The 115,343-nt window shown below is 51.1% G+C and carries 103 protein-coding genes, 1 tRNA gene and 1 pseudogene (1 of these 105 running past the window's edge); 20 read left to right on the top strand and 85 right to left on the bottom strand.

The window, feature by feature from the left end:
• Positions 1-379: 379 nt before the first annotated feature.
• From hemG to hemE, 3 genes are read right to left on the bottom strand one after another with little or no spacing between them, the layout of a single operon-like run.
• Positions 380-1,870 carry a protoporphyrinogen oxidase gene (hemG, locus tag BLQ82_RS01330; protein ID WP_062526657.1) on the bottom strand — a complete coding sequence of 497 codons (1,491 nt, stop codon included), beginning with the start codon at positions 1,868-1,870 and terminating at the stop codon, positions 380-382.
• Positions 1,867-2,823: a ferrochelatase gene (gene hemH, locus BLQ82_RS01325; protein WP_074647798.1), complete on the bottom strand. Its 957-nt coding sequence runs from the start codon at positions 2,821-2,823 to the stop codon at positions 1,867-1,869. The genes hemG and hemH overlap by 4 nt, the downstream gene beginning before the upstream one ends.
• A 42-nt stretch (positions 2,824-2,865) precedes the next feature.
• Entirely contained in the window at positions 2,866-3,933 is a 1,068-nt protein-coding gene (gene hemE, locus BLQ82_RS01320) for a uroporphyrinogen decarboxylase (protein ID WP_062526652.1), read from the bottom strand.
• Positions 3,934-4,159: 226 nt separating this feature from the next.
• On the opposite strand from hemE, the gene BLQ82_RS01315 reads away from it, so the two are divergent.
• Positions 4,160-5,377 (top strand): MFS transporter, encoded by a 1,218-nt coding sequence (locus tag BLQ82_RS01315; RefSeq protein WP_062526650.1) that lies wholly within the window; start codon positions 4,160-4,162, stop codon positions 5,375-5,377.
• 20 nt (positions 5,378-5,397) lie between these two features.
• Here the strand turns inward: BLQ82_RS01315 and BLQ82_RS01310 are convergent, their stop codons facing one another.
• On the bottom strand, positions 5,398-6,027 hold the full coding sequence (locus tag BLQ82_RS01310) for an O-methyltransferase (protein WP_062526648.1): 630 nt from the start codon (positions 6,025-6,027) through the stop codon (positions 5,398-5,400).
• 193 nt (positions 6,028-6,220) lie between these two features.
• Between BLQ82_RS01310 and BLQ82_RS01305 the strand changes: the two genes are divergently transcribed.
• The gene (locus tag BLQ82_RS01305; protein ID WP_062526646.1) at positions 6,221-7,360 is read left to right on the top strand and encodes a THUMP domain-containing class I SAM-dependent RNA methyltransferase; all 1,140 of its coding nucleotides are present in this window, start codon (positions 6,221-6,223) and stop codon (positions 7,358-7,360) included.
• Between the two features lie 131 nt (positions 7,361-7,491).
• On the opposite strand, the gene BLQ82_RS01300 is transcribed toward BLQ82_RS01305, so the two are convergent.
• From BLQ82_RS01300 to BLQ82_RS01290, 3 genes are read right to left on the bottom strand one after another with little or no spacing between them, the layout of a single operon-like run.
• On the bottom strand, positions 7,492-8,106 hold the full coding sequence (locus BLQ82_RS01300; protein WP_062526643.1) for a DUF4097 family beta strand repeat-containing protein: 615 nt from the start codon (positions 8,104-8,106) through the stop codon (positions 7,492-7,494).
• The gene (locus tag BLQ82_RS01295) at positions 8,103-9,698 is read right to left on the bottom strand and encodes a hypothetical protein (protein WP_062526641.1); all 1,596 of its coding nucleotides are present in this window, start codon (positions 9,696-9,698) and stop codon (positions 8,103-8,105) included. Before BLQ82_RS01295 ends, BLQ82_RS01300 begins: the two co-directional genes overlap by 4 nt.
• Positions 9,695-10,570 carry an ABC transporter ATP-binding protein gene (locus BLQ82_RS01290; RefSeq protein ID WP_062526639.1) on the bottom strand — a complete coding sequence of 292 codons (876 nt, stop codon included), beginning with the start codon at positions 10,568-10,570 and terminating at the stop codon, positions 9,695-9,697. The genes BLQ82_RS01295 and BLQ82_RS01290 overlap by 4 nt, the downstream gene beginning before the upstream one ends.
• A gap of 176 nt (positions 10,571-10,746) precedes the next feature.
• Here BLQ82_RS01290 and BLQ82_RS01285 point away from each other — a divergent pair, with 176 nt between their 5' ends.
• Complete coding sequence (locus BLQ82_RS01285; RefSeq protein ID WP_244280666.1) at positions 10,747-11,490, top strand: response regulator transcription factor; 744 nt, start codon at positions 10,747-10,749, stop codon at positions 11,488-11,490.
• 1 nt (position 11,491) lies between these two features.
• On the top strand, positions 11,492-12,607 hold the full coding sequence (locus tag BLQ82_RS01280) for a sensor histidine kinase (RefSeq protein ID WP_062526637.1): 1,116 nt from the start codon (positions 11,492-11,494) through the stop codon (positions 12,605-12,607).
• 41 nt (positions 12,608-12,648) lie between these two features.
• Here BLQ82_RS01280 and BLQ82_RS01275 read toward each other — a convergent pair whose 3' ends face one another.
• The 10 genes from BLQ82_RS01275 to BLQ82_RS01230 all read right to left on the bottom strand — a co-directional run bounded on the left by BLQ82_RS01275 (position 12,649) and on the right by BLQ82_RS01230 (position 19,592).
• Positions 12,649-13,473 (bottom strand): aldo/keto reductase, encoded by an 825-nt coding sequence (locus BLQ82_RS01275; protein WP_062526635.1) that lies wholly within the window; start codon positions 13,471-13,473, stop codon positions 12,649-12,651.
• 238 nt (positions 13,474-13,711) lie between these two features.
• The gene (locus BLQ82_RS01270; RefSeq protein ID WP_020426769.1) at positions 13,712-13,951 is read right to left on the bottom strand and encodes a YuzB family protein; all 240 of its coding nucleotides are present in this window, start codon (positions 13,949-13,951) and stop codon (positions 13,712-13,714) included.
• Between the two features lie 41 nt (positions 13,952-13,992).
• Positions 13,993-14,295, bottom strand: coding sequence for a HesB/IscA family protein (locus tag BLQ82_RS01265; RefSeq protein WP_025707581.1), 303 nt, complete (start codon positions 14,293-14,295; stop codon positions 13,993-13,995).
• 126 nt (positions 14,296-14,421) lie between these two features.
• Positions 14,422-14,673: a hypothetical protein gene (locus tag BLQ82_RS01260; protein WP_062526633.1), complete on the bottom strand. Its 252-nt coding sequence runs from the start codon at positions 14,671-14,673 to the stop codon at positions 14,422-14,424.
• Between the two features lie 128 nt (positions 14,674-14,801).
• Positions 14,802-16,010 (bottom strand): M14 family metallopeptidase, encoded by a 1,209-nt coding sequence (locus BLQ82_RS01255; protein ID WP_062526631.1) that lies wholly within the window; start codon positions 16,008-16,010, stop codon positions 14,802-14,804.
• 263 nt (positions 16,011-16,273) lie between these two features.
• Positions 16,274-17,080 carry a glutamate racemase gene (racE, locus tag BLQ82_RS01250; RefSeq protein WP_062526629.1) on the bottom strand — a complete coding sequence of 269 codons (807 nt, stop codon included), beginning with the start codon at positions 17,078-17,080 and terminating at the stop codon, positions 16,274-16,276.
• A 238-nt stretch (positions 17,081-17,318) separates the two neighbouring features.
• A complete protein-coding gene (locus BLQ82_RS01245) occupies positions 17,319-17,786 on the bottom strand; it encodes a YtxH domain-containing protein (protein WP_062526627.1) in 468 nt (155 codons plus the stop codon).
• A gap of 102 nt (positions 17,787-17,888) precedes the next feature.
• Complete coding sequence (locus BLQ82_RS01240) at positions 17,889-18,554, bottom strand: helix-turn-helix transcriptional regulator (protein WP_062526625.1); 666 nt, start codon at positions 18,552-18,554, stop codon at positions 17,889-17,891.
• Positions 18,555-18,641: 87 nt separating this feature from the next.
• Positions 18,642-19,082, bottom strand: a complete 441-nt coding sequence (locus BLQ82_RS01235; protein WP_062526623.1) for a DUF86 domain-containing protein — start codon at positions 19,080-19,082, stop codon at positions 18,642-18,644.
• Between the two features lie 222 nt (positions 19,083-19,304).
• On the bottom strand, positions 19,305-19,592 hold the full coding sequence (locus BLQ82_RS01230; protein ID WP_062526621.1) for a Dabb family protein: 288 nt from the start codon (positions 19,590-19,592) through the stop codon (positions 19,305-19,307).
• 197 nt (positions 19,593-19,789) lie between these two features.
• On the opposite strand from BLQ82_RS01230, the gene BLQ82_RS01225 reads away from it, so the two are divergent.
• Both BLQ82_RS01225 and BLQ82_RS01220 read left to right on the top strand, forming a co-directional pair.
• The gene (locus tag BLQ82_RS01225; protein WP_062526619.1) at positions 19,790-20,380 is read left to right on the top strand and encodes a helix-turn-helix domain-containing protein; all 591 of its coding nucleotides are present in this window, start codon (positions 19,790-19,792) and stop codon (positions 20,378-20,380) included.
• Positions 20,381-20,593: 213 nt separating this feature from the next.
• Positions 20,594-21,400: an MBL fold metallo-hydrolase gene (locus BLQ82_RS01220; RefSeq protein WP_062526617.1), complete on the top strand. Its 807-nt coding sequence runs from the start codon at positions 20,594-20,596 to the stop codon at positions 21,398-21,400.
• A gap of 251 nt (positions 21,401-21,651) precedes the next feature.
• Here the strand turns inward: BLQ82_RS01220 and BLQ82_RS01215 are convergent, their stop codons facing one another.
• The 10 genes from BLQ82_RS01215 to rpmG form a co-directional block, all read right to left on the bottom strand.
• The gene (locus BLQ82_RS01215; protein ID WP_062526615.1) at positions 21,652-22,299 is read right to left on the bottom strand and encodes a class I SAM-dependent methyltransferase; all 648 of its coding nucleotides are present in this window, start codon (positions 22,297-22,299) and stop codon (positions 21,652-21,654) included.
• Positions 22,300-22,334: 35 nt separating this feature from the next.
• Entirely contained in the window at positions 22,335-22,751 is a 417-nt protein-coding gene (locus BLQ82_RS01210; protein ID WP_062526614.1) for a DUF6157 family protein, read from the bottom strand.
• Between the two features lie 191 nt (positions 22,752-22,942).
• Positions 22,943-23,212 carry a 30S ribosomal protein S14 gene (gene rpsN / locus BLQ82_RS01205; protein WP_062526885.1) on the bottom strand — a complete coding sequence of 90 codons (270 nt, stop codon included), beginning with the start codon at positions 23,210-23,212 and terminating at the stop codon, positions 22,943-22,945.
• A 42-nt stretch (positions 23,213-23,254) separates the two neighbouring features.
• Entirely contained in the window at positions 23,255-24,427 is a 1,173-nt protein-coding gene (locus BLQ82_RS01200) for a metal ABC transporter substrate-binding protein (RefSeq protein WP_062526611.1), read from the bottom strand.
• Positions 24,428-24,435: 8 nt separating this feature from the next.
• Positions 24,436-25,284, bottom strand: coding sequence for a metal ABC transporter permease (locus BLQ82_RS01195; RefSeq protein ID WP_062526609.1), 849 nt, complete (start codon positions 25,282-25,284; stop codon positions 24,436-24,438).
• The gene (locus BLQ82_RS01190; protein ID WP_062526607.1) at positions 25,230-25,937 is read right to left on the bottom strand and encodes a metal ABC transporter ATP-binding protein; all 708 of its coding nucleotides are present in this window, start codon (positions 25,935-25,937) and stop codon (positions 25,230-25,232) included. Before BLQ82_RS01190 ends, BLQ82_RS01195 begins: the two co-directional genes overlap by 55 nt.
• Positions 25,938-25,953: 16 nt before the next feature.
• Positions 25,954-26,187, bottom strand: coding sequence for a hypothetical protein (locus BLQ82_RS31720; RefSeq protein WP_062526605.1), 234 nt, complete (start codon positions 26,185-26,187; stop codon positions 25,954-25,956).
• Between the two features lie 451 nt (positions 26,188-26,638).
• A complete protein-coding gene (locus BLQ82_RS01180) occupies positions 26,639-26,953 on the bottom strand; it encodes a hypothetical protein (protein WP_074647585.1) in 315 nt (104 codons plus the stop codon).
• Positions 26,954-27,200: 247 nt separating this feature from the next.
• Positions 27,201-28,409 carry a GTP-binding protein gene (locus BLQ82_RS01175; protein WP_062526601.1) on the bottom strand — a complete coding sequence of 403 codons (1,209 nt, stop codon included), beginning with the start codon at positions 28,407-28,409 and terminating at the stop codon, positions 27,201-27,203.
• A 52-nt stretch (positions 28,410-28,461) separates the two neighbouring features.
• Positions 28,462-28,611 (bottom strand): 50S ribosomal protein L33, encoded by a 150-nt coding sequence (rpmG, locus tag BLQ82_RS01170; protein WP_025705318.1) that lies wholly within the window; start codon positions 28,609-28,611, stop codon positions 28,462-28,464.
• 199 nt (positions 28,612-28,810) lie between these two features.
• On the opposite strand from rpmG, the gene BLQ82_RS01165 reads away from it, so the two are divergent.
• The 3 genes from BLQ82_RS01165 to BLQ82_RS01155 are packed head-to-tail and all read left to right on the top strand — an operon-like array spanning position 28,811 to position 31,744.
• Entirely contained in the window at positions 28,811-29,851 is a 1,041-nt protein-coding gene (locus BLQ82_RS01165) for a CobW family GTP-binding protein (protein WP_062526599.1), read from the top strand.
• Positions 29,848-30,837, top strand: a complete 990-nt coding sequence (locus BLQ82_RS01160) for a permease (protein ID WP_062526597.1) — start codon at positions 29,848-29,850, stop codon at positions 30,835-30,837. Before BLQ82_RS01165 ends, BLQ82_RS01160 begins: the two co-directional genes overlap by 4 nt.
• Before the next feature lie 31 nt (positions 30,838-30,868).
• Positions 30,869-31,744: a TIGR03943 family putative permease subunit gene (locus tag BLQ82_RS01155; RefSeq protein ID WP_062526595.1), complete on the top strand. Its 876-nt coding sequence runs from the start codon at positions 30,869-30,871 to the stop codon at positions 31,742-31,744.
• On the opposite strand, the gene BLQ82_RS01150 is transcribed toward BLQ82_RS01155, so the two are convergent.
• The gene (locus BLQ82_RS01150; protein WP_062526593.1) at positions 31,731-32,132 is read right to left on the bottom strand and encodes a NusG domain II-containing protein; all 402 of its coding nucleotides are present in this window, start codon (positions 32,130-32,132) and stop codon (positions 31,731-31,733) included. The two genes, BLQ82_RS01155 and BLQ82_RS01150, sit on opposite strands and share 14 nt — an antisense overlap.
• A gap of 88 nt (positions 32,133-32,220) precedes the next feature.
• Positions 32,221-32,409 carry a DUF6954 family protein gene (locus BLQ82_RS01145; RefSeq protein ID WP_062526591.1) on the bottom strand — a complete coding sequence of 63 codons (189 nt, stop codon included), beginning with the start codon at positions 32,407-32,409 and terminating at the stop codon, positions 32,221-32,223.
• 199 nt (positions 32,410-32,608) lie between these two features.
• Here BLQ82_RS01145 and BLQ82_RS01140 point away from each other — a divergent pair.
• A pseudogene (locus BLQ82_RS01140) lies at positions 32,609-33,009 on the top strand (hypothetical protein).
• 170 nt (positions 33,010-33,179) lie between these two features.
• On the opposite strand, the gene BLQ82_RS01135 reads toward BLQ82_RS01140, so the two are convergent.
• The 3 genes from BLQ82_RS01135 to BLQ82_RS01120 all read right to left on the bottom strand — a co-directional run bounded on the left by BLQ82_RS01135 (position 33,180) and on the right by BLQ82_RS01120 (position 38,909).
• On the bottom strand, positions 33,180-36,653 hold the full coding sequence (locus BLQ82_RS01135; protein ID WP_244280665.1) for a PAS domain S-box protein: 3,474 nt from the start codon (positions 36,651-36,653) through the stop codon (positions 33,180-33,182).
• A gap of 457 nt (positions 36,654-37,110) precedes the next feature.
• The gene (locus tag BLQ82_RS01125; RefSeq protein ID WP_082722799.1) at positions 37,111-38,109 is read right to left on the bottom strand and encodes a HAMP domain-containing sensor histidine kinase; all 999 of its coding nucleotides are present in this window, start codon (positions 38,107-38,109) and stop codon (positions 37,111-37,113) included.
• Positions 38,110-38,192: 83 nt separating this feature from the next.
• Positions 38,193-38,909, bottom strand: coding sequence for a response regulator transcription factor (locus BLQ82_RS01120; RefSeq protein WP_062526583.1), 717 nt, complete (start codon positions 38,907-38,909; stop codon positions 38,193-38,195).
• 167 nt (positions 38,910-39,076) lie between these two features.
• Here BLQ82_RS01120 and BLQ82_RS01115 point away from each other — a divergent pair, with 167 nt between their 5' ends.
• Entirely contained in the window at positions 39,077-40,981 is a 1,905-nt protein-coding gene (locus tag BLQ82_RS01115) for a serine hydrolase domain-containing protein (protein ID WP_082722793.1), read from the top strand.
• A gap of 367 nt (positions 40,982-41,348) precedes the next feature.
• Here the strand turns inward: BLQ82_RS01115 and BLQ82_RS01110 are convergent.
• Positions 41,349-41,432: transfer RNA gene (locus BLQ82_RS01110), tRNA-Leu, on the bottom strand.
• A gap of 222 nt (positions 41,433-41,654) precedes the next feature.
• Here BLQ82_RS01110 and BLQ82_RS01105 point away from each other — a divergent pair.
• The 4 genes from BLQ82_RS01105 (at position 41,655) to BLQ82_RS01090 (ending at position 44,818) form a co-directional block, all read left to right on the top strand.
• Complete coding sequence (locus tag BLQ82_RS01105) at positions 41,655-42,122, top strand: Lrp/AsnC family transcriptional regulator (RefSeq protein WP_074647582.1); 468 nt, start codon at positions 41,655-41,657, stop codon at positions 42,120-42,122.
• On the top strand, positions 42,119-42,742 hold the full coding sequence (locus BLQ82_RS01100) for a LysE family translocator (protein WP_062526579.1): 624 nt from the start codon (positions 42,119-42,121) through the stop codon (positions 42,740-42,742). Before BLQ82_RS01105 ends, BLQ82_RS01100 begins: the two co-directional genes overlap by 4 nt.
• A complete protein-coding gene (locus tag BLQ82_RS01095; protein ID WP_062526576.1) occupies positions 42,739-43,953 on the top strand; it encodes an MFS transporter in 1,215 nt (404 codons plus the stop codon). Before BLQ82_RS01100 ends, BLQ82_RS01095 begins: the two co-directional genes overlap by 4 nt.
• Positions 43,954-44,056: 103 nt before the next feature.
• Entirely contained in the window at positions 44,057-44,818 is a 762-nt protein-coding gene (locus tag BLQ82_RS01090) for a class I SAM-dependent methyltransferase (protein ID WP_074647580.1), read from the top strand.
• Between the two features lie 34 nt (positions 44,819-44,852).
• Here BLQ82_RS01090 and BLQ82_RS01085 read toward each other — a convergent pair whose 3' ends face one another.
• Positions 44,853-46,082, bottom strand: a complete 1,230-nt coding sequence (locus BLQ82_RS01085) for a CynX/NimT family MFS transporter (RefSeq protein WP_062526573.1) — start codon at positions 46,080-46,082, stop codon at positions 44,853-44,855.
• Between the two features lie 206 nt (positions 46,083-46,288).
• Positions 46,289-46,390: a sporulation protein YjcZ gene (locus BLQ82_RS32305; protein WP_202676401.1), complete on the bottom strand. Its 102-nt coding sequence runs from the start codon at positions 46,388-46,390 to the stop codon at positions 46,289-46,291.
• A gap of 214 nt (positions 46,391-46,604) precedes the next feature.
• Here BLQ82_RS32305 and BLQ82_RS01080 point away from each other — a divergent pair, with 214 nt between their 5' ends.
• Positions 46,605-48,320 carry an ABC transporter ATP-binding protein gene (locus BLQ82_RS01080; protein ID WP_062526571.1) on the top strand — a complete coding sequence of 572 codons (1,716 nt, stop codon included), beginning with the start codon at positions 46,605-46,607 and terminating at the stop codon, positions 48,318-48,320.
• A gap of 175 nt (positions 48,321-48,495) precedes the next feature.
• Here BLQ82_RS01080 and BLQ82_RS01075 read toward each other — a convergent pair whose 3' ends face one another.
• The 3 genes from BLQ82_RS01075 to BLQ82_RS01065 all read right to left on the bottom strand — a co-directional run bounded on the left by BLQ82_RS01075 (position 48,496) and on the right by BLQ82_RS01065 (position 50,683).
• Positions 48,496-49,443 carry a permease prefix domain 1-containing protein gene (locus tag BLQ82_RS01075; RefSeq protein WP_062526569.1) on the bottom strand — a complete coding sequence of 316 codons (948 nt, stop codon included), beginning with the start codon at positions 49,441-49,443 and terminating at the stop codon, positions 48,496-48,498.
• Positions 49,444-49,446: 3 nt separating this feature from the next.
• Positions 49,447-49,785 (bottom strand): PadR family transcriptional regulator, encoded by a 339-nt coding sequence (locus BLQ82_RS01070; protein WP_062526566.1) that lies wholly within the window; start codon positions 49,783-49,785, stop codon positions 49,447-49,449.
• A 130-nt stretch (positions 49,786-49,915) separates the two neighbouring features.
• Positions 49,916-50,683, bottom strand: coding sequence for a helix-turn-helix domain-containing protein (locus BLQ82_RS01065; RefSeq protein ID WP_062526564.1), 768 nt, complete (start codon positions 50,681-50,683; stop codon positions 49,916-49,918).
• Positions 50,684-50,828: 145 nt separating this feature from the next.
• Between BLQ82_RS01065 and BLQ82_RS01060 the strand changes: the two genes are divergently transcribed.
• Positions 50,829-53,090: an FAD-dependent oxidoreductase gene (locus BLQ82_RS01060; protein WP_074647577.1), complete on the top strand. Its 2,262-nt coding sequence runs from the start codon at positions 50,829-50,831 to the stop codon at positions 53,088-53,090.
• A gap of 848 nt (positions 53,091-53,938) precedes the next feature.
• On the opposite strand, the gene BLQ82_RS01055 is transcribed toward BLQ82_RS01060, so the two are convergent.
• Together BLQ82_RS01055 and BLQ82_RS01050 are read right to left on the bottom strand one after the other, a co-directional pair.
• The gene (locus tag BLQ82_RS01055) at positions 53,939-55,378 is read right to left on the bottom strand and encodes a DEAD/DEAH box helicase (RefSeq protein WP_062526560.1); all 1,440 of its coding nucleotides are present in this window, start codon (positions 55,376-55,378) and stop codon (positions 53,939-53,941) included.
• Positions 55,379-55,459: 81 nt separating this feature from the next.
• Complete coding sequence (locus tag BLQ82_RS01050) at positions 55,460-56,122, bottom strand: HD domain-containing protein (protein ID WP_062526558.1); 663 nt, start codon at positions 56,120-56,122, stop codon at positions 55,460-55,462.
• Positions 56,123-56,425: 303 nt separating this feature from the next.
• On the opposite strand from BLQ82_RS01050, the gene BLQ82_RS01045 reads away from it, so the two are divergent.
• Entirely contained in the window at positions 56,426-57,700 is a 1,275-nt protein-coding gene (locus tag BLQ82_RS01045) for a histidine--tRNA ligase (RefSeq protein ID WP_062526881.1), read from the top strand.
• Positions 57,701-57,809: 109 nt separating this feature from the next.
• On the opposite strand, the gene BLQ82_RS01040 is transcribed toward BLQ82_RS01045, so the two are convergent.
• The 12 genes from BLQ82_RS01040 to BLQ82_RS00980 all read right to left on the bottom strand — a co-directional run bounded on the left by BLQ82_RS01040 (position 57,810) and on the right by BLQ82_RS00980 (position 72,186).
• On the bottom strand, positions 57,810-58,262 hold the full coding sequence (locus BLQ82_RS01040) for a GNAT family N-acetyltransferase (RefSeq protein ID WP_062526556.1): 453 nt from the start codon (positions 58,260-58,262) through the stop codon (positions 57,810-57,812).
• 167 nt (positions 58,263-58,429) lie between these two features.
• A complete protein-coding gene (locus tag BLQ82_RS01035) occupies positions 58,430-60,586 on the bottom strand; it encodes a serine hydrolase domain-containing protein (protein WP_425281135.1) in 2,157 nt (718 codons plus the stop codon).
• Positions 60,587-60,635: 49 nt separating this feature from the next.
• Complete coding sequence (locus BLQ82_RS01030) at positions 60,636-61,733, bottom strand: DUF5808 domain-containing protein (protein WP_074647575.1); 1,098 nt, start codon at positions 61,731-61,733, stop codon at positions 60,636-60,638.
• Complete coding sequence (locus tag BLQ82_RS01025) at positions 61,730-62,131, bottom strand: GntR family transcriptional regulator (protein ID WP_062526552.1); 402 nt, start codon at positions 62,129-62,131, stop codon at positions 61,730-61,732. The genes BLQ82_RS01030 and BLQ82_RS01025 overlap by 4 nt, the downstream gene beginning before the upstream one ends.
• Before the next feature lie 396 nt (positions 62,132-62,527).
• Positions 62,528-62,794, bottom strand: a complete 267-nt coding sequence (locus BLQ82_RS01015) for a CD3324 family protein (RefSeq protein ID WP_062526548.1) — start codon at positions 62,792-62,794, stop codon at positions 62,528-62,530.
• Between the two features lie 270 nt (positions 62,795-63,064).
• A complete protein-coding gene (locus tag BLQ82_RS01010) occupies positions 63,065-64,390 on the bottom strand; it encodes a helix-turn-helix transcriptional regulator (RefSeq protein WP_062526546.1) in 1,326 nt (441 codons plus the stop codon).
• A gap of 198 nt (positions 64,391-64,588) precedes the next feature.
• Positions 64,589-66,622 (bottom strand): methyl-accepting chemotaxis protein, encoded by a 2,034-nt coding sequence (locus tag BLQ82_RS01005; protein ID WP_062526544.1) that lies wholly within the window; start codon positions 66,620-66,622, stop codon positions 64,589-64,591.
• Positions 66,623-66,992: 370 nt separating this feature from the next.
• Positions 66,993-67,946, bottom strand: a complete 954-nt coding sequence (locus BLQ82_RS01000) for a radical SAM protein (RefSeq protein ID WP_062526543.1) — start codon at positions 67,944-67,946, stop codon at positions 66,993-66,995.
• 206 nt (positions 67,947-68,152) lie between these two features.
• On the bottom strand, positions 68,153-69,397 hold the full coding sequence (locus BLQ82_RS00995) for a stalk domain-containing protein (RefSeq protein ID WP_062526541.1): 1,245 nt from the start codon (positions 69,395-69,397) through the stop codon (positions 68,153-68,155).
• Positions 69,398-69,626: 229 nt separating this feature from the next.
• A complete protein-coding gene (locus tag BLQ82_RS00990; protein ID WP_062526539.1) occupies positions 69,627-70,805 on the bottom strand; it encodes a MalY/PatB family protein in 1,179 nt (392 codons plus the stop codon).
• Between the two features lie 98 nt (positions 70,806-70,903).
• Positions 70,904-71,566: a deoxynucleoside kinase gene (locus BLQ82_RS00985; protein WP_062526534.1), complete on the bottom strand. Its 663-nt coding sequence runs from the start codon at positions 71,564-71,566 to the stop codon at positions 70,904-70,906.
• Entirely contained in the window at positions 71,563-72,186 is a 624-nt protein-coding gene (locus tag BLQ82_RS00980; RefSeq protein WP_062526533.1) for a deoxynucleoside kinase, read from the bottom strand. Before BLQ82_RS00980 ends, BLQ82_RS00985 begins: the two co-directional genes overlap by 4 nt.
• Before the next feature lie 212 nt (positions 72,187-72,398).
• On the opposite strand from BLQ82_RS00980, the gene BLQ82_RS00975 reads away from it, so the two are divergent.
• Positions 72,399-73,898, top strand: coding sequence for a stalk domain-containing protein (locus BLQ82_RS00975; protein ID WP_062526531.1), 1,500 nt, complete (start codon positions 72,399-72,401; stop codon positions 73,896-73,898).
• A gap of 91 nt (positions 73,899-73,989) precedes the next feature.
• Here the strand turns inward: BLQ82_RS00975 and BLQ82_RS00970 are convergent, their stop codons facing one another.
• The 30 genes from BLQ82_RS00970 to clpP all read right to left on the bottom strand — a co-directional run bounded on the left by BLQ82_RS00970 (position 73,990) and on the right by clpP (position 111,069).
• Complete coding sequence (locus BLQ82_RS00970) at positions 73,990-75,561, bottom strand: hypothetical protein (RefSeq protein WP_062526528.1); 1,572 nt, start codon at positions 75,559-75,561, stop codon at positions 73,990-73,992.
• A gap of 13 nt (positions 75,562-75,574) precedes the next feature.
• Positions 75,575-77,701, bottom strand: coding sequence for a phenylalanine--tRNA ligase subunit beta (gene pheT, locus BLQ82_RS00965; RefSeq protein WP_062526526.1), 2,127 nt, complete (start codon positions 77,699-77,701; stop codon positions 75,575-75,577).
• 47 nt (positions 77,702-77,748) lie between these two features.
• Positions 77,749-78,780: a phenylalanine--tRNA ligase subunit alpha gene (gene pheS / locus BLQ82_RS00960; protein ID WP_062526524.1), complete on the bottom strand. Its 1,032-nt coding sequence runs from the start codon at positions 78,778-78,780 to the stop codon at positions 77,749-77,751.
• A 41-nt stretch (positions 78,781-78,821) separates the two neighbouring features.
• Positions 78,822-80,564: an ABC transporter ATP-binding protein gene (locus BLQ82_RS00955; protein ID WP_062526522.1), complete on the bottom strand. Its 1,743-nt coding sequence runs from the start codon at positions 80,562-80,564 to the stop codon at positions 78,822-78,824.
• On the bottom strand, positions 80,561-82,333 hold the full coding sequence (locus tag BLQ82_RS00950) for an ABC transporter ATP-binding protein (RefSeq protein WP_062526520.1): 1,773 nt from the start codon (positions 82,331-82,333) through the stop codon (positions 80,561-80,563). Before BLQ82_RS00950 ends, BLQ82_RS00955 begins: the two co-directional genes overlap by 4 nt.
• The gene (locus BLQ82_RS00945) at positions 82,311-84,017 is read right to left on the bottom strand and encodes a B12-binding domain-containing radical SAM protein (protein ID WP_062526517.1); all 1,707 of its coding nucleotides are present in this window, start codon (positions 84,015-84,017) and stop codon (positions 82,311-82,313) included. Before BLQ82_RS00945 ends, BLQ82_RS00950 begins: the two co-directional genes overlap by 23 nt.
• Positions 84,014-85,723, bottom strand: a complete 1,710-nt coding sequence (locus BLQ82_RS00940) for a B12-binding domain-containing radical SAM protein (protein ID WP_062526515.1) — start codon at positions 85,721-85,723, stop codon at positions 84,014-84,016. The genes BLQ82_RS00945 and BLQ82_RS00940 overlap by 4 nt, the downstream gene beginning before the upstream one ends.
• A gap of 54 nt (positions 85,724-85,777) precedes the next feature.
• Positions 85,778-86,662 (bottom strand): SAM-dependent methyltransferase, encoded by an 885-nt coding sequence (locus tag BLQ82_RS00935; RefSeq protein ID WP_062526514.1) that lies wholly within the window; start codon positions 86,660-86,662, stop codon positions 85,778-85,780.
• 23 nt (positions 86,663-86,685) lie between these two features.
• Positions 86,686-87,687, bottom strand: coding sequence for a zinc-dependent alcohol dehydrogenase (locus tag BLQ82_RS00930; protein ID WP_060860042.1), 1,002 nt, complete (start codon positions 87,685-87,687; stop codon positions 86,686-86,688).
• Between the two features lie 20 nt (positions 87,688-87,707).
• Positions 87,708-87,917, bottom strand: coding sequence for an acyl carrier protein (locus BLQ82_RS00925; RefSeq protein ID WP_025705610.1), 210 nt, complete (start codon positions 87,915-87,917; stop codon positions 87,708-87,710).
• 7 nt (positions 87,918-87,924) lie between these two features.
• Positions 87,925-89,469 (bottom strand): class I adenylate-forming enzyme family protein, encoded by a 1,545-nt coding sequence (locus BLQ82_RS00920; protein ID WP_062526512.1) that lies wholly within the window; start codon positions 89,467-89,469, stop codon positions 87,925-87,927.
• Positions 89,470-89,484: 15 nt separating this feature from the next.
• Positions 89,485-90,720, bottom strand: a complete 1,236-nt coding sequence (locus BLQ82_RS00915) for a phenylacetate--CoA ligase family protein (protein WP_062526510.1) — start codon at positions 90,718-90,720, stop codon at positions 89,485-89,487.
• Positions 90,695-91,759, bottom strand: coding sequence for a hypothetical protein (locus tag BLQ82_RS00910; RefSeq protein ID WP_143013319.1), 1,065 nt, complete (start codon positions 91,757-91,759; stop codon positions 90,695-90,697). Before BLQ82_RS00910 ends, BLQ82_RS00915 begins: the two co-directional genes overlap by 26 nt.
• A 13-nt stretch (positions 91,760-91,772) precedes the next feature.
• Complete coding sequence (locus BLQ82_RS00905; RefSeq protein WP_062526507.1) at positions 91,773-93,041, bottom strand: pyridoxal phosphate-dependent aminotransferase; 1,269 nt, start codon at positions 93,039-93,041, stop codon at positions 91,773-91,775.
• Between the two features lie 21 nt (positions 93,042-93,062).
• Positions 93,063-93,845 carry a glycosyltransferase family 2 protein gene (locus BLQ82_RS00900; protein WP_062526505.1) on the bottom strand — a complete coding sequence of 261 codons (783 nt, stop codon included), beginning with the start codon at positions 93,843-93,845 and terminating at the stop codon, positions 93,063-93,065.
• Complete coding sequence (locus BLQ82_RS00895) at positions 93,835-95,421, bottom strand: pyridoxal phosphate-dependent decarboxylase family protein (protein ID WP_062526503.1); 1,587 nt, start codon at positions 95,419-95,421, stop codon at positions 93,835-93,837. Before BLQ82_RS00895 ends, BLQ82_RS00900 begins: the two co-directional genes overlap by 11 nt.
• 1 nt (position 95,422) lies before the next feature.
• The gene (locus BLQ82_RS00890) at positions 95,423-95,992 is read right to left on the bottom strand and encodes a flavin reductase family protein (RefSeq protein WP_062526500.1); all 570 of its coding nucleotides are present in this window, start codon (positions 95,990-95,992) and stop codon (positions 95,423-95,425) included.
• Between the two features lie 47 nt (positions 95,993-96,039).
• Positions 96,040-97,740 (bottom strand): carbamoyltransferase family protein, encoded by a 1,701-nt coding sequence (locus BLQ82_RS00885; RefSeq protein ID WP_062526497.1) that lies wholly within the window; start codon positions 97,738-97,740, stop codon positions 96,040-96,042.
• 398 nt (positions 97,741-98,138) lie between these two features.
• Positions 98,139-99,275 (bottom strand): carboxynorspermidine decarboxylase, encoded by a 1,137-nt coding sequence (gene nspC / locus BLQ82_RS00880; protein ID WP_425281134.1) that lies wholly within the window; start codon positions 99,273-99,275, stop codon positions 98,139-98,141.
• Positions 99,276-99,294: 19 nt separating this feature from the next.
• Entirely contained in the window at positions 99,295-100,494 is a 1,200-nt protein-coding gene (locus BLQ82_RS00875; protein WP_062526495.1) for a saccharopine dehydrogenase family protein, read from the bottom strand.
• Positions 100,495-101,294: 800 nt separating this feature from the next.
• Positions 101,295-102,041 (bottom strand): type I methionyl aminopeptidase, encoded by a 747-nt coding sequence (gene map / locus BLQ82_RS00870; protein WP_062526493.1) that lies wholly within the window; start codon positions 102,039-102,041, stop codon positions 101,295-101,297.
• 27 nt (positions 102,042-102,068) lie between these two features.
• The gene (locus BLQ82_RS00865; RefSeq protein WP_074647571.1) at positions 102,069-102,815 is read right to left on the bottom strand and encodes a TetR/AcrR family transcriptional regulator; all 747 of its coding nucleotides are present in this window, start codon (positions 102,813-102,815) and stop codon (positions 102,069-102,071) included.
• Between the two features lie 704 nt (positions 102,816-103,519).
• Positions 103,520-104,287 carry an alpha/beta hydrolase gene (locus BLQ82_RS00860; RefSeq protein ID WP_062526489.1) on the bottom strand — a complete coding sequence of 256 codons (768 nt, stop codon included), beginning with the start codon at positions 104,285-104,287 and terminating at the stop codon, positions 103,520-103,522.
• 57 nt (positions 104,288-104,344) lie between these two features.
• The gene (locus tag BLQ82_RS00855) at positions 104,345-105,340 is read right to left on the bottom strand and encodes a FecCD family ABC transporter permease (RefSeq protein ID WP_062526486.1); all 996 of its coding nucleotides are present in this window, start codon (positions 105,338-105,340) and stop codon (positions 104,345-104,347) included.
• A 40-nt stretch (positions 105,341-105,380) separates the two neighbouring features.
• Positions 105,381-106,391, bottom strand: a complete 1,011-nt coding sequence (locus BLQ82_RS00850) for a FecCD family ABC transporter permease (RefSeq protein WP_062526481.1) — start codon at positions 106,389-106,391, stop codon at positions 105,381-105,383.
• Positions 106,392-106,420: 29 nt separating this feature from the next.
• Positions 106,421-107,455 (bottom strand): ABC transporter substrate-binding protein, encoded by a 1,035-nt coding sequence (locus BLQ82_RS00845; protein WP_062526479.1) that lies wholly within the window; start codon positions 107,453-107,455, stop codon positions 106,421-106,423.
• Positions 107,456-107,555: 100 nt separating this feature from the next.
• Entirely contained in the window at positions 107,556-109,199 is a 1,644-nt protein-coding gene (locus BLQ82_RS00840) for a helix-turn-helix domain-containing protein (protein WP_062526478.1), read from the bottom strand.
• Positions 109,200-109,736: 537 nt separating this feature from the next.
• Positions 109,737-110,141 carry a hypothetical protein gene (locus BLQ82_RS00835; protein ID WP_062526477.1) on the bottom strand — a complete coding sequence of 135 codons (405 nt, stop codon included), beginning with the start codon at positions 110,139-110,141 and terminating at the stop codon, positions 109,737-109,739.
• A 124-nt stretch (positions 110,142-110,265) separates the two neighbouring features.
• Positions 110,266-110,472, bottom strand: a complete 207-nt coding sequence (locus tag BLQ82_RS00830) for a hypothetical protein (RefSeq protein ID WP_062526476.1) — start codon at positions 110,470-110,472, stop codon at positions 110,266-110,268.
• A gap of 15 nt (positions 110,473-110,487) precedes the next feature.
• Complete coding sequence (clpP, locus tag BLQ82_RS00825; RefSeq protein WP_020433613.1) at positions 110,488-111,069, bottom strand: ATP-dependent Clp endopeptidase proteolytic subunit ClpP; 582 nt, start codon at positions 111,067-111,069, stop codon at positions 110,488-110,490.
• Between the two features lie 180 nt (positions 111,070-111,249).
• Between clpP and BLQ82_RS00820 the strand changes: the two genes are divergently transcribed.
• Positions 111,250-112,017 carry an RNA polymerase sigma factor gene (locus BLQ82_RS00820; RefSeq protein WP_062526475.1) on the top strand — a complete coding sequence of 256 codons (768 nt, stop codon included), beginning with the start codon at positions 111,250-111,252 and terminating at the stop codon, positions 112,015-112,017.
• Between the two features lie 198 nt (positions 112,018-112,215).
• Here BLQ82_RS00820 and BLQ82_RS00815 read toward each other — a convergent pair whose 3' ends face one another.
• From BLQ82_RS00815 to BLQ82_RS00805, 3 genes are all read right to left on the bottom strand, one after another.
• Entirely contained in the window at positions 112,216-114,030 is a 1,815-nt protein-coding gene (locus BLQ82_RS00815; RefSeq protein ID WP_163704380.1) for a methyl-accepting chemotaxis protein, read from the bottom strand.
• A gap of 155 nt (positions 114,031-114,185) precedes the next feature.
• Entirely contained in the window at positions 114,186-114,917 is a 732-nt protein-coding gene (locus BLQ82_RS00810) for a helix-turn-helix transcriptional regulator (RefSeq protein ID WP_062526875.1), read from the bottom strand.
• Positions 114,918-115,085: 168 nt separating this feature from the next.
• Positions 115,086-115,343, bottom strand: partial view of an aminotransferase-like domain-containing protein gene (locus BLQ82_RS00805; RefSeq protein WP_062526472.1) — the end only. The gene runs 915 nt beyond the window's last position; 258 of the gene's 1,173 nt are visible here — the last part of the coding sequence; the start codon falls outside the window, past its right edge; its stop codon occupies positions 115,086-115,088.

Here is a 115,343-nt window from a genome sequence, read left to right as displayed (position 1 = left end):
CATGGTTAGAACATCCATTGTTGACGTTATTGGGGGAGGATTCGTCCATTCTGCTATTCCACAGGACAAACGGATCGAGTTTCCGACAAAATATCCCAAAATAAACACATTTTTTGTCATTGCGTAATTTCCCAAGCGAGAACATACTGGCTCTTGGCTCTTCAACAACGGCGTTTCTGCCGTTGTTTCCGGGCAACCGGCCCTCAGTTCTTCAACAACGGCAATTCTGCCGTTGTTTCTGTTCCACACCCATTCTTTAGAGGAATCAAGCAAAAAGACCCTTAACCCCTTCACACCTTATCCACAGCAGAAAAAACTCATAATTTCCTAAACTATAAAAAAACGGTGAAGCGGCTCCTTCCGCGCTTCACCGTTCCGGTTATTTCAACACCGCCGCCGGTTCGGGCTGCTGAACGAGCCTCCCTGCGGCGCTCTCAGCCGTCTGCTTGGCCTGCTTGATGCAGTCCGGCATGCCAATCCCGTCATAGCCGGCGCCAAAGGCGTACACTCCGGGCAGCTTCTGGGCAAGCTCGCTGCGCAGCGCAGCTATCCTGGCCGGATGCCCCACCGGATATTGCGGCATGGAGTGCTTCAGCCGGGTAATTTCCGTGAACATCGGCGTGGCCGTGATCCCCATGATCTCCTTAATATCCTTAAGCACCAAATCTGTCAGTGCTGCGTCCGGCAGCTCTACGTTCTGTTCGTCGCCCGAACGGCCGACATAGCAGCGCAGCAGCACGCGGTCGTCGGGGCTGGTATGCAGCCATTTCGTTGAGGTCCAGGTGCAGGCGGTAATATTGCGCCCTTCCTTGCGCGGGACCAGGAAGCCGGACCCGTCATACTCGGTGTGAATGTCCTTCTTCGCAAATGCCATGACTACATTCGCCACCGATACATAGTTGACGCTGTCCAGTGCCGACACATCCACATGGGGCCGGAGCAGGTCTGCCGCGGCAAAGTTCTGCACCGTGACATATACATCATCCGCCGGCACAAATTCTCCATTATCCAGCTCGACTTCATAACGCGGTGCAGGTCCCGTTCCCGAAACCTGCGGAGACGAGCCGGCAGCAGCCTCCCCACCGCTTACATGAATGGCAGCCACTCCCGTTCCCGTCCGCTGCTCGACATCATGCAATTCATGAATTAAGGCATGAACCAGACTCTGCAGGCCTTTGCGGAACGTCAGAAAGGCGCTTTTTTTGGTGCCGGTATGCGTTTCAGCCGGCTTTCTTCCCAGCATCATTCCGCGAATGAGGCTTCCATGCTGCCTTTCTACATCTCCGAACTGCGGAAAGGTCGCCTGAAGGCTGATCTTGCGCATGTCCCCGGCATAAATCCCGGCTAAAAGCGGCTCTGTCATATTTTCCAGCACCTCTGTCCCCAGGCGGCGTTCGATCAGCGCACCCAGCGATTCATCCTCTGTACTGCGCCGGGGCGGAAGGATGAAATCCATCATCGCCCGCATTTTCCCGCCAAAAGTAATAAGGCCGCTCTTCAGAAACGGCTTCAGCTCCGTGGGAATGCCCAGCACAAGACCTGCCGGCATGGGATGCAGCTTGCCGCGCTGCAGTATGTACGTTTTTTTGGCATTCGGATTGGTGGTTACCAGCTCATGATCGATTTCCAGCTCCTTCGCCAGCTCGCTCATCACGGTCTTGCGGGCCAGAAAGGAGTCCGGTCCCTTCTCAATGACAAAACCCTCGCGATGCAGCGTTTCTATCTTGCCGCCAAGGCTCTTGTCCTTCTCCACGAGAATGATATCCGGCTGAATTCCGGCTTCCCGGTAATATTTGCGGACATAAAAAGCGGCGCTGAGGCCGCTAAGGCCTCCGCCGATAATGACTACTTTTCGTGCTGTGCCGGTCATGACTGGCTCACCTTAAACTGCCCAGCCGCCGTTCGCACCACATCGCTGAGCACAGACATATAAGCCGGATCACTGTTGAGCGAATCAATCCGCATCAGCCGCATATCCAATTCAGAGGCCAGCGCCTGTGCTTCAATATCCAGATCATACAGCACCTCCAGATGGTCGGATACGAAGCCGACCGGTGCTGCCAGCACATATTTCACCTGAGCTTCGCTAAGCTCGTGCATCGTCTCCAGAATATCCGGTCCCAGCCATGGCTCGGATGTGCGGCCCGCGCTCTGCCAGGTGAACTGCCAGTTGCTGACTCCCGCCTGCTTGGCGACAGCTTCAGAGGTGGCCAGCAGCTGATCACGGTACGGGTCACCCATGGACAATATACGTTCAGGCAGACTGTGCGCGCTGAATAATACCCGGACCTCTTCACGTGCCGCACCAGTCTCCTCAAACAGATCCAGCTTGGCCGATACTCTGCGGCTCAACACATCAATCAGCTCCGGATGGAGGTGATAGCTCTCCACGAAGGCCATTTCGATTCCGCTGGCTTCCGCCTTTTCCCTGGCGCGTTTGATATAAGTGCCGACACTCATTACGGAATAATGCGGGGCAAGCACAATGCCCACACCATGGGTAATGCCGTCCTTCACCATCGCTTCCACACCATCTTCGATAAAAGGACGGGCGTGCTTAAGCCCCTGATAGCAGACAAATTCCACTTCTTCTCCGGCGTGACCGTTGTTCAGCGCGGCCTGCAGCGCTTCAACCTGACGGTTTGTATTCTCGCGCAGCGGAAAGACTCCGCCAACAATGGCTTCATAACGGTCCTTTAATTCCTTCAACTGCTCTGGGGAAGGCGCATGGCCCCGGCGGATATGCGTGTAATAAGCCTCCACCCCTTCCAGACTTTCAGGCGTGCCGTACGACATAACGAGTACACCAATTTTAGTGGTCACGGATTCCATCCCTTTCTGCGGATAATGAACTAACAGAGCTGTTTATAATGAAAGACGCGGTTTCGCGGTTAGCTTCAGAGCCTCGCGGGAATAGTCATGGACATATTCCGTCAGCTCCTTTAGCGTGTCCAGAGAAGCCTCGGGAAATAATCCGTGCCCCAAATTAAAAATGTAGCCCGGTTCGCGGATGCCTTCATCGACCAGAGCTTTGGCCCGTTCCTTGAGCAGATCCAGCGGAGCCGTCAGCAGATAAGGGTCCAGATTGCCCTGGACCGCAAAACGGCCGCCGATGCGGCGTCTGCCTTCAGTGATGCTCACGCGCCAGTCCAGACCGATCACATCCGCCTGGAGGTTCGTCAGGCTCGGCAGCAGCTCTCCTGAGCTGACGCCCGGAAAATAGATCTTCGGCACATTAAGATCGGCAAGTCCGGCAAAAATACGGGAGATGGTCGGCAGCACATACAGCTCGAAATCATGTGGAGCGAGTGCACCAACCCAGCTGTCGAACAGCTGGAACGCTTTGCCTCCGCTGGCGACATGGGCACGCAAATAGGCGATGACCATATCGCCAAGCTTATCCATTAGCATAAACCACACCTGCGGCTGGCTGTACATCATTTCCTTGGTACGGTGGTAGCTCTTGGAGGGTCTGCCTTCGATTAGATAGCTGGCAATGGTAAAAGGCGCACCAGCAAAGGTAATCAGGGGCACATCAAGCTCTTTGTCCAGAATGGCTATAGTCTTCAGGATATGGCTGAGATCGCCTTCCACATCGATTGGCTTCAGCCTCTCCACATCCGCAGCACTGCGGATCGGGTTCTCGATAACGGGACCGATGTTCTTCACAATGTCGAATTTCACTCCGAGGGAAGCAACCGGATTCATGATATCGGAATACAGAATGGCCGCATCCACACCCAGCTTGCGGACGGGCATCATTGTGACCTCTGCCGCAAGCTCCGGCTGTTCACAGATCTCCAGGAGCGAGTAGTTTTCCTTGATTTTACGGTATTCGGGATCATACCGGCCGGCCTGCCGCATGTACCATACGGGAATGTGGTCCGTGTCTTGCTTCCTGCAGGCGCGGATAAAAGTGTCATTGTAGGTCATGATAAGATCTCCATTAGTATTGATAGAATGTGTGTATACGCTTATCCTTTATTATGCTCTTTTTAAAAGTTCGGAACAACCGCCGAACCCGTGAGGGAATGACAATCCCATGACATTACTATGACAAGTGTTGCATCAGACCTCTCGAAATCTATGATATACTGATAGAATGTCTTTTTTCGTGAACTCTTGCCCTTTGAATCCCTTGAAAGGAAGTGAAAGCACTTTGAAGAATTGGGAGACATGGAAAGTCAACCTCATCGTGCTGTGGTTCGGCCAATTTCTGGTTAACGCCGGAATGACCATGATCACCCCATTCCTGACCTTGTATCTGGCCAAAGACCTTGGGGTACAAGGTGATGCGCTCGGGTTATGGGCCGGACTTATTTTTGCCGCGAACTTTATGACTTCATTCCTGTTCCAGCCGTTGTGGGGCAAGCTTGCTGACAAATATGGACGCAAAATCATGCTGCTGCGCTCCAGCTTCGGCATGGCACTGGTCATTGTGCTGATGGGTTTCGCACAGACGCCCTTGCAGCTGCTGCTGCTCCGCCTGCTCAACGGGACCATTTCCGGTTTCAATCCGGCGTCTATCGCACTGGTCTCGGGCAATACACCGAAAGCCCGCATGGGCTTTGCCATGGGGCTAATGCAGTCCGGCTCGGTCGCCGGGACCATTCTCGGCCCGCTGATCGGCGGGGCTATGGCGGACTGGATCGGGTACCGCCCGATCTTTTATATCGTGGGCGCCCTATTGTTCGCCGCCTCACTGCTCGCCTTATTTTTCGTTAAAGAGAAGTTCGACCGGGAAGAAGCTGCACATGTGCCGCAGATTTCCGTGCTTGAGGGATTCAAGGAGCTGGCCAAGGTGCCGCAGCTGCCCGCGCTGTTCGGTGTAACCTTCCTCCTGCAGTTTGCCATGATCGCCCCGATGACACTGCTTCCGCTCTATGTAGAGAAGCTGCATGGCACTGCCGTGGACATTGCCTTTTGGGCAGGGGTCGTCAGCGCCGTAACCGGCGTGTCCAACATGCTGGCTTCGCCTGTGCTCGGCAAGCTGAGCGACAAGGTTGGCGCCCACCGGATTCTCACCTACGCCTTGATCGGAGCGGCGCTGTTCATCATTCCGCAAGCCTTTGTGACCACTGTCTGGCAGCTGATCATTGTCCGCTTTCTGATGGGGGTCTTTATGGGCGGCCTACTGCCTAGCGTCAACGCCCTCATCCGTTCATATACACCTGACGGCAAGGAGAGCCGGGCGTTCGGCTTCAACAGCAGCATGCTGGCACTCGGGAACATGCTGGGGGCAGTTATCGGGGGCTTTTTATCCGGCTTTATCGGCATTGAAGGCCTGTTCCTTATCTCCGGCGGTTTCCTGCTGGTCAATACGGTGTGGGTACGGCTCAAGCTGTACAAAGGGGCCGCCCCACGATTATTCAGATAACGGAATCAGCGGCGCGCTGCTTACTTTACAATCGCCAGCGCCAGTCCGTCGTAGGCGGGGAGCATCGTGCTGGTCAGCCGTTCATCACTGGCAATCATCTCATTGAAGCGGCGCATCGCCTGTACGGCCGGTCCGTTCTTCTCTGCATTCAAGGTGCGTCCGCGCAGAAAAATATTATCTCCGGCGATCACTGCACCCGGCACCGCAAGCTTAATGGCATACTCCAGATAGTTCGGATAGTTTTCCTTATCGGCATCAATAAAGAAGAAATCGAAGGTCCGGCCCTCCGCTTCCAGCAGCTTCAGGCTGTCCAGCGCGGGGCCGAGCTTGTATTCCACGGCTTCACCGAATCCCGCTTCTTCCAGGTGCCGCCCGGCAAGCTCCGCGTATTCGGCCTTCAGTTCGAGCGAAGTCAGCCGGCCCCCCTGCCGGAGCCCGCGGCAGAGGCAGATGCCGCTGTAGCCGCCAAGTGCGCCAATCTCCAAAATCCGCGTGGAACGGGACGCCGCCACCAGCATTGTCAGCAGCCGCCCATATCCGGGCGCAATGGACACCTCGGGCATGCCGCTATCTTTAATGGCCTGCTTCACCTTGAGCAGCAGCGCGTCCTCTGTATATAATTGTTCACTGTATTCTTCCTGATTGGGCATATGTATTCTCCTTTGTGGTTAGTACTGATGGTAGAAGATCTATCGCGCTGAATACGGCGGGACGGGCATTGTGCTGCGCCCCTCATTCCCCTATACTTGATAGGCAAGCCGTATGAGGACTTCCGGAAGCACCGCTTCACCTATTGTAAAGGTTATGTGTATTCATCTACAAGTTAAACGGAGTTGAGCGAATTTGGGCAAATTACAATTGATCGCCACCGCCCCCATGGGGCTGGAGGCCGTCGTAGCACGTGAATTGAACGAACTGGGTTATGAGACTACGGTCGAGAACGGCCGTGTATTGTTCAGTGGAGATTACATCGATATCTGCCGCTGTAATTTATGGCTGCGTACCTCGGACCGGGTGTTGGTCAAAATGGGCCAGTTCCCGGCCCGGACCTTCGATGAGCTGTTCGAAGGCGTCAAAGCCATCGAGTGGCAGGACTGGATTCCCGAAAACGGAGAATTCCCCGTAGAAGGAAGATCGCATAAATCCCAGCTTACCAGCGTACCTGCCTGCCAGGGCATTGTCAAGAAAGCCATTGTCGAAAAGCTGAAGCTTTCATACCGTACCGAATGGTTCCCGGAGAACGGCCCGCGGTATGTGGTGGAAGTGATTCTTCTGAATGATACCGCTTTGATTACGCTGGATACTACCGGTCCCGCGCTGCACAAACGCGGCTACCGCCGCCAGGCGACGGAAGCGCCGCTGAAGGAAACGATGGCGGCCGCGCTGATCCAGCTCAGCCGCTGGAACGGCCACCGTCCGCTGTACGATCCGTGCTGCGGCTCAGGCACGCTGCTGATCGAGGCGGCGATGATCGCCTGGAACATTGCGCCGGGCCTGCGGCGCTCGTTCCCGTCCGAGCATTGGCCGGAAATCCCGCAGCGCCTCTGGGAAGAAGCCCGCGAGGAAGCCTTCGACGCTGTGCGCGACGACTATCCGCTGCAGCTCACCGGCACCGATATTGATCCCGCCGCGATTGAAATTGCCGAAGCCAACGCCAAAAGCGCCGGGCTGGCCGGTGAGATCACCTTTCAGGCCATCGCTGCCGCCAAGGCGAGACCTCAAGGTGAATACGGCTGCATCATCACCAATCCCCCTTATGGGGAACGGATCAGCAATGACAAGGAAGTGGAGAAGCTCACGCGCCAATTCGGCGAAATGATGCTGTATCTGCCGACCTGGTCCTTTTTCGCCATCAGCCCGTATAAGGAATTCGAGCAGTACTACGGACGCAAGGCGGACAAGCGGCGCAAGCTCTACAATGGACGGATCGAGTGCCAGTATTATCAATACCTCGGTCCCCTGCCGCCGCGTAATCCGCAATAAACCGGTATGAGGCAGGATAAGTTGCTCTGCACAAAGAAACGGACAGTTCCCGAATGGGAGCATGTCCGTTTTTTCATAATATGAATTTCATGCAACCAACCTTTTGCTCCAAAAGTTCAAGTGCAGACTGGCTAATCCTCCAAAGTGATATTACCTGAAGCTGAATGCACACTCAGTGTGGAAGTCTCCGCACTCTCTGCACCTACCTTCCCCTTCAGTATCTGGCCGCCACCTTCCGTCTGAATCTCTGCCGACGCCTGGACCTCCGAGTGAATGGTGCCCGATTGTGTGGCTGCATCGATCTCCCCCGCGAAGCCGGTGACGGTGATATTGCCTGAGTCGGCGTCTAGCACAATCTGCTCCGCCTGGCCGTCCTCAAAGGTAATATTGCCGGAAGATGTGGCCAGACGGATGGACTCGTAGTTTTGTTCCGGCAGCTCCAGATATATGGTCTCATTCTTTAAATGGATGAAGCCGGACTTCGGTTCGGCGTTGACAGCAAGCACACCCTCCTCCAGCACCGCCGGCAGCTCACCATCCGTCTTCATACGGAGCTTCACTTCCGAAGCTTTGGAACGGCTCACCTGAATGGATTGTCCGTCAGTGTTCACCTCAATCTGCTGCACCTTTGATCCCTCGAAAGAAGCTGTTTTCTCCACGGCTTTGTCCCCGCAGCCCGCAAGTAGGAACATAACGAACGCTGCCGGGATGAGGACAAGCCATTTACCGCCTGTATATTTTGTCATATGGATCTCCTTCTTATGGATAAATTACCGGTCTGCCAGAGCCGGACGGTTATGACTGCTGCGAATAAGAAAACAGTGAGCGTGAGATAAAGCGCAGGTTTCCTATCGGACACCCCTAAAAAGTCAAGTGAGGGAACATGATTGAGCGGTCCCATATACCACCAGAGCATATAAATGACTTCGAACAGTTTTTTTGACCCGCCCAGTGTGCCGAGTGCAAGTGCCAAAGTCGGAATGAACAGGATTCCTGTTCCCCATGCCAACAGGGCCGGCATCTCCCCATCCGCGACGAAGCGGATGATTGCACCCGCAGAAAACAGCAAGGTGATAAATACGCCGGAGAGCCATTCCGTCCACCACTTCGCCAGCGGTGAGCTGCTGGACAGGATCAGTCCGGTGGTAAAATAATGCTGATCCCGTGTGCCCATCTGCGACCATATGGCGAGAGGCCATATCATGATAAAGGGCAGCAGGCTGTCCACGGAATTTGCCGTAACCAGCAGAGGCGCAGCAATGAGCACTATGGCGGGCAGTGTCCACCAGAGGGACATGCCTTTCAGCATAAGCTTCAGCTCGGCTTTAACCTGCCCGGGGAACCTTGCCCCCTTCACCTTCACTGCCGGAGACAGCTTCAGTGAGCCGCTGTGCTCCACGGCTGCAAGCGGTAGAGCAGATGTTTTTTCCCTGCCCGAAGCAAGCGGATGAACCTTGGAGGAGGCTTCCGGGTGTTCAAAACGGCGGAACAGCAGAGCCGACAAAACGATGAATCCTATCCCCGCAGCTATCCAGACGAGCCGGATCAGAATAAGCGAATGATCCCATGCTGCACCCTGCCACTCAAATGTGGAGATCTGTCCCTCTGTCGGATAATATCCAAAGCTTCCGCTTGCCTCAAGGCTGGAGAGGGCAGGATAATGCTCCGCTGCACTGCGGGCCATTGCGTTCAGGATACTGCTCACGCCGAACAGATCCCACCAATCGCTTGGCGCGGCTATGGACACCACACCGACAGCAATCCACAGGCAGAAAAACAGCACATTCCCCAAAACCCCCTTCAAACCGGGAAATACATCAAACAGGACGGTTAAGGAAGCGAGCAAAAACAGGGACGGAAAAGTTACATAGAAAAAGGGAGCCATGTAATCCATTAGCCGGAGCTGGGCAGCTTCTCCCCGCAGCAGCTGCATGGCCATAAAGGCCACCAGCAAGACAGCTCCAATCACCAGCAGCACCACAAAATTTGCCGCCGCCTTACCGGCGATATACCTGATTTTCCGGACAGGGGCAGAGGCGATTAACGGCCCAAGCTTCAGGCGCGCATCTCCGGATATTTGGCTTCGGAGCATGAAAAAACCGAACAGCCAGAGCAGCATCGTGGTCAGCATCGCCGCAAGTCCGCCCAGCCACGCCGAGTTATAGATGCCTCTGACCCCGCCGATAGAAAAGATTTCATATCCGGCAGCGGCATCCGGCACGCAGGCATAACCGGCAAATACGCTGATCCCTATAACGAGCAGGAAGGAATAGCTGCGCATCTGACTGACCAAATTGCTTTTGATTAAATAAAAGCAGGCAGAGAGGGTACGGATCATGGCTGGACTCCTAACGAGGACACTGTATACAGGTACGCATCCTCCAGTGAAGCGGGCAGCAGGGTGGCGTTTGCGCTGGGGCGCAGATCGGAAACGATCCGGGTGTGGATGCCGTCGCTGCGCTGAATGGCGCTGCTGATCGTGTATTTAGCCTGCATTTCCGGCAGGGAGGCGGCAGGCAGGATACAGTTCCAGACCTTCTGCTCCACACTCTGGATCAAGTTTTCCGGTGCCGCATACTTGACCAGCCGGCCCTTCGCCATCAGAGCGATGGAGGGGGCGATGGATTCAATGTCGGTCACGATGTGTGTTGATAAAATAATGATTCTGTCCCCTGATAAGCTGGACAATAAATTGCGGAAACCGATTCTTTCTCCGGGGTCCAGCCCGACCGTAGGTTCGTCGACAATAAGCAGCGACGGATCATTAAGCAGGGATTGGGCAATGCCCACCCGCTGTCTCATGCCGCCCGAGAATCCTCCGAGCAGCCGCTTCCGGTCATTCGAGAGATTTAAAATTTCCAACAGCTCGTTGATTCGGGTTCGCGCCGACCGGGCGGACAGTCCTTTCATCGCCGCTATGTACTCCAGAAATTCAAGCGGAGTCAGATTCGGATACACACCGAAATCCTGCGGCAAATAGCCCAGCTCCTTCCGCAAAACCTGTGGTTGCCCGGCAATATCCACCCCATTCCATGTAATCCTCCCTTGTGTCGGCTTCTCTATAGTCGCGAGCATCCGCATCAACGTGGATTTCCCGGCACCATTTGGGCCAAGCAGACCGGTCACCCCCGGTTTGAGCTTCAAGGTGATACTGCTGAGGGCATGCTTTGCACCATAGCTTTTCGATACCTGTTCAATTTGCAATTCCATGTCTATTCCTCCGTCACAACCATTTGCCGAACCATTCTTTGGTGGCGCAACGTTAGAATAGCCTGCGAAAGTAAAATCAAAGCAAAATCACGGTTAAAAGGAAACAGGAGGCAAGAAAAATTCCAAAATGAATGCTACACTTAGAGGAAACTTATGCACTTGGGGAGGAAACACCGTTGCTGAATGTCAATACGAACGCCGAGAAAATTTTGCTGGTTGACGATGAGCGGGGAATTTTGACTTTGCTGGAGATTACGTTGAAGAAAGAGCGTTACCACAACATTTCCAGCTGTACAACTGGGGAACAAGCGTTATTTTTCGTAAAAAATCATACCTATGACCTGATCCTGCTGGATGTGATGCTGGGGGACGCCAACGGCTTTGAGCTGTGCCGTGAGATCCGCAAGCATACGGATGCGCCCATTTTTTTCCTTACGTCGTGCGCAAGCGATTTCGATAAATTGACGGGGCTCGGGATTGGCGGGGACGATTATATCACGAAACCTTTTAATCCGCTCGAGGTCATTGCCCGGATGAAAGCTTTATTCAGGAGGCAGAGCCTCACCCAAGCCTCGTCATACGGAATTTCGGAAGGTGCAGGAAACAAAGAATACAATTATGGGCGTTTTATTCTAAGGCCTGCGGACGCCGCATTGATCGTGAATGGTGAGAATGTGGAATGTACGGCCAAGGAATTGGAGCTGCTGAGCTTCTTTTGCCGGAATCCGAACCGGATCTATACAACATCGCAAATCTATGAACTGGTATGGGGCAGCCCGGGGTATGGCGATGAGAAAACGGTCACCATCCATATTTCGAAAATCAGAAAAAAGCTGGACGACAATCCGAAAGCCCCTGAGCTGATCATTAACCTGAGAGGGATCGGTTATAAATTTGTGCCGCCGGTCAAAGAAGCCTGAGATGAAGACGGGACTAAGGTTCAGTATCCATTTTGTCATCGGATTAATCGCCTGGATGCTTGGACTCGGCATCACCATGATGATTAGCGTAGAGGTGCTGTTTCCGCTGCTGGGACTTCTGGAAGGACAGGAGCATTATGATCTGTACATTCTGGCGGTATTCGGGCTTAACATTACGGCATGCAGCGTGCTGTTCGGCTGGTACTTCGGGAGTCCGTTAAGATTCATGATGTCGTGGATTGCTTCCTTGTCGGGCAGGAATTTCGAACCTCCGCCTGGGCTTCAGGGCATCTTCAAGCGGAACAGGAAGCTCAAATTCAGATACCGGCTGTACGGCGAATTGATTGTGAACATCGAGTCCCTGTCCGCTGGCCTGAAGCAGGCCGAACTGGAACGCCGCAAGCTGGAAGAGAACAAAAAGGATTGGGTGGCTGGCATCTCGCATGATCTCAAAACGCCTTTAACGTATGTCACGGGATATTCAGCTCTGCTGCTGAACGAGGAGTACAGCTGGAACCTGGATGAACAGCGGACGTTCCTCCAAGAAATTCATTCCAAAGGGCAGCATATTGAGGAATTGATCAGCGACATCAACCTCTCTTTTCAGATGAATGAGGATCATGCTTCCCTGCCGATGAGGCTTGTCACTCTGGAGCTGATCGGCTTCCTGCAGCGGCTGACTGCCGATGTCGGCAACGATCCGCGAGCAGTGTCCCACCTGTTGAGCCTGGAAGCGGAAACCGAGACGCTGGAGCTTATAGCCGACGAGAAGCTGCTCTACCGGGCGCTGCAAAATGTGCTGATGAATGCGGTGCTTCACAATCCGGCAGGAACCGCCATTCATGTGACTGTGCGGCAGGAGGGTGATGAAAGTGTGCATATCACGATTTCCGACGATGGCACTGGAATGGACGAAGATACGCTAAACAATCTGTTCCAGAAATATTACCGTGGTGCAAAGGACGGCTCTCCGAAACTGGGAACAGGACTCGGCATGGCTATTGTAAAAAGTCTGATCCTCGCGCACGGCGGGTTCCTGACCGTAGACAGCGAAGTATCCAAAGGAACCGCATTTCATATCTGTTTGCCTGTCCGGCAGCATGAAAAGTCTCCCTGAGCGTGCATTCAGGGAGACTTTTTGATTACAATAGTATTGGGCTAGAACAATAACTTGTCCGGATCAGAGCCAATCCGCTCTCCGGCATCCAGCCCGCTGATCGCAGCCAGTTCTTCCGCCGACAGCTCGAAATCGAAGATTTCGCTGTTTTCCTTGATTCTCGATGCGGTTACCGATTTCGGGATAATCACAATCCCGTTCTGCAGCCCCCAACGCAAAATCACCTGGGATACCGTCTTGCCATGCTTGCCAGCAATCCCCTGCAGCAATTCATTATCCTGCAGTCTGCCCTTCATCAGCGGTGCCCAGGCTTCAATCTGAATCTGGCGGCTTGCGCAGTAATCATGCAGCTCTTTCTGGATAAAGCGCGGATGCAGCTCCACCTGATTCACCGCAGGCACCGTTTCGCTGTCCTTCCGTAATTCCTCCAAATGGTGAATCTGAAAATTGCTGACGCCAATGGCCCGTACGCGTCCTTCGGCATACAGCCGCTCCAGTGCGCACCAGGTAGCCTTATATTTATCTGTGCCCGGCCAGTGGATTAGATACAGATCAATGACGTCCAGGCCAAGCTTCTTACTGCTGGTTTCAAAGGCTCTTAGTGTCTCATCATAGCCCTGATCCGAGTTCCATACCTTCGTCGTGACGAACAGGTCGTCCCTCTTGATGCCGCTGGCGGCAATCGAGCGTCCCACCTCTTCCTCGTTGCCATATACCGCAGCGGTATCAATACTCCGGTAACCCAGCTCCAGCGCAGTTGCTACAGCTCTGGCCACCTCTTCGCCTTCAGCCTTGTAGGTGCCCAGTCCAAACCGGGGCATGGCAATCCCGTTATTCAGAATCGTTACATCAGCAATATGCTTCATTTCGCTCCATTACCTCCTATGTATCTTTCTGATGTTGAGAACATTTCTATTATAACATGGGCCTCCGCGCATACCCAACTTCGAGGCACACCCGGATACACAAGCGGAAACGGCTTTGCCGTCCTTTACAGGACGGTACCGTTTCAGCGGGAAATATATTGAGTGAAGCATATAAATTCCTATAGTTGCCAAAAACCCCCGCTACACTCAGCGGGGGTCATGCCAAACACCACTATGCCTATTCCTTAGCAACCGGCCGTTTGACAAAAGCTTCGGCCTTAGCCAGCACCTCGTCTTCCGTCGGGCCGCTGACATACCGGCCATTGATATAGACAAACGGCCGTTTGCCGCAAGGTCCGCAATAGGAGATGCACCCGGTCTTGATCTCGGCGTCAGGCGCCATCTTGCGCAGCTTGGGGAGGATACTTTTCATCTTGATATGATTGCATTCGTCGCAAATGCGTATATCGTTAGCCATGGAGCAACCCTTCTTTATGTCCGTAAAATACGGGCGAACACTTAGTGATCGCCGTGATTTCCTTTAGACGGATTAGTAATCACAAAACCTTCTTCAGGGAAGTACAGATAGTCGATCTTTACACCATCCAGCAAGGGCTGATTCGGATCAAGAATGACATCAATCTCTTTGTCAGTGGAGACAACAACGTCACTTTCTTTGGGCGTGTCCAGATCAAGGCCGTAGTGGGCATGATCGCCGTGGGCGTGTGTAATGGCTACGCGCAGCTTCAGCTCGCTGTTGCCTTCAAGTTCCATCGTTTTCTTTATCACTTTAGCCGCATTGCGGGTAATTTTGACGTTCATGCTCATCCATCTCCCAGGCATCTATAGTTTAAATACTCAATAATTTATTTTAAGGAAATCAGCCTGTAAAAGCAACTGTATTGGCGAAATAGATCAGCACAAAGCATGAAAAGATTCGCTAATCCTTCATCTTCCGGCTCTTAGGGCCGGGTATTTGCGCTCCATCCGCGAGACGAACCAGCCCGTCAGCAGCATCGTCACCCCAATATCGTCAATCGGCAGAAACGGCATAAAATCGGGAAGCACCCAGTATAAAATCACCGGAATGGTGAACAGGAGCTTGTCTGCCACGGCGACTTGCGGCGAGATGATAAACTGCCAGGAATTGCGGAAAATATGGGACCATTGCTTAAGCGACAGCAGTTTTCTCAGTTTCATCACGGTCCTCCTAAAAGTTTTGTGAGTTTTTCACAAAAAAAGGATCCAGCCGCGAAGCGCATCTAGGAATGACTGCGGCCGTACCCTTTGCTGTTATATTACGCAAATTTGCAGAAATTGTTTCATTTTTATTTGAAATTTGAAAGGATCGAGGCCAAAATAAGACCGGTCTCCAGCGCCATATCCTCAAAATCAGCCAGCGGCAGCGGATTTTTGCCAACTCCCAGCTCCACAGTGAAGCCGGGCTTGCGGAAGCGCTGGATGAACCAGTCCTTGTATCCCGCATCGCTGCCGGTCAGCTCAACCGCCCGGTAGCCGCTCGCCGCCGCCAGCTGTGCCGCAAGTGCACGGCTCTCCGGCGGCTCATACCCCCGGTAGTTCCAGTAAATCTCTCCTCCCTGGCTGTGCAGCGATACCGCGGCATCGCCGGGGACCCTCTCTGCCAGCTGCGCCAGGGCAGCGGCTTCCGGCTCGCTTAGCGCAGCCGTTCCGCTGTAATCACGCGGCGCGGGTCCAGGCACTCCCCGCCGGGCCTGCTCCTCTTCCCAATGTGCGGGGAACTGGTCGCCCAGATCCACCCCGCGGATGTTGGCCTTCCAGTGCCGGAAGCTGCGCCGTCCACCGTTCCATGCCATCAGCTCTTCATAATACGGGTGGCCGGGCAGTACCCCTTCCTGCACAAGCTCCACCCCATCGGGATTGGCCATGGGCACAGCCCATACCGTCCAGTTGCTGTGCCAGGAGCCGGGGTTATGGCCGTTCCAGTCCTTTCCTTGAGCATATGCCGCCGCATACTGCTCCACAAAAGACAGGAGGCAGGGCGAGGTCAGCCATTCATTCGCATGCAGTGCAGCATTGACATGAAGCTGGCGCGGTCCGCTGCCGATCCGCAGCAGATGCAGCGGCTTGCCAAGCACGCTTGAACCAATAGTTTCATGCTGAAGGAAAGGATACTGGTCCAGCAGTCTGACAATATCCGCCGCCACCTCGGCAGGACCATATTCTCCGCGCAAATGCACCACTTTGTGCGGTGCCGCCGGAGGAATGACCAGCACCTTGCCGGGGGTACACCCGTATGCCGAGCCTACGCCCGGATTCAGCTTTTCAAGCTCATTCACATCCACTCCGAACCAGGCAGCAATGCTCCAGGCATCATCACCTGGCTGTACAGCATAACGTTTGCGCGGAGCGGAAGGCAGAAACAGAATCTGCCCCGGAACTAAATACGGCTGCCTCCCTGCCCACGGGTTCCCCTGTATTACATGCTCCGGTGTGAGTCCATGCCTCGCGGCAATCCGGCTAACCGTATCTCCCCTGCGGGCAATATATTGCTGCATATGCCTCATCCTCTCAGCCCTCTAGTTGGCGTCATCCAATGCCGTCAGCCGGAGAGTTCACGGGAGACATTCGGACACAGCCTTCTTTTCCATTGTATGCACACCGTGCTGTCCACCATGAAAGAATTGATGCGGACAGGAGACCCCTTCATTCCCCCAATTAACAGCAAAGACCGGAACATCGCTGTCCCGGCCTCAAGTTTTGGTTCTAAAACTGCCCCTGGATCAGGGGTTTGTCCCTATTCAACTCACCGCTCCGGTGCTTACAGCGAAGAGACCTGCCACACAACTGGCGTACGCTTAATCTGCTCCCCTAGCCAGTCACGGGCGATCCGCTGGAACATCTCGGCCTCTCCGCTGCAGAAAAACTGGTGGATTGGACTTTCGTCTCCGCTGGCCAGTTGGCCTTTGTCATAGAGGATCGTACTGATTTCTCTGGCTGTCTCATCCGCAGAGCTGATGAGCTTCACCCCTGGCCCCATGACCTTGCCGATGGGCTCCACCAGGAACGGATAATGGGTACAGCCCAGGATCAGGGTATCGATTGGCTCATACTTGATGCCATTCAGCGATTCCGCCACTGCGATATGGCTCTCCTCCGAGCGGAACATCCCTTGTTCCACAAAAGGAACAAGCGCCGGGCAGGCCTGGCTGACGACCTGGACGAATGGGGACAGCTGCTTCAGCGCAGCGGTGTAGGCACCGCTCTTGACCGTGCCGATGGTGCCGATGACGCCGACCTGGCCGGTTTTGGTCGCACTTATGGCTGCACGCGCGCCCGGATGAATGACGCCGATGACGGGAATCGATACTTTGGCTGAGATATAGTCAAGTGCGGCCGCAGTTGCAGTATTGCAGGCGATAACAATCATTTTGGGATTAAATTGAATTAAATAGTCCACAATCTGTTCGGTGAACATTTTCACTTCTTCTGTCGAACGGGGTCCGTACGGGGCTCTTGCGGTATCACCGAAATAAATGATCTTCTCCCGTGGGAGCTGTCTCATCACTTCCTTGACAACCGTGAGTCCCCCCACACCTGAATCTAGTATTGCGATAGCTTGCTGCACGAACACACCGCTTCCTTTTACTTGTTTTGTGTAGCTTATGTAAGGCTAAAACAAAATGTACCTGGGCTCCAGCCCCAATTGCAGATGATACTCCAAAACCCTGAACAGTTCAAGAGCCGCCTTCCGCCAGAATGCGAAAAGCGGCTCTAGGCCGGAAAACATTCACCTTACCTCTCCGCCAAGGAGATACGGCTTCATCGTGCTCTGCAAAAGGCGGATTCACTTTATTACCGCCAGCTTAAGCGATTCCACTGCCGTCTTTGCCGCCAGCTGTGCCATCTTTTACCACAGTGTCAGCAGCTGTATCGGCATCAATCCGGGCTTCCGCTTCATCCGGCGCTGCTTCCGCAGCTTCCTCAAAGGCAATTCCAGCGGTTTCAGTGGCTTCAGCGGTATCGTCTTCTGCAGCAATTCCACTCACCACAACCGCCTTTTCTTCATCAGTCCCGGTATATTGTCTGCTCCATTCCTTGACCTCAATGACCACAGACTCTACCGCGTCTTTGGCTTTGCTGTACAGCTCCGTGCTTTTGTCGCTAGCCGCTCCGGCAATCTCCTGCACTTTGTGGGCCGCTTCCGCAGTTCCTTCAGCAATGTCCTTGCGCAGCTCCTTACCGGCTTTAGGGGCGAACAGCAGAGCCGTTACCGAACCCACCACACTGCCGGCCAGAATCCCCCACAGCAAGCTTTTAGTGTCTTTTTTCATGTCTCATCTCTCCCTTGGATTCTATTTGAGCCTCTGCCCGGCCATCCGGGCGATCGCCTAGTTCTGCTATATCATAAGCAAAGAGAGTTTGTCTTGTGACTGCTATACGCTCATTTCCGGAGATTTGTCTTTCTTGCGGGGAACAATGGCGTACCGGCAGCTCTGTCCGCCTTCAGCCATACATTCCGTGCGTGTAACCTTCGCCCCAAGCAGCTCCTCGAACAGTGCTTGTTCACACTGGCAGGCCTTGCGGTATTGGGTCGCAACCTGGCGGATCGGACAGTTATACTCCTGCATTACATAAGATCCGTCCTCATCCTGATGCCACTCGGCCATATAGCCGCCCGCATTCTGGATGGAGGACAACTCGGCGACACGCTCTTCCAGATTCCGGTTCTCCATCATGGGTCCATACTGGGCCAGCATACGCTTCCTGCGGCCTTCAAACAGAACGTTGACTGCCTCCTGTCCGCTGCCGTGGTCCAGCTCGCGCAGCAGCTCCAGCGCCAGATTATGATAGCTTTTGGGAAAATGGTCTTCCGCCCGCTCTGTTAGTGAATACACATGAAGCGGACGGCCCATTGCCTGGCGGACGACTTTGGTTTTGGCCAGCGCTTCCTGTTCCAGCTGAAGCACGTGACGCCGGACACCCATTTCCGTAATCCCCAGCTCCTCAGCGAGCGCACCGATCGTCAGCGGCCCTTTCATCTTCAGGAGCGTCATAATCATCCGCCTTGTTGATCCGCTTTCCTGCCCCTTCTTCATCATTAAGGACCTCCTTCCTTTCACGGCTGACGCTTGTGTTCACTCCTACATTCCTTGTATATTCAGTAAATCCCGGCTGCTGCCGTAAAGTTACACTGGGGCTTCTGCGCCCAGTTCCTGATCCAGATAGCTCTGCACTGCAGCTGCGAATTGCTCCAGTGCTTCCGGAAGCTGCGCTGTAAGCGGGTGAAGTGATGTCCGGTCCCAGGCGTAGTAGTCCTGAACCAGAGGCTTGCGGAGTGCCACAAGCCGGATCAGCAAACCGTACAGGCTGCTCCCTTCAAAAACCTTTTCCTCATGGATGATAGAAATGATGTCCTCATAGCTTCCGGCATCACGCATAATGAATCCGTCAATCAAAGAGCTGCCTACATCGGTAACGACCTCAATCGCCAAGTGCAGGCATCTTTCCTGAACCAGTCCCGTCAATGTTCCGCCATCCCACGAAGCAGCTGCTGTTCGGAGCCCTTTATTAATATCTGGAATCTGTCCCAGTATAGTTTCGATCTGTTTCCGGTTGACATAGTACACAGTAGACCCTCCAAGTAAGGTAATATGGGGCAAGAGCAGTGATCGGAGTCCGGATTATTTTCCCCGTCTGCCGCGGCGTTTCAGCCAGAACAGCATGATGATGCACGCGGCCAGAAATACGACTAAATAGGTTAACGCTTCCATCGGGTACTCAAGCTCTCGCATAACGTCCCACCTTCCGGTTGTTGATGGCGGTTAGCCGCCGCACTCTCCCGTGTATCTCTAGATTTCGTAATCTACAGCAAATGAAACCTCTTTGACCTCATTGATGTGCGCGATAACCTTCTTATGCTCCGGGTGCACCTGATAGGCCTGTAAATCATCCAGCGAAGCGACCACCGTCACCAGCGCAATATCAAAAGAACGCTCCGAGCGAATGATATCGGCACCTGCCTCGATGGAGAGCAGCTGCGGAATTTTGCCTTCCATGTTCCGGAGCACCGCTACGGTTTCCTGTATTTTTTCCGGAGTCCGGTCCTTTAATTTGAAGAATACAATGTGTTTAATCATCTATATCGCTCCCCGCGTCCTGAATTATAAAATAGATTACTAAAAATATATCATACCAGCATCACTTCTGAAAGAAATTAAGCGCTGGCGGACCACCAAGCATTTCATCTGGACGAAAGCATAACCAAAATGTTAAAGTCATATCAAGCCAAACCAGAATATTTACTCAATTATCAAATCAGTATATCGGAGGAATTATGCCTAATAACCAGCAAGAAACACATAAAATTCAGGCCTGGTCTCTGATCAACCGCAAATATCTTGGACAAGGCGTTCGGGTCAAAAGATTCCGCCGGCCGAAGCGCAGCCAGATCCGTAACCGCGTGCTGCTAGCCGTCCTGATGGCCAAAGACATCAAGCTGTCACGGCTGGCCGAAGAACTCTCCGTCTCTTCGCGCAGCGTCAGCGCCTGGGTATATGAAGGCCGGATTCCTTCCAAAACCAATCTGGACAAGGTCTGCCGTATCCTGGGTTACCCGTCCCATATCTTGTTCAATGAGGCTCTCCTGCGGCAAAGTCCGATTGTGTGCCAGCCTACACCCTCAAGATTTATGAAAAGAGCAAATGCCCGCTCCCCGCACAGCAATGTGATCCTTACAGGACTGTGCATGGTCTATGATTTCTCTGTCACGGATGTCAGCATCTGGATCGGGGTCCATCCCGGAACCTTCCGCAAATGGCTGCATCAATGCCACCTCCCTACGCTGGCGCTGCAGGAAAAGGCCGAGAATTTCTTCCATATTCCGCGCCATATCCTATTCGCTGATTGTGAACTGCGCCAGCCCTGAAGCCGCAAGCTACATACAGCTACTTCCTTGAACTGCTTGTTATAACTACGCCGGCCCTTCTTCCTTTTGGAGAGGGTTTTTTGGCCGTTCAGCATCCTCCCGTTTGTTTTCTTCCTGCAATCCCATTTGTATTTTGTAAAAAAGGCCATACTACAGGATGGCATCACATCTTGGCATTACATTGAACTTAAAAACAATATAGGAGGTACGAGGGTGGAACTGAACGGGATATTAACTTCCGGCTTGACGGATACATGGGAGGCAGCAGAAGGTGTGGCCGGCCTTCGGACTTTGTTTGTCAACGTCGCCTTTGTAGGCCATTCTGTAACGGATTGGATTCTGGTCGACACAGGACTTGGCAATTTCGCAGGGAGTATTTTACGGACTAGCCAGGAATGGTTCGGCAAACCGCCGGCGGCTATTGTGCTGACTCACGGCCATTTTGATCATGTCGGCAACCTGAAGGAGCTTATGGAGGAATGGCCGGGAGTTCCGGTATATGCACACCCTTTGGAGCTGCCTTATCTCACAGGCTCGCAGGATTATCCTCCTGCTGACCCTGCGGTGGGCGGGGGTCTCATGGCAACCGTTTCACCTCTTTATCCGCACAGGGGCATTAATCTGGGGGGAGCTGTACATCCTCTTCCGGAGGATGGCAGTGTGCCCGGAGCGAAGGGCTGGACCTGGGTGCATACACCGGGGCACAGCCCGGGCCACATCTCTCTTTTCCGCCCTGCTGACAAGGTGCTCATCTCCGGGGATGCCGTGATTACTGTCAAGCAGGAGTCGGCTTTTGCAGTCATCGCACAGCATAAGGAACTGCATGGACCTCCGGCCTATTTCACAACAGACTGGGTGGAAGCAGAGAAGTCCGTACGCAAGCTTGCTCTTCTGGACCCCCAGATTGTGCTTCCCGGACACGGCCTGCCTATGGCCGCTCCAGAACTGTCGGCGCAATTTGCCCATTTATGCAAGACGTTTAAGGAGCTGTCTGTCCCTTCCCAGGGAAAGTTCGTATAAGTTTTACTCTATATAAACTGAACTTGTGATTTTTCTGTCTGGGATGGGTCGTGACTTCAGAGAATGTTTGGACTTCCGGCCGCTGCCCATCTGCAGATTTCTTGAATTTATACCGCTGTTCGCGGTGGAAATCCGCAGACTGATTATGCTGAAGATAGCGAGCTTTCCTACGGAAAGCTTTCAGGCGGACGCTACCGCTCCTACAGTTCCAAACTTCTCCTCCGTCACTTCTCCCTAAGTTGTAATAATTTTCAAGTTCTGTTTATATAGACCTCTTTTCTCTTACGGGCGAAGATTTCCCGGAGCAGATACTCATGTGTCCCGCCTCCGGGACTCTGCAATAATTCCTGAAACGTTCCAGTCTCCACTACCTCTGCAGCAGAAAAATGCTCCCGCAGGTCAGCATCGCTGAAAAAGTGGGCGTATTTTCCTTCTTTGTATTCATATGTACCCGGCTCCAGCATCCTCCCATGGCCGTTGTTGGAATCCTCATCGGAAAAGCTGGTAAAATACAGCAGGCCTCCGGGACGGAGCTGCGCAAGACTTGCGTCAATAAGCTGACGGCGTTCTCCGGCAAGAAATAAATGCAGCACATCATAGCAATAGACTGCATCTACCCGGATGTCCAATTGAGGCTCCAATGCCGATCCTTCAATGAACCGGGTTTGGCTGTCCCAATCGGCGGCAAGCTCCAGCGCAGCCCTGCTCAATTCGACGCCATAGGTGTCCAAGTCGGAGGAGAACACCTTGGTGTTCCGTCCGTAACCCGCACCGGGAACCAGGACAGATTGTACTCCCTGCTCAAGGAACCACGCTTTGGCCCGCAAGGCTGACGGACTGGGCTGATCTCCCCAGATCATGCCTTCGCGGGCAAATCTTGTACTCCAATACTGTGACATTTGGTTTGCTCCTTTCTACACCCGGCTTTTCCCTGTCATTTTCTATTGCGCATAGCATTCAGCAGCTTAACCCCGTCCGCGCTCCCGGATGTGTAATGGTCATACTCAGGGGACTCTTTGCCATAAATGGCGATTTTACCCTCAGCGTTATAGTGAATCCCCCAACCGTACTTTTTGGGCAGCATGGAGGCGCGCAGGCAGGGGTGGCTTTTGGAGAACAGTGTTGTCCAGATTTCCTTCCGGCGCTCCGCTCTTTCCTGTTCAGATATCTCCTTATGGCGCACATGCACCTCATACAGCAGCTCTTCATGGGTATAGGCATACGGCGCTCCTGACAGCAGCTCATACTGAATGACGTGGACCGGCGGATGCGGCCGGACGGACACAGGAACAACACCTGTCTCGGCCGGACAATCCACAGCGACGCGGATGAACGTATCGGTATAGCTCATGATCTGGCCTCCTTCATAGTTGGTTATGATTGGTTACACTTGTCTACTATCATAATTCACCCTGCTTTATCAGGCAAAGCCCAAAGCGCCCGGCATAATTGATATTTCTAAAATATACAGTAAAACGGCCGTCCCTCCGCTTAAGCAGAGAAACAGCCGTTTGATGTGAAGCCGGTATGCAGCCGGACCGATTACCAGCTTGATTTGGTGATGCCGGGAATCTGCCCTTTAAGCGCAAGCTCCCGGAACACGATCCGTGAGACATGAAACTTGCTTAAGTAGCCTCGTGGTCTTCCGGAAACGGCGCACCGGTTTTTTTGGCGGGTGGGCGATGAATCGCGCGGCAGCTTTTGGAGGGCCATATAGTCCCCCATTGCCTTCAGATCTCGGCGTTTGTCAGCGAATTTCGCCACCAGCTCCTGCCTCTTCAGTTCCTTGACTATCTTTGATTTTTTAGCCATGCTGCTGCTCCTTTCATACATTAGGTAGGTTCCTGTCGTTCGCTATTCATTCAAAGCGGCCTTCAGCGCTTCAAGATTCTGGCGCATTATGGCAAGGTAATCAAGATTGCTGCTGCGGTCCTCATCGGTTAAGCCTTCGATTGGGTTCAGCACCGCTGACTTGGCGCCGAGTTCCCCGGCAATCGTATCAGCAACACTCGACGATACCAGGGTTTCGAAAAAGATCGTCTTCACCTCATGCGCCTTCGCGAACTCCACAATTTGGGCCATTTGAGCGGCGGAAGGCTCCTGCTCCGGAGAAAGACCGGCAATCGGCACTTGAGTCAGGCCGTACTCTTTGGCCAAATAGCCGAATGCAGCATGCTGGGTAATGAAATCTTTACGCTTCGTATCTTTCAGACCAGCCTTGAAATCCTGGTCGAGCTGCTCCAGCTTGGCGATATAGGCATCGCTGTTCGTCTTGAAGGCAGCGGCATTCTCAGGAGAGGCAGCAGCCAAAGCGGCTTCGATCGTCCGGACCTCCTTGATGGCAAGGGAGGGGGCAAGCCAGACATGCGGATCAAGTCCGCCGTGATCATGGTCGTGGGCATGATCCTCTTTGGCCGGCTCCCCTGCCTCATGGTTATGCCCCGCTTCTTGGGCGTGCCCGCCTGCCTCATGATCATGATCCGCTTCATCAGCATGCCCGCCTGCCTCATGATCATGATCCGCTTCATCAGCATGCCCGCCTGCCTCATGATCATGATCCGCTTCACCGGCATGTTCTTCTTCCTCTTCCACGCCTTCCATAATATCCAGCCCTTTACTGGCCTCTACGGCAACCAGTTGGGTCCCCTTGGCACTATCGATCACCTGCTGTGCCCAGCCCTCCATGCCTGCACCATTATAGACAAGCACATCGGCGGCGGAAATCTCCGCCATATCCTGTGCCGTAGGCTCCCAGTCATGCGGCTCGATTCCGGCCGGAATCAGTGTTTCCACATCGGCCAAGTCGCCGACAATATTTTTGGTGAACTCATACATAGGGTAAAAGCTGACCTTGATATCCAGCTTGTCTGCCTTGACTGCAGCTCCAGCGGCGGCCGGCTCTGCGGCTGCGGATGAAGCAGGGGGAGTCTCTTTCGCATTGCTTGCGGTGTTGCTGCCGCAGCCGGAGACAATCAGCATGGCGGTCAGGGAAAGGACGGCAAGGTGACGGATTTTAACATTCAGCATAGTTCTGTTCAAGCTCCTTTTTCTAATATGGATTTACGGACGCTGCGGCGTTTCTGGAAAGCCAGCAGCTTTTGTACAGCAATTGCGCATAGCAGAAAACACAGTAAAATGAGGGCTATCGTGCCTCCGGGAGGTGTGTTGATATAATAGGAAGCGGTCAGGCCGCTGAAAACGCCCGCAAGGCCAACACCGATTGAAATCAGAATGGCTGCACTAAAGCCCGATGCAACCCTCAGGGCAATGGACGCCGGCAGGACAATCAGCGCTGACACCAGCAGAACACCGACAACAGGCATTGCAGCCGCAACCGTCATCCCCGTCAGCACCGCAAACGAAAAGGACAATAAGCCTGTATGGACACCGCCGATAGAGGCTGTCTCTTCGTCAAAGGTCAGACTGTACAGCGGGCGGCGGAGAATGATGAAATATAACAGTCCTGCGGCGGCCACTATGGCAATCAGCACCAGCTGAGTATCGCTGACAGCGACGATGGAGCCGAACAGATAGGAGCTGAAGCTGCGGCTCAGATTCTGCTTCAGGCTCATCAGCACCACGGCCAGCGCCAGGCCGGAGGTCATTATGATCGCCACCGGCAGCTCGCTGTATGTACGATAAGAACGGCGGAGCTGCTCTATGACCAGTCCGCCCGCTACGGCCACCGCAAATCCGCTAAGCGCCGGACTCAGCTGCAGCACCGAGCCGAGCGCCACTCCGGCCAACGACACATGGGACAGGGTATCGGCCATCAGCACCTGCCTGCGCAGCATCAGATACACGCCCAGCAGCGGACCGATGATGCCGATCAGGCCCCCGGCCCAAAATGCGCGCTGCATGAATTCGTAACCAAGCATTTCCAGCCCTCCTGCTCTTCTCGTTCCAGGCTGATCACCGTGTCCAGATAAGGACGGGTCTCTTCCAGACCGTGCGTGACCATGATGACGGTCCGCCCGTGATTGCTGACATAATGCCGCATCAGCTTGTAAAATCCGCCCCGGCTCCCGGTATCCATGCCCGTTGCCGGCTCATCCAGCACCAGCACCTGCGGCTGCTGCGCCATTGCACGGGCGATGCAGATCCGCTGCTTCTGCCCGCCGGACAGCTCGCCGATCCTGCGGTTGCGGTATTCCCACATGTCCACCTGCCGCAAGCTCCGCTCCACAAGCTCCTCCTGCTCTTTCGTGAAGCGGCCAAACCACCCCAGCCGCGGGTAGCAGCCGGACCGGACCAGCTCGATTACCTTGCTCGGAAATCCGGCATTAAAGGACGCCACCTGCTGCGGCACATAACCAATTACCAGCTTCCCTCCCTCCGCAATCTCCTTGTTTAGCGTGACGGTTCCGCTCCAAGGCCGGAGCAGACCCAGCAGAAGCTTGAGCAGTGTCGTTTTGGCTGCCCCGTTCGGGCCGGTGATGCCGATAAACTGCCCGGCTTCAATATCAAGTGAGAGGTTGTCAATGACCGGTTCACTTCCATAACCGAACACTACATCCTTCATGGATGATAAAATCATGGTGTATGCCCTCCTTTCATAATTTGGTCTCTGCTGGGACAAAGCTGCTGGCGTGGGAGCTGGCGCTTGGCGTTTCGCGTTTGGACATTAGCTTTAGCGTTTCGCATTTGGACGTTGGCGCTTGGCTCTTGGTTTTGGTTTTGGTTTTGGTTTTGGTTTTGGTTTTGGTTTTGGTTTTGGTTTTGGTTTTGGTTTTGGTTTTGGTTTTGGCTTTGGCGTTAAAACGGTAACTTTTTGTTCGACTTCCCAACACTCCTGCGACTTCTCGCTGCTTACCAGCGACTTGTCAACGCTAATGAGACTTTCTGATGCTCACCTGAGACTTTCACTACTCGCCTGGACCTCCCAACACTCCTGAGGCTTTATAAGGCTTGCTTGCGACTAATGCTCTTCACTAACATTTTTTCTTTCTTGTATCTGTCATTTATCTTCAGTATATTATTCGTAAACATTACGCATTAACTCCAATGATATTATCGTAATTATTACGATTTGTAAACACAAAACCAATAATTAATTGTAATCATTATTATTAAAGACAAAGATCCTCTTAAAACAACCCATGAACTGAACGAACCTGTGTGCCCGATAAAATTAGGATTGAATGAGAAACAGAATGTTGAATAACAAACTAGATGCCTCCCTTTCACAAATAAGGAGGGACCACCATTGTAACCTGCATACTTCTTCTACCCGGATTATTAACTCATTCCACCCTTTTCCCCATACGCAGCCAATTCAAAAGCACTTTTACCTCTCATTCCACCCTTTTCCCCATACGCAGCCAATTCAAAAGCACTTTTACTCTTCATTCCACCCTTTTCCCCATACGCAGCCAAATCAAAAGCACTTTTACCTCTCATTCCACCCTTTTCCCCACACGCAGCCAATTCAAAAGTACTTTTACCTCTCATTCCACCCTTTTGCCCGCATTCAGCAAAATCAAAAGCACTAATACCTTTCATTTCACCCTTTTGCCCATATGCAGCCAATTCAAAAGCACTTTTACCTCTCATTCCACTCTTTTCCCCACACGCAGCCAAATCTTCAACAGCACTTTATTGTCCGCCCCAGTGATCCCGCACACGGCGCATACGTATCATCAACTATCCGAGTGACCCGCATATTTTTTAATCAATAGCTGGCTGCGCACCACAAAAGCCGGGATCACGAGACTCCTGATCCCGGCCCAAACCGGTCCTGCCTTGCAATCAAGTCAAGCCCCAGATCCCGGTGTTGACTTTGCTCTTGTCTCAAGCTTGCTTACTCTGGAGAAGCCGTTAAAAACTCTTCCGCCGGCCAAGGAAGCGGGTTGTTCAAGCGGCTCCAATCCTGCTGCATCTCTTCTTCATTCAGCAGGCATCTGTCCAGCCGGGCTTCAATGTCGGCCCGGTTCATGCCGACGCCGATAAATACGACCTCATTCATACGGTCGCCCCAAGTCCCGTCCCATCTGGCCTTCATATCCGGCTCCGTGGCAAGCACCTCAAGCTGCTGTTCTTCAGGCAGCGTTGCCAGCCAGTAGCCGGCAGGACCGAACTGGATGGACGGCCCCGCCTGGCTGAGGCTGGCGGCAAGGTCACCCTTCGCTGCCAGCCAGACCAGCCCTTTGGCCCGCACTACCTCCTCCGGCCAATTGCTGAAAAAGAAGCTTAGCCGCTGCGGATGAAAGGGCACTCTCCGGCGGTAGACGAAGGAGCTGATGCCGTATTCTTCAGTCTCTGGTGTATGCTCCTCCTTGTTCAGCTCGGCGATCCAGCCGGAGGACATGCTTGTTCGTTCAAAATCGAACCGCCCTGTATTCAGGACCTCCCTGGGATCAACGATCCCCTTGACGGTCCGGATGATTTTGGCAGCGGGCTGCAGCTTGCGCAATATGGCCTCAAGCTTGTTCAGCTCCCCTTCTTCCACCAGGTCGCATTTATTCAACAGCAGCACATCACAGGTTTCAATCTGATCAATCAGCAGGTCAACGATATCGCGGGAATCTCCTTCTCCAGCGGTAGTGCCACGGTCAACCAGGCTGTCGCCGGAACCGAAATCATGCCAGAAACGGTTGGCATCGACCACTGTAACCATAGTGTCGAGCCGGGCCAACGCGGTAAGATCAATATCCAGCTCGGGATTGGCATAGGTAAACGTCTGGGCGACCGGCACCGGCTCGCTGATGCCGGAGGACTCGATCAGAATATAATCGAACCGCCCGTCTGCCGCCAGAGTATGGACCTCACGCAGCAGGTCATCACGCAGGGTGCAGCAAATGCAGCCATTCGACATTTCAACCAGCTTCTCCTCTGTCCGGGAAAGCGTGTTGCCGGATTTCACCAGGCCCGCATCCACATTCACCTCGCTCATGTCATTAACAATCACGGCCACCTTCAAGCCGTCGCGGTTGTGCAGAATGTGGTTGAGCAGTGTGGTTTTGCCTGAGCCCAGATAGCCGCTGAGCACAGTAACAGGAATTGGTTTCATAGGTTCTCCTTCATTTCAGATCTTATAGTTGCAGCTTGTAATTTCCGGCGGATCAACGGGTCTCACGGTGCAGCGTAACCCGTTTCAGGCGGGGACTGTATTTTTTCATCTCGAGGCGTCCCGGCTGGGTTTTCTTGTTTTTGGTGGTGGTGTAATTGCGGTCGCCGGTTTCTGTACAGGCAAGGGTCACGATAACTCTCAAAAAGATCAGCTCCTTTTCATCTAATCGTAATTATTACGATTTACACATTCTACATGTTTGATCCGCCAAGTGTCAACCATAGACGCGCAAAATTACAACTCTCTTTAATTTGTGGTCTTTCCGGGAGAGCAAGTACGTATAGATAGATTATGAAAATATGATTCTTGCAATTGCAGGAACAAAAGCGGGAGGGAGAACTATGAAGATACCGGTAATCATCCTTGGAGGTTTTCTGGGGAGCGGGAAAACAACACTGCTGCTGTCGCTGCTCAAGGAGAGCAAGGCCAGGGGGCTTACTCCCGGCATTGTGATGAATGAGCTCGGCAAAAAGGATGTGGATGGTTACATTCTGCAGGAACATGCCGGTGCAAATGTGGAAAAACTGCTGGACGGCTGCGTCTGCTGCAGCCGCAAGGATGAGCTGCCAAGGACTCTGGAGCTGCTGCTCGCCCGGCGGCCGGATGTGATCTATATCGAGCTTACCGGGGTGGCCAATCCCGAGGAAATTGCCAAATCCCTTCTGGAGCCTGCGCTGAGCGGGCGGCTCGTGCTGCACTATTCCATTACCGTGCTGGATGCAGAAAACGTGCTGGAATACGGCAGCCGCTTCTCCGCCGATAAGCAGCTCGTGCGGACGCTGCGCCGGCAGCTCTCCAGCGCCGGTCTGATCATCGTTAACAAAAGTGATCTGGTCGAACCGGAAACCTTATGGCGCATTGAAAAAATGGCCAGCCGCTATAATACGGACGCCGAGATTGTATTCACACATTACAGTAAAATCAACCTCTCTCCGCTGCTGGCAGGAATTGCACCCCAAGAGCAGCGCACTCCGGCTCTGCAGCGCGGAAGCCGGGAAATAAACGGTATGGCACTTAAGCGGATCAACAGTGCGGTCAGCGGTCACGGAGCAACCGCGGTGCAGGAGCCGGAATCCGCGCACGAGACCTCTTATTCGCAGGTGGCGGCTGTAACGCTGACCTTTCCGCCGGGAGCGGCAGACGGAGTCCGGCCGGAGCTGCTGGAGGGCTTTTTCCGGGAGTGGGGGGACAGCCTGGTAAGAGCCAAGGGGCATGTCCGGCTGGCGGGGCGGGACGGGGTCCAGCTAGTGCAATATGCCGGAAACCGCTGCAACTGGGAATTTTCACGGTATCCCGGGCAGCCGTATGTGGTGTTCATCGGACTCAATCTGGATGAGAAGCAGCTGACCGACCGCTGGTCCGCCTTGTTCTATCAGCCTTGACCCTCTTTTCGCCGCTCAAAGCACTGCCGCTGCTGATCCCTGCCGCTTTTCTGATTACCGCCTGCATTCTCTGGCTTCCCGGCCACCCGCAGGTACTGAACAACGCCTACACCGGGGCCTTTAAAACCGGCTTCATCGGCATTCTGCTGGAAGCTTTGCCGTTTGTGCTTCTAGGCGCATTGCTCTCTTCGCTGCTTCGCGTTTTCGTGCCGGATGAGATGATCTCCCGCTGGATTCCGCGGCGGCCGCTCCCGGCCATCCTGTTCGGCTGCTTGCTCGGCATCCTCTTCCCCGTATGTGAATGCGGGATGATTCCGCTGGTCCGCCGCCTGATGCACAAAGGCATGCCGCTGTATGTGGCTATCGTCTTCATACTCTCCGGTCCGATTCTGAATCCGGTCGTGTACGGGGCCACACTGACGGCCTTCCGCGCCCATCCGGAGCTGGCGTATGCCCGGATGGGTCTCGCTTTTATTGTAGCTGCTGTTATCGGGCTTGCAGTCTATGCCACCGTCCGCAAAACACCGCTTCGGCTCTCCATCGCCCGTGAAAGCGGGGAACCCCATGAGCGGAGCACACGCGGAGGCAAGCTGGTTGCCGTCTTCGTGCATACATCGGACGAGTTTTTTGAAATGGGCAAATACCTGATTATCGGCTGTCTGCTTACCTCCGGCATCCAGACCTTTATGGACCAAGGCAGTCTGGCCGCCATTGGCGGGAAGCCGCTCGGCTCCTACCTGTTCATGATGGGACTGGCTTATGTGCTCTCGCTGTGCTCCACCTCGGATGCTTTTGTGGCTTCCACCTTTCTGCATACTTTTCCAAGCGGCTCCCTGCTGGCCTTCATGGTGCTCGGACCGATGCTCGATTTCAAAAACTCGCTGATGCTGCTCTCGCTCTTTAAGACCAAATTTGCGCTTTACTTGTTTTTCATGATCGTCTCTACCGTGTTTATCGGTTCTGTTCTAGCCTCTCTGTGGCTATGACACGCACAAGAACGTTCAGGAGGTCCGCCGCATGAATGACTCCCGGAGCATCCGGATGCACTATGGATTCAGGGCGCTGCTGCTGCTGCTCTTCGCGCTCTATATCGGGCACCTGGTCCAGCAGGATGCGCTGCATTATTATGTCGCCCCCAAGCTGGCACGCTGGATTCGCCTCTGCCCGGTTCCGCTCTCGCTGATGGCGCTGAGTCTGGGAATCCAGGCTTTATTCGGCAAAAGCGCAAGGCTCTGTGACTGCGAGCACCGCCTGCCGCGTTCCGGGCTGAACAGCGTTATGCTGTACGGCCTGTTTCTTTTCCCGCTGCTGCTCGGCTTCCTGCTCCCTGACCGTTCGCTCGGCAGTGCGGCAGCCGCCAAAAAAGGCATGGCCCTATCCTACGTTGCCGATGAAGCCGCTGAACATGTAAAGTTCAACGCCGCCAGCCCCTACCTTGAGGAGTTCGCCGAGCTCGCCGGGAAGCTGTATGCCCAGCCGGTCATTCAGGTGTATCCGGAAATATTCTCCGAAACTTTGGGAGCCATCGACTTGTACAAACAGCAATTCGAGGGCAGATCCATTACGGTAACCGGCTTCCTGTATCAGGAGAACAAGGACGGAACCCCTAAATCGTATGCTGTAAGCCGCTTTCTGGTTCAGTGCTGCACAGCGGACGCAACTCCGTTGGGCATCCTCCTGGACCCCCGAACGCAAATAAGCCTGCCCGCCGACACCTGGATTGAGGTTCGGGGCAAGCTTCATATTTCGACCTATATGGGCAAGGAAGTTATCCAAATCACACCAGAGGCAATTATTCCCGTCCCCCAGCCTTCCACTCCATACGTCTATACCAATGCCGACTCGGCAGCTGCCTGGGCTGAAATCCAGCAATCCGGGCTCAAGGCTGAATAACCGCATCCAGCTCATTATCGTCATTGATAGACCGGTGCGGATTAATGACTTCCACCATCAGCCGCGCCGGAATACAGAGGATCTGCTGCTTAGGTCTGGAGATAAACCCCATGTCGAGGGCAATCGGGAGCGGGGCATCCGAGTAGGTCATACGAATTCCGTAGTCATATACTTTTAGGATGTTGTGGCCAAACTTTGTTTGGATATCGATCATTTGCTCTTCCTTGGTCAAGGATACCGTCCTGTACTCCATGCCGTCCACTGTAATTACTGCCTTCAATTCACCTTGTGCATAATGTTCGTTATGGTCCTTATAAGCCTTGATTCCGTATAGGGAACCGGCCACCAGCAGCACCACAAGAATAAGAATCATATCACCGCGTTTCATGTGTGGATATTCCGCTACCTTCCTACTGGCTGAATTATATTCGTAACTATTACGATTAATTCAAATATAGCCAGGCCGCGGCAGTTTGTCAACGCCTGCGCAACCATTTCAAGATGATCCGCAGCCCAACTGTGACCGCAGCGTAAATCAGGAGCACCACAATTAGTGTAAGCAGCCGCTCTCTCCCAGAGCCGTCGGCGAACAGCACCGGACCGAGACCAAAAAATGTTATCAAAATATACAGCACAGCAAACAGCGCATACAGCAGCCCTCTCATTCACTTGCCCCCCTTTCAATTTAGTTGAATGAAATGGTAATACCCGCTATAATAACCAAAAAGGCCGTGAAGCACACGCCGCTTAACTGCACATCCGTCCGGAAATGTCTGGAGGGATTGGAGTTAAGCGGCTTTTCTTTTGTCTTGCAAGTATAACTCAAGTAATCCGGATGTTATTTACAATCAGGAGGGATTTAGAATGACACGGTTTGAGCAGCAATATGCAGCGCGGATGCACTCAAATATAGAGGCGGAAAAGGGGCCGCGGAGGCTGGAGTTGTTAGAAAAAGGGCTGGGGCATGGTATGGTTGAATTTCTCCGCTGCGTCTGGTTTCCGGTTGCAGGCAACTTTAATGACTTATTCCCGGAGTGGGAGGTCCGCGATTTTGGCAACAGCTATCGTTATTGCCTACCCTTCGATCACCGGCGAACCCAAGCAATGTCAGCAGCTTGTGGCTACTAAGACCGCTGACACCGCTTGAACTGGCCCAGCATCTCGGAGAGAGTGACCGCCAAGCCAGGCGGCCCCTCCATGATCTAGTAGAACTGCAAATGCTGGATTCCGGAAGTCTTGTCAAATGCTCCAAAACCTGCAAATAACGGCTCTACAGTCCACAACAGTTGTAGTACTGATCTTCAGAGACTTCGGCCCTTCTCAGCAAACCACCAGTCTCCTCAGAGGCATTACGGCTTTTCTCAGCAACACGCCATTATATCAAAACAGCAAATAACACTATGACTGCAACTAATTATCATAACCCCTCTGTTTCTTATCTGAGGATATGGGCTGACCAATCCCTAAGCACCCGGTCCACCTCAGCCGGTGATATCGGCTTGGAGATGAAATCCTGCATGCCTGCTCTGAGACACAGCTCCTTGTCCTCTTTGCGCGCAAAAGCCGTTGCTGCAACAATAACGGGCGACAGCCCCATCTCGTGGCGTATTATACTTGTCGCCTCAATTCCGTCCATCTGCGGCATTTGGATATCCATGAACACCAGATCATATGAATGCGAGCGCACCATTTCTACGGCCATTTCCCCGTTTAAGGCCACATCAGCATAGTAGCCGCGCTTTTTGAGATAAGCCTGAAGCAATTGGAGATTCACCGGATGATCTTCGGCAACCAGAATGGACAGCGGGCCGTATTCGCCTTCGGAAGACGTTCTGTCCGGCGCCTCTTTTCCATTCCCGTTCTCCATGCCGGCCATAGGGATTTGCTGATAGGCAGGTTCGGACAAAGGCAGAAAAACATGGATGGTGAAGAAGAATTCCGCCCCTTCCCCTTCATTGCTTTCCACACCAATCATCCCGCCCAGCAGTTCAACCAGCTTTTTGCTGATTGCCAGCCCCAGGCCTGTGCCGCCGTACTTGCGGTTAATTGAAGGATGCAGCTGGGAAAAGGACTGAAACAGCAGTCCCTGGCTTTCCAGGGGAATGCCGATTCCGGTATCTTTTACCGTAAACTTAATAACCAGATCTCCGGTCTCGGCGATCGACTGCAGCTTCGCTGCAACGTGAATTTCACCTTCCTCGGTGAATTTTACCGCATTGCCAATGAGATTCACCAGAATCTGCCGCAAGCGGATCTCATCCGTCACCACAAGCAGCGGCAGATCAGGGTCCAGCTTACTGTCCAGAAGCAGACCTTTCTCCAGGGCTTTTGGATAAAACAGCTCCATGACATTCTTGATCACCTGGGCCAAGTCCACCGTCTGGAGGTCCAGCGTCATCATGCCGGCTTCAATCTTGCTGAAGTCCAGCACCTCGTTCAGAATATGCAGCAGGGACTCACTGCTTTTGTTGATGATTTCTGTATAGTATTGCTGTTCTTCATCAAGCTCTGTTCCCGCCAGAAGATCCGCCATGCCAATAATCCCGTTCATCGGCGTGCGCAGCTCATGGCTCATGATTGCCAGGAATTCAGACTTGGCGCGGTCTGCCTGCTCTGCAGACTCTTTAGCCCGCACTATAGCCTTCTCTTCGGTAATGTCCCGGAAGACGACAACCGCTCCCTTCCGTTCACCCTTATCAAATAATGGGGACATGCGGTATTTAACCAGAAAGCTGGAGCCGTCCTGTCTCCAGAATACTCCTTCCTTGTCCTCGTAAGAGACCTGGCCCGACAAGGAATCCGGCTGCGCCCACCGCCCGCTGGCATACGGCTCGGCGTCCAGCCATCTTTGTTCTACGGTATGCAGCTTAATGTTCCTTGCCAGTTCGCCGGGCTCATATCCCAGCATCGTCGATGCAGCCGGATTAATGAACATCGTTTCTCCCTGCAGATTCATGCCAAAGATACCTTCGGAGACTGAATTCAGAATAAGTGCATGCTCATAGCTGAGTTTCTCTATCTGCTGCAGATGACGTTTGTGTTCCGTAATGTTGCTGGTAATACTGAATACACCGACGGCTTGGCTGTTCACCATAATCGGTACATAGATCACGCTGACTTCAACGGAATAGCCTTCCCGGTGGATCAGCCTGCTTTCAAAGATCTGGGGGAGACCCTTCGCAGCCAGCTCAAAACGCTGCTCAGCCATTTCCAGTTCATCCGGATCAATAATCTCAGTGTGGCTGGCATGCAGCAGGCTATCATGCGGATACCCCGTTAATTGCTGCAGGCTGGCATTCAGCGATTGGATATGCCCGTTCAAATCCATGGCGCTAATCGCCGAAGGATTATATTCGAACAGGGATTTATAGAGATTCTCGCTCTCCAGCTGCTTCAACTCGTATTGCTTGCGCTCAGAGATATTGCGGGTGACGCAGACCATTTCCGCCGGGCCTCCCGGACCTGAACTGATATGGCGGAGCGTCGTTTCCGTCCAGAGGTAAGAGCCGTCCTTGCACAAAAACCGGAACATTATCGGCTCCAGCTTTTTGCCCTCCATGCTTTCCTGTAAGTACGCACGAACTTTGTCCAGATCCTCCGGATGAACATACCGCATGCCGCTTGAGCCTTCCATCTCCTCCGGTGTATAGCCGAGCATCTGCAGGCAGACCGGAGAAGCATACAAGTAAGTAGCTTCGTCGTCCGTCGCATTCCGGGAGATAAAATCCAGGGAATTCTCCGAGATCAGCCGGTAATTCCGCTCACTCTCACGCAGCTGCTCCTCCATCCGGTAACGTTCGGTGATATCCTGCACTATGCCGTTGATCTGCAGGGTTTTTCCGGCTGTATCCAGCACTACCTCCCAATGGGTATAGATGAACTTGCGCTCACCTTTGTCATTTTCAATCCTGAATACCGATTGGCCGTTAATCCCGGACTTCAAGGTCTTGCTCAGTTCGGCTCGAAGCAAGGCTATATCCTCGGGAACCACGCGGGCCAGCAGCTGCACATAATCGATATGGCTGTGTGTAGCCGCGCTGTTGTCCTGGCACAGATCAAAAATGGAGCGCAGCTGCTTCGAGACGGTCATCCGCCCATTCAGGGAGTCCCATTCCCATGAACCGATGTTTCCCAATTCCTGGGCAGTTGCAAGTAAATTCTCATATTTCTTGCGTTCCGTAATGTCGCGGGCAATAGTCAGAATCTTCTCCACGCCGCCCTGGCTGTCACGCATAACCTGAAACGAATTTTCGAGCCAGAGATAATGTCCGTCTCTATGCCGGGCCCGCTGGGTAAAGACATCACTGTCGGAATACATCTTCCCGTGCTGCTCCATTTCTATCGCATCTTCTTCATGGTAGAAATCAGGCCTTTTCCTGCCGATTACCTCGTCAATGGAGTATCCCAGCAGCTTCTCAACAGACGGCGACACATACTGCACCGTTCCGTCCGTGTCGGCAAAGGAGATTATGTCCGGCGTATTTTGCGTAATCAGATTATAGAGCAGACGGTCCTCTTCTATTTTTTTCTCGGCTAGCTTGCGGCTGGTAATTTCCGTCATCTCGGCAATCAGATGAAGAGGGGCGCCAGTAGCTTCATCGAATGTTAAAAAAATATGTAATGCAATCCAGATGATACTGCCGTCCTTGCGCACGAATCGTTTCTCTTTATCTACAGCCGCTCCGGGACTTTGCAGCAAATATTCCATAATAAGCTCATGATTGGCAGTAGGTTCATCCTCCGGCAATGCGGTATCCAGGTAACGGAGCTTCATCATTTCCTCTTCCGTGTAGCCGAACATGCTGCAAAGCGCAGGATTCGCCATCATCATGGTTCCGTCTTTCGTGGAGACTACTGCGAACCCTATAGAGGACTGCAAATACAGATGCTTAAAGAGTGTATCGGTCAAGTGATAGATCCTCCTCTGTGAAAGTGGGGACTGAAACTAATCATAGTATACCTTTTTTTCGGAAAAGTTGCTTCTGATGTGAAGGGGCGGGGGGGATTGTGAATGGAATTTCTGGGGAAATTGTAAAAAGGGAGCAGACTGACGCAGATAAGGGCCAGGACCAAGGATAGCCCGGCAAGCAGCCATTTGTCGTTATCCCACTCGTGCCCCAACAGGCCAAATTGATAGAAATGTCCGGTCATCTTGCCTTTAGTCATGAAGTCCAGCAGATACCAGGTGAAGCCAGCTATATACCCGGCCGATACGTTGCCAATCAGCAGTTCAGCGTTCACTAAAAAGACATATATAGTAGTCAGCAGCCACCAGAAAAGGAAAATCGGGGGATGACGTACCCGCTTGGCGTAGAGCGACTCGCCAATCCCCCCGTTCTCCAGCAGAGCAAGATGAGGGTAAACAATCAGGCTTCTTGTCCTGCTGCCGGTTCTCCGGTCCCGGATTTCTTGCAGACCACAAGCTCAAATACGGTTAGTCCGTTCCGGTTATCAAGTCTCAGTTCTCCTCTGTGCAGCTCCAGGATTTGCTTAGAGATCGCCAGCCCCAGCCCGGTGCCCCCATCTCCCGGCCGGGCCGCATCCCCGCGCACAAAGGGATCAAAAATCACATCCTTCAATTCATCGGATATTCCGCCCCCGTTATCCTGAACTCTAATCCTCACATCCTCAGCCAATTCCTCCAGAGCGATCAGTACCACCGTACCCCCGGTGTTATGCTGGACTGCGTTGGACAACAGGTTGGCTATGGCTCTGCGCATAAGGCCCGGGTCATAATCCGCCATAACCTCACCCGAAGGGATGTCCAGTTCCATGACCATTCCTTTTTCCTCCATGGAATCGTAATAATCAGCGGCAATTTCTCTCAGCAATTCAGCCAGGTCCCCCTGCTCAACCGATATAGGATAATCCGGACGCTCCAGCTTGGACAGTCTGAACAGATCATCAATCAGCGCAGTGACCACGGTTGCTTTGTTATAGATGAGCTGCAGGTACCGTTCCTTCTTCTCCTCACTATCCACCAAACCCACCTGCAGTGCCTTGGCATAGCCTTGAATCGTCGTAACCGGTGTTTTTAGATCATGGGACAGATCCGCCAGCATCCGCTGTTTGCTATCCTGCAGTCTGCGGTTCTCCCGCTCGGCCTGCTCCAGCGACTCTGCCATCTCATTAAAACGGTGCTGAATCACCGAGAACTCGTAATCCGCTGTAATAGAGAGACGCTCTTTATATTCTCCTTTGCCCATTCTCTCTATAGCCTCCGCAATATGCTCCAGCGGCCTGGTAATGCGTTTGACCATCAACTGGCTGAATATATAAATACTCATGCCAAACAGCCCCAGCATCAGCAGCAGTGTGGGCAGTGTAAATTCTATGGTTTGAGTATCGATATCTAGAGCGATCATCAGAAAAACTGCAGCAACCAGCCCCAACGTAAGGGCAAAGTAAACATAGGATCGGATCAACTTGGAGAAAAGCTTCGTTTTTTTCAGCGGAAATCATCCTTTTTGGCAAACTTATAACCCAGTCCCCGGATCGTCCGGATATACACAGGTTGCTTCGGGGTTTCCTCCACCTTGTCCCGCAATCTGGAGATATGCACCATAATGGTATTGGCATCCTCATAATAATGTTCCGACCAGACCTGCTCGAACAATTGTTTCTTGGTAAAAATGCGCCCAGGCGCATTCATCAGCGTGGCCAGCAGCTTATATTCGATTGCGGTTAATGAAATCTCCCGCCCGGCCTTATACAACACGCAGTCCGTGTGGTCAAGCATCAGCTCACCGATACTGGTAGGCTCCAGGGTATCCTGAACGGGTCCTGCCGGTTCATTGAAATCATAGGTACGCCTTAGCATGGCATGGATCCGGGCCACAACCTCCAGCGGATTAAACGGTTTGGAGATGAAGTCATCGGCGCCCAGACGCAGGCCCAGAATCTTGTCACTGTCCTGATTTTTGGCAGAGAGCAGAATAACCGGCAGCTTGTACTCCGCGCGGAGCAGCTGCAGCAATTGAACACCGTTAAGCTCAGGCATCATAATATCAAGCACGGCCAGATCAATGGATTCCTGCTGAATGCATGTCCATGCCTCAGCACCATTATAAGCCTCTAAGATTCGCAGTCCTTCCTTCTCCAGAAAAAGCTTCAAAAGCTCTATAATTTCCCGGTTGTCGTCGACGAGCAGTACCGTCCGCTGCACATCCAAGCCTCCTCATTCATTCCCGCTTTCATGTTCATTAGTCTATCATATTCCGTGCTTTTGTTAAGCGATTTAAGGTTATTGTAAGATTGGCGACATAGCTGTGAAAGAATTCTCCCTTATGCTAATCACAGAAGATTTACACAGCATTAGTTTTGGAGGTTCTGATGATGAAGTTGAAATCTGTTTTAATCGTTTCTGTTATTTTATGGATGGGCACTTTCGGGACTGTCTCTGCAGCTCAAGCAGCCGGCACGGATGACGCCCTTACGCAGGAACGGCTTGAGGAAACCCTGACCCCTCTCCTTAATAAAATCATGGAGGAAGATCACATTCCGGGCACGGCTGTTGTGGTAACAGAGGGGGAACGCATTGTATTCAGCAAGGGATACGGCTATGCCGATGTCGGGAAACAGCTTCCTGTCGATCCCGGACATACCGTAATGCGGGTCGGATCGCTCACCAAGTCCATGACTGCAGCAGCGGTCATGCAATTGAAGGAGCAAGGGAAGGTAGCGATGGACCAGGATATTAACACTTATTTGACAAACTTCAAGGTCCCCCTATACCACGGCCTTCCCATTACCCTGCATCACCTGCTGACGCATACGGCCGGGTTGGATGAAGGTGTCTACCACCTGGCGGCGCCATCTGCCGGCAAGGCTGTGCCTGCGGAGACATTCCTGCGGCAGTATCTGGACACGCAGCCCCCCGTTCGCGAGCCGGGGACAGAATATGCTTACAGCAATCCCGGAGCAGGCCTTGCCGGCTTCCTCGTTGAACAAGTAACGGGAAGTACGCTGGAGGCTTACATGCAGCACAATCTGTTCGGGCCCCTGCAAATGCCGAGTGCCAGCCTGGCTCATCAGGAAAGCGACCCGGACATGGCTAAATCCTATCAATATCAGGAGGGAAGCTTTCAGGAAATCCCCTATTCTTACCCGAATCTGCCGGGGGCAGGCGCCCTCAGTGTGATACCTGATGAATTGGCTCACTACATGATCGCTTTGTTGAATGAAGGCAGCTATCATGGACAGCATATCCTTAAACAAACTACCGTAGAAGAAATGCAGGCCCGGCAGTTTACAGAGCATCCGGGTGTGGAAGGCGTAGGTTATGGCTTGTTCCGGAATCGTACGGACAACGGGATTCTCACCCTGTCCCACACAGGAGACATCGACGGCTTCGCTGCCAAAATGCAGCTGATTCCTGAGCATAAACTTGGCATATTAGTTGTGAGCAATGCCCAATCACCCGGAAAGCCGCTGCGCGATCAAGTGACAGATGCTATTGTGCGCCTCCTGCCTGAACCACTGATTCAGGAGCCGGCAGTAGCTCCCCCTTCCTCTCCTGACTTAGAGCAATATGCGCGTACCTATACCATGGGTCTGGGGCCGCAGCATGGCTGGGGCAAATGGTTCAGATGGCTGGGCGGGAAAAACTTTGATGTGCAAAATGCAGGGGAAACGCTGCGGATTACAGGGGTCTTTCCGGAGGGAACGGGATCGGAGGAGTCTAAAACCTATATTCCTGTTCGGGAAGGATTGTTCCGGGACAAAGAGAGCGGGGAGTTCATCTCGTTCCACCAGCAAGAGGGCGTCTGGAAGCTAACCTTTATCCAGGGGGTAACTATAAAGGAGAAACCTGCGTTCTTACAGCAGCCTTCTACTCTTCTGGCCATTTATGCCGGTATTGGATTGGCGTGGCCCGTTATGGTTCTCATTGGGCTGATTCGAAGCATACTGCGGTTCATCCGGCGTATAAAGCCAAACAGACCGGGCCATGTGGCATTTATCGCGTCCGTTTTTACAGTTTTCCTGATCGGCCAGCTCCTGTACGGCAACTCGCAGGTTCTCTTCGGCTATCCGGCATGGTATGCCTGGGGATTCTCGTCTCTGCCTTTTCTTGCTGCCGCTGCGGCAATCCACCTGGGCATTAAGACTGTAAGGCAGCAGCAGAATACGGATGAAAAGCGGATGGTCCGATACGGACGTTACCTGCTGGTAGTCATGAGCTTGGGCTATACTTTCTTTTTGTACTATTGGAATATGCTCTCTGTTCATTTTTCTTAACCATTTGGAGGCCGAATGTAGCACCAATTCACCTTGGCAGGTGAATGAAAACGTGGAATTTACGCCCGGGCGATGTACAATATGCAGGATTATCGCCCATTGGGTGTGGTTAGGGTTCACATTGTTGTACATCGTGCAGTCTGAATCAGCCGGGAAAATCGTATTTTTCACCAATCAGCGTCTTCTCTGTCCGCTTCATCCAACAGATGGACCTGGGCGCTACCGCATCGCATGATTCTTCTGAAGCTTCCAAGTGCCACAACAATCCACATCCTTTTGCATTATATAGTTTGCTAAATATTAAAAAAACCGTTCCCTTGGTTAATGGATGGTACTCCATTTCACCAAAGGAACGGTTTTTGTGAGATGCGGTCAAGAGGACTCGAACCTCCACGATATTGCTACCACTGGCACCTGAAGCCAGCGCGTCTGCCAATTCCGCCATGACCGCATATTATACAGTTCAGCGTTTTAATCGCTGTAAGTAAGACTATACTCTTTTTTCGAATAAAATGCAAGAGATTTTAATTGCAGCTTAGACAGCCATAACGATCTTCTTTCAAGACCAAAGCAAACTGCGGATTACACCATTTATTATAAGATAAATATCTTGATTAAATTAATTATATAAGATAAATTGTGATATATACATAATAAAGAAAGGTTGAGTGCTGTGGATGCCATTGATTACAAAATCATCAGGGCTGTAATGGACAATGGAAGGATCACCTGGGCTGAGCTGGCCGGACTGCTTGGCCTCTCCTCACCGGCGGCAGCAGACAGAGTGCGGAAGCTGGAGGAACAAGGCCTGATTAAGGGATACACCGCGCTGATCGATGCTGAATCTGCCGGCTACGGGCTGGGAGCGCTGATTGCGGTCTCGCTGGAGCGTCCGGCGCACCGGCAGGCTTTTTTGGAACTGGTGCAGAAGCTGCCGGAGATTCAGGAATGCCATCATACGGCCGGGGATGACGATTATGTGCTGAAGGTGCGCTGCCGGGGGACCCGTGATCTCGACCGGATCATCAGCGAGGAGCTGAAAAGCCTGCCTGGCATTGTCCGCACCCGTACAACCATTATCTTGGGAACGGTCAAAGAAACCCCGAATGTCCCGCTGCCCCCTTCGGAACAAGCTCCATGATCTTCTGGGCTCCCCTTCTCAGCGGCATCGGCTTTGGCTTCGCCGTAGCCGCTCCTGTCGGCCCCATGTCTCTGCTCTGCATGAACCGGACCCTGCAGCAGGGCTTCTGGGCAGGCTTAGCCACCGGTTTCGGAATTGCTCTGGCCGATGCCGGATATGCCCTGGTTACCGTTTCCAGCTTTAATATTGTGAATGATTTCACTTCTGCCTATGCCGTGCCGCTCCGGTTGTCCGGCAGCCTGGTGCTTGGGCTTTTGGGTGCAAGAAGCCTGCAACCGGTTGAGTCCAGCTCCAAGCCGGAAACCAGCCGCAGCGGCATCCCCTATTGTCTGTTGTCATCTTTTGTGCTGACCTTGGCGAATCCGGCCACCATTCTGAGCTTTGCGGCGCTCTCGGCTTCGCTTGGAACTGCCGTCGGGAGCTCCTGGTTTCTGCCAGCGGGAATCGCAGCCGGCTCAGTCTGCTGGTGGCTGCTGTTCACCTCCATACTCAAATGGATCAGCGGTAAACTTCCGGCGTCCTTCACCCGCTGGCTGAACCTCTCTTCAGCAGTCACCTTGATGTTGTTCAGCTTGTACGGCATCCTCGCCGCGCTTAACGGGATGGGAGGTACGAAATGAACCCTAACACTGAACAGTTCCAGTCAGCTGTACCAACACAAAAAAAACGATCTCTGGGCTCATTTCTGGGCGGATATTTCATCTCCAGAATTGGAGACGCGCTTTATACCTTCTGTCTCCCCTTGCTTTCCTACAGACTGACGGGGTCTGTGCTTGTCATGAGCTCCCTGTTCGCGGTGAGTGTGCTGCCCGTGATCCTCTTTGCCCCGTTTGCAGGCGTCATTCTCGACCGTTTCAACCGCAGGCGGCTGATGCTGGCAACCGATTCGGCTAGAATGGTCCTTATAGCGCTAATTCCCATTCTGGAATATTATGGCCTGTTAGCCCTATGGTGCCTGTATGTGATCGCTTTGCTCTTATCCTTATTGTCCACAGCCTATGATATAGCAATATTTACCATTATTCCGTCTTTTTCAGGAAAAGAGCTGACCCGTGCCAATGCCGGAGTGCAGACTGCCGGTCAGCTCGCGGATATGCTCGGGCCGGCGATTGCCGGAGGCTTGGTTTCCGTACTGACCATTTCTTCTATCCTGTGGCTGGACGTGGCCTCTTTTGCTGCGATTCTGTATGTGCTGTACAAGCTGCCTTATGAGCCGTTAAAAGATATGGCGCCCAGCAGCGTTTTTGCAGACATTGCTCAGGGCTTCCGCTGGCTGATTCGCAGTCCGGTGCAGTTGTCTCTCTCTGTACAGGCGTCGATCGGCAATTTCGGTTATAGCGCGGCCTATGCCACACTTACCTACTATCTTATTACGACACTGCATCTGCCAACCGGCCAGATCGGCTTAACGTACACAATGCTCGCCGCCGGAGGTGTAGCCGGCAGTCTGGGGGTCATCGTGCTGGACCGGCATTTCCGGCGGGGCCGGCTGATTCCAATCCTGCTGCTAATTGGGACCTGCGGATTCATGCTGGTTGCCTGGGGACATACCTGGCTGGCTCCGGGGATTGGGTTCGCTCTGGTATCCGGCTGCAATACAGCCTGGTCCGTTTTGTCCGCTTCCATCCGTCAGGAAAAGGTTCCGCCCGCAATGCTGGGCAGAGTCTTAAGCTTCTCCAGAGTGCTGACCCGCACTGCCATTCCCGCCGGAGCCTTGCTTGGAGGCTGGATGAGCGGCGCACTTCCGGCGGCTTCTGTTTTCCTTTTGGCCGCTGGCGCAAAGCTAATAGAGGCAGGCATTGCTGTTGTCTCACCCATCCGCAGGTTGTGATAGGCTATACCAATTACTTTTATACGATTTATATATTTCACTTATAAGTGCACGCTATGATACAACAGTAGTAATTCCTGCTTCATCCGAAAGGAGCATTCTAATGAACCAGCAGTGGAATACCGGAACTTATGATAAGGATATGGCTTTTGTTTCCCGCTTTGGAGAGCCGCTGATTGAACTGCTGCAGCCCCAGCCCGGCGAGAGGATTATCGATTGGGGCTGCGGCACCGGAGATTTGGCTGCGGCCATTGCCGGGTATGGTGCCTTTGTCACCGGAATCGATGCATCGCCGGATATGATTGCCGCCGCACGCAGCAAACATCCGCAGCTGGAGTTCGTGCTCGCCGACGGCCAGGCCTACCGCTCGGAGCTTGCTGCGGACGCCATATTCAGCAATGCCGCACTCCATTGGCTGCGGGATGCAGAGGGGGCTGTGTCCAGCATGGCCGCCAGCCTGCGTCCCGGAGGCCGCCTCATCGCCGAATTCGGCGGGCAGGGCAACATCGCCTCTGTTACAGCCGGGCTGCCGCGCGCCTTCGAGGCTATCGGGTTCAGCGGCAAGCTGGAGCTGCCCTGGTATTTCCCCAGCATCGGAGAGTACGCTGCCTTGCTGGAGCAGAACGGCTTCACAGTCGGTCTGGCCCTTTGCTTCGACCGCCCTACTCCGCTTCAAGGCGGAGCGCAAGGGTTGGTGCGCTGGCTGAATACCTTCGCAGACGGAATTCTGAGCGTATTGCCCCCTGATCAGCGCACGGAAGTTCTCGCTTTTCTCGAACAGGAACTGAAGCCGCAGTTATTCCAGGGCGATCAATGGGTTATGGACTACAGGCGAATCCGTGTGGCCGCCAAGAAAAATTCCTGATTCACGCATCCAGGCGGAAGCGGCTCCATCTGCCTTAATTGCGGTCGCCTACGAACCGGCTGCTGCCCGCACCAAGCCCTGCCACGAACAGCAAGATACTCGCCACAACCAGTAACGCCAGCGGAACGTTCCAGCTATGGGTCACATCATGCAGCAGCCCGAATAGTGCGGGCCCCATTGCCGCCAGCAGATACCCGACAGATTGGGCCATGCCGGACAGCTCGCTGGCTTCCTGTGTGCTGCGGGTCCTCAGACTGAAAAACATCATTGCAAGACCGAAGGCAAACCCTCCGGCGATTCCGATACCAATCGCCCAAACAGCCATCCAGGCAGTGCTGCCCAGCCAGACACCGAGAATACCCATCATGAACAGAATGAATGTTATGATCACCAGGCTGCGCTGGTTTTTCATCCGGCCTGCCCAGAGCGGCACGAAAAAGGTAAACGGCAGCTGGGCCAGCTGCATAAGGGACAGAATCCAGCCTGCATGGCTGGAGGACATCCCCCGCTCACTCAAAATCACGGAAAACCAGGCGATCAGCACGTAATACAGCAGCGATTGCAGGCCCATGAACAGGGTAACCTGCCAAGCGAGCGGGGATCGCCAGATCCGGATGGAGGATTGTTTGTGATCTCCAGTACTTCCCTTAGTCATATTCCGCATCTGCGGAATCCAGAATATTGTTGCTAACGCGGCTACTGCAAACCACAGTGCCAATGTGCCCCGCCAGCCGATTCCGGCATGCTGCGCCAGCGGAACACTGATGCCTGAGGCGGCAGCGGCACAGATATTCATGGATACGGTATACACACCCGTCATAAGTCCAATCCGCTCTGGAAATTTCCCCTTGATGAGTCCCGGCAGCAGCACATTGCAGACAGCTATGGATAACCCGATCACCGCAGTGCCTGCGAACAGCATAAACGCGCCTGAGCCCGAACGGATCAGAATGCCTATGGACAAGGCCAGCAGGGCGAGCATAAGAACATTGGCGGTGCCAAACCGGCGGGCGAGCTGCGGCGCAAAAGGCGACAGCAGCGCAAATGCCAGCAGCGGCAAGGTCGTAATTGCTCCCGCCAGCGTGTTGGACAACCCCAAATCATCGCGGATCAAGCCCAGCAGGGGGCCAACGGATGTAAAGGGAGCACGGAGAGCGGCAGCCACAAAAATAATGCCCACCACCAGCAGACTGCGGGTTGCTCCGGTGTCCGGCCGTGCCTTGTCCAGTTCCAGTGTAGCAGCGGTTTGTTGTTTGGATTTCATAATTTCCTCCCGGTTGCAGCACATTCTCTGAACCAAACCACAGGCTTGTCCGGGGGAATGCGCTTTTCTATGTAATAATCATATTGTTTCATTATATTCTTTTGCCGCTATTCCTGCACAGGTTCTAGAGACGCCGGCCGCTGCATGCAGCAAAAAAAAGCCAGTCCTTGGAGACTGGCTTGTTGAACATATAAGAGGAATTGCAATTATACCCAGAGAGATTTAGTAATGATTACGAGCAGGATGAACAGAACCAGAATGGCACCAGTAGACGTAAAAGCGCCGTACCCTCCAACATTTTCGCCCATGATTACTCCTCCTTCTTACTGGAATACATTTAAATTATGTAGCAAGGGTGAATTGGGATTGGGTGTTTCGGCAAAAAACGCTGGCGCTGTTCATTATAATTATCTTTTCCGTTGACAAATCCCTCCACCCTCTTTAGTATCCTTAACATGAGGTTCTTATTGAGAATGACTCTCAACAGGGTAACACAACCATACAGAAATGAGTGAACAAGAGATGCTGCGTCGCTTTTTTTCCTATTACCGTCCTTATAAAAAATTGTTTATTCTCGACTTCACCTGTGCAGTGGGAGCCGGGCTGCTGGAGCTGGCCTTTCCGGTGGCGGTCAATAAATTCATTGACGATCTGCTGCCGGGTCAGAACTGGCCGCTGATTCTGATCGCCTGTATCGCGCTGATGGCCATTTACGCCTTGAATACAGTGATGCAATATATCGTCACCTACTGGGGCCATATGCTGGGGATCAATATCGAAACGGATATGCGCAAAAAGATGTTCGATCACATCCAGAAATTATCCTTCCGTTTTTTTGACAATAACAAAACCGGGCATCTGATCGGCCGGATCACAAATGACCTGAACGATATCGGCGAGGTGGCGCATCATGGGCCGGAGGATGTGTTCATCGCCGTTATGACGCTTGTAGGCGCATTTGTCCTGATGGCCGATATTAATCTCAAGCTGGCGGTTATCACCTTCATTGTGGTTCCGCTCATGGCTTGGATTATCATCCACTTCGGCCGCAACATGACCAACACCTATCATCAGCTCTTCGGCAACGTGGGCAGCTTCAATGCCCGGATCGAGGATAATGTCGGAGGCATCCGTGTGGTTCAATCTTTTGCCAATGAGGAACATGAGAAGCAGCTTTTTGCCGTCGACAACCAGATGTTCCGCTCAACCAAGCTGATGGCGTACAAGCTGATGGCCAAAAGCTCATCGGTCAGCTATATGATGACCCGTCTGATTACGATCGTTGTGATGATCTGCGGCGCCTGGTTCTTCATTCAGGGAGAGCTTGAGATTGGCGAATTCGTGGCCTTTATTCTGCTGTCCAATATCTTTTTCCGCCCGATTGACAAAATCAACGCCGTGATCGAGAGCTATCCGAAAGGGATTGCCGGTTTCAAACGCTACCTTGAGGTCATTGATACGGAGCCTGATATCGCTGACAAACCCGGCGCTGTGGATGCCGGTCCGCTGCGCGGAGATATCGTTTTTGACCAGGTCGGCTTCGGCTATGATCCGGGCCGGCCGGTGCTGGATGGCATCAGTCTGAGGGTAAATGCCGGGGAAACCATTGCTTTTGTAGGGCCTTCAGGGGCCGGAAAAACGACCATTTGCAGCCTGCTGCCCCGCTTCTATGATGTCACCGGAGGTTCAATCTCCATCGATGGAACCGACATCCGCGACATGAAGCTGAACGCGCTGCGCAAGCAAATCGGGATTGTGCAGCAGGATGTCTTCCTCTTCTCCGGCACCATCCGCGAGAACATTGCCTACGGCAAGCTGGATGCCGGACTGCCGGAAATCTGGGAGGCGGCCAGACGCGCCCATCTGGAGGACCTGATTAATGGCCTCCCGGACGGTATGGATACCGTGATCGGGGAACGCGGCGTGAAGCTCTCCGGCGGGCAAAAGCAGCGGCTGGCCATCGCCCGGATGTTCCTGAAGAATCCGCCGATTCTGATTCTGGATGAAGCGACCTCGGCACTGGACACCGAGACGGAAGCGGCAATCCAGCAATCGCTGGCGGATCTGTCGGTAGGACGGACGACCCTTGTTATCGCCCACCGTCTCACCACGATCAAAAATGCCGACCGGATCATTGTCGTCAATGAAGACGGCATCTCCGAGGAGGGCCGTCACGAGGAGCTGGTGAACGCCGGAGGTACCTACAGCCGCCTGTATCAGGCGCAATATCACGCGTAGACGGCTTGCAGCGTTGCGTAAGGTAGAAAATGAGTGGAATGAATGAAACCTCCTTCTCTTGCTTCCGCTTGTCTCCCGTTCCTTCCGGACTCTAGAGTCCGGAAGGAACGGGAGTGTGGATTCTTGCCAGGATTTGATCAAATTCATGCTCATACCCGTGTCAGCTGTATAAAACTTAATTCACCTGAAGCCTCGGATGATCCCATCTTCGCGAGAGCACGTACAACCCGTAGCCGAGCACATTCGTTAACAGGAAAAGCAGCACCCAAGCCACATTGCCGCGGCGCTCATAATAGGCGTTCATGCTTGCCCATACGGCAAAGAGCAGAACGTATCCCCCTAGCAGGAACAAACCCAGGCTGTAAAAGAAAGTATAGTTAAAATAAGTCATTGCCACATGAACGACAAACGGATACTGTGTCTGGTCAAGATCAGGATCTGCAGGGTTATATCCAACTTCGCTGAACGCATTGGTTTTGACAAAAAATCCGTCTTGCTTGGGCGCGGGAGCATCCTCTGAGTCATTCACAAATCTCAGCATCCCTTTCGCAAGCGGGTTCCCGGCATACATGAACAGGTTCACTCTATGATCCACGCCTCTATCATCCACGCTCCCATAAATCGGCTCCACGCTCACCCCTTTGACGCCCCAGGTGCGGTCCACCCAGTTCTGCAATTTCCGCTGCAGAGGCTCAGACAATGACTCAGTTCCACGGACATTGGCTTCCCCCTGTACCATAGCATAGGCCTCTTTAGGATACTTGGACACGGCCCATTCATTCCACACTCCGATGATCAGCCCGAGAACAACGGCGCTTAGTAAAAGCAGGGAGAAAGCGCCTTTAAGGACAATGCCTGCAAAGGTTCTTTTAATTTTGTAGATGCGCACCAGTTCTTTCTTCACCTCACCCAGCTCTCCAAACCGCGCAAGCGCTTCGGTTACGGCCTCCTCCTCCGGCAAACCCTGCTGCATCTGTTCAAGTACAGATGAGGTAAGATTGGCCGTCATTTCCTCGCGGAAATCATTCACCTGGTCGCTTGGCTCCTTCATTTGCCGGCACAGATTCTCTACATATGCTGCAATACGCCCGGCAGATTTACCCTTCAGCTTGTAATCAGTCATGATCTATTCCCTCCCCAATAATGAATCCATAAAATTCCGGAAGATAGTCCAGCCTTGTCTGCTCCCGCGCAGCCGGTCCTCGCCCGCAGCAAGCAGACGATAATATTTTCTTCTGCCGCCGCCGCTCGCTTCGTGTTCCCCGCCCCAAAAAGCTTCCACGACTCCCTGTTTCTCCAGCCGCTTCAGCGCCATATACAAGGTAGCCTCTTTGAGGTCAAAAGCTCCGCCGCTGATGTCGCGGACTTTCTTGGCAATCTCATAACCGTACATCGGCTTCTCTTTTACAATGCTGATCAAAATAATATCGATGTAACCCTTGAGCAGCTCTTTTTCAAACTCCAATCTCGTCCCTCCCCAAGTACTTCGCGTTATTAAGTACATCGTATTATAATATTCCGTGAAACGCAAGTATTGGCTGCACCAATAAGCCGGAGATCTGTGATCCCCGGCTTCTGTCTGCCATATGTTATCCTTACACCCGGCTCCGTCTGCGGTATTCTGAGGGGCTGACGCCCATGGCTTTGGAGAAGACTCTGCTCAGGTAAAAGCCGTTCTCATACCCGCAGCGCTCGGCAATCTGTGCGAGGGTGAGCGTGCTATCGGCCAGCAGGCTGCGCGCTTTTTTGAGCCGGACCGCTTGGAGATAATCGGAAGGCGTCACCTGAAAAGCCTCACGGAACCGTCTGGTAAGCTGTACCGGACTTAATGCCAGCTGACGGGCCAGCTCCTGAAGGCTGACTGCCTTCCCCGCCTGTTCTTCCAGCAGCCGTGCTGCTTCCGCCATTAGAACATCTTCGGTGAATTTCGTCTCCTTCCGCCGGCTCTGTCTGCGCTCCCATTGAATCAGCTGCCATAAATCCATAAGAAGATGATTTTTCCAGCGCTCAGAAGGCAAGTCATTCTCCTCGCCCGCCTGACGCAAATAAGCATAGGTCAAAGCGAGCCGCTTGGTATCGTTGATTAACGATCTGCCGGCAGGCGGAAGAAGCTGTGCCGCCTCCTCATTGCTGGCGCTGAACTGCAAATAGTGAAAGGTCAGCGGAGTGATGGCTGCCCGGCGGAAGGAAACCCCCGGCGGACACAGCACCACATCGGCAAAGCCCGCTTCCCCCGAATGAGCTCCAATTTCATAACGGAATACACCATCTTCCACGGCAAAAGCCACCCAAGTATCATAGAGATCTTCTGCCAGATCGAAAGCTCCCTTCTGCCGCCAGTAAATATGGTTCAAAAGCTCCATGAATCATCCATCTCCAGTGAAATAAAGTATATGTTGTATGATAATATAGTGCATTTAAAAAGTAAATCTCTGAGAATATGATGAAATTAGAGATATGAATTAATAATTCAGGTTCATCCAAATGAGGTCATGGGAGTGAATGGTTATGAAGCAGGAGCTAGTGGACAATGACATTACGGTAATCGGCGGCGGACTGGCCGGGGTATGTGCAGCCATTGCTGCAGCCAGACTGGGGCAAAAGGTGGCGCTGGTGCAGAACCGCCCGGTTCTCGGCGGCAACTCCAGCAGCGAGGTGCGCGTCTGGGTCTGCGGGGCAACTGCGCATGGAACGAACCGTTATGCCCGGGAAACAGGCATTATGGGCGAGCTTTTCGTGGAGAACCAGTACCGGAACCCGGAGGGCAATCCTTATCTTTGGGATCTGGTGGTTCTGGAGGCTGTAAAAGCTGAAGCGAATATTACCCTGTATTTGAATACAGATGTCCATGAGGTGCAGGCTGAAGGCTCGGAGGATGACCGGACGATCACTGCCGTGGTGGGCTGGATGATGGCCTCGGAGCGGCGGATTACGTTCAAGAGCAGTGTCTATCTGGACTGCACAGGCGATGGTCTCATCGGCTTCCTGGCCGGGGCGAAGTTCTCTCTGGGGCGGGAAGCCCGCAGTGAATACAACGAAGAGTGGGCTCCCGAGGTGGCTGACGGCATCACACTGGGCAGCACAATTCTGTTTTATACCAAAGATGCGGGGGTACCGGTGAATTTTGTCCCGCCTTCTTTTGCCAGGGATATTTCGGAAACGACGATTCCGCTCCGCCGGGTGATCCGAAGCGGCGACTCCGGCTGCCACTACTGGTGGATTGAATGGGGCGGCGAGCATGACACGGTGCATGATAATGAGATGATCCGCGACGAGCTGTGGTCGGTTATTTACGGCATTTGGGACTATATCAAAAACTCCGGCAAATTCGGCGCCGATAACATGACGCTGGAATGGGTCGGCGCGCTGCCCGGCAAACGCGAATACCGGCGGTTCATCGGCGACTACGTGCTGAACCAGAATGACATTATCGCCCAGCGTGAGTTCGCGGACGGCGTGGCGTTTGGCGGCTGGTCGATCGATCTCCATCCCCCGCAGGGGATGTACGCTGAAGCCAGCGGCTCGAAGCACATGCATGCGGACGGGGTGTATCACATCCCCTTCCGCTCCCTGTATTCCGCCAATGTGCGGAATATGCTGATGGCCGGGCGCGATATCAGCGCCTCCCATGTCGCCTTCGGCACGACGCGGGTGATGGCGACCTGCGCCGTCATCGGCGAAGCCGCCGGCACCGGGGCGGCGCTGAGCCGCCGCCTGGGCGCCACGCCGCGCGAGCTGCAAGCGCGGCACCTTGCGGAGCTGCGGCAGACGCTGCTGCGGCAGGACGCCTCGGTCATCGGCCTGCGCAGCACCGATGAAGCGGATCTTGCACGCCGGGCGCGGGTCAGCGCCTCCAGCGTGCAGTCCGCACTGGAGCTGGCGCAGCCGGGCGAAGCCTACCGGCTGCGGCAGGATGTGGCCGTGCTGTTCCCGGCAGACCCGGGAATCAGCGGATTTGAACTGCTGCTCGACGCGGAGCAGGCAGCGGAAGTGACGGCCGAGCTGTGGGACACCGGCCGCGGGGAGAATTACGTGCCGCATACGTTGCAGGCACGGGCAACCGCACATGCCGAAGCCGGGCGGCGGCAGTGGGTGGCCTTTGATCTGCAGTGGCAGCCGGAGCAGCCGCAGAACGCTTTTGTGATCATCAAGGCGAACCCTGCGGTCAGCCTTCATCATTCGCTGGAGCCGCACAGCGGGGTGCTGGTCTTCTTCAAGGATGAGCAGCCGCAGGTCTCCAAGGAACTGGAGGACCACTCCACAGATCAGCTCGTCGTCCTCTGGAAGATGAAGGGTCAGGCCCGCCGGCCCTTCTGCTTCCGGCTGGGTTCGCCAACCGCGGCGTTCGCGGCGGACAAAGCGGTGAACGGCTACCACCGTCCTTACGGCGGACCGCAGCAGTGGATGTCGGAGCCGATGAAGGAAGGCAAGCCGGAGTGGCTGCAGCTGGATTGGGATGCTGAGCAGACGTTTGGCGAGATTCATCTAACCTTCAACGACGATGTCAATGAGGACCTGGTGAATCTGCACCATCACCGCACACCTTTTGCCATCATCCCCGAACTGGTCCGTAATTACCGGGTGGAAGCCCTCGGCGCCGGCGGAGAATGGACGGAAATTGCCGCCGGAACCGGCAACCGCAAGCGCAAGGTTGTTCACCGGCTGCCGGAGCCTGTGCAGGCACGAAGCCTTCGGGTCGTGATTGAATCCACGAACGGAAGCCGCCATGCGGAGCTGATCGAGATTAGGGCCTATGGGGACGCTCATTAGTAACAGCGTTAATCTGCCGCTTGTTAAAGCAGTGGAATAATACCATTAGCTTGCTAAAATTCCGTACTGGTCAGCTAAAATGGAAAAAGTACCGCTAATTTGTTCCCCGTGTATTCGGCAACTTAAGATAAATAAGTATCATTAATCTGGCTCACTTTAATCCCGATAGGGGATTCTAGCTAAATTAGGTTTATTTCCCCATCTGAATCTCCGCGATTGCTTATTGCGGCGGGATTAAGTACGTATTACAAATTTTCTAAAATACCCTGCACTGGACAGTTATAGTGGAAAAAGTACCACTAATTTACTCAAAACCCCTGTGTTGGGCAGACTAGGTGGAATAAGTATCACTAATTGGGCTCACTTTAGTCCCGATAGGGTATTTTAGCCAAATTAGGTTTACTTTATCCACCTGAATCTCCGCGATTGCTTATTGCGGCGGGATTAAGTTTACTTTTTCCACTTAGCTCCCTACGGCTGGAGTTGTAATAGGATGGTCTAACACAAACAGAAACGGCTTAGCTATCCTTTTTAAGTAGCCTATGCTTCCGAAGCAGCGATACAGACTATCGCTTTCTGATACCGTTTCAGCGAGAAAGAGCCGGATGATTTATAGCAGGGAACATCTTGAAACAAAGCCGCTGCAAGGCCCAAAAGGCGATGCAGCGGCTTGTTTCAACTTGCCTAATATTGTTTTACCTCCTTGCCTACTTCTGCCTCATCCCCGCCGCTACGCCCCTGCTCTCTTCGCAAGATGCACCTTCAGCAGCCCTTCACGTAGTTTCAACTTGTCAATTACTGCTGCTTCTCCTTGCCTACTTCTGCCTCATTCCCGCCACTGCGCTACCCTACTTCTTCGCAATATGCACCTTGAGCAGCTTGCCCTTCACGGTGGTGTCCTTCATCGCTTGCAGCACCTGCGCGCCTTTGCCGTTCAGGATGTCAACATAAGTAACATTGTCCTGGATCGTGATGATCCCGATGTCATCAGCGGTGATCCCCTCCAGCTTGGCAATGGTGCCGACGAAATCGACGGCCCGCAGCTTCTTTTTTTTGCCCCCGTTAAAATACAGCTTCATGATGTCCTCGTTCATGACCTCAGTCTTGCCCTTCTTGCGGACCTGCTGCTTGCCCAGCTTCGCTTCAAATGCAGGCTTGGCGTAAGCCACGGCATCCTCCGAAGGAGCTTTCATCACCGGGAGGCTGAATCCGATATAGCTCTCAATCTCCTCAACCCACTTGTGCTCGTTCGGTGTGGCGAAGGTGATGGCTTTGCCGCTTTTGCCGGCGCGTGCGGTGCGTCCGGTACGGTGCACGTAGCTCTCTTTTTCCATCGGAATATCGTAGTTGATCACATGGGTGATGTTCTCAATATCAATCCCGCGCGCGGCCACATCGGTGGCGATCAGATAGCGGAACTGGCCTCTTTTAAAAGCGTTCATCACCTCAAACCGTTCGTCCTGCATCATCCCGCCGTGGATTTTGTCCACCGGATACTCCAGGTCCGCCATGCCGCGGAACAGATCATTCACCTGCTCCTGCGTCCGGCAAAAAATAATGCAGCTGTCCGGATTCTCCACCGTAAGCAGGTCGAGCAGCAGCCCAAACTTGGCAGCTTGTCTAACTTCAATCAGGGCATGCTCAATCGCCGCTGTTGTAATGCCACTGGCTTCAATCTCAATATCTGCCGGTCTGCTCATATACTTCAGGCACAGATTCTTCACGGCATCCGGCAGTGTCGCGGAAAACAGCATTGTCACGCGCTCCCGGGGCAGCTTCTGGATAATCTGCTCAATCTGCTCGATGAACCCCATGCTCAGCATCTCATCCGCTTCATCGATCACCAGATATTTGATCCGGTTCAGCGGCAGCGTGCCGCGCTCGATATGGTCGAACACACGTCCCGGCGTGCCTACAACGATATGCGTTTTTTGTGTAAGCTCTTGTTTTTGCGGGGCAAACGGCTGCTTCCCGAACAAAGCGACTGCCTTAATCCGTTTGAAGCGCCCGATATTCGTGATGTCTTCCTTAACCTGTGCGGCCAGCTCGCGGGTCGGCGTCAGCACCAAAGCCTGCGGCTTGTTCTCCGCCCAGTCCGCCAGTTCACAGAGCGGGATGCCGAATGATGCCGTTTTGCCGCTGCCGGTCTGCGACTTGACGATGAGATCCTGACCTTTCAGGGCAACAGGAATAACCTTGCTCTGCACCTCGGTAGGCTCCAGATAATTCAACACATCCAGCGCGCGGATAATCTCTTCATTTAAGCCATAATCTCTAAATACACTCATGTAGTTGTCAACCTCTTCTATGCCGATTGTTCCGGTTCAAGCGGGATTTCCCGCGTTCCTTCCATCTTGTGCATTCTAATATTATAACAGCTTCCGGCTCCCTTGATTCCATTCCTTATAAAACTGTTCCAAAAAGCTCTCCATAAACGCGTGCCGCTCCTCCGCCAGCTTGCGCCCGTAGGATGTATTCATCAAGTCCTTCAATTTCAGCAGCTTCTCGTAAAAATGATTGACCGCCGTTCCCTTGGAATAGTCGCGGTACTCCTTCTGCAGAGATTCGTCACGCGGTGCAATTTCCGGATCATAGACCGGACGTCCCTTGGCTCCCGAAAAAACCATCACCCGCGTAATCCCGATTGCACCCAGCGCATCCAGCCGGTCCGCATCCTGTACCACCTGGCCTTCAAGGGTAGCCATGGGCTTGCCCCCTCCGCCGCTAAAAGACATCGTTTCAATGATCTGCATAATATGCCCGATCTGCCCTTCATCGCTTAGATGCCCGGCCAGCCAGCTATGTACTTTGTGAAGTCCCGCTTCTTTGGATGGATTCAGCTTCTCGTCTGCCACATCATGCAGCAGCGCGGCTATTGTACAGATAAACACATCGGCCTGCTCCATCTCTGCGATCAGCGCCGCCGTATTGCGCACACGGTCCGTGTGGAACCAGTCATGGCCGGTTGTGTCCCGGCCCAATTGCTCTTTGGCGAATTTTTCGGCTGCGGTAATGATTTGTGTATCGTTCATAGTATAATGCTCCCTTTGCTCTGCAAAATGATAGAATCTGCGGGCGGGCCTTGCACGACTTCTCCCGTTCCGCTATAATGTGCTGTAATCCAGCCTTGAAAGGATCTGATGCTCATGAACAGCATAACTATCATACTGAATCGGCATCATCACCACAAGCAGCGTTAGCACTCCTGAACATTTTCCAGGGAGGGCTGACGCATTTTGCGTTTGGCCTCCCTGCCGCATATTTGCGCGCGGGACCACGAGGTCCGGCGCGTTTTTTATTTGTACAGAGCTGAAAAGGAAAAGGGGTTAATAATTATGCAGAACGTTAAAGGAACCTATGATTATTTCGGCCGGGAGCAGGCCATCCGTCAGAGAGTCCGCTCCACGCTGAGCGAATTGTTTGAACTCTATGATTTTGAATCCATGGACACCACTCTGCTGAATGAGCTGGAGCTGCTGACCTCCAAATATGCGGGAGGCGACGAGATTCTCCGGGAGATGTATCAGCTTACCGATCAAGGCGGCCGCCAGCTCGGACTACGTTACGATCTGACGATTCCTTTTGCCAAAGTGATCGCCTTGAATCCGGGCATTGAATTTCCTTACAAGCGCTATGAGATCGGCAAGGTATTCCGCGATGGCCCGGTCAAAAAAGGCCGCCTGCGCGAATTCCTGCAATGCGACGCCGATGTGGTGGGCATTGCCGGCCCGCAGGGAGAAGCCGAGCTGATGCAGCTTGCGGCGGAAGCCTTCCGCAGACTGGAGATTCCCGTCATCGTGAAATGGAACAACCGGCGGTTTCTCGGGGAAATTCTGACGGCCGTCGGCGTGCCAGCGGAGGAGCATCTCTCAGTGATGCTGACGCTCGACAAACTGGCCAAAATCGGCAGCCGCGGCGTGCTCACAGAGCTTGAAGGGAAAGGAACAGTTCCCGTTGCTGTAAGTGCGCTCGCTGAGCTGCTGAACATGAATGCTCCATCTTTTGAAGAGCTGGCGGAGAAATATGGACTGGGCGGGCAACCGGGTGCTCTGGAGGTGCTGGCTCTGCAGCGGCTGATCGCGGAGATTGGACTTGCGGAGACCTGCGTATTCGATCCATTTCTGTCACGGGGTCTGTCATTCTACACAGGAACGGTATACGAGATCTTCGATGCTTCCGGTGCCTACACTTCCAGCCTTGGCGGCGGAGGCCGATATGATTCAATCATCGGAAAGCTGGTGGGGCGTGAGGACATCGAATATCCCACGGTGGGCATATCCTTCGGCATGGAGTCGATTATGGCTCTGCTTGGCGAACGGCCTATCCGTGAGGAAGCTTCGGGGGTGCTGGTCATACCCGTCGGAGAGTGTATGCCGCAGGCCTTGACAGCAGCCGCTGCAATCCGTGCTGCCGGCATCCGTACTGCTGTGGATGCCGGGAAACGCAAGCTGAAGAAAACGCTGGCCGCAGCGAGCACGAAGGGAATCCGCTACGTCATTCTGATTGGGCAGAGCGAAGCGGCTGAAGGCAAGCTCCGGCTCAAGGATATGTGGCAGCAAAGCGAAGAGCTGCTTACGGTGGAAGCTGCCGTTGCTGTCATCAGAAAATAAGACTGAATCTGGAAATTGAAACAGCGGCCGCCAAGGACGATAAAATAAAGTCCTAGACTGCCGCTGTTTCATTGAACTAACGTTATCCGTTAGTTGAATAAACAGCCGGTTATAAATCTTGTGATAGTCGTATCATATCTATAACTTGCATGCCGTTTTCAAATATTTTTTCATTATAATGTCTAACAAAAAAGTCTCTGTCTATCCCAATTATTCTAAATCCGCATTTCTGATAAAGGGCAAGCTGCCCCATGCCGGAATTTCCGGTACCGACTTCAATTGTTTTATACCCCAATTCAGCGGCAATTTGTACAGCATGCTTTACAAGCTGTTTTCCGGCTCCTTTGCCTTGATGCTTTTCATCAACGGCTACATTCACTAATTCAACTGTGTCGGGTCTTGTTGGTAATAAAACATAGACTCCAATGATTTGGTCATTTAGAGAGCCGATGAAGCACTGTCCTCTTTGAAGATATTCTTCCACAAGTTTTCGGGATGGATCTGCTAGTAACAGCAATTCAAATGGCGGTACTTCATTGGCATTTAACTTTCGGATTTGCATTTTGTCCCTCCGTTCCAGATTCGCTGCTTACCTGTGGTAAAAATCCTTCCAGCAGTTTGTTATTTCCAATCTTAACATTTTGACTAAGTGGATTGTATTGGGTTATGTTAGCCCGTTAACAAAGAAATGGAGCAGCTTAAGCCAGTTATGAAATACCTATTGCGGCGTTACTGCGCGGAAATCACGAACTTCGCGCCGGCATCTCCGGCGAAAACAATCGATCCTCCCGCGGGCAGTCCGACCTTATCCTTGCCTCCGATGACACTGAAGTAAATGCATGTACCTTTTGCATTATATATAGCAAAGGAGGCGTTCGAGGACATGCTCACCTTAACGGTCTTGCCCGCGTCTTTGTCGCTTATCGTATACCATCGGGCGTGTCCGCTGGGCGGAATCTTAACGATTGACTTCTTAGCGATGTAGATGGGCTTCACGGCAGCTTCGTTTACTAAGAGGCTTCCACCAAGATCCAGGTACTCAACGCCGTCCTGTGTAAAGAACGTATAACTTGAGAGATCACGCCCGCTCATTCCCGGAATTTGCAATTCGGAGACGGCTGTATCCGGGCCTGTTATTCGCTTATCCAACACGTACCCCGGCAATTGTTGCGACACCTTTAATTGGATGGGCTGCATCATCATGTAAACGAGAGACGTATACTTCTCATTCAGCAGATAATACTTCTTGCCGTCGCGCTGAATCCATGCTGCTTTGGTCTCTACCGGGAGTTCTTGGGGCTGGAGCTTCTCGGCGTTGTACACGGATGCAGACATTTGCCCAAGACCCGGCAATGAAGCGTATTGACGTATCCATAAGTAGGTGCGGCCGTTCTCCTCCGTCACGAAGCTGATCTTCGTATTCCCGTCCGCACTCCGGAACGTGCCGTCGGCCGAATACCCGAAGGTCTGAGCCGGAGTTCCGGGAGACTGCTCCGAAGCGATGGACAAGACGCCGCCTTTCGTAATATCGATGTTAACCGTTGTATTAGTCGCGCCATAGATTCCCGAATACTGCAGCACGGACTCCGGCATATCAGCCTTTACCGGCGCGCCGTATGACTTCTCAGGCTTGAAGTCGGCAATCGTCCCTTTCTCCTTCAGCGCCTGAAGCAGGATTTCGTTCGCCATAAGCCGGTCGGCCGTACTGCTCCCGCCGGAAGTGATAACAGCTGCCGCCATGCCCTGTTCGGGAAGCACAACGAGCGACGAGTGATAGAGAATCGTGTCCCCGCCTTTGGTCAACGCCTTCATCCCGTATTCGCTGAAAGGATACAGATTGACATTGTCCCAGCCGAGACCATATCCGTAATCGAATGAGCTGGCCTCATCCTCAGGCCACAAAGGGGTCTTGTACTCGTCCTGCGCCATGGCCGCCGACGATTTACCGGACAAGATTTCTTCCGCCTTCCCCGTGAACATTTGCGAGAACCGAACCAGGTCTTCCGCCGTGGAATATATGCCTCCCGCTCCAATCACGTTGCTTGTCTCGTTGGGGAGCTGTCCTGTGTAGGCAGGATAATAGAGTCCCGCCATCTTTGCTGTGCTCAAAGAATCCAGCGGCGTCTTCGTATGGGCCATACCCAGAGGTTCCGTAATATATCGATGGATATAAGAGGTAAAGTCCATGCCGCTGACTCGCTCGACTAGAATCTGGGCCAGCGTAAATCCGTCATTGCAGTATACCGAATAAGCGCCCGGTGCTGCCTTTAAGGTCTGACCGGCCAATTGCCCCAGCAATGTGTCGTGGGCGTAAGTATCGTTATCTTCGAATAAAAAGGCGTTCGTCAGCGACGATCCGTTCAATCCGGAAGAATGATTCAGCAGCATGCGCGGCGTAATCTGCTTGTAGCGTTCATCCTTCATCGTAAACTCGGGGATATACCGGACGACCGGCGTATCGAGATTAATTTTCCCTTGGTCGGCCAATTGCATGGCGGCAACCGTGGTAAACATTTTACTCGTCGAGCCGATCCCGTACATCGTTTCTTTTGTGAGCGGCTTCTGTCCCTGCTCATCATTTTTGCCGGACTGGCCGGATACGATGATGCTGCCATGATCGATAATGGCGTACTGCACGCTGTTCGTACCGTAAGTTTTCGTGAGGAGATCAGCCTTCTCCTTTGCAGCTTTCCGGGTTGCTTCGTAGGTGATTACAGCCTTGTTCGAGGGCAGGTCCATTTCCGGCGTTAGCACGGTTAAAGGTACAGAGCTTGACTCGATCACCTTGGATGTATTCAGTGCCGCTTCTATGTTCTGCATTGCAGCCAGTGCTGTGTTGCCGTCCCATGAGCTTAGCACCAGACACCAAACTAGCAAGGCTCCCATTATCCATCTGTTTTTCTTCATGTGAACTCTCCTTCCGAGATTGCTTTATTTATCGAAAATTGAACATGATTACGAGAATGGCGGTCACCAGAACGGCTATCATCGCAGCGGCTACGGTCTTACCGGGCGGATTAGCCATATTGATCGTCCATAAGAATCCGTACCGGTCCGGAACGAATAACGCCGGGTCTTCAGGGTTCGCGTAAATGCTGCCGAGCCACTTCCAGTGCCTTTCCTCCTGCGACGGAATGTCTCTTATCTGATCAAGACCTCTGAAGCGCAGGTAAAGCAAGACGCCGATCAGCGTCAAGAAAAACAATACTAAGAACGAGATGTTGCAGCGCACGAGCAGATTGAGATTCCAGCCGTACAGTATTACGGCTTGCAGCAACCCTATGTTTACAATTCCCAGCAGCGAAATGCCCCAAGCCGAAATCGAGTGGATTTTCTTGAGCTTCAACTGTTTCCGTAACGATCCTTCCCGGTCCTGGGGATCCAGCGATGTCCTGGCACGGCAGATCATCAGATTATAGCCGGCGAAGAACACGATCATCAGTGCTTGCACGAGGTTCATCATGAACACGGTCCGTACGGATTTGAAAGTGTACTGATCCGGAAGGCCGTCCGGCCCCATATGCGTCGCGAACGACTGTGGAATCGCGTTCCATCTCACAACGACAAAGAAGATGCATAGCGCCATCACGGCGACATGCGCTGAATACCACCAAAAGCTCAGCACCGAACCCTGCGTCCGGCCGGCCACGAGGTTTGCTGCGCGCTTTGTTTGCATGGCAACCTGCCAGCCCCTGGCCGCCTTCAAACGCAACGCGGACATCCGGCTGATCCGAATGGCGAAGAACGACATCATTATTAAAAGCAAGATGGCTGCCGCCCAATACAGGAAACTCCGGCTCGTCGTTTGATGACGCGTCACTATAAAGCAGGCTGCTCCGACGACGACGGCAAAACCACCGGTGAGTAAAACGTAATTCCGGCGAATGCCCCGGACGCCCGTATCCTGCAGGGCCTCCGCCGGCAGCGTGATGCCGAACAGCAGGGTCTGCAAGCCGATATGGGCCTGTATGCTGATCATCAACGCGACAAACAAATAAAAGCTGGATATGAAGATCGTCTCCAGTACAGTCAATGCTGTTCCCCTCCGTGATTTGTAATGGTATTCCGGTACACCGACCTGCTCTCCTGCGCGAATACCTCTTCCGTCATGCCGCGTACCGCTGCTGCCGCCGCAAGAGACCGGAGCTGCCGCCGGAGCTTCTCCTCGAACGCCTCAGTCACGCCGGGCATCCCGTCGGGCTGAACGATAACCCCCTTCTTTCGGTGTACTTGAAGAAAACCCTCTTGCTTGAGCAAATTGTAGGACTTGTTGACGGTATGGAGATTGATCCCCAAGTCCTCCGCCAGGCGTCGGACCGACGGAAGCGGGTCCCCCGGCTGCAAAGCACCGGAGGCGATCCCTTCGACAATTTGGTCAACCAGTTGTGCGTAAATCGGGGTTTCCGATTGCAGATCGAGTTCTATGAACATGAATATCTCTCCTTATGGCAGCTGCGCGTCTTCAGCGGATCATGAAACCATCTCCGCGATGATGCGGGACGGCCGAAGCCGTAGATCCAACCATATCAAGCCAACCTCCTCGTTTGTCTGTTATATTACATGTATAACACATATGATAATACCATGCAAGATTCTGTTGAAAATTCTTATGAAAACGGCAGCTGATTTTTGGGTCAGCTGCCGTGGTATCCTTATTGCACAGAGAAAACAAGCATCCATCACAAGTGGAAACGGGTACCATCCTTATAAGGACGGTACCCGTTTCAGCGAGAAATAGAAGGATAATTTATAGCGCGAAGCATATAAATTCTAATATTTTAAACAAGCCGCACCGGAACAAACATCCGATGCGGCCTTTTCAGCCGTCTATTTCTTGCCATAGACGATTTTTTTGATGCTGTCGCAGGAGAGGCAGAATTGTTCTGCCAGATGCTCAATGCCGAGCCCTGCCCTATACTGGTTACGAATCTCATTATTTCTGTGGGTCAGATATGCTCTGCCGCCGGAGTTCTCACCCCATTTGGCCTTAATACCTTCCGGCTTTGGCACGTAGAGCATCCCGCCGTGTATATATTTCTGGACTTCCTTCAGCAAGTTTTCCGGCAATACTATATCCGCGTTAACATATTTCATCGCAGCTCCGCTCCTTAAAATTAATCTGCTTTTTAAGGTGGCAAAGTCTACAGGATGAACAACGTTACTCTTGCAGGTTATTATAGCGGTGTTATGTTTCCCGCCCTATGCAAACAACCGCCATTGTTGTTCAACCATAGACTCTGCATAGAGCGGAACCCTAATCTTCTTTTACTCATCCTCATCCTCATCCTCCCTTCTATATCCAGTGGGTATGATATATACCTTTTCCTTATTGTACCATTGATCGGGAGATGCAGACACTCCCCATCAGCAGCCTCTAGCCGCACGCCCCTGTACAAACCGTTCCCGGTATTCTTTGGGGCTTATGCCGCTGTATTTTTTGAAGGCAGTGCTAAAGCTGCCGAACCCGGAATAACCGGCAAGCCTGGGGATATCACCCGCCTTGAGTTCGTTTTGCTGCAGCAGCTGCTCAGCCTTGGTTATCCGCAGCTTGGTAATATAGTCGCTAAAGGTTATGCCGACATGCTGCTTGAACTGTCTTGGCAAATCGGCCTCATTCAAGTAAAACAACTCTGCCAGGGAGGATAGCTCCAGCCTGCAGCAGAAATTCTCCCCGGCATATTTCCGGACGGCCTCAATAAGGTGCCAGCCGTCTGAGAAGCGGACCTTCTTCACTTCTTCCATCACAAGCTGCGCCAGCTCGTCCAATAAACTCCGTACCCCTTCGGGCGAGCCGGCATGGACAATGGACATCCGGGAGTTCCATACATACCTCTGCAATGAGGAACTTCCTAACTCAAACTTTTTGGCAATGGAGGCAAGCAGCAGTACCAGCCTGAGGGCCAGAAAGGTAAAAACAGTTGTGTCTCTGCCGTTGTTAAGCATAATGTCCAGCTGCTGGCGGAGGCCATGCATGTCCGGATTTTCGACTGCCCGCTTCAGCTTTCGTTCAATCTCCGGGGTAAAGGCTTGGGACAGCTCCAGATCACTGCAACACTCATCAGCTTTCTTACCGCTGCTGCTCAGGCTCCAGGACAGCATGCAGGAGGTATAACCGTTCTTCAGCCGTTTCAATCCCTTCACTTCCCCGCCAATCCCGCTCACACATTCCAGCTTCAGTTCACTGGCTATGCTGCGGTTCAGCTGCTCTATGAATCGCCGGGTCTTCCGGGCATGCTCTGCTCCCGGTTTCAGGATCACAAGAAAATACATCATTGCCGAATCTGCAGCGTCAGCAAACGGATAGATTCCTTTCCAGTCAGAGGACGTTTCCCGGCAGAGCTTGTGAAAAGCCAGATTGAGCAGGTTCCGGCGTTCCTGGCGGTCTGACATGATCTCTGCCGGCATTCTCACTTCTACCGCTGCACACTGCAGCCTCAAATCATCTGCCGCCAGCGGGGCCAGCCCCAGCTGCTGCAGACGTTCCCTAACCACTGGGAGATTGGGCCACTCATCCCTAACCATCTGCAGTAAAAAGCTCTCCCGCAGCAATTGTATTTGGTCATTCTTACTCAAAAATTCATGATCCGGGGCACGTTGATTCGGCACCTTCTGCCCGAATTCCTGGCCCGGATTGCCCAGCAGCTCATGCAGTTCTTCATATGCCGCCGGCCTTAGCAAATAATCTCTCATTTGACCCTCACCTCTTGGTAACAGTATGGACCAAAAATAGAGGTTGTAATGCCGCTTCCAGATTGCTAAAAAGACAAAAAAAGGACCCCGCCGGCAGCCGGCGGGGCCAAAGCTATATTAAAGGGGGGTTATGGATTTACTATACCCCTGCAAGCTTAAATCCAGATGAAGACAGGCTAAAGATTACATTAACTAAATTTATATTTTGAATTGTTCCACCAGCCGCTGCATTTCTTTGGCGCTGTGTGTATTTTCATCAGCCATTTTTGCCTCGTGAAAGGTTTTTTCTACGATATCCGCAGTTTTCACAGCAATGTCCTGCACCCCAACCGCACCTTCATTGACGGTAGCTGCTACCTCGTTAACAGCAATGGCTATGCTGGACACCGTCTCGTTCAGATGATCGGCGGCTTCCTCGAACTGGCTCATCAGCCCATTAATCGCCGTGGCGTCACTGTTGTACTGCTCGCTGACCTCCGCAAGCCGCTCATAATCTCCCAGCACATTCTGATCAATAAAGTGCAGGATTGCCTCGGAATTCCCCTTCATCTGTTCCACGGAAGAGTAGACATTTTTGACAACATCCTGAATGCCTGCCGCCGTTTCGGACGATTTCTCGGCCAGCTTGCGGATTTCCCCCGCCACCACGGCAAATCCCCGGCCCGCTTCTCCGGCCCGCGCCGCCTCAATCGCCGCATTCAGCGCCAGCAGATTGGTCTGGCTGGTTATGGAAAGAATCGTATCGGCGAGGACGTTGATTTCATGAATGGAGTCCGACTGCTCAATAGCTTTTTGCATTTCCACTTTTACCGAATGATAGATTTCCCGGGTATTGCTGATGGACTCGGTGGCATCATGCTGCAGCGCCAGAGCCCGTTCGGTGATCTGCACAGAGACGCCTGCACCTTCCTTGACGCGTCCGGAGATCATCCGGACATTGTTCTCAACCTCATGGATCGCCGCTGTCATCTCCTCGGTAGAGGCTGCTGTCTCTTCCATACCTGCCGACAGCTGCTCTGTAGTCGCCGAGTTGTCATGGGCATTCTCCCGCACATCAATGGACAGCTTCTCCAGCGTTTCCGCATTGTCCAGCACCTTGGTGGAGATCGTAACCAGACTGCCGGCCATTTCCCGCAGCACAGTCCGTGTATGGAACATCGCTTTGGCAATGGTGCCGGTCTCGTCTTTATTTTTGGTGAGATACTCATATTGTGAATCATATTTGAGGTCCAGCTCTGCGGTACGGTTAATCAGCTCTGTCAGCTTAATAATCGGCGAAGAAATCCGTGTAGCCACAGAGATGCCTACCAGTAAGGTCAGCAGCAGGCTCCCTAGTCCCAGCAGAACAATAAAGTTCGTCATGCTGTTGACCGGCTTCATCACCTCATCGACATCACCGGTGAGCACCAGTGTCCATTTCGTTTCCGGCAGAACGGTAAACGCAGCTTTTTTCTCCGCGCCTTCGAAGGTATATTCTACATTGCCGTCAGCTACCGTCTGACCAGCCTTCACCTGTTCCACAACTGCTTTGATCTGTGCATTCTCCACTGGTGATCCGATCTTGGCTTCATCGGGATGGTACAGAATATTGCCTGTCTCATCCACAAGGTAGGCATAGGAAGAAGGCGCATTCGCCACCTTGGCATCGGCCAGATATTTAATAATACTGTTCGCGTTGACGGCTGAACCCACGAAACCGATCATCTTGCCGCCGCTCATCACCGGGTGTATAAAAGCGAGGACATATGCGCCTGTAGATTTGGACTTCAGCGTTTCACTGATGACCGGTCCGGCGGTTTTGAGCACATTTTTCGTATAATTTCTTTCGCTGAAATCCGCTCCTATGAGCTTGGTATCACTATCCGCAACCCCTACTCCTCTCATATCGGCCACAAACATATGCTCCAGATTGCCCGCATCCTTCACCATCTGCTGAAACTTGGCATTCACCTCAGCCTGGAGCGGGTCCCCGCTGGTAAGACTTCCGCTTGCGGACTTCAGCAGCAGCTCGGCAATTTCCGATTCACCCGCAACAAGCTCCATGCTGCGCTTTTCTTTGTCTATCATGGCTCCAATGGTCTGCGCTTTGTTCGTATTGACTTGTGCCATGGCAGTTTCGGTCAAATTGAGAATGGTCCGTGTAGATTTGCTGTACGTAAAAGCCCCCATTAATACCGTAGAAATCAGTGTAACGACGATCATCAATACTGATAGCTTCATCCGAATCTTCATCTTCTTCTACATCCTTCCGTCCTGATTTCCTCGGTAGTTCTGTTCTCATCTTTAAGCAGTAACATTTATTACAATAATTATCGGATTTAAGCCTTTGATAGTGAATATTACATGGAGAAAATTAGGGTATATTATCGTATTTTGTCGAATTGTAGGTCTAAAGATTTAAATTTTTAGTCGACTAAATAAACACAAACAGACACCTAACATAGAATTTCTCCCGGCACAGGTGCTTGTTTTACGGCTAAGTTATGGACAACATTCACCGCAAGAAGCCGAAAAAATAGACCGCAGCACCAGGCTGCGGTCTTGCTTATAAATGCTGCGGCGGAATTCCGCCGGGAAACAAGCGGATTTCCTTGTTAAGGATTTATCCTTCCTGCGGGAACAGGGCATCCAGTGCCGGGCAAGGAAGCTTGTCAAGGAAATCAGAAAGCGGTGCAGGCATGTTGCTGTAAAGGTCCTTTAACGAAGTGCCTTTATAAATATTGCCGATAATGACCGGGTGGCACAGCTCGGAGATCAGAATATCCCCATTGCCGTGCAGGTGAAGCTGCTTCTTGCCTTCAATGCAGTGCGGGAAATATACCCCTGGCTGCTCCTCAAAACCCATTTGCTCCATAAAACGGTCCATGCAGGTGAAATAGAGGGTCGTATCCTCTTTTTTGCGGGCAATCAGCTCGTTAACGGCGTTCTTCAATTGTTCGCGGGCCGCAATCGCCTTCCAGCCGGTATGGCCCATAATAATGCTGTTCTGAATTTCATGGGTTCTAACTCCCATCGCATAGACATGATCGCTGATCTCCTGCATGTTGTCCTGTGTCTCATTGAACAGCAGCGTTTCCAGCACTACGTCCACACTGGTTTGGGCGAACATCGTGATGTTCTCTCTGATTTTGTCATAGATGCTGGTGTGGATATTATAATAACGCGAAAACGCCTCGGCGGTCGTAAAGTTGAAGGAAATGTGGATTGTAGTCAGTCCGGCCTTCACCAGCTGCTCAATCCGCTCTGCGTTCAGAAGGCTGCCGTTGGAATTCAACTGGGTCTGAATGCCCCGGGAGGCGCAGTAGCTAACAATTTCCACACAATCTTCGAATTTGAGGGTGACTTCTCCGCCGGAGAGACGAACCCGCTTAAGATTCGGCAGCTCCTCCAAGATGCGGATCACTTCTTTGCCTTTGATGCTCTGTCCGTCATTTCTGTTATATGCACAGCAGTAATCGCAGCGGAAATTGCAGTTCGAGGTTACCCCGACCTCCAGTCCCTCCAGCTCATAGGTCAGCGGTTTGTCCAGCTCCAGTGATTTATATTTCATGCTCATGCTCTGTATTCCTCCTGAAAGTAAGATATCTCCCGCTAAGGTCAACCCTACAAATTATACAGGTTCGCCGCATAAGTTAATGTGACATTTGTTGTGATATGGATGAACTAATTCCCGAACATGCGCAAAAGGCTGCCGGCAACGGCAGCCTTTTCGCTCGCTTAAAACTATATTTATAAGGACCCGCTTACTCAATCCAGCAAGTTCTACAATTCTACCGACTCTCCCATTTCGCTCCACACCGGCTGCCCGATCAGACCGAGGCGCCAGATGGCGATACCCTTGAGGCCATAACGTTTGGCCAGGCCGATCTTGGCATTGACCGAGGTTTCATTCTCACTGTATACCGATATGCCCAGGATCAGCTTGTCCTTGCTGACCTGCTGGAGGGCCAGACGGATGGATTCATCCACCTTGTTCATCGGCTCCGGTCCGGTTTCACCTTCATAAGCGTAAGCCATAATCACCAGATCGTCGGCAATCGTAGCCAGCGTCTTATAATCATAACCTTTATAGGAGCTGTTGAGCGGATGCAGAATGACCGTAAGCTTGAGGTTCGCGGCCTTGGCTTTGGCGGACAGATTCTTGACAAAAGTGTTGTACTGGTTCTGCACAACCGTCTTGTCCCCGGTCATGCCCAGTCCCTCCAGGTCAAGGGCGATCCCCTGAAATCCCTTCTGCGTTGCAGTATCGATGATACCGGCAATCGTCTTCTGCTGAAGCTGCAGATCCTCCACATTTTTGGTCAGCTCCAATTCCTTGTCCCCTGAATATACCATCAGATAAGGTGCTGTTCCTCCGGATGCGGCATTCTGGACAATCGATTCCGGTGTGACATCACCGGCGGCCTGCGGCCATCTGAACTCTGTCCCCGAGGTCGTGTATTGGCCGCTGCGGTCAATCCGGCTCCAGCCAAAGGCAACGGCGTCAAAAGCCGGGATCAGGGAAACCTCACCGTACGCTCCCTGCGCATAGAACCCAAGGGTATATAAATCTTTTTTCGGTGAGGTGATCGACACCGTCTTTGCTGCCTGATTCCAGGATACGCCTGCACCGAACTGCTGGCCAAAAAAACTGAGCGGAATCATCGTGGTGCCGCGGATGTTCTGCGGAGCAACGGCCAGCTTCACGGCCGAACCGTTCACCGTTGCACTTTTTCTGCCCAAGGTCAGTATTACTTTTTGGGTGCCTGAAGCCTCTTTATGGGTTGCTGTGATTTGCTTAGCCGCCTGATTCCATTCCACCTTGACACCCAGTGCCTCGGAGATTGCCCGGAAAGGCACCATCGTAGTCCCGCTCATCACCGCCGGTTCTACCGGAAAAGGTAGCGGATATCCATCAAGTACGATACGGACACCGCCTGCAGCAGCCTTAACACCTTCTGCCGGAAGTGACGTAAAACCTGCTGCTGCAACTGCTGCGCACAATACTATTTTGGCCAACCATTTCATTGCCGGATTCCCCATTCTAAGTAGGATATGAATTCGAATCTCTCAACCGCTTGCACTTCTACCATTTTACCAAACCAGGTATTATTAGCAAATTAATAGATTGTAACTATTGAGAGAGCCGGTTCTCACCCCTAATTATCCTTTCTGTATGTTACAAAAGCCGCCGCTCCCCGCGAACATTTCCGGTTCAACGGAGAAGCGGCGGCCTATGAAAAGAACGCAGCCTTCTTTATTTTACATAAGGTGCAGCAGCCCGGGCGAAACGCTCCAGCGCTTCGGCCAGAACAGAACGCGGACAAGCGAGATTAATCCGCAGATGACCCTGGCCTTCCGTACCAAAAACGGAACCTTCGTTAAAAGCCACTTTAGCCTCGCGGTACATCAGCTTTTTCAGACCCTCGGGATCAAGTCCCAGTCCGCGGCAATTTACCCACAGCAGGTAAGTGGCCTCAGGTTTCATTGGCTTCACTTGCGGCAAATGCTCTGCAAGGTAGCTTATGGCATACTCCGCATTGCTGCTGATATGCTGAATGAGCTGGTCCAGCCATTCCCCGCCTTCATTGTATGCCGCTTCCACCGCCTCCGGTGCAAAAAAAGCGGACATGTGCAGGCTGAGCGCCTTCAGCTTGTATTCAAATTTCCGTCTCAATTCAGGATTGGAGGTTACGATAAACGAGGTCTGCAGACCCGGCAGATTAAAGGTCTTTGTTGCCGCCAGTGTGGTCAGCGTAATATCCGACAGCTCTTCCGACAAGGAGGCGAATGGAATATGCTTATGTCCCGGCATCGCCAAATCGCAATGAATTTCATCGGAAATGACCGTCACGCCATACCGCAGACACAGTTCTCCAAGACGCAGCAGCTCCTCCCGTTCCCACACTCTGCCCCCCGGGTTATGCGGACTGCACAGCAGCAGCAGTTTGGCGCCGCCACTCATCAGCTCTTCGAGCTGATCATAATCCATAACATAATGGCCGTCTTCGAGTTTCAGCGGATTGACAGCCACCTTGCGGTCATTCATCCGGATCACATCATAAAAAGGATAATACACCGGCGACTGCAGAATCACCTGATCGCCCGGGTTGCTGAACAGCTCTACCGAAAGGCTCAGCGAGGTAACGATGCCGGGGGAATCAATAATCCATTCCTTTTGAAGCTCCCAGTCATGGCGTCTGCGGTACCAGCCGGTAATCGCCTCTTTGTAGGAATCACTCGTCACGCTATAGCCGTAAATCCCCTCCTGCACGCGGCGCAGAATCGCTTCCTTCACGGCAGGCGGGCTCTCAAAGTCCATATCGGCTACCCAGAGCGGAAGAATGTCCTTGTCTCCGAACAGCTTCTCGGACTGGTCCCATTTGTATGAGCGGGTATTGCGGCGGTCAATGATACGGTTAAAATCATACTTCAACTAGAATCCCCATCCTTTCTGCTTGTTCATTTATTGTACCATGGGGAGAACCTTCCGGCACCTGCTTCAGACTCATAGAGCTTCAGATTGCTGTAACCTCAGCTTCCCTGTGTTCCCACCGGTGTCCGCCCGATGGCCGCGCCCACCTGCTTGAGAATCTCCGTCATCGAAGCCGGATCATTCACATCATAATCGTCGATGTTCAGGCGCAGCACCGGACAGGCGCTGAACCCGCCAATCCACTGCGAATAACGGCCGTGCATGTGTTCCCAGTAGGAGACATCGGTCTGAATTTCCATCTCGCGTCCGCGTTCATGGATACGGGTCAGGATTGAGGGCAGGCTGCCTTCGATATAGATCAGCACATCGGGATGCGGGAAATAGGGCGTCATCACCATCGCTTCATACAGGCTGGTATAGGTGTCATAGTCCGTTTTCGACATGGTACCCTGATCGGCATGCATTTTGGCAAAAATACCGGTGTCCTCATAGATCGAACGGTCCTGGACAAACCCGCCGCCCAGCTCGAACATCTTTTTCTGCTCCTTGAAGCGTTCGGCCAGGAAATAAATCTGCAGATGGAAACTCCATCGCTCAAAATCATGATAAAACTTCTCCAGGTACGGATTATGATCCACCTGCTCCAGCGAAGTCTGAAAGTTCAGGTGTTCCGCCAGGGCCGCAGTCAGCGTCGATTTACCGACACCCACCGTGCCGGCTACGGTGATAATGGCATTATCCGGGATGTTGTATGCGTTCATTTCATTAGCTCCTTTAACTGTGAGGCGATTGCGGTGAAGTCTGCTTGGTTTTCCACAAAATCAACCTGATTTCCATCGATGGTAACTATGACGGTGGACGGCTCGGTAAGAGCTAGTGAGGCCATGGCTGCATCATAATCCTCAATTAACTGCTGCAAATAGGCGGGGGCGATGTCCTCCTCAAACTGACGACCACGTTTGGCGATACGTGCCAGCAAGGTGCCGAGGTCTGCACGGATGTAGAGAATAATATCCGGCTTCGGCAGATCATCGGTCAGCACGTGATAGATCTCCCGGTATTTTTCCCGCTTCGTTCCCTTCAGTGTACGCTCGCCAAAGATCAGATTCTTATAAATATGATAATCCGATATCACCGGTTTACCTTTATCTATGTACTGGTTCACGGTATCTTCAAGCTGCTTGTAGCGGTTGCACAGAAAAAACATCTCAAGCTGAAAGCTCCAGTCGTCCATATTCTGATAGAACTTGTCCAGGAACGGATTCTCCTCAACAATTTCTTTAATGACCGGCAGCTGCAATTCTCCGGCCAGCATGGTTGCCAGTGTGGTTTTGCCGGCCCCGATAGGGCCTTCCACGGCGATAAAAGGTGCATGTTTCATTAACGCTGATTTCCTCCTCAAATATGGACATTGCCGTGAAGCTCTCTAAAATTTGATCTAAAAACAGACTAAACTATTGTATCACAGGGAAGCTGTTTATGAGCGTTTTAATTGTGGAGAAACCTTTCGGGGTTTAGAAGCGTCTACATGTAAGATAATGGTTCAATTCCGTACTCTTTAATCTTACAAACCAAAGGAAACAGAGGTGCTCTATGAAAAAATGGACGATCATCTTCAGCACATTGCTTGGACTTAGCCTGGTTTCGAATGCATCTGCAGCAGGTTCGGACACGGCCGCTTCTTCATCAACGATTGCTTCCTTCGGAACGGACTGGCTGACCAAAACGGACGGCAGCTTCTGGATCTGGGATTACAACCAATCCGTCCCCACACAAATTCCGGAGCTGACCGGTGCCACCGGTTCCTATCCGGGAGGACTGGTAGTAATGGGGGATCAGACGATCAAGCAATGGAGTAACGATTATTATACTCCGGTGATATCAGTCAAGCAGGTCCGCGGATTAAGCTCCATCCAGGATGTTCTCGTCTGGAATAACACACTTGTCGCAGATGACGGCGGAGCGGTGTACACGAAAGTTAATTCGGACGATTCACAGTCTCAAAGTGAGGTAACCTTCGCTCCAGTGACAGGCATAGACAATGTGGCGGACATTGAAATGTATACCGAGAACCGTTCGGACTTAATTGAATACCGGCACTTGTTTCTGAAGAAAGACGGAACAGTCTGGAGAGACAACGGGGAGCTGCAAGCGTTCGAGCCTATTCAGAACCTGCATGATATTGTGCAAATTGCGGAGAACTATGCCTTGCAAAAAGACGGGACAGTATGGACTTGGCCTGCCACCTTTGAAGAAGAGAATCCTCCGGCAAGCGCTTCTGCTGCCGCCAAATTTACCGCGTTAACCCATATCAAAACCATTAAACACGATCTGAGATCCACTCTGGCCATCGACAATCAGTCCCGGCTGTGGTTCTGGGGCGGTACGGTAACCGGTTATTCAGACGGCTGGGTATACGCGGATCATCCCGATCCCGTTCTTATAACCAGCATCCAGAACGTCAAGGATGCTTTTGTTGTCGAGCATTCTCTAATCGTCCAGACGCTTGACAACAAGGTCTATTCCACATCCGTTGCCCGGGATGCCATGCCGGCAAATCCAAGCTTTGTGCTGCTCGCCTCGGATATTAGTAAGATCAAGAACGGCGGAAGGCATATGATTATGCAAAAGAAGGATGGCAGCTTGTGGGGCTGGGGCGTGAACAAAAATTCAGAGCTTGGATATGGGGATTATGAATTTATGCATGATACTCCTGTCCCTGTACAGAAACCGGTCGCCGTATCCCTGAATGGGGAGAATGTGCCCTTTACCGCCGGAGTCATTACACGGAACGGCCAAAATTTCGTCCCGCTCCGCTCGCTTTTCGACAAGCTTGGGGCCGAAATCGGCTTTGACGGAACGAGCAAGCTGGCGACCGTCACGCGCACCGATCCCAGCCTTCCGGCACTTAAAATCAGTGTCAACGCCAAGAGCGGCCAGACCACATTAAATGGTCAAGCTGTGACGCTGACGAACAAGCCTTTTACCGTAAATGGAGTCCTGTACCTGCCGCTGCGCTTCATCAGCGAGAAGCTGGGGGCAACGGTGGAATGGCTGCCGAAGGAAGAGCGGATTGCAATTACGCTGAAATAGCGGAGATAAATGATCCACAAGTTAACATGCTCCCCTTATGTAGCGGTATATAATTCCGCTTTATAAGGGGAGCATTTTTGCAGACACCTGTTCAAATGCTCGATTGCGTAACAAATCCGCAATGATTAAATTCGATGGTCAATGGCTCAGGCCGATTCCATGTTTTGCACCCTAGTCCAATTTGGACAATTTGTCCAATTTCAGAAGCCTTGAATTCCACACTTTTACGCGACTGTGCGGAATGCAGTTCGAATAGGTAACCATTCTTCTCCATTCTAATGCTTAATGTAAGAGGCTGGGCATAGAGCTCGGAAATAAACAACTCCTGAAATTCACCTGTTTTCCCAAGGACTACCGACTCATTGTTCATGATTCCCCAAAAGTATAAATCCCCGGTGGCTGTTCTGAAGATTAGTCCGGCGTGAAAAAAAACCTCGCTGCTCATAGATGAGCATTCGATATCCGCCGAGAACCAAAAATCTTTAGCCAGCTTCTCTGTTTGCTGATGCACTGCCTTTGGAGATTCATCTGTGATCCAGCAGTTATACAGCTTATCTCCTTTAAAATTAAAGATTAGCTTTTCGTTGGCTTGCGAAATAATTTGATCAGCATTGTTTTCGAACGCCAGCAGCGTCTCCTTTTGCTCATCATACCTTTGCAATTCCTCTCGCAAATCTGAAATGATCCGCATCAGCGATTCTCTCAGTACACCGTCCGCTTGGATAAATGATTCGGCTTTGTCCTCAATATCAAAATATTTTCCCCGCGTTTGGCTGACGACATAATTATTGATGAGTAAATATCCCTGGGCTAACATTGCAGCTTTGTGATCATTGAGCTCTTTAACGGTTGCTTCAGCAACGCAGCTTTCGAGCATAACCCGTATAATTTCCGAGTATAGAACATCCTTGTTCTTAATAATTTCGAATAACGGCAAACTGAGCGAATTGATCGAAGGGGCCTCCCCACCGACACCGTTCTTCATCATTTCAAGCTCTTTATATGGCTGTGTTGCCAGCTGCGTAGACATAAAATCAATATAGTCCAATAAAAGTTCAATTCGCCCCGGTGGCGGATTATCTGATTTGATGATGGAGAAGACACAAGAATGACCGTATGTTTCGATGAAAGAAGCATTCAGCTGGTCCATAATTTCAAAGGGGATTACAAACTCCTCGTAGATATGTTCCTCGTTTTTCTTCTGACATCCGTCAATCACCATGAACAACTTCTTATGAACGTCGTATCCTTTGATAAGAAAATTATGCATCCAATCCGAGGTTTTATAATGATTGGAATAATATAATTCCTTTAAATTCCCAAAAACAAAAACAGGATTTCTCCGGTCGATTTCCGCTTTCACCGCAGAAACCAAATTCTCTATCCCGTTTAAAAAATGCAACTGTAACCCGCAGGCAGCCAGCGCCTGACCCATGTAAAATTGAAATGACTCCCCTTCGGCCTTTAGATGATGGTTGTAGGCTCTAAAGAGCTTCAGGCCGATATAGAAGAGAGCTCCGTACTGCGGCCGGATTCCTTCTACTGCGAGACCTATGGGATTCTCCAGACAATTGACATAATCCAGTGTATAGGAGCTATATAGGGGACGAATATGACCGAGAACATTTCTTTCCTGCTTATCGGCACCATTTCTTGTTAACATCGCATTCCGCCCTTTATTGTCTTAATTCGGCAGCGAATTGTTCTTTTAATGTATTCACCACTCGTTCATATACCGGATAGATATCATCATCCGTAAGCGTCCGGTCCGGATGACGGAACACAAGTGAGAAGGCAATGCTCTTCTGGCCTGTCTGGGCCAGACTGCCACTGGAATAGACATCAAAAATAGACACATCTTCCAACCATTCTCCTGCGGATGATTTGATGCCGGCAATCATTGCAGCGGCGTAAACATGGGCATGCACCACTACCGCGATATCCCTTTGGACCGAAGGATACTTCGGTGCCGATTGAGCGGATATTCCAAAATCGGTTAGTCGATAGATAGGCTTGAGAGAAAGCTCCAGCACAAAGGTTTCCTTAAGGTCATATTGTTTCTGGACATCCGGATGCAGCTGTGCTGCATAACCAACGTAAATTGGATTACCGTCGTTATCCTTTAAGTAAATGCTTGCTGTCCGCCCGGGATGAAGACCTTGGATTTGGGCCCCTTCAAAGGAATAGCTTTCAATCCCCAGATAGTTCAGCATCTTCTCGACAGTTCCCTTTATGTCATAGTAAGATACTGGTTGGGCTGGGCAATTCCAGTGGGGGTGGGTCCTTTTCCCCGTGAGCAACATCCCCAGGCAGGGGAACTCCTGCGGCAGCTGCGTTAAAACGGGCTCATTACTGCAATAGATATTACCAATTTCGAATATAGCAATGTTCTCTGTACCATATTTCAAGTTGAACGACGCTGTCTCCAGAAGGTGAGGCAATAGACTCATCCGCAGCATGGAGCGGTCTTCTGTCATGGGATTGTTCAAAAAGACGGCTTGTGGATACAGCGGGTTTACAGGGATCATATTGAAATGCTTAGGGTGAGTCAAAGAATATGTGATCGTCTCATTAAACCCGCTTTGAATTAGAATATGTCTGATGCTGCGCCGGATCCGCTGTTCATTCGTTAATCTTCCTGGTGTTGTTACGCCCTGTACCAGAGACACAGGAATATGCTCATAGCCGTACAATCTGGCGATTTCCTCGATGATATCGACCTCCTGGGTAATATCCCCCCGTCGCTTAGGAACGGAGATGAGATAGACAGAATTCTCCGGAATCTCAAATGGAAAATGGAGATATTCCAGAATTGCTTCAATTTGTTCTCCGGATATTTCAGTACCCAGATAGCGATTGATCTTTTCTTGGCTCACTTTGATGGTCTTGTGTTCAATAGGTGCATACTGCCAATGTGAGACACCGGACAGTTTAGCCCCAGGTGAAGCAGCGACGATCAGCTCCGAGACCCGCAACAGGGCAGGAAGAATCATCTCCAAATTAATTTCTTTTTCAAAGCGGACAGTCTTTTCATTGCGCAACCCAAGCTTCCTGGAGGTCTTACGAGTGACACTTCCTGAGAAGTGGGCGGATTCTATCAATATTCTATGGGTACCCGGTGAGATTTCATAGTCGGCTGCATTGGAAATACCGGCAATGGAAGCAGGCTTCCGTCCGTCTGAAATAAGCAGGGCCGTGGAATCGACTGTCCTTTCCAGACCATCTGCAGTCATGATGTTTTCTTCATCGGCAAACCGGATCTGTATCTGGGCGCCGGAAAATTGATCCGCATCATATATATTAATAGGTTGACCGCATTCAAGCATAATATAGTTGGCATAATCAACCACATTATTGACCGGTGCAACTCCCAAAGCGGACAAGCGCTGCTGAATCCATAGCGGAGAAGGCCCTATCTGAACATTCTCTATTAATGCGAGTGCATAACACTTACAATCCTGCTCCGCCTCGTTATTAACCGAGAATAAATTCAGAGGTGAATAATTATAGGAGGACACGTTGTAACGGTTCAGACTGTTGCTATCCATATATCTTCCCAGCACTGCCCCCATTTCATATGCCGTGCCGATGATACTGAGGCAATCCGAACGGTTGGGTGTAAGATCCAGGTCGAGAATGTTATCCTCCGTCTCTTGAAGCGAAGACTCCTGTCCGTAAAGTTCAGCAGCTGACAGCACACTGTCTACTTCAATTCCATGGGCGGTTAATTGTTCTGCCAGTTCTTCGCCTGTATATCCTCTCAAATCTATATATTCGGATAACCAAGTAGTGGATACTTTCATCTTTATTCCCCTTTAACTATAATGATATGCCGGAAATAAACGACGGGTTATATATGATTAAATTGTGTCAATAACCGTAAATCATTGGTGTAGAAGTTGCGGATATCGTTCACACCATATTTAAGCATCCCTATCCGCTCTACACCGATCCCAAATGCAAACCCGCTGTATTGGGTTGAATCGTATCCTGACATTTCCAATACATTCGGATGGACCATTCCTGAGCCAAGCACTTCGATCCACCCGCTGTTTTTGCAAATTCTGCACCCTGCCTGACCGCAGAACATACAGGATATATCCACTTCCGCACTGGGCTCCGTGAACGGAAAATAACTGGGCCGCAACCGGATTTGCGTTTGAGTCCCAAACATCTTCTGCACAAATTGAAGCAGGGTTCCCTTCAGGTCGCTCATTCTGATATGGCGGTCAATCACCAACCCCTCAATCTGTGTGAACAGATGGGAATGGGTGACATCATCGTCGCGGCGGTATACTTTCCCCGGGCAAATGATTTTAACCGGAACCTGACCTTTCATTCGCTCCATAGTTCTTATCTGCACCGGGGAAGTATGGGATCGCAGCAAAATCTCTTCCGTAATATAGAATGTATCCTGCATATCCCGCGCCGGATGATCCTTAGGAAGATTCAGGGCTTCAAAGTTATAGTAATCCCTTTCTACTTCCGGGCCTTCCTCGACGGAATAGCCCATGCCGATAAAAATATCCTCAAGCTCCTGCGTAACCTTGCTGAGCGGATGAACCGAGCCTATAGGAGCCGGATTTCCCGGCAGCGTAACATCAATAGTTTCCTTGGCCAATTGTTCTTTTAGTATTCCCTGCTCAATTTCTTTCGATTTCTCGTTCAGCTGATCTTTTATAGATTCTCTTACCGAATTAACCATCATGCCGATTATGGGTCTGTCTTCCGAACTGAGGGTGTTCATGTTTTTGGAAATCTCGGTGATGAGTCCTTTCTTGCCGAAATATTTCACCCGCAACTCATTCAGTTCGGCAAGACTCTCCGCCTGTAGTATAGCTTTCTTTGCCTCAAAAGACAGCTCGTCTAGCTTGGTTCTCATTATTATTCCCCTCCATAATGGCGCAAATAATTAGATTTCATTCATACTTCGGCGGAGTCAAATAACTCCTGATAAAGAAGATTTCGCTGTGTTAATTCTTCAAGACTTCCCGAGGCTGCTATCCGCCCCTTCTCCAGTATGACAATCCGATCTACAAAGGACAGGGAAGCAGGGGAATGCGTCACAAAAATACACGTTATTTCTGATGGCAAGCTTTCCAGTAAGCGTTGAATTTTCATCGCATTCCGGCGATCCAAAGAAGATGTAGCTTCATCCAAAATAAGCAACGGGGCATTCTTTAACATTGCCCTTGCAATGGCAATCCGCTGTTTTTGTCCGCCGGATAGTGTAGCTCCCCCCTCTTTTACGGGAGTGTGGTACCCCTGCTCAAGCCGGGAAATGAACTCATCCGCATTGGCTGCCTCAGCAGCGCGTTTGATATGGTCATCATCAAAGGAAATTGCTCCGAAGGATATATTCTCGCTAATTGTTCCCGTAAACAGGTAATTATGCTGCGGAACATAGGAATAAAAGTCCTTTACTTCAGAAGTTCCGTCAACCTGCTTATCAAAAATCGTTATTAGTCCGCTGTCATGCCGGTAAAGACCGGTTATCAATTTCAGCAGGGAGCTCTTCCCTGAACCGCTTGCCCCAACGATGGCTACCTTTTCCCCTCGGCGGATCTCAAGATCAAAAGACTCAAACAGCGGCTCTTCGACGCTTTTGTCCGGCTTAAACGATACATTGCGCAATAGGACGGCAATGTCTTCTGCGGGAGGCAATAATGGATTTGTGACTTCTATCTTCTCCGATTGCGAATTTTGTCCGAAGGCGGCAAGATCCAGTGCCCGATATGCAGAACCGTAGCTGTTATTCAGTGTTCTCCAGCGATCTGCGATAATTACAAACGGCCACAAAACCTGACTCATCAGCAACGTGAAGGTAAGCACAAGGCCAACCGTCATTTCTCCGTTTATTGCGGAAAGACAGATCAGAAATACACCTATGATCCAGACCGATTCCCTCATAATATTCAGCAGTTGCTGCATAAACACATTGGTGAGTATGCTTTTCCTGTATAACCGATAAGTATCCCTTCTATACTTTGCATATTTCTCCCCGAAATAGCTTTGCAGCCCGTAAGCTTTTACGACAGAAATTCCTTGCGCCATTTCTTTAATTAAATTCTTGATATCAGACTCCTTGTTATATATTTCTGAAGATATTTTCCGGATTTTGGGATTAAATATACTGCTGCAAAAAAAGATAAGGACGCCCGTAATGGCCACTGCAACGGCCAGCGGAAAATTGATAAAGCACAAATAGGTCAAAGCAACAGCAAACTGCAGTGCGTTCTCAAAAATCCCGAAGAGCCCGTCTTTTAAATGTCTGCAGCAGTCTTGGACATCATAGGAGGCGCGGGATATTAGATCCCCGGAATGCCGTCCCTTGAGCTCTTCATAAGGCAACTTGTTTAGCATGGAGAAGGTGTCAAACTGGAAATTTCTTGTCAGCATAGAAAAAGAATATTCTCTGAAGAAATAGCCCACAAAGGTAAGAAGCATCGCAAGCAAGAAGCAGATGGAAAACACAATCAGATAGAAGGATAACCGCTTGAAATCCCCTTGATTCAGAACATCCAAAAAGGACTGCTGAACCTTGGCTATGCCGATATTAAAAGCGACATCAACCATCAATAAAATCAGGCCAAACAGAAGCAGATTATTGCCGTTCTTCACATAAGTGAATACTCTCAAGAAGATGGAGGCTCCTTTATGCTTCATGCGATATCATGCTCCTCTTCATATCCGTTTAGCAAGTTGTAGTATTTGCCCTTCCGGGCAATCAACTGCTCATAAGTTCCCTGTTCCACAATCTGTCCATGGTCCAGATACAAGTATTGGTCCACCTGCTCCAACCGCAACGGCTTATGGCTGACAATAATTAGCGTCTTATCCTTAATCATGTTCTTAAATTCCCGGAAGATAGCCGCCTCATTCTCTCCATCCAGCGCAGAGGTAGGTTCATCCATCACAAAAAGGGAGGCCTGCTTCAGCAGAGCCCGGGCAATGGAGATTCGCTGGCATTCTCCGCCGGAGAGTGTCAGCCCGCCTTCACCGATCAAGGTACCATAGCCTTCAGGCGTACTCATGATCATATCGTGCATGTTTACTTTTTGGGCTGCATTCATAACCTCTGTCAAGGTAGCATCAAGCTTACCCAAAGCAATATTCTCAAAGAAGGTCCCGGAGAACACATACATTTCCTGGCTGATATACGAAATATCACTTCGCCATTGCAAAACATCACGCTCTGCCTGCAGTGCGGAACCAATCCTGATCTCTCCTGACGCCGGTTGCAGAAACCCGAGAAGTAACTGAAGTATTGTACTTTTTCCGCTTCCGCTTGGGCCAACGATTGCCGTAACAGTGCCTGCTTTCACCGTAAAAGAAATGGTGTCGAGCGCAACTCTACCGGGCGAATAAGCAAAGCTTACATTGGAGAACTGTACCATCGTCGGTTCACTGCTGTTCCGGGACATTTCATTACCATTATGTATACCGCGTTCTTCCTCCATTTCAAGAATCTCCAAAGCACGGGACAATTGGCTTAACGAATTCTGAACTCTGGGCCACATCACCATAGCATTGGATATCGGATTAAGCATTCTCCAGAATACGAGAATAAAGGCTACAACGCTGCTGACACCAATGATCTCCTGCTTGACGAGAACACCGCCGTAGCCAATGATGAAGATCATGCCGCCGATTCGGATAAAAAAGTTCACCTGATTCGTTAGCGACTCGAACCAGATCCCCTTTTTGGTCCACTTCATGAATTCCGCATATTTGCTGTGGAAGATTGAATCGGTCCGCTCCCCCAGAGAGGTAGTACGGACCACCTCGGCGCCGTCAATACACTCCTGCGTGAATGCATTCAGCGCTGATTCGGCATCGAGCTTATGCCCGTAAATGACATTTAATTTTCGGGACAAGTATTTTAGAGCGAAGGGAAGAAGCAGTGCGACAACAAGGCAGCTTACGGTAAACAGGATATTAATAGCGCTCAAATACACCAGATTCAGAACAATGACGGCAAATACCCGGAACCCGTCCATCAGATTATTGTTCAGTGCAATTTGGCCGTTGCGTGCATTGTCGCTTACCCTCTTCACCAGATCTCCGGAGTGGTAATTTCTATGGGAGGCAATATTCATATGAAGTAATTTTTGAACCATTAAAGATTCCAGATGCACCGAAGATCTGTAATTTACAAATTCCGTGAGCAGGGAAGCACAGGACCCTAGAACTACAGTTCCGGCTATAACCCCTCCAGCCAGCAATAAAGACTCACGCAGAGCACCCATATTACTGTCGGTGGCGGCCGAAATCATGCGTCTGAACGCTTCAGTTCCCGCCACATCAATGCCAGCGGCCAAAATAATACAAATGATTAAAAATACATATTGTGGCCACAATTTTCTGTTGATTTGCAACAGGGAGGTGAGTACTCTCCAGGAAGACCCCGCCTTATTTCCGCTCTGCTTCAACAATCCTTCCCCCTCCTACCCGGAGTGTTTCTGCCGTTAAATTGATTAGGTCCAGCCTTTTTTTCTCTGTAAGGCGTTGTACTTCAACGGAGTCTTTCTCACTGCAGCTGATTACAATGTGGCCGTCCTCAATTCGGGACCATTGTCCGGATTGAAGCACCGGTACATCAGACAGATACGTATAGTTCATCTCATCATCATCCGTTATTACATAGGAGACCTCAAAGTTCTGTTCTCTTAGGAGATGGACCAGAGTATAAGAAATTTCATTCACGTGATACACAATCAATTTCCGGCCCGGCTGGAGCTGCGCAAAAATATTTTCGATCAGATCCCGATATTTCCGGTAGATCCGTCCAACAAATATCTTTTTGATCTGCACATCGTATTCCAGCATAATTTCATAAAGCCGGTGCTGAGACATCTCATCATTCAAATAAAAGCTGTCGTTCTGACTTCTTAGTTTGACCCATTCCTGAAAGGGCCTGTTATAGAACTTCTCGGTATGCGTATATCCATAATAAAGCATACGGCTCCACTCTACAGGCTCCTGAATGATCCCCCTTGTCTTGCCCTCCTCCCACAACTCCGTACCGGGCATTGGAGACAAGATGTTCGCAGCCACTTCATTCAGCTTTCCTTCACGCATATTCCTGACAACAAAATCATAGGTCATCCGCAGATCTTCTTCAGTCTCCCCGGGAGAACCGACAATGATTGAGGCACTGATGGGAATGCCGTTCCGGTAAAGTAAATCAAGCGCATGCTGTATCTGAGGCACGGTTAAAGTGCCTTTCTTGAGGTAATTCAGAATACGGGGGCTCGCAGACTCCATACCGAAATAAATGAAATTGGCATTCAGCGCCTTAAGCAGCTGGCACATTTCATCATCTACCTGATCTGCGCGGATAGAGATGTTGATCAGCAACTTTCCCAGAATATTGCGTTCTTCCATCAGGCTGATAATGTTACGCAGCCGTTTTCGGTCAGCGGTAAACAAATCATCCACGAAAGTGATTTCCTGAGTGTCCGGGAAGTCTCTTAAGATGGCGCAAATCTCGTCAACCACATATTCTGCCCCGAATCTTCTAAACCGGCTCCAGAAATTGGTGGAAGAGCAGAATACACATTTAAAAGGGCAACCCCGTGAGGAAAACAGGTTTTGTTTCTTTTGCCACCACGGTTTCATTAAAGAGGTTCGGTCGGGAAAAGGGATCGTTTCCATTTTCTTGATCGGCTCACGCAAGGGATTGATCTGCACGTTTCCTTTATTGCGGTATACAATTCCCTTGACATCACTTAAGTACTCGGGCAACAAGGAACCGTTCCTGGCTCTAATATCCAGAATCTCTCTGAAGGTTTCTTCGCCTTCAAATCTTACGCCAACAGCAATTTCCTCCGGAAGCGTTTCCGGCATTAAGGAGATATGATATCCCCCCAGAACAATGTCCCGCACCCGTTTCCGAATCTCCTGTAACTGCTCCTTTAAAAGTTCAAAGTCTTGCGACATGCAGGATATAGCCACAACATCCACATCATCCGTCAACTCGTGAAGCCGTTCGATTATCGTAACATTGTGATGTTGTTCACAATATTGTTCGGCATAAGATTTAAGATAACGAATTCCAAGAGGCATATACGTAGATTTGTCATTCTCATTGGTATAATGCCAGAGCGCTACATTCATTTGGATAAGCCCCTTTCCAATGGCTCATCCTGCTCCTCCTGGCGAAAATAGATAATATACCTGTTGTGTGAGCGGGAAAGCTCACTCACAAGCGGAGCATACTCCTGTTTGTAAAGAGAGAAGATTTGGTTTTGATCGATCAGTTCGCCGTTGTAATGCGATTTGAAGATGTACGGATTATCCGGGTCAGAATCGATGATATTGAATTTTCCCGGTGCACTGTACATATCGCAGTTGCGTTCCAAGCGGTACAAACCGGCGAAAACCCCCTTTAAATTGGGTGAATTTTCCTTAAGTTTATCAATATCATACCATATCTCTTCTTCCCTTTGTGAAGGAAATCCACAAATCATCCATATTATATTCTTAATGCCAAATTTACTAAACATGCTTAAATTCTTGGATATATTTTTCTCGGAAATGCCTTTACGGATCATTTTTATAAGCCGCAAATTAAACGTTTCAACACCAAACAAAACAAGCCGGCAACCTAAAGCTCTCGCCCTCTGTACAAGATCATCGGTATATTCCCCGCTGATCCGGGAGTAATACATCCAATCCAGCGAGTTCAATTCACGTGCTTCCATCTCCGCTACAATTTCCTTCAGTTTCTCCGGTTTAATTGCTTCATCGACAAATTGTATATGTTGGTTGTTATATTTTTTCTTCAAAGCAGCTAAATTTTCTACAACCGTCTCAGCAGTTTTGCTTCTAAAATTATACCGGTAATTGGCATCATGGTCGCAAAATGTACAGTGGCCCCAAAAACAACCGCGTGAGCTCTGATAGGGAAGCATAATTTCAGGCATCAAGTATAATTCAAAATCCAAATCGTTGAAGTCAGGTTCCGGCAGCTGTTGAAAATTTTCGAATTTAGCCGCATTATGAACAACCTGTCCCGAAGAGTCCATAAAGCAAAGATTAGGAATGTCCGCTAATTCGCCTTGTCCCTTGGAGGTGTACTGAATAATTAATTCCAGGGCGGTTTCTCCTTCTCCGTTAACTATATAATCACATAAATCGAAGATCTTTTTCTGTTTGTCAGGGCGCACCGTCTTCACAAGCACAGGGATGTAGCTGCCGCCAAATATAATCTTTACCTCAGGGTGTATCCTTTTAATCATTCTGGCGTAAATGCAGGAAACAATGAACTGATCAAAGCTGGTACTGGAAAATCCGATCAGCCGAAGCCCTTGCTGAATCAACGTCATGCATTCGTTGCCAAGCAAGGTGTCCGTCAACAGCTCGCTGCTAACCTCCTCCATAATACTGTCCAGCTCAAACTCTGCTAATTTATCCCAATAGTTCTTTTTGTACAGCTGATTAAAATAAATATAATGAAATATGCCATCCAAAAAATTAATTTCATCCAATGTAAATTGATAGAAATTTTTCTTGAGAAATTGTCCGCTTAATTGTCCCGGCTGTATAAAGGCGCTCTTTCTGGTAAACTCTTTTGCGTCGTTTGCTTTGAACACATTTTTATATGCAGTGTCCAGACCGTCATAAACATGATCATTTTGCAGTTCTTTAAGAATGGCGTCCCCCTGCTTATCGATCATCCGGTTGAAATGAACAATATTCAAATCAAGCTGCCGTACAGCGAATCCTTTGGAACGCAGAAATCCGCTCAAACTCGGCAAAGCCAGAAAGGGAGAGTAAAAATCCCAATACGGAGGAGATATTAAGAGTAAATCCATGTCCATTACGAAACCTCCTTACTTTTCGACTTATGCGGTTATCCCGGCGACATTCGTCGTTTATTTCCTCCAAGCGGTCAAATAATACTCGTACATCCTGCATTGATGCTTCGCTATTTGATCTTTAAGGAACGTATTCAGATAATCGATATCGCACCGTTCTTTGTTCTTCCAATAATACGAACTCACGGTTTTGACAATCCGGTTCTTGGAATTCAGCTGCGCATAGGTTTTAGCCATATGGGCGTGCCGGTGCGGGAAGACATGATCCGAAACATTTATTGTCTTTTCTTCGCGGAAGCCTACGTCATTTAGCAATTCTTTATAATCCTTTTCCGTCAGAAAGTCCTCCGGCGTCTCTTTGAAGTACTCTCCGATCTTCAGCATAAACTCCTGATCTTCATCCCGGAATTCATGAAACGGCCTTGCCAATGTGGTGTAAGCCAAAACCAGTCTGCCGCCAGGTTTGATTCCATTGTATAAATGATGTAGAAATTTCTCTTTGTTACGGATATGGGTCAAAATTTCTATGCCGTATATCTTGTCAAAGAGTTGTCCCCTAAGGCCTTCCTCTTCCAGGTTGACTTCGTTCAAATGGGCTCGCTGCACGACGCGATGTTCTTCCAGCAGGCTTCGGCACGCTTCAAGCTGCAGCGGATCAATATTGAAACCGGTCACGGATTTGACGGAAAATGTACTTAGAAGCCTGGTCATAGCCCCGCCGATACCACAGCCCACATCTGCGATATCTTCATTTGCTCCCGGTTTAAGCAATTCGAAAATATGGTCAACCATTTGGATTTGCTTCTGTCTGGAGCTTGTCTTTTCAAGGGAATAGCGTTCATATCCAAGATTCATAAATCCTTTGGTGCTCCCGGCTTTAACAATGTTGCTTTGACGGCTGCCACTATAAGTTGCGATCATATTCCCTTTATGCTGATCCATTCCGATCCCCCTGTCATTAAGGCTTAGAATAATTCTCCGTTGAGCCTTTTCTCGCGCGCCCACTCATTCTCCATCAATACATGAATCGCACCGGCACTGCATTCTGCACGTAAATCGAGAGCTTGTTGTAATTGATCCATAGGAAAAATATGCGTTCGAAGGCGCGGTGTCGGCAGAATCCCGTCCGCTACCAGCTCCATCGCGTCACGCCACAGTTTGCGGTGCTCGAATACACCTGAAATATTCATACTTTCTTTAACCACAGAAAGTCCCTTTCTGTGCAGTTTAAAGTAGTCAAATCCGTCGCAGGGGCCAATTCCGCCAAAGTTAACGATCTTCCCTCTTATTCTGGTCCAATCGATAGCTTTCTCTACATCATTGCCGTCCCGCGTGGCAATAATGGCAATATCAACGCCTTCAGGAACAATTTCTTTGATCCGCTCCGTCATATTTTCGGTAGAAGCATTAATGAAGTAAGTTGCACCGAATTCTTTGGCAATCCGCAGCTTTTCTTCATATAGATCGGCAACGATCAGTTTTTTACAACCGAAGAACCGGACCAGACGGGTCATGATCAGTCCGGTCAAACCTTGTCCATAGATCAGAACATCGCTTGATTCCGTAATTCCCGTTTTCATGGCAGTCATCGCTATACTCGGCAAAACTTCAACTATAGAGCTGTCAACCAAAGAAAGATCAGGGTGCAGCTTTAACACATTCATCGGCTCGGTGACTACATATTCGGAGAAACAGCCCCAGACACCTATACAGGTAACACGGTCACCAACCCTTAACCCAGTGACCATGCTCCCTATCTTGTCTATAACTCCCGAAGGCTCATGACCAAGCAATACTGGGCCTTCCGTATACATTTCCGGCGATCGTTTACCGAGATAGATGGAAATATCCGAAGCGCATACACCGGTATAAGCTATTTTGATGCGGACTTCATACGGGGACGGCTCCGGAATTTCAGCATCCACCGGTATCATATTTTTGGGTCCTTCTAAAATGTACGAAATCATGTCTATTACCTCCGGGGTTTTTATAATGTGGTTTGTTCTGTGATCCGTTGCTCTACCAAATGAACTAAATCTTCCAATTTCAAAAAGTGTTCCATCGACATATCCTGGTCTTCAAATTCAAAATCCAGCGCTGTCTCTAAGTTCACTATCAGCTGGATTAACTGAATGGAATCGAATCCTAGACTGTTCATCAGATCCGTATCAGGAGCCGCTGAATCGGGTAAATCCATTTCGGGTTTAATCTCCTTGATTAACTTCCAGACTTCTTGCTGGACGGATCTCTTCGCCATTGCCCCCACTTCCCTTTCGGTTGATTTTACCGGTTAACCCCCGCTCCAGCTTGTCCACAAAATAAAAGGCCGCCGGCACTTTGCGATGATCCAGTCTTAACCGGCAATGACGGACTAAATCTGCAGTGGACAATATTCGTCCAGAGCAAGCTTCTATATAGGCGGCTATTCTGCTGCCTCCCAAGTGATCGCTTTCTTCCTTAACCAAAGCCAGATGAACATCATCGTGCTCCAATAAGACCTCTTCGATCTCGGTTGGATATATATTAAGCCCGGCCTTGATAATCATGTCATCTTTACGCCCGCAAAGAAACAAATAACCGTCGTTGTCCAACCAGCCAATATCCCCGGTGAGCAGCCAGCCTGCGCGGAATGGCGCTGCGGTTGTTTCGGACAAGTAACCTTTCATCAATGTTGGACCCGCTATAGCAACCTCACCGGTTTCGCCGGCTTCGGCGGATGTTCCATCCGGCCTCTGAATATCCACTTGCACTCCTGCGATAGGCTTGCCAGAAGAGCCAGTGAGAAGACCCAGCTCTCTTGTCTTGATATATGTGACCCGCGAGGCCGCTTCCGATATTCCATAACCATAAATAATCTCTGCCTGGGGAATTTCAGATATCAAAGCCTGGATAAGAGATTGACCGGCCGGAGCACCGTAAAAGTGAATAATCCGCAATTCCGTCTCCCTGAACCGGGGCAATAGCCCCGCTTTCCTTATCAGTTCAAGCAATGTAGGAACCGTAAAAAAAACAGTGACTCCATAATTCCTGATTACTCTGATCAGCCGGGAAAGAACCAGCACTTCAGGTTCAATTACAATAGAAGCTCCAACCGATAACGCGGCAAACAATTCGGAATTCATACCGGATGAGTGAGCCAAAGGTTTGGTCAAGAGAACTTTGTCGGTTGACTGTAATTCCAGATAAGTGTGTACACTGGTGGCGCAATGCTTAACATTGTCCTCTGTGAGCAGCACACCTTTGGGAGTACCTGTTGAGCCTGAGGTGAACAATATTTCACATACATCCTCATCCATCAATCTTGGCGCCAAGCTGCCGGCCGGAGAAGCTATCTCCTCAATGGCCAGTTGCCCGCTTCCTTCGCTGAAGTCGATACAAAGTACCGCATGCCCTTTGTTTCTGAGAAGCGTAAGCACTTCTTTATCGATGCAACTCCGGTCAAATATAACAGCGAAGGGCTGCGTTTCGTGAATGATGAACTCGAATGAACGCGCCGGCGTGTTGTGATAGAGAGGAACAACAACTCCATCGCAAGCAAGTGCTCCAAGAATTGCACTAAGCATTGCCGGGGAGTTCCGCATCATCATAACTACATTCATATACCGGGTAATTCCCAGCTCATGCAGTCGTTGTGACACCCGTGTTGAATTGTCACAGAGCCAAGTATAATCGCCCGTCCAGCTGCCCCACTGGAGCAAGCTGTCTTTGAACGAATTCAGGTCCGGAAACAGCCTGTTCATTCTACTCATCGGCATTCCCCATCTCTAACATCTGCAAATGAATACATTCGGCTTCTCTCGCTGCTTCCGTACAATTTCACTCTCGCTTAAAATATTGTGCTGAAAGGCAACGTCTCGCTCCATACACAGACAGGCTGCGGAAGCGAATAATTCCATGAACACTTCTACCTCATCAAAATAATTCGTATAGACATTGAAATGGTCCAAATTGGATTGAATGACTTGTATATATTCCAGCCCGGGAATCTGCCGCTCTCTAAGCACTCTTCTAACCATCTGATGAAAAAACACATTCCCGTACAATTTTTCTTTGCAGCCTTTGATCAAATTGATCTCCCGGCCTTCAAGGACCGTAAATGTGGGGTTCGGATTACCGCAACCGCAAGTTTCTTCATTAAAATATCCGTAATCACCCGACAGATAGCGTGTAAAGGGTAGCAACCGGTTCGAAAGCGCAGTCAGCAGTAGCCGTCCCGTTACAAGGGGCTTTGTGATAGGATTGTTGTCATCATCAACCAGTTCAACATATACATTCTCATTAATATGTAAATTGCCGCAGGCACAGCTTAATCCTATTGTCCATGTTTCGATTGTTCCATACTGATTGACGACCTGAACGTTGAAATATTCCTCAAGTATCTTTTTCGTCTCCGGTCGAAGATACTCTCCGTTGCACTCGATCACTTTTAATTTGGGGAGATCAAGCTGAATATTATTTTTTTGTAAGGAAACAACGTGATGCTGAATGGTACTGGGTGGAGTATGCAGCCAGCGGGCGTTTGCATCCTTGACTTTGCCGTAAATTTTCAATAAATTCTCAGGATCATAATTGTAAATATCCAATTTGTCAGCATCTTTGCCGATATGATTGAATTGAAAAAGATTGCCGGGGCTAACCTCCCGGTCCACCCGCCGTCTCTGCTTCCAGATCCCCAAGGAGAGGATGGCCCGTTCCGGCTTGGTCTTAGCACACCGGAACGGAACACCGCTGGTTCCTGTAGTTTCTTCAACGATAATATCTTCGGAAAAGTACAGCTCATTGTCTGTACGGTCTTTTTGTATGGCGGGATTCTGCACAAACTCAACCAGGCGATCTTTTACTTCGGCAAATTCATTACTGAAGAATTCGCCGTATTGTTTGCGGATCATGTCCTTTGTCATTATTGGAAGTTCCGCAATGGAAGTAGCTTGGTGGTTTCTCTCCATATAAAAGGGCACATGCATTTTTAAATAGTTAAGATGAGACAACAGCCGTTCCATTGTTGCTCCCTCCTTTAAGAAAGCTGTCGGCTACTTGTTTGCAATAGCCGCACTCAGTACAGTTGAACTTGCACTTGGAACGGCGGCTCCAATAATCTTGGGGATATTTCCTGTCCACATCAATCTCGGCCATGAACTCCGAATTATACCTGAAGCGTGTGCCGCCTTGACCAATGGTATAGATAATATCTCCCAGGCTGACTTCCTCGCCATTCAAGTAGAACTCCATAATTTTTGCGATTTGCTCTGTGGGAAGCCATCTGGAAGATATTTTGAAGATATCCATCTGGCCAAACCAATGATGGATATCGTTCGGCAGAATACCTTGGCCTGTAAAATATCGCCACCAGTTATGCTTTTGATAAGAAGCGCACAGAAACCGTTCGACGTGCAAATATGAGTTGTGGGCCTTCATTTGGCTATGCAGATCCGAATCCAGGCAATCCCTGGTGCAGAACTCATTGAGGATTATCTTATATTTGATACCGGGGAATTCCCTCTTTAATTTTTGAAACAGCGGCAGCTGGTAAACCGAATTTCTGCCCAGATTGATGCAATAAATCGAATCTTCTCCGTATTTATCTACCAGAAATGCGACTTTTTCGAACGTGTCAATATTCAATCTGACAGATAAATGGAGCTTGATATGGGGAAGTTCTTTCATAATAATTTCGGCCAGCAGCAAGTTTGAGACGGAAAGCATCTCAATTCCTACGTCCAATTTTTGCGGAATATCCAGCAATTTCTTGATTTTATCCGGCTTTAAATGATCTCCCATACAGAAGAAGTTGTACAGCATGTTTAAGCCAATGTGAGGATACGCAGCTTTGATCTCGGTCAATTGTTCTCTGTAAGCTTCCAGTTCCAGTTCCTTGTAATGCTCCTTACCGTTGCCTAGCTTCAAAGCAAGCGGGGGTGAGAAGAATATTTCGGTGATATACTCTTGGTACTTAGCTGCTATTTCTTGAATAAACTTCTCATCCTGATTCCAACCCAGGCTAATTCTGTTGTAAAGCTCATGTGTATATACAGCCATCATCTGTTGATCCTTTCTAGTGGTTTCTGAGAAAATTGCATATTTTTTGCGAGACTGCTTCAATTTCGGGTTCTTTCCCCAATGAAATCCGCCAGAACAGCTTATGGGTCTGCCCGTTGCTGCAATACATATATTTGGGACTATGATTCTGCACGAAATTAAGGTTTGGAAAAAATTTGCTTCCAGAGGTAACTCTCACCCCGGTCATCTTCTCTAACGAATACGTCCATTCATCTAACGCTTTATCCGAAGTGATGGACATCCCCCCCAGATCGATGCACCGATACAAATGATTATCAGAGGGAAGCAGCCTGGCGGCTGAGCTGTTCAAAGCTTCAAAGCTGCTCGAAAAGAGATGATGCCGCATCCTTAAAGAGGATTGAATCGCTTCGATCAGTCCTTGATGATCCTTCAGCAAATAACCGATAAACAAATACTTCAGTGCACTGGGCAGCAGCGAATGGGCGCTCTTAACGGCTCTCAGCGCACTGCAAATTTGTTGATTTCTACTGAAGGCCATCCCTAACCTGAGACCCGGCAGACCAAAAATTTTGGAAAAACTGTCGCAATAAATGGTCCGTTCAGGATCAAATTGGCTTAATGCCTGTTGAATATCGCCTTTGTCCGTAAATCCCGCGTAGACCATATCCACAATAATTGCGCAATCGTGCAGACGCGCCGCATGGTTGATTCTTTCCGCATGATCAGCGGTAAGGATGTAGCCAAGCGGATTTTGCGGAATATTGACCAGAATGGCCCCTACCGTTTCATCAATGCAATCTACGACCCCTTGGGCAAATTCATCCCCAGAAAAAGCCTGGAACAGTTTCACGCCGCACTTCTGATTAAGGATAGATGCAGCATAAGGATACGAGGGAATGGCTGCAAGAACAAATTGCTTGTTGCGGTAGCCGGAGCCAAGCGGCGATACTGTGCAAGAGATGACATTGGATATGGCATCCTGCGCACCGTCAAAAAATGTGATATGCCTTTCGTCAAGTTCAGACAAACCGGTTAACGCTCCTGCATGCTTGGCGGTTATTAATACCGTTTCAAGAGTTCCTTCAGCCCCCCCATATCTGGTCAGTTTGTTCTGCAAATCATGCTCTGTAAGAAACCGCTTATACAGACCATATTGATTTTCGGAATAATGGACATTTGCAATTTCACCCAGGCTCATATCATGGACAGGCGTACGCTTGTCCGCAACCAGATAATCGTTATAAAAATGCTCGATGTTCAACGACCCGAGACTGTTCTCGATTACAGTGTCAAGAATTGACAAGGCGTGTCTCCTTCCCTATGCCTAAATATGCTCGAACCATTGCGGCTGACGTGTGCGGTTGGAACCGGGATAATAATAATTGACAAGCATTTTGTTTAAATGATATATGCTTTGGCGTGAATAACGGTAATAGATGCGTTCGAACAAATCCTGATCATTATGTCTTCGATACAAATAGCGGTTGCCTTGGTAGGCTTGAATCTCCTTACGCCTCGGGTGGAAAGTATTCCAGTAGCCGCCGATCTCCCGGAATACAGAAGCCCTATGCATCATTTCATTGGTATCGATATATACGGCAGCACCGAATTCGCTTTCGGTCAGCTCCTCACAGCTGAAGCATGCACAATCATTTCCGCAATAGACTAGTTTTCGCTGATCCGATGCCATAACACGCTGGAGTACTTGAGGCGGATAGAAATTAAGACTGTTGCAATGGACAAGCTGTATCTCCGGGTTCATCTCCAGCACCTTCGACATATCCCCGATAAACGACGGCCACCATTCATTATCCGAATCCAGATAGGCAACATATTCACCTTGGGCCAGTCTCAGACCATCGTTACGCGGCTCCCATTCCTGCGGGGCAAGCCTGCTGTTCATTTCATTCCGCACACTGCGTATACGTTTATCCATCTTTTCATAATTGCTGATTAATTCAGGCGTGCCGTCAGTCGAGCAATCATCGACAATGATCAGTTCAAATTTTGCATAGTCTTGGTTCAGTACACTTTCAATGGCGCAGCTGAGAACTTCCTCACGGTTATAGACGGGCATAATCACGCTAACTTTTGGCTTATTCCACATTATGTTCACGCAGGATTTCATCTCCAAGATCAATAATGGTTTTTAAACAGCCCAGGATATTCTCTTCCGTAGAGTTTGGATTTCCAAACATCAAGCGAAGCGGATAGAATTGCACGCTCTTGTCGCTACTGATTACTGACTCATCATCAATACTGGGAAAAGTGTGAACCATATACGTTCCTTGTTCAGTCATGCGTTTATGAATCTTTTGGTTAACCTGGTTAAAAATCACATGATCATGCCTGTATCCCGGCGTTTTATACATAAGCATGACGGAGTTATGCTGTGGTTCAGGATTAAGTACTACCAACTGTTCGAATTGTCCGGTCATGTCAACGGTTCTTAATGCAAGCTCATGCCTCCGGTCAATCTCCAGCCCAACATTCTCCAGTCCCCAATGCCTCAGCATGAAATACAGTTTCAGGGATATAAATCCCTTGCTTCCGATCCCGGGAGTAAATTTTCCCAAAGAATCATCTTCATTGCTGATAATTGTGGACCCCTTCGGCAATAAATATAAATCCTTTGGATTTCTTAAAAAGAAAGCACTTAAATTATAAGGCAACAAAAACACTTTATGCGGATCAAGCGCTATGCTGTCGCATTGCTCAATTCCGTTCAATAACGTTCTCCTCAGTTTGGAACTAAACAAACATTGCCCGCCCTGGCAAGCATCCACATGCAGCCATATGTCATGCTTACGGGCAAGTTCAGCGATCTCCGCTAGTTGGTCAAACCCCATGGCCCGGCTTTCACCGGCGATGGCATAGATAGCCATGATATCTGTCCCGTCCGCCTCCGCTTCCACAATTTTGCGTTCCAAATCAGAGATATTCATGCGGAAATGCTCCGTTTCTACATGAATGGTCGCTTCCCGGTCAAGCCCATTTTCCGCCAGTTGGATATCGGACAGATCCTTATTGCCCAGTCCGAGAATGTCCAGGCTTCTGCGCAGCGAATAATGGGCAAACGGCACCGCCGCTATTACCTTTGTTCTTCTGGGATTAAATATCTTTCCTTGTGCCCTCAACTTCTCCTTCAGTTTCTCGCGTGCAGCCAGCAAGCAGGACATGTTGGAGCCATAACCTCCAAAAGTAAAGGCACCGCCGGTATTGACGGCAAGCAGTTCCGGATTGGGCAGCACTTGGTAACCAATAATCTCCCGCAGCAAAGTAAGAAGTTTAATCTCCAACAATGTCGCTGCAGGTGAATATTCATAATTGACGGTATTCTGCTGTAAAAAAACCTTGCCGATTTCCCCCAGTAATCCGGCTATTGAATTGCCGCTATCAGGCTGGGCGAGGAAATTCGCGGAACTGAAATTAAGCGAATACTTGCCAAGCGTCTCAAAGTCATTCAGAAGCTCTACAAGCTCAATGCCTTCTTGCTTGACTGTAAAACGATCAAGAATACCGTTCAGTTCACCCGGCTCAACAAAGTTGATTACGGGTTCTCTCAGCTTGAATTCCACCCCTTTTTTCATCAACTGCATGAACATGTTCATGAAAATCTCTTTATTGCCTGAGCTAAGAACCAGATCATCGGTTGTTGGCCGAAATCCGCTGCTTACTGCCATCCTACTCACTCCTTAAACCTATACAATGTCCTAGATTCCAATACTCACCCATTACATATGCAATGCCTTTGGCATTCTGAAGCGATACGGCATCGTTCAAATTATCGCTGTCCCTGTCAACAACGATCTTCTCATCAAAATAAGTTTGCAGAACCTCGGCGACAAAAATGCTGTGTGTTCCGCCGATCTCATAAGTCTCTTTCACAGCGCATTCCATGTTGATTATGCTGTCGCTTAACAGGGGAGCCTTGATGTGTTTACCGTAAAACACATTGCATCCGGTCTCGTGCAGCTTGTCCTCGGAGTAACCGCTTGTCCTGACACAATAATCTGTAAATTCCGTTTGATTCTCATAAGGGATATTAACTGCAAATTCTCCGCTTTGTTTAATATATTCCCAAGATAAATATTTCGGCCTTAGCGCAAGCGCTATCATAGGCGGATCCAGGTTTACCGGCATCAGCCAGGCACAGGCGTCGATGGTTTCTTTTCCCTCGTATGCGGTAGAGATAATTACGGTAGGCATCGGAAATAATACGGCATGTGGTTCCCAAATCAGTTTGTGTCCCAAACCCATTCCCCCCAAGCAAGCATTAGATAAAATGTGATATTTTTCACTTATTTGCTGATGATATAATCACCAATCACAAGAATATCTATGTTAGTAGATTTATAACAGTTCAGAGCATCGGCAGGGGTTTCAACAATCGGTTCGCCGTTGACGTTGAACGAAGTATTGAGAATCAATGGGATTCCGGTTAACTGGGCATATTCTTTAATCAATCTGTAGTAAATGCCGTTTTCTTCTTCCGTCACAGTCTGAACCCGGGCGGTACCATCTACATGCACTATTCCGGGCACAACATCAGCTTTATCCTTCTTGACATCAGTGACCATGAGCATAAATGGACTTTTGAAATCCATTTCAAAAAAATCAGGAGCATATTCTTCCATGACACTCGGGGCGAATGGCCGGAAGCTCTGCCTGAATTTTACCCTCGCGTTCAGGGAATCCCGCATTTCAATACTTGTAGCCTGACATAGAATACTGCGGTGTCCCAGCGCCCTCGGCCCGAATTCGCTTCCTTCCTGAAACCAGGCGATAATCTGATCTTCACTCAGGTACCCTGCGACCTCTTTGCAAATATCCTCGGATTTGCGGAATTGCAGTCCGGAGTTCTCTATGGCCTGCACAATCTCCTCATTGGAATATGTCTTCCCCAGATAATCATTGAGAAAAACAAATTCCTTAGGCGAACCGCCCAGTTCCCGGTACCCTTTAAGCGCACAGCCGATGCTGATCCCGCTGTCGCCGGCAGCCGGTGGGATAAAAATGGATTTGAACGGCGTACGGTCAAGAATTTTCTTGTTGGTTACGCTATTCAATGCAATGCCTCCAGCCAAGCACAGGTGATCGAGTCCCGTCTCTTTGTGGATACGATTGCACAAGTGAATAAGCGAATCTTCAAGTTCTGTTTGCACCTGATATGCCAAACCGGCAAATTCCTCAAATCTGTCATTCCACTGATCCTTGGATAGATGCGGCTTATCCAGTTGCTTCAGCCACTCATCATTGAACGCGTACCCTTCTTCCGTAAATGAAACAGCGCCCAGCGGATAATCGGCTTTGCCGAAAGGAGCAAGTCCCATGGTCTCCCCCGCTTTGTGACCGTCTCCGAATATGTATTCCGAGACCTCATGATACATGATGCCGAACCCTTTTATTAAGCTGTCATACGGTTGTGTGTCCCGTGCGAAACGTTTGCTTATTGGCGTAATTATTCCGCCCTTGGCTGTGTATACGGATTCCCTCTCCCACCCTCCGGTGGCACGGTACCCGGAAGATAACAGAAATTCCCGATCTTCTCCCTGAAAAAAATTCATCACAGAGTGATCTTCATTGCCCATAGAATCAATAACTAATATCGCAGCTTCATCGAAAGGAGATAAATAGTAGGAAGAGTAGGCATGTGCTAAATGATGCGAAATAGGAAGGACAGGATGCTGTGTCATATTAATGATTCGCTCGCTGTAATCATGACTGCCTTTGTAGTGTCGAAGAGTTTCATAGTAGGCAGGATCGCTGAGGTATGTAAAAATGCTGTTCTGGACAATTAAATCGACATCGTCAATGGAAATTCCCGCATAGTCAAGACAATATTGAACGCTTTCATTATCAAAGTCACCTTTAGAGCATCCATGCCGTTTAATGCGGGTTAGTCTTTCTTTGCTGATCGCAACCAAAATCCGGTTATCCTTGATTAAGCACGCGGAAGAATCATGATCTGATAAACATAAACCTAATATGTACTTGCTCATAAACGCCCTCCTTGTAATTAAGTAAACGTTCTAAAGCCTTTTTCAAGAATACTTCATGGAGCATTACATCTCTTTTAAATTTTTGTTATCAAATAAATTTATTATATATTTGCTAAATTTATACTTTATTCGATAATATAGACCATTCTAGTACACAACAAATATACTGTCAATTACATATTTTTGTATAAATTCAATTCAATTCATTAATATTTTATATAGATAATTAAGGCAGCTTTATGGTATTAAGCCTAAGTAATTTATTCAGCGAAACAGCACAAGATGGATGCGGACAATAACCGGAAACATCCATTTCTTTTTGAAGCACAAAAAGACATTCCGATAACCACTTGACATGGTACATCAGAATGTCCTGTTTGAATAATCGTTATAATCGTTTAAGACAACCGGCCGCTGAAATCGCTGTATTCAAACTCCCGGATCACCTTCAGGCCCTCTTCATCGTTATACGAAGCGATGGCCGGCAGGTTCACGCCGTTAAACATATGGTTCTTGACCATGGAGTAGTGCGCCATGTCGAGGAAGACCAGCTTGTCGCCGTACTTGAGCGGCTCCTTGAAGGAATAGTCCCCGATGATATCGCCCGCCAGGCAGGTCATGCCGCCGAGTCTGTACGTGTACGGATATTCCCCCGGCTCGCCTGCGCCGATAATACCCGGACGGTATGGCATCGCCAGCACATCCGGCATATGGCATTCGGCCGAAGTATCCAGGATGGCGATATCCATCCCATTGTGCATGGTGTCCAGCACAGTGGCTACCAGATACCCGGTGTTCAGCGCAACCGCCTCACCAGGCTCCAGGTAGATCTGCACATCATAGGTTTCTTTCATATGGAGAATGCATCTGATGAGCGTCTCCAGGTCATAATCCGGACGGGTAATATGATGTCCCCCGCCGAAGTTAAGCCATTTCATGCCATGCAGATATTGTCCGAACTTCTCCTCAACCACCTTGAGCGTACGCTCCAGGGTGTCAGAGTTCTGCTCGCACATGGTATGGAAATGCAGGCCGTCAATGCCGTCCAGCTCTTCCGGCCGGAAATTCGGCAAAGTTACACCCATGCGGGAGTAGTTGTAGCAAGGATCATACAGCGGCACTTCAATCTCAGAGTACTCCGGATTGACGCGGATGCCGCAGCTGATCGCTTTGGGCGCACTCTGAACCCGGTGCTTGAACCGGGCCCATTGGTCGAAGGAATTGAACACAATATGATCCGTGTAGCCGAGCAGTTCGTCGAATTCACGGTCCATGTAGGCAGGTGCATAGACATGCACTTCTTTGCCCATTTCTTCATACCCAAGTCTGGCTTCGAACAAGGAGCTGGAGGTCACTCCGTGCAGATATTTGCCGACCAGCGGATACAGCGCGTGCATCGAAAATCCTTTTTGCGCCAGAAGAATCTTGGCTCCGGTCTTCTCCTGCACATAATTCAAGGTTTCCAGGTTCTTCTTCAGCAGCCGTTCATCAACCAGATAGGCAGGTGACGGGAGCGTGCTGATGTCAATATCTATATCCTTCATTGCCTTACGCCTAATCCAGCAGCGTTGGCGAGAAATCTTCTTGCCAAGGCAGCCCGTGTTTGTTCAGTGCATCCATGAATGGGTCCGGATCGAATTCCTCCACGTTATATACGCCCGGTTTCTTCCAGATGCCTTTTATAATCAGCATGGCTCCGATCATCGCAGGTACGCCGGTGGTGTAGGAAATGGCCTGGGAGCCAACTTCTCTGTAGCATTCCTCATGATCGCAGACATTGTATACGTAATAAGTTTTTGGCTGGCCGTCTTTGGTGCCCTGGATAATGCAGCCAATGTTGGTTTTGCCTTTGGTTCTTGGTCCGAGCGAAGCCGGGTCAGGCAGGATTGCCTTCAGGAACTGCAAAGGAATAATCTCTTTGCCTTCATACACAATCGGCTCAATGGAAGTCATGCCCACATTTTCCAGCACCTTCAGGTGAGTCAGGTAGTTCTGCGAGAAGGTCATCCAGAAGCGGATTTTCTTCACGCCCGGGATGTTGGCAGCCAGAGATTCCAGTTCTTCATGGTACAGCAGGTAAATGTCCTTCGGACCGATCTCCGGGAGATCGTAGACTTTCTTTTCGGACAGCGGCGGCGTTTCGATCCATTCACCATTCTCGAAGTAACGCCCGTTGGCGGTGATTTCACGAATATTGATTTCCGGATTGAAGTTGGTGGCAAACGGATAACCGTGGTCGCCCGCATTGGCGTCAACAATATCAATGGTGTGGATTTCGTCAAAATAATGCTTTAGAGCATACGCTGTGAACACGCCGGTTACGCCCGGGTCAAAGCCGCTGCCGAGCAGCGCGGTAATTCCGGCCTTTTCGAATCTTTCCTTATAGGCCCACTGCCAGGAATATTCGAATTTCGCTGTATCCTGCGGTTCGTAGTTGGCGGTATCGACATAATGCACTCCCGTTGCCAGGCAGGCATCCATAATGGTCAGGTCCTGATATGGGAGAGCGACATTAATCACGACATCCGGCTGGAAGCTCTTGATCAGTTCGATTACCTCGTCCGTGTTGTCTGCATCAAGCTGCGCCGTAGAAATCTTCGTCTGGCCTCCGGCCAATTTATCTTTCAGAGCATCACATTTCGCGAGGGTTCTGCTCGCTATGCAGATCTCTTCAAATACATCCGGGTTCTGGCAGCATTTATGAACAACAACGCTTGCTACACCGCCAGCGCCAATAATTAACGCTTTTCCCAAAATTGATTACCTCCTAAAAGTTTTGTCAGCAATGCTTCAATATGACTTACTTCGTACAAAACTAACTTCGAAAGCATAAGCCTAGAAGTTTTGTCAGCGTTGCTCCATAGAATAGCTTCGTACAAAACTGCTTCGGAAGCATTTGGCTATTCCATTTGAAAAATCAACAAGGCTGATTATACAGAATGCACAGCAATAAATCAATAAAAAACGACAAAAATTGATGCCGAGACTGTAAAATCTTCTGTTTTTCCCGTTAATACTCTGGAACGCATGGAAATACACTGAAATACTCCGTTTTCCTGCGGATTATTCTACAAATCCCAGTGTGTGTAAACGCACTGTAAGAATTGGAACTTCACGAACCAGGACAACTAGATTATTGTATCACAGCAGCTGTCTAGTTCATAATACTTTTTGAAAAGCAGGGACAGCTCCCGCCTCCCTGTAGGGTTCGGCGCACATTTCCGTATTAATATACAGTACCTATCCCGGCTAATCTGGCCTGATCATCCCGTCTGTTGCATGCCGCAATATATTCTTTTACCCGTTTTCCTTCCTATAATAACTGTCATTCTGCCGCCGGGCCGCTGCTTCCCCAGAATCTCCCGGTTATTGTTGTTATTATATGTAGTCCTGTTAATCCAATACCGTCATCGTAGACGGTAAAGTCCTTTAGATAAAAACAATAATGCTAACTCCCGTCGCCGTTTCGGATTATGAACTTTCGTCAGGCCAAGCAGGCCGGGTTGGCGACTTATTTCCTGCTATGACGGATTCCTGTCCGTTCGTCTCCATTCTTACTGGGCCGTTAAAATCAGCGGTCCGTCCGGCGTAACTGCGATCGTATGCTCATATTGCGCCGACAACCTGCCGTCGGCCGTTCTCGCAGTCCACTGATCGTCGTCGATCGTGATCCGGAACGTCCCTTCGTTGATCATCGGTTCAATCGTAAACACCATGCCTTCCTTTAACCGGATGCCTTTGCCGGCTGCGCCAATATGCTCGTAGCTCGGCTCCTCGTGCAGGCTCCGCCCGATCCCGTGCGCCAGCAGATCGCGCACGACCGAAAACCCGTTCGCTTCCGCATGCTGTTGAATCGCCGACGTGATGTCGCCGAGCCGGCCCCCGGGGAGCGCCCGGGCGATCCCCAGATCCAAACATTCTTTTGTCACTTTCATTAATTTTTCTGCCTCCGGCCGGATATTGCCCACCGCATAACACCAGCACGAATCGCCGAACCATCCGCCGTATTCCACCACGATGTCGAGCTTCAGCAAGTCGCCGTCCATAAGCACCCGGTTCGAAGGAATGCCGTGGGCCACCACATCATTGACCGAAGTGCAGGTTTCGGCGGGGAAACCGTTGTACCCTTTTGTAAACTGCTTGCCGCCCAGCTTGGTGATGTGTCTGGCAACAAAGTCATTGATTTCCCGGGTGGTGATCCCAGGCTCGATCAGTTTAGCCACCTCGCGGTAGCAGTCCGCAATGATTTGGCTCGCCGGCTTCATCTCTTCGATTTCCCTCGGTGATTTTAAAATGATCATCTCGTGTTTATTCGCTCCTTATCCATTCTATAATTTTAAAAACAGGGCGATATCCCTGGCCTCCTCGTGCAGCTTTCCGCGGCGCAGCGAAAGCGCGGCGCAGCCAACCAAGGCGGCCAGCAGCATTTCCGCGCGCTCTAGCCGATACGGCGGCTCCGCAGCGTTTCCGCCGGAAGCGGCAGCCCCATCCGCCGCACGCCCGGTTTCCAGCAGCGCGGCAAGCGGCACGAGCACCTCCCGGCGAAAGGCGGCCGAGAGCAGGGACGAGCGCGCTTCAGGCAGCGGGGCAAAGCCCTCACCGGCGAGCTTATGCAGCAGGTACAGGGCGTGGTCCTCCGCCCAAAGCTGCAGCAGCCGGACGCTGGCGGCGGCGGCGGGGCCAAGCTCTGCGGCAGCGGCTGTTTCGCGGCTTCCGCTATGGGAATCCGCGGCAGCCGGGTTCCCGGTGTCCGCCGCAGCAGCCAAGCTGAAATGCCCGCCCGCCGGCGCCTCTCCCGAAGCCGAAGCGCGCGGGACCTTCAGCGGAGCCTTTAGCGGGGCCTCCAGCCATCCCCCGGACCGCTCCAACGCATCCCATAGCAGATCGTGGAGCAAATCGCTCTTATTGCTGTAATAATGGTATACCGTGCCATAGCCGAGTCCCGCCTGCACGGCCACATCGCGGATTTCCAGTAAAGGCCCTTTATTCAAAAACACATCGGCAGCGGCTTTCCGGATTTGCGCCAGGCGCCGCAGCCGGATCTCTTCGTTTTGTTCCTTCGTGCGTGGAGTCATCTCAACCGTTCACCTCTTTTATTTTTGACCTGCTCTTATGTCAATATAAAACACCGGCTTGCGAATAACAAGAGGTGAGCTGAAGAATTTCCATTCCGGCAACATTGGATGTTTGCGGCAAGGGCACCTGAGCAGATCCCGTTTTAGATTTCAATCCGAAGATGACCAAGTACACTGGTCTCTTGTACTGTATAACTTCCTTACAAGAACACAACGGCTGCGCCGTCCTTGACTGGATAAGGCAGCCGTTGTGAATTTCAGTTTAGCGTTGCCTGGAGAACCCTTTATCCGAATCCTTCGGCTATTCCAAGGGGAAAAAGGGCAACTAATTTGCCCGTGAACCATGTTCCGCGCAGGTTAAGTGGAAACAGGGTAACTAATTTAGCTCATTTCACTTCTGACGAAGGAATATGGCCCCATTAAGTTTCCTTTTTCCACTTAAACCTAGCATTTGTTGATTTCTGGGAGAAATAAGTTTCCTTTTTCCAACTAGCACTGCTCACGTGCTTCTTCGCAGCGCTAGATTGGAAAAAGGCTATCGAATCCGGCTAATTTCTACCCTTTGGGTGAATTCACTGAATTTTCGTCTCCTTATCCACAAGAAAGGGAAGTCATAAATTCCTGCATAACAAAAAAGCCCCAATCGGGGCCTCCGCAACGTTTAAATCATTGCGCTATGCAATGTATTCTTCTGACTTCATTCTTTACCCTTTATATTTCTTTCCTGTTGCAATACCCGCGCCAAACAGCCATTTCAAGGCCGCCGGCAGCTGACGGCTGAAAAATACACCGTCATGGGTTCCCTGCCGGTCCCTGTCAAAGCGCAGCTCATCTGCACCTAACCCTTGTTCCAGCAGCAGGCTGTGCGCCTCCAGAGTCTTGGGCACCATGTGCTTCTGCACATTGGTTTTGTAGAATCCCTCCAGCTCCCCGACATACATGTAGAGTTTCCGCCCTGAAGAGGGCGCCGGATGGGTCCGCATAAACTCCAGCAGCCCTTCGTACCAGAACGAAGCGGAGAGCAGCCCGATCCGGCCAAAAGTATCCGGGTACAGATAATAAGCGAACATAGAGATTAAGCCTCCGAGTGAGCAGCCTATCAGCCCGGTATCCCTGCTCCCCGGCAAGGTGGCATACTGTCCGTCGATATAAGGCTTGATAACCTCCACCAGCTCCTTCAGATAACCGCTGCCGCCTCCGCCAAAATCAGGCGAACCCGGCATAACCGCCGGAGACGGCCACGGGGTATATTCATGATTGCGGTCAGGAGAAACCATTCCGACAAAAATCAGCTCCCGCAGCTCTCCGGCGATGAACAGATGCTCCAGGTAATTAGCCGTCTGCTTCATGACGCTTCCTTCATCCTGCAGATACACGACCGGATATCTCCGGCCTTCTTCACCATAAGAGCGCGGCAAATAGATCAGCAGTCCGCGGCCTTGAACCACTTCCCGCCTAAATGTTCCTTCCATACTTGGAGCGTCCTTTCCCAAAGCGTATTCGTGCGTTACTGCCACCGCATCTGCATCTTATTGTTTTCGTGTCTTGGACAGCAGGAACAGAAAGTACGGCACGCCAATAATTGAAACTACTATCCCTACCGGGAGCTGGGCGGGAGCAAATACCGATTTACCGATAAAATCACATAGAACAACCATCAGCATCCCAATCATTCCGCACAGCGGCACGATATATCTGTAACTGTTGCCGACAAGACGTCTGGCAATATGCGGGGCGATCAGGCCCACAAAGCCGATGCTTCCCGACACCGATACACAGGCGCTGACCAGGCCGACACAGCAGAGCAGCAGAACCTGCCGTTCTCTGCCTGACGCGACGCCCACTCCCTTGACGCTCACTTCATGCAGCTGTAGCAGATCCAGAACCGCTGCACGCCTCCAGATCACCGGGATGAGAATCACCAGCCATGGCAGCGTCGACAGAATTTGTCTCCAATTCGCATTGTAGACACTGCCGGCCAGCCAGACGGCGGCCATCTCAAAATTCTGCGGGTCCATCTTCAGCGAGACGTACAGCGTAATGGCGCCGAACCCGGAGGCCAGAGCAATCCCCACCAGAATTAGCTGCTGCGGATCAAATTCACCAGCCCGCCTCGCAAAGAGGAAGAGCAGAACGGTGGCGGCCAGTCCGCCGAGGAATCCGAACACGGGCATGGTCAGCACCGACAGCCAGCCCGGAGCCTTCATCGTGCCTGCGGTGAAGAACATGAACACTACGACAAAAGCGCCCGCAGCAGCGTGAATGCCGAGAATTCCCGGATCAGCCAGCGAATTGCGGGTGATGCCCTGCAGCACTGCCCCCGCGATTCCCAGACCGAATCCGACCAGTGCGCCTAGGATAATGCGGGGCAGGCGGAAATCAAAGATCACCAGATCGTGATCCGCGTTCGGATGAATCCGCAGCAGTGTGCGGACGACATCTGCGGACGAAATATCAAACGTGCCGTTTGTGAGACTGAGGTACATGCCGCACAGCGTCAGGGCACCAACCAGCACAAACAACATCCAGAAGGTCCTACTCTTCGACGCCGGCGGTAACCTGCGCTTATTCACGTGACCCGCCCCCTCTGGTCTTGATTAAATACAGGAAAAAGGGCACGCCAAACAGTGCGGTTACAACCCCGATCGGCGTTTCGAACGGAAAGTTCATGAACCGGCTGATCAGATCGCACAGAGCCAGGAACAATGCGCCAAACACGGCGGAAAAAGGAATGATTTTGCGGTAATCCTGTCCTACGAGATAGCGGGTGATATGCGGGATAATCAGGCCGATAAAAGCAATTTTACCGGCTATTGCTACCGAAATACCTGTTAAAATCACCACACTGAGCATGGTCAGCCCTTTGATAGCATTCACTTTCAGTCCCAGACCTGATGCCGTTTCATCTCCAAGTGAAAGCATGGTCACGGGACGGCCCATCAGCAGCGCGAGCATTAGCCCTACAGCAGCAAAGGGAAGTGCCAGCTTAATTAGATCCGGGTCCATCGTATGCAGGCGGGCATTGTACCAGAAGCTGATATTCTGCGACACCTGAAAATAGGTGGCAAGTGCTTGGGAAACCCCGCCGAGAAATGTGCCAATGATCGTTCCCAGGACGGCCAATGTCAGAGGCGAAGCCCCGCCGGGCAGCAGTTTGGCCGTGCCGAAGACAAGAACCGCTCCCAGCGCCGAACCGGCCAGGGAATACAGGATCAAGGACAAGGAAGAGGCTCCGGGCAGGAACACCATGCATAACGTAACGGCAAACACCGATCCGTCGCTGATGCCCATAATCGAAGGAGACGCCAGATAATTCCGTGTCATTCCCTGCATAAGCGCTCCTGACACAGCCAGGAAAGCGCCAATCAGCAGCGCGCCCAGTGCCCGGGGTATCCGGGAGGTGCGTATGATCAGGTGATCAATATTATCGGGGTCCGGGTGAAACAGCGCATTCCAAACCGTCTCATAGCTGATGGATTTGGTGCCATACAGCAATGACAGCAGACTGATAAATAAGATAAGCATAGCTCCCGCCATCAGCAGGGAGAAGGTCTTGGCTCCGGCAGTCCATTTCATGTCATCTCACTCTTTTATGCAAACTTGGATTATTTGTTAAGCTGTTCTACGGCAGCCTTCAGGAATTGCACACGGCTCCATGCGGGTCCGCCTTCAGCCAATGGATCGATCACATTTACGAAGGTTTTATCATTTTTCATCGCATTGATTTTTTGAATAATCGGGTTATTCTGCAGTTCCTCCAGCGCTGTAGCGGTCTCAGCATTTTCATCCGCAGCGAACTGCAGGAACAGAATATCCGGATTCATTGCCGCCAGCTGCTCCACCGAGATCGCTTCCTGCGCTTTGGCCGCTTCAACCTCTGCCGGGACTGTCAGTCCCAAATCATTGTACAGAATCGGATTAACGAATACTGCTGCCGGGAAAATAAAGACTTGGCCTGCCCGAATGCGCAGGGCCACTACCTTTTTATCCTTCAGCTTGTCTCCCAGCTGCGCCTTGGCGCTGTCGAGATCGGCCTGATATCCGGCAATTGCCGCTTGGGCTTGCTCCTGCTTGCCTGTAAGTTCCGCGAGCAGATTCAAGTTAGCTTCCCAATTGCTGGCGATATGCGAGACTTGAACGAGCGGAGCGATTTTCTTCAGCTGCTCTACCACTTCAGGCTTGAATTTCGTCGTACCGAGAATTACATCCGGCTTCAGCTTGAGAATGGTTTCGAAGTTCGGTTCGGTTTTCTCCCCAATCGATTCGGCCTTGTCCGTAATCGCGGCGAACCGTTCCGGGAAAGCCCCGCCGAATGTAATGGCACCCACCGGATGCACATCCAGCACCAGTGCGTCTTCCATAGCTTCCATGGACCCCGTGATTACAATCCGTTCAGCTTTTGCCGGTACTGTATATTGTTCGCCCAAGTATTCAATCGTGCGCGTACCGCTTTCCGCAGCCGCCGGAGATGATGAGGGCTCCTGTGCTGCTTCGGCTGTTCCAGTAGTTGACGCATTTGCCGCTGCCCCGCCTGTCGCCGCACTTTTCGCGGTCTGGCTATTTCTGTCATTTCCTCCACACGCCGTTAACACTAATACAAACAAGACTACAAGCCCCGCTATCCAAAATGATCTTTTCATCTTTTGTATGATCCCCTTTCGCCAATTCAATTGATAATGATTATCATTTTCGATTATAGCGAAGGGCTTGTTATTTCACCATGGACAAAATACCGAACAACTATGGACGATTCACCGGGAACAGCTGAAGCGTCTGCCGCAGCATCCGCAGCTGGGCATAAGCAGAGTTCTCACGCCAGGGATCTGAATTCAGCAAATGGACTCGATGCCTTTGCACGGCGGGCAGCTTCAGCCACTGCGGATCATTCTGCAGCCTGCTCCACTCGCCCAGGGTGTCGCTATCCCGGCGGATCAGCATCAGGAGATGATCTGCCGGCACATACGCTAGCTCTGCCGGCGTAACCGGCACATCGTAGAGCACTGTTCCACTCTCATAAGCAGGGCGCAGCTCCAGCTCACGGTAGAGCATCCCTGCCATTCCATGGTTGCAGTGCAGATACAGCCTGCTGCCCAGCATTCGGATTACAACCACCGAATCACCGCCCAGCCGCCTCTGCAGCTGATCCTTGGCGGTGCGCACCTCCCAGTCATAGGCAGCCAGCCACTGTCCCGCCTGCCAGCTCTCGCCCAGATACCGGGCCAGATGCAGCAGCTGTGCGCGCCAATCCTCCATATCTGCAGGCGGATAATAGACTGGAGCCATGCGTTCCAGTTCAGCCCTTTCCTCCGTATGCAGCTCACCGGCTGCCAGGATCAGATCGGCAGAGCTTTGCCGCAGCAGCGCCAGATTGGCCTGCCAATCGCGGTTACTGCGGTACGCACTGATATGCACCGGAATATCTGCACGGTAATTCCGGTAATAGTACTCCGTCCACTTCGGGTGCAGCGCCGCCGCATAAGGGACAATATTCAGCGGCAGCAGCTGTCCAAGCAGCGCCGGCGTGTAGGCTGCCAGCTTGCGGCGGCGGCTCTTCATATAGACTGCCGGAGGAACGCCTATCATCTTTTTGAATTTGCGGCTGAAATAGAATTCATCCGCATACCCTACCTGATGGGCGATCTCACGCAGCCGGACACCGCTGTAGGCCATCATTCGCTTGGCCTGCTGCAGCCTCAGTTCTGCGGCGTATTCCAATGCGCTTTTGCCATACTTCTTCTTGTACAGGTCTATAAAGTATTTAGGGCTAAATTCTGCTGTCTGGGCAAGCTGCTCCACAGTCAGCGGTTCGGTGTAATGCGCCTCTATGTACTGCTTGGCCTGCTCCAGCGCAGAATGGACATCCCTGGAACGCTGGCCGCTGTTATTTTGAAGCTGATACAGCAGCTCCTGAAAATCGATTTGTGTGCGGAAGCTTAGATTGCGGCCACAAGCCTGATCCTTGCGGGATACCTCACTTCCAATAGAAAGAACCTGCTTCATATTATTCAGCACAAGATTTTTCTGCGGAAACAGCGGAAAGTCTCTCACGGGTGAAATGCCGGTGTCTTCCGTCCCGCCGTGTTCAAATACTTCGAAATAAAAAACAAACATCTCCACACCCCAGGCCGGCCGGGCGGTCCCAAAGGTCTGTCCAGGCAGGCATAACACCGCTGAAGCAGCCGTCATTTCAAACTGTTGTTGATCGACCATAAGTTCCACTGCACCGCCAGCCACCACGATCAGGGCATAAGAGAAGACCAATTGCTGCGGAAGCTGCACTACCCCGTTGTCTTTTACCGTCTGAACCGACAAAAGCCTGAAGGAGAGCCTGTCCCAGCCCCGAAGATGCCTGTTGCCTGTGGCCGGTATTGCCGTTTTTTTCATCGCTGACTTCCCCCCTGTTGAGCTTTGTATAATATATCAAGTATATTGATAACCATTCTCAATAACAATGCCGAAAAAAAGTTTTTTACCCAGGCAGCGAACAAAACGGCCGTGCCGTCCCCACGGGGTGCAGCCGTTATGGATTTCAGTCTAGCGTTACCTGGAGAACGACTCCCCATGATTCCTGCGGCAACTCAAAGTGGAAAAAGGTTAACTAATTTGCTAGAGCATCTTGTGTTCGACAGATGAAGTGGAAAAAGGGACACTAATTCAGCTCCTTTCACTCCTACCAAGGGAATATGGCCCAATTAAGTTTTCTTATTCCACTTAAATCTCAGAATTTTTGAATTTTCGGAAAAATAAGCTCCCTTTTTCCAACTAGTGTCCTGCGAAGAAGCCGGTGAGCAAGCGCTAGTTGGAATGAGAAGATCCACAAGCGGAAGTAATCATATTTTCCTATGCAACAAAAAAAAGACCATTCCTTCCGTTCCTGGACAACGGGGAATAGCCTTGAAAAATCACTTGGATGATAAAAGGTTAAAATTGCAGAATAGTTTCTTTGCCGTCTGTACCGCCACTCATGGTGCAATTGCCCAGAACCAGCCAACAGTTAACGCCGTCCACTCCTTGTACTGTGCCCTCAATAAGATAGTGCGGGTACAGATAGCTGTGATCCACACGGGAACGGACCGGCTCATACGCTGTCACCGCATAACCTCCGTCAGATAAGGCGATATGAATGCCGTGGATCGAAAAAAACATAATAGCACCAGCCACTCGCATGCCTTCAGGATACCTCTGCCTGGTCCGGTTCCATTCCTCCTGGTAGGGTGCCATGGCCTTGGTCCAAACCGTCTCAAATTCCGCAGATTCGATCGGCACATCTCCCTCCATCCACTCAACGGACTGGTCCGTTAAGTAAAAATCCGGGCTGCCGGACACCCGGCAAGCCCCCCCTTGCCGGGCAACTATCTGCCGGTAAGCAGTCTGCTGCCCGTCAATTTCGAAATACCAAATCTCATCATCAATAAAAGATTTTAAATATTGGATGGTTTTCCTCTCCTTGCTATTGCCCGAATCCGACCCGCGGACGCTCGCGCTCTTTCGTCTCCACAGCCACAGCGCGGATCGAGGTAATGGGGATGTATAGCACCTGATATTCGGTACGATATTTGACAAACCGGTCATCGATTTCCTCCAGAACGCCGCCTCTTACACTTGAACCATCCAGAAAATTCACACTGACCTCTTGGCCTTTCAAAGCTTCCAGCATTTAGAATCCGCTCCTCTACAGTTTGGTAATGACCTTGTCAATAATCCCGTATTCCAGCGCCTCCTGGGCCGACATGAAATAATCCCGGTCCATATCCTTCGCTACCTTCTCCGCCGGCTGTCCAGTGCGCTCCGCGCTAATCTGCACAACCTTTTCCCTAATCTGCAGGATACGGCGTGCGCTGATAGCAATGTCGCTGGCCTGGCCCTGAGCTCCCCCATGGGGCTGATGAATCATAATTTCGCTGTTGGGCAGCGCGTACCGTTTGCCGGTGGCTCCGGCCAGCAGCAGAAGGGAAGCAAAGGAAGCCGCAAAGCCGGTGCAAATTGTACTGACCTGCGGTTTGATTACCTGCATCGTATCATAAATACCGAAGCCTGCGGTAGTCGAACCTCCCGGGCTGTTAATATACATCTGGATATCCTTATCCGGTTCATCTGCCGCCAGGAACAGCAGCTGGGCAATAATGCTGTTCGCGAGTTGGTCGTCGATGGCCGCACCTACGAACACAATCCGGTCCTTCAGCAGCCGGGAATAAATATCGTAGGAACGCTCACCCCTGCTTGTTTGTTCAATGACATAAGGAATTACGCTCATGTTCATGCCTCCTTGAATAGCTTTGGTTGATACCCTGTAAACGGATGAAGCCCTGCAAAGGATACGGCAGAGATTCCGGCAAAATAACTGTAAAGACAGCGTATCTTTTACATTGTGCAGATCGTTTATATAATAGAAGCAACAGAAAACCCAGAATGAACAAAAAGGAGATGATCGCAAGTGTCGATCCTTGAACCATACAGCACCGCCGTATTAATGGATGAACAAAGCCTCCTGCCGCTTCGCGAGGCTCTGTACAGGTATTGCCTGTCGCTGACCCGCTCCCGCGTTGAAGCTGAGGACTTGGCCCAGGACACTTGGACCAAAACACTTGCTTACCAAAAATTCACAGACAACCCGAATCCCGAAGCACTGCTGCTGCGGATTGCCAAAAACACCTGGATTGATGCCATGCGGCGCAAAACCTCGCTTGGACGTGTGCTGGAACACACGCAAGCTGTGGCGGCGCTAGTTCAAGGCCAGAAGCCCGGTCAAGCACCGGAGAGCGGACGCTCTGAGATCGAGCTGGCTTTTCAGGCGCTGATCCGGCATTTATCGCCGCTACAAAGAACGGTTTTTGTGATGCGCGATGTGCTTGATTACCCGGCAGGTGAAACGGCAGCAATTCTTGGAACCACCGAAGGCGCCGTCAAGGCGGCGCTGCACCGGGCGCGCCAGGCGCTCGGCCCCGTCCGCAAAGAACTCGCGGAGGATGAAGGCCCTGCGGAGCCGCAGGACCTGGACTTCCGGATTCTGCTCCAGGCGCTGGCAGAGTCCTATGAAAAAGGCCAGCTACCCGTCATGCTGGAGCTGCTCCGCCAGGAGACCGCGGCAGAGATGACGATGGCGGTCAGCAGCGGCCCTGTGCAGATGCTGGGTTTTGGCGGGGGAAGCTCCGGCACCAGCATGACGGCTGGCGGAATGACGGCGCTGCGGATGGCGGCGTAACGCGGAAATATGACGGAGCGGCGGCTGGCCGGGAGGCAGTTGTTATAAGCGAAACCGCGGACCAAGAGATGCCGCCGTTTGGCATCGAAGAATCTTGGCACGTGGATACAACAAAAGCCCGCGGGGCGGGCTTTCAGTTTCTGAAGCTGGCGAGTGGTTCCCGGAGCTGGCAGGGGAACTGGAACGGAGCTGGATGCTTCACTCCGCGATCGCGAGTAGCGGACTTGTATCCTCATTCTCCGCTCTGGTTTCTTCCATCATAAGCAGTTGACCGGCCGGGGCATCCGCTCCGGTCTCTTCTGCGATTTGGAACACATTAATTTCCCGGAACAGCTGCTGCGAAATTTCATTGATCTCCACTGCCTGCCGGGCGATATCACTGATCGCCTGATCCTGCTGGGTGCTGGAAGCGTTGACCTCTTCCACGCCCGCTGCCGTCTGCTCGGCTACAGCGGCTACAGAATGCACAGATTCAGCCAGCCGGGAATTGATGGTCCGGGTCTGCTCCACCTTCTGGTGAATTTGCCCGATCTGGCGGCTGATCCCGGTAATCGATTCGTCAATGGCCTCGAAGGAGGCAAGAGTCTCTGCCACCTGGTGGTCCTGCGCCTCCAGGCTTTTTTTCGTCTCCAGCATATACTTCTGAAATTCCGTCATGCTGTCCTGCAGCCCGCTGATGATCCGGCTGATGTGGTTGGAGGAATCATTCGTCTGCACAGACAAATGCCGGACCTCGTCCGCAATGACGGCGAAGCCTTTGCCGGAAGCTCCCGCCCGCGCAGCTTCAATGGCGGCGTTCAGGGATAGAATATTCGTCTGCTTGGAAATTTCCGTAATGGAATTAGTGATGCGCGAAATATCGCCGGACTGCTGAACGAGCGTTTCCAGCGCCTCATACACCTTCGTGATGGAATCCCGGGAATGCCGGGAAATTTCCCGGAGCGCGGTGACCGTGTCTGCGCCTTTGCGTGTATTCTGATTGGCCGTTTCACTCGTTGAGAGCATCATATCCGTATAATCGGTAATCTCCTGAACCCCGCGCTCCAGTTCCTGCAGCAGCACCGTACTCTGTTCTGACTGCACCGCCTGCTGCTCCGCCCCCGCGGAAATCTCCTGGATGGTGCGAAGAATATCCTGATTGGTATGGGCGGTAATGGTCGAGGATTGCTGAAATGAATGCGAATAATCCGCCAGTGAAGAGGCCGCGCTTAAGGTCTGCTGCAGCATGCCGCGCACACGGCGCACCATATGGTCGAAATGGTGGCTCAGGCGGCCAAGCTCATCGTTATAGGGGGAGTTGATCTGCTGCCGCAAATCTCCTTCGGCGATCTCCTGCAAGGCTGCCTGCAGCTTACCGACCGGTGACACAAAAGAGCGAATCAGCAGCCACCCGAGCAGCAGCATGAACAGGAATACTCCCCCTGCCGCATAGATGACAACGGAAACGGTGTGGTCCAGCAAAAGAAAAGAATAATTCTGCGCCCGCTCGGCATTATCCGCCGCTGCCGCATACAGCTTGCCGTTCGTCTCCAGCATGGATTGGCTCAGTGCCAATGCCTTCGTATGTAAATCATCTGTCCGTTCCAGTACCGTTAATGGATCGAGACTCTCGTCTCCCAGGGTCTGAACCAGTTGATCAACGAACCCGTTGTATTCTCCAATCTGGGTCCGCAGCAGCTCCAGGGTTTTGAGTGCAGAAGTTTCGGCCTCAAAATGGATTTTGGCCATTTCCCGGGCAAGCTCCTGCTGCTTGTCCTCCAGCGGGGCCGCCAGTTCCGGATCATTGGCTTCGGCAAGTGCCGTTTCAGCACGGTTCAGTTCCTGCAGCAGCTGAGTAACCGTTGAGACGGTGATCCTCTTCTCCATCTCCGTTTTTTGCTTTTTCATAGAAAGCTCCACTTGGCCGATCTTATTCCCTTGGTACACAGCCACGCCCAGAAAAATAAGCGCAATGACCAAAAAGCTTAAAATCAGCTTCCATTTCATAGAAAAGTGCAGCGGGTTTCCCTTCAAGCGAATCATCCCTTCAATATCAAGCATCAAAATACAATAGGTATATTTTACTAACACACTCATTGTAGAAGCTGGATATTAAATGTTCTGTTCACTTTTGTATGCGGACCGTAAAGAATCTGTTGCGAAAATGTTAACAAGGGGAGGCCGTTCGGCTATCTAACCGCAATCCGGTTCAGGAAACGGTTCATGAGCAGCGGCAGTGATATGAGAATTGGCGGGTCGTCCAGTCTTGGGGGATGCAGAGTCACCTGCTGATGCGGCACCAGAGAACCCGGCCCGACATGGATCGGAGCCTTTGATCGGGTACGCAATGTGGCATGCGAAAGCAGGAAATCCAGCGTCCGCGTTCCCCAGGAAATCGAGGTGGCAAGCAGGTAATAAGTCCCGGGTGCAACATAATCGAAGTGAAAATGCCCCAGAGAGGAGAGTAGAGTACCGTACAGGGGCAGTCCCTCGGGTATCGGTTTGGCGAAGAGGCTAATTAGAATAACCCCGTCAAAAGGAACCTCAGCGGAAACCGTCCCGTGTACGGAAGAAGGCAGCCTGCTGATGGGATAAGAAGACCGCCAGTCCTGCAGCTTCCTCAGCGAGCTCATCTGATCTCCGGCATACTGGACTGAATTGCGGAACTCTGCCGGAGACATCCCGACCCTGGCGGCAAAACGGGACGTGAAGGTCCCGAGGCTCTGCTGCCCGATCTCCAGCGAAATATCGCGGACAGTAAGACCTGTGCGCAGCAGCATGTCCTTTGCCCGCTGCAGGCGGTGGGAGGAAACATAGTACAGCGGTGAAAGTCCGGTCCGTTCTTTGAACATGCGGGCAAAATGATAAGGACTGTAACCGGCGTAGCGGGCCAGGCGCTCCAGCGGAAGATGATCATACATATGCTGGTGAATAAAGGCGATAACGCCGTCAATCTCTGCAAACCGTTCTGTCACTGTAAGGTCCACCCTTCTTCGGGGATTGATCTTAAGAACGTAAGTTCGCATAAATAATATCACAAATTCTAACTAATTGGAACCAGAAAATTGAAACCGCTGCGGCTAATTCCATTAGATCTGGCCCAAAATTTGAATCCCCTTCACGATTTGTTCATCAGAAGGCGTAGAGAAATTCAGTCTTATTGCGTTGCAGGGCTCATTCGGATCAACAAGGAACGCTGTTCCCGGAACGACGGCAACCCCCTTTGCCGCTGCCATTTTACAATAATCCAGCATCGTTATACTCGCAGGCAGTTCACACCATAGAAACAATCCCCCATCGGGCCGGGTAAATGCCATTGAACCATCCGTATATTGCTCCATGCTGTC

It is taken from the genome of Paenibacillus jilunlii (assembly GCF_900102965.1).
Lineage (GTDB): Bacteria > Bacillota > Bacilli > Paenibacillales > Paenibacillaceae > Paenibacillus_AQ > Paenibacillus_AQ jilunlii.
Note: the sequence above shows the minus strand (reverse complement) of the source record. Positions and strands in the feature narration are given on the sequence as shown.

Bases quoted from the DNA above. Each gene is read 5' to 3' on its own strand.
- hemG (WP_062526657.1), bottom strand. From the start codon at position 1,870: ATGACCGGCACAGCACGAAAAGTAGTCATTATCGGCGGAGGCCTTAGC.
- hemE (WP_062526652.1), bottom strand. From the start codon at position 3,933: ATGACCTACAATGACACTTTTATCCGCGCCTGCAGGAAGCAAGACACG.
- BLQ82_RS01310 (WP_062526648.1), bottom strand. From the start codon at position 6,027: ATGCCCAATCAGGAAGAATACAGTGAACAATTATATACAGAGGACGCG.
- BLQ82_RS01300 (WP_062526643.1), bottom strand. From the start codon at position 8,106: ATGACAAAATATACAGGCGGTAAATGGCTTGTCCTCATCCCGGCAGCG.
- BLQ82_RS01295 (WP_062526641.1), bottom strand. From the start codon at position 9,698: ATGATCCGTACCCTCTCTGCCTGCTTTTATTTAATCAAAAGCAATTTG.
- BLQ82_RS01290 (WP_062526639.1), bottom strand. From the start codon at position 10,570: ATGGAATTGCAAATTGAACAGGTATCGAAAAGCTATGGTGCAAAGCAT.
- BLQ82_RS01280 (WP_062526637.1), top strand. From the start codon at position 11,492: ATGAAGACGGGACTAAGGTTCAGTATCCATTTTGTCATCGGATTAATC.
- BLQ82_RS01275 (WP_062526635.1), bottom strand. From the start codon at position 13,473: ATGAAGCATATTGCTGATGTAACGATTCTGAATAACGGGATTGCCATG.
- BLQ82_RS01270 (WP_020426769.1), bottom strand. From the start codon at position 13,951: ATGGCTAACGATATACGCATTTGCGACGAATGCAATCATATCAAGATG.
- BLQ82_RS01265 (WP_025707581.1), bottom strand. From the start codon at position 14,295: ATGAACGTCAAAATTACCCGCAATGCGGCTAAAGTGATAAAGAAAACG.
- BLQ82_RS01260 (WP_062526633.1), bottom strand. From the start codon at position 14,673: ATGAAACTGAGAAAACTGCTGTCGCTTAAGCAATGGTCCCATATTTTC.
- BLQ82_RS01255 (WP_062526631.1), bottom strand. From the start codon at position 16,010: ATGCAGCAATATATTGCCCGCAGGGGAGATACGGTTAGCCGGATTGCC.
- BLQ82_RS01245 (WP_062526627.1), bottom strand. From the start codon at position 17,786: ATGAAAAAAGACACTAAAAGCTTGCTGTGGGGGATTCTGGCCGGCAGT.
- BLQ82_RS01240 (WP_062526625.1), bottom strand. From the start codon at position 18,554: ATGATGAAGAAGGGGCAGGAAAGCGGATCAACAAGGCGGATGATTATG.
- BLQ82_RS01230 (WP_062526621.1), bottom strand. From the start codon at position 19,592: ATGATTAAACACATTGTATTCTTCAAATTAAAGGACCGGACTCCGGAA.
- BLQ82_RS01225 (WP_062526619.1), top strand. From the start codon at position 19,790: ATGCCTAATAACCAGCAAGAAACACATAAAATTCAGGCCTGGTCTCTG.
- BLQ82_RS01215 (WP_062526615.1), bottom strand. From the start codon at position 22,299: ATGTCACAGTATTGGAGTACAAGATTTGCCCGCGAAGGCATGATCTGG.
- BLQ82_RS01210 (WP_062526614.1), bottom strand. From the start codon at position 22,751: ATGAGCTATACCGATACGTTCATCCGCGTCGCTGTGGATTGTCCGGCC.
- rpsN (WP_062526885.1), bottom strand. From the start codon at position 23,212: ATGGCTAAAAAATCAAAGATAGTCAAGGAACTGAAGAGGCAGGAGCTG.
- BLQ82_RS01200 (WP_062526611.1), bottom strand. From the start codon at position 24,427: ATGCTGAATGTTAAAATCCGTCACCTTGCCGTCCTTTCCCTGACCGCC.
- BLQ82_RS01190 (WP_062526607.1), bottom strand. From the start codon at position 25,937: ATGATTTTATCATCCATGAAGGATGTAGTGTTCGGTTATGGAAGTGAA.
- BLQ82_RS01180 (WP_074647585.1), bottom strand. From the start codon at position 26,953: ATGAGAGGTAAAAGTGCTTTTGAATTGGCTGCATATGGGCAAAAGGGT.
- BLQ82_RS01175 (WP_062526601.1), bottom strand. From the start codon at position 28,409: ATGAAACCAATTCCTGTTACTGTGCTCAGCGGCTATCTGGGCTCAGGC.
- BLQ82_RS01165 (WP_062526599.1), top strand. From the start codon at position 28,811: ATGAAGATACCGGTAATCATCCTTGGAGGTTTTCTGGGGAGCGGGAAA.
- BLQ82_RS01155 (WP_062526595.1), top strand. From the start codon at position 30,869: ATGAATGACTCCCGGAGCATCCGGATGCACTATGGATTCAGGGCGCTG.
- BLQ82_RS01150 (WP_062526593.1), bottom strand. From the start codon at position 32,132: ATGAAACGCGGTGATATGATTCTTATTCTTGTGGTGCTGCTGGTGGCC.
- BLQ82_RS01145 (WP_062526591.1), bottom strand. From the start codon at position 32,409: ATGAGAGGGCTGCTGTATGCGCTGTTTGCTGTGCTGTATATTTTGATA.
- BLQ82_RS01125 (WP_082722799.1), bottom strand. From the start codon at position 38,109: ATGATCGCTCTAGATATCGATACTCAAACCATAGAATTTACACTGCCC.
- BLQ82_RS01115 (WP_082722793.1), top strand. From the start codon at position 39,077: ATGATGAAGTTGAAATCTGTTTTAATCGTTTCTGTTATTTTATGGATG.
- BLQ82_RS01100 (WP_062526579.1), top strand. From the start codon at position 42,119: ATGATCTTCTGGGCTCCCCTTCTCAGCGGCATCGGCTTTGGCTTCGCC.
- BLQ82_RS01095 (WP_062526576.1), top strand. From the start codon at position 42,739: ATGAACCCTAACACTGAACAGTTCCAGTCAGCTGTACCAACACAAAAA.
- BLQ82_RS01090 (WP_074647580.1), top strand. From the start codon at position 44,057: ATGAACCAGCAGTGGAATACCGGAACTTATGATAAGGATATGGCTTTT.
- BLQ82_RS01085 (WP_062526573.1), bottom strand. From the start codon at position 46,082: ATGAAATCCAAACAACAAACCGCTGCTACACTGGAACTGGACAAGGCA.
- BLQ82_RS32305 (WP_202676401.1), bottom strand. From the start codon at position 46,390: ATGGGCGAAAATGTTGGAGGGTACGGCGCTTTTACGTCTACTGGTGCC.
- BLQ82_RS01080 (WP_062526571.1), top strand. From the start codon at position 46,605: ATGCTGCGTCGCTTTTTTTCCTATTACCGTCCTTATAAAAAATTGTTT.
- BLQ82_RS01075 (WP_062526569.1), bottom strand. From the start codon at position 49,443: ATGACTGATTACAAGCTGAAGGGTAAATCTGCCGGGCGTATTGCAGCA.
- BLQ82_RS01065 (WP_062526564.1), bottom strand. From the start codon at position 50,683: ATGGAGCTTTTGAACCATATTTACTGGCGGCAGAAGGGAGCTTTCGAT.
- BLQ82_RS01060 (WP_074647577.1), top strand. From the start codon at position 50,829: ATGAAGCAGGAGCTAGTGGACAATGACATTACGGTAATCGGCGGCGGA.
- BLQ82_RS01055 (WP_062526560.1), bottom strand. From the start codon at position 55,378: ATGAGTGTATTTAGAGATTATGGCTTAAATGAAGAGATTATCCGCGCG.
- BLQ82_RS01050 (WP_062526558.1), bottom strand. From the start codon at position 56,122: ATGAACGATACACAAATCATTACCGCAGCCGAAAAATTCGCCAAAGAG.
- BLQ82_RS01045 (WP_062526881.1), top strand. From the start codon at position 56,426: ATGCAGAACGTTAAAGGAACCTATGATTATTTCGGCCGGGAGCAGGCC.
- BLQ82_RS01040 (WP_062526556.1), bottom strand. From the start codon at position 58,262: ATGCAAATCCGAAAGTTAAATGCCAATGAAGTACCGCCATTTGAATTG.
- BLQ82_RS01035 (WP_425281135.1), bottom strand. From the start codon at position 60,586: ATGGGAGCCTTGCTAGTTTGGTGTCTGGTGCTAAGCTCATGGGACGGC.
- BLQ82_RS01025 (WP_062526552.1), bottom strand. From the start codon at position 62,131: ATGTTCATAGAACTCGATCTGCAATCGGAAACCCCGATTTACGCACAA.
- BLQ82_RS01015 (WP_062526548.1), bottom strand. From the start codon at position 62,794: ATGAAATATGTTAACGCGGATATAGTATTGCCGGAAAACTTGCTGAAG.
- BLQ82_RS01010 (WP_062526546.1), bottom strand. From the start codon at position 64,390: ATGAGAGATTATTTGCTAAGGCCGGCGGCATATGAAGAACTGCATGAG.
- BLQ82_RS01005 (WP_062526544.1), bottom strand. From the start codon at position 66,622: ATGAAGATTCGGATGAAGCTATCAGTATTGATGATCGTCGTTACACTG.
- BLQ82_RS01000 (WP_062526543.1), bottom strand. From the start codon at position 67,946: ATGAGCATGAAATATAAATCACTGGAGCTGGACAAACCGCTGACCTAT.
- BLQ82_RS00995 (WP_062526541.1), bottom strand. From the start codon at position 69,397: ATGAAATGGTTGGCCAAAATAGTATTGTGCGCAGCAGTTGCAGCAGCA.
- BLQ82_RS00985 (WP_062526534.1), bottom strand. From the start codon at position 71,566: ATGAACGCATACAACATCCCGGATAATGCCATTATCACCGTAGCCGGC.
- BLQ82_RS00980 (WP_062526533.1), bottom strand. From the start codon at position 72,186: ATGAAACATGCACCTTTTATCGCCGTGGAAGGCCCTATCGGGGCCGGC.
- BLQ82_RS00975 (WP_062526531.1), top strand. From the start codon at position 72,399: ATGAAAAAATGGACGATCATCTTCAGCACATTGCTTGGACTTAGCCTG.
- BLQ82_RS00970 (WP_062526528.1), bottom strand. From the start codon at position 75,561: ATGTTAACAAGAAATGGTGCCGATAAGCAGGAAAGAAATGTTCTCGGT.
- pheT (WP_062526526.1), bottom strand. From the start codon at position 77,701: ATGAAAGTATCCACTACTTGGTTATCCGAATATATAGATTTGAGAGGA.
- pheS (WP_062526524.1), bottom strand. From the start codon at position 78,780: ATGAGAACCAAGCTAGACGAGCTGTCTTTTGAGGCAAAGAAAGCTATA.
- BLQ82_RS00955 (WP_062526522.1), bottom strand. From the start codon at position 80,564: ATGAAGCATAAAGGAGCCTCCATCTTCTTGAGAGTATTCACTTATGTG.
- BLQ82_RS00945 (WP_062526517.1), bottom strand. From the start codon at position 84,017: ATGAATGTAGCGCTCTGGCATTATACCAATGAGAATGACAAATCTACG.
- BLQ82_RS00940 (WP_062526515.1), bottom strand. From the start codon at position 85,723: ATGGACATGGATTTACTCTTAATATCTCCTCCGTATTGGGATTTTTAC.
- BLQ82_RS00935 (WP_062526514.1), bottom strand. From the start codon at position 86,662: ATGGATCAGCATAAAGGGAATATGATCGCAACTTATAGTGGCAGCCGT.
- BLQ82_RS00930 (WP_060860042.1), bottom strand. From the start codon at position 87,687: ATGATTTCGTACATTTTAGAAGGACCCAAAAATATGATACCGGTGGAT.
- BLQ82_RS00925 (WP_025705610.1), bottom strand. From the start codon at position 87,917: ATGGATTTACCCGATTCAGCGGCTCCTGATACGGATCTGATGAACAGT.
- BLQ82_RS00920 (WP_062526512.1), bottom strand. From the start codon at position 89,469: ATGAGTAGAATGAACAGGCTGTTTCCGGACCTGAATTCGTTCAAAGAC.
- BLQ82_RS00915 (WP_062526510.1), bottom strand. From the start codon at position 90,720: ATGGAACGGCTGTTGTCTCATCTTAACTATTTAAAAATGCATGTGCCC.
- BLQ82_RS00910 (WP_143013319.1), bottom strand. From the start codon at position 91,759: ATGATGGCTGTATATACACATGAGCTTTACAACAGAATTAGCCTGGGT.
- BLQ82_RS00900 (WP_062526505.1), bottom strand. From the start codon at position 93,845: ATGTGGAATAAGCCAAAAGTTAGCGTGATTATGCCCGTCTATAACCGT.
- BLQ82_RS00895 (WP_062526503.1), bottom strand. From the start codon at position 95,421: ATGGCAGTAAGCAGCGGATTTCGGCCAACAACCGATGATCTGGTTCTT.
- BLQ82_RS00885 (WP_062526497.1), bottom strand. From the start codon at position 97,740: ATGAGCAAGTACATATTAGGTTTATGTTTATCAGATCATGATTCTTCC.
- map (WP_062526493.1), bottom strand. From the start codon at position 102,041: ATGATCATTTTAAAATCACCGAGGGAAATCGAAGAGATGAAGCCGGCG.
- BLQ82_RS00865 (WP_074647571.1), bottom strand. From the start codon at position 102,815: ATGACTCCACGCACGAAGGAACAAAACGAAGAGATCCGGCTGCGGCGC.
- BLQ82_RS00860 (WP_062526489.1), bottom strand. From the start codon at position 104,287: ATGGAAGGAACATTTAGGCGGGAAGTGGTTCAAGGCCGCGGACTGCTG.
- BLQ82_RS00855 (WP_062526486.1), bottom strand. From the start codon at position 105,340: ATGTTGTTTGTGCTGGTTGGTGCCCTGACGCTGTGCGGCATGTACCTC.
- BLQ82_RS00850 (WP_062526481.1), bottom strand. From the start codon at position 106,391: ATGAAATGGACTGCCGGAGCCAAGACCTTCTCCCTGCTGATGGCGGGA.
- BLQ82_RS00845 (WP_062526479.1), bottom strand. From the start codon at position 107,455: ATGAAAAGATCATTTTGGATAGCGGGGCTTGTAGTCTTGTTTGTATTA.
- BLQ82_RS00840 (WP_062526478.1), bottom strand. From the start codon at position 109,199: ATGAAAAAAACGGCAATACCGGCCACAGGCAACAGGCATCTTCGGGGC.
- BLQ82_RS00830 (WP_062526476.1), bottom strand. From the start codon at position 110,472: ATGCTGGAAGCTTTGAAAGGCCAAGAGGTCAGTGTGAATTTTCTGGAT.
- clpP (WP_020433613.1), bottom strand. From the start codon at position 111,069: ATGAGCGTAATTCCTTATGTCATTGAACAAACAAGCAGGGGTGAGCGT.
- BLQ82_RS00810 (WP_062526875.1), bottom strand. From the start codon at position 114,917: ATGTATGATCATCTTCCGCTGGAGCGCCTGGCCCGCTACGCCGGTTAC.